The organism is Salinispirillum marinum (genome assembly GCF_042650105.1).
Taxonomy (GTDB): domain Bacteria; phylum Pseudomonadota; class Gammaproteobacteria; order Pseudomonadales; family Natronospirillaceae; genus Salinispirillum; species Salinispirillum marinum.
In genome coordinates this window covers 223573-337761 of record NZ_JBHSAL010000001.1, presented here as the reverse complement: position 1 = coordinate 337761, position 114189 = coordinate 223573, and the positions used below count along the sequence as shown (strand labels likewise).

The window sequence follows — 114189 nt, the reverse complement described above, 5'->3', positions numbered from 1 at the left end:
CAGCGAACAAAGGTGCGATTATCCTGGACGTCCGGCACCCGAGCGAGCAAGACTTGCAGACCCTGGAAGCGCCAGGTTTTAACGTGATGAGCATGCCTTTTTATCGTGTGCAGACCGACTTCCCGGCGCTGGATCAGAGCAAAGAATACTGGCTGTATTGCCCGAAAGGGGTGATGAGCCAGTTGCAAGGTTTGCAGTTGCGGGATGCGGGGTTTGCCAATGTTAAGGCTTGCCCCGCGTCAGTAGTTAGTGCGCAGTAGTCGCTTCCGCATTCTTCTGTTGATTCTGCTGGTACAGCACATCAAAGTTGACCGGTGCCAGCATAACCGCCGGGAAGCTACCCTTTACCACCATGCCATCAATCGCTTCACGTGCGTATGGGAACAGTACGCTGGGAATGTATGCACCCAGCATCTGGTTTTGTTGTTCGGTTTCAAAGCCTGCCACCGTTACAATCGCGGCTTGTTCGATCTCTGCTAGAAAGGCAACTTTTTCTTCCAAGTTCGCGGTTACCGTTAAGCGTAAAACCACTTCAAAGGCATCGTCACCCAGCGGTTTGGCTTTGGTGTTGAGGTCGATCTTCATTTTCGGCTGCCATTGCGTGCGGAACACATCGGGTGAGTTCGGCGCTTCAAACGAGCTGTTTTTGATGTAGATACGTTGGATACCAAAGCGGGTTTGTGGAGCTTCTGACATAACGGGTTCTCTTAGACTGAGCAAAATTTGAAGGTTAGTGCGCGGGGGGATGCAGAAGGGCATCCAGCGCGTGTTGTCGTTCTAGGGCGTAGAGTTCATCGCAGCCGCCGATGTGTTGTTCGCCGATCCAGATTTGCGGCACGGTATGCCGTCCGGAGCGGGCCATCATCTCCGCTCGCTTCTCAGCGTCCCCATCTACGGCGATCTCGGTGAAGTTTACATTCTTTTGCGTCAATAGCATTTTCGCCCGCACACAAAACGGGCAAAAACGCGTGGTGTACAGGGTGACTGGAGCAGTCATTAGGATTTCACCAAAGGCATCCGGCTGCTTTGCCATTCCAGCAGCCCGCCTTTCATCCGGTAAACTTCACTAAAGCCAGCCTTGCGCAATTCGGCACCGGCTGAGTTCGCTGTTGTGCCTGTTTGGCATACCACGATGATTGGCTTCGTTTTGTATTTTTCCAGCTCGGTTAAGCGGCTTTTTATCGCCGTCGCTGGAATGTTAATAGCGTTTGGAATGTGCCCTTTGCGGAAGTCATCATCTTTGCGGATGTCGATAACCACCGCATCCTTACTGTTCACCATGTTGGTGGTTTCTTGCGGCGAAAGACCCTTACCGCCACGCGACGACTCGGAGAGAATCAGCAAGAAAAAGAAGGCCAACCAAGCACTGGCTAACATCCAATATTCAGAAATAAACGCGAAAAATTGCATCATACAGAAGGAGTCCGCTTCAACGATGGGAAAAAGTGGAGGCGAGTATACCTGAGAAGAACCGGAGCATCATCCCTTCTGCACGATGAAACGTTGATGACTCGCTACGGGGTAAGAATGTGAGTACAATTACGCCCACAGGTCCAGACCTGATGCAGATAACAGCAATAATAAACAAGGCGACTACCAAGCCAGCGTTCTGGGCATTTAACAGCAGAGTCAAAACAGTACAGAGGACACTATGTCGACCAAAAAAACCGTAGCCTTGTTTATTCTCGATGGTTTCGGCTACAGCGAAACGTCAGCCTCAAACGCCATTGAAGCAGCCAATACCCCAACGTGGGATCATTTATGGAATACCTACCCCAAGACCACCATTAAGACATCCGGAATGGCAGTGGGTTTGCCCGAGGGGCAGATGGGGAACTCCGAAGTGGGGCACATGAACCTCGGTGCCGGACGTATCGTGTATCAGAACTTTACCCGTATTACCAAAGACATTGATGACGGCCTGTTTTTCCAAAACACTGCCTTGGTTGGGGCCGTTGAAGCTGCCAGGGCGGCAGGTGGTGCCGTGCATATTTTGGGCTTGGCTTCGCCTGGCGGCGTGCACAGTCACGATGATCATTTAATCGCCATGATGGAATTGGCGGCAAAGCATGGCGTGCCGGTTAATGTGCATGCGTTCCTGGATGGTCGTGATACCCCACCACGCAGCGCGGAAGCAACTTTGGCACGTTTGCAAGCGCGGGCTGATGAATTGGGTGTGCGTGGTGTGGTGTCGCTGATTGGCCGTTACTACGCTATGGACCGGGATAATCGCTGGGAGCGGGTACAAAAAGCCTATGACTTGCTGACCCAAGGCACGGCAGATATCACCGCTGAAACGCCTGTGGCCGGACTACACGCAGCCTATGCACAAGATAAAGATGACGAATTTTGTCCCCCAACGGCCATTGTGCCAGCGGGTGCACAACCGGCGGTGATTAAAGACGGCGATGCCGTGGTGTTTATGAACTTCCGGCCCGATCGGGCGCGCGAATTAACCAATGCTTTTGTGCAGGGCGATTTAACCGACATGGTGCGCACCGTGCGCCCGGCATTGTCGCGTTTCGTTACCCTCACAGAGTACGCGTCTGACATTCCTGCGGTGGTGGCATATCCACCTACGGCATTAACCAATACTCTGGGTGAGTATGTGTCCGCTTTGGGTAAAACCCAGTTGCGCATTGCCGAAACCGAAAAATATGCACACGTTACGTTTTTCTTCAGCGGCGGTGAGGAAAAAGAATATGCCGGCGAAGACCGCATCCTCGTGCCTTCGCCGGATGTAGCCACTTATGACCTCAAGCCGGAAATGAGCGCGCCCGAAGTGACTGCCAAGCTGGTCGAGGCAATCAAGTCTGGTAAGTACGACTTGATCGTTTGTAACTACGCAAACGGTGACATGGTTGGGCATACGGGCAAATTCGACGCGGCCGTGAAAGCCGTTGAAGCTTTGGATGTAAGCTTGAAGGCCGTGACCGAAGCCCTGCTGGAAGTGGACGGCGAATGTTTGATCACCGCCGATCACGGCAACGTGGAGCTGATGGTTGATCCGGAAACGGGTGGAGCGGTGACGTCGCACACCATTTTCCCTGTGCCTCTGGTCTACGTGAGTAATCGGGCTGCAGGCAAACAGCTTAAAGAAGGTGGCTTGAGTGATATAGCCCCAACACTGTTAACCTTAATGGGCGATACTATTCCGAGCGAAATGACCGGGCAAAACCTGATCGTCAGCGCATAAGTTTCTGTCCAAAAAGGGCTGCCCCGGCAACGGTGGCGGCCCTTTGCTTTAAACATCCATGCCATACGCACGACAAACCTCGCTTTTGCTGTAGAATGCCCGATGATGTTTTTTCCTCCGTTGCAAAAGTGAGAGCTGCTTTGTTGCGTTTGTTTCTCAACCACTTCAATTCCTATGCTGGTCGATACCTAGGTTCTGCTCGCCTGTGCGTTGTGGGTATCCTTTGGACGTTGTTGAGCCTGAATGCGTCGGCACAGCAGCCCAATGCCAACGACGTTGAGCGGCTGAAGCGTGAAATTTCCGAACTGCAAAGTCGTTTGGCCAACACCCGGCAGGAACGCAGCCGGATGGAACAATTGCTCGAAGAAACCGAGCGCAACATGCTGGCGGCGCAAGCAAGGCTGCAAGACGTGCAGGCCAGGTTGGCGACAACACGCACCGAGCTTGACCAATTACGCACTCGTCAGGGGAGGTTAGAGGACCAGCAGCGTGAGCAAGCGGGACGTCTTGAAGGGCTGTTGGTCAGTGTCTATAAAAGTGGTCAACAAACCCCGTTGAAAGCGTTGTTGGCACCCGAATCGTTGGCGCAAGGCCAGCGTATGATGACTTTTTACCAATACTTTAACGCTGCGCAACTGGCTGAATTGCAGGAGTATGAGCAGACTCTACTGGCATTGCGTGAAGTTGAAACCAATATTCAGGCCAGACAGCAAGATCTGGAAGCGCAAAATCAGCAGGTGGTTGCGGAAAACAATCAATTGTTGGCCAGTCGTAATCAGCGACAGCAGGTCCTGGCGCGGCTGGCGCAAGAAGCGACTTCGCAGGCCGAGCAACTCGCCAAAAAGGAAGCTGAGCGATTGCAATTGGAAGCCCTACTACGGGAAGTTGAAGCCGCTATAGAAGACATAGCGTTCGGCGATGACGAACAGCCCTTCGCCGAACGGCGCGGGCAAATGGCGTTGCCGGTGGAGGGAAACATCCGAATCCGGTATCGTGAACGTAACCCCAGTACCGGCGTGGTATATGATGGATTGTTTATCGCTACCCAAGCCGGGGCGCCGGTACGAGCGGTTCACTATGGTCGTGTGGTGTTTGCCGACTGGCTTCGGGGATACGGGCTCTTGGTCATAATTGATCATGGTCAGGGCTATTTAAGCCTATACGGGCGTAACGAGTCATTGAATAGCGCCGTGGGCGACTGGGTGCGCGCCGGACAAACCATCGCCCAAGTGGGTGATTCAGGTGGCTTTGAAGAGCCCGGATTGTATTTTGAGATACGCCACAACGGAGCGACAACAAACCCGCAGCAATGGGTGCGTCGTTGATGGTCGGTATAAATTTTCATTGAACACTCGGAAGCACGCAGGTGCTGCCGCTATACTTTTATTGAGTTGATGGCGATTCGTGTCGTCAGCATTGGGAAGGGGTAACACCATGACGTTTAAGAAAGGGCCTGCTGTCGGCTATTTGGTCACCTTGGTAATGGGCTTTGCACTGGCGTTCAGTGCGAGCGTATTGGCCGACCGTCACAACTCCGAAAACAGAGGTCTGCCGGTCGATGAGATGCGTATGCTGGCCGAGGTCATTGATCGCATTAAGACGGCCTATGTGGAAGAAGTGGATGACCGGGAGTTGATTGAGAATGCCATCAAGGGCATGTTGACCGGCCTTGATCCGCATTCCGATTTCCTGCCGCCGGAAGCCTTCGCTGATTTACAGGAATCGACGACCGGCCAGTTTGGTGGTTTGGGTATTGAGGTCACCATGGAAGATGGATTTGTCCGCGTTGTCTCACCGATAGACGACACCCCGGCATTTCGGGCGGGCATTCAAGCCGGTGACTTGATCACCAAGCTGGATGACACCCCGGTGCAGGGCTTGTCCTTGAGCGAAGCCGTAGAGCTGATGCGCGGTGAACCTGGCAGTTCCATCACCCTCACCGTAGTACGCGAAGGGCAAGCTAACCCCTTTGAACTGACCATCGAACGTGCGGTGATCCGTGTCACGTCGGTGCGCAGTCGTATGCTGGAACCTGGCTTTGCCAGCGTTCGTATTTCGTCGTTCCAACAAAATACGGCGGCGGACGTGGTGCGCGAAATCAACCGCTTGCGCGAAGAAGCCAACGGTGAGCTGCGCGGTCTGGTATTGGATTTGCGTAATAATCCTGGCGGGTTGTTAAGTGCTTCGGTTGATGTGTCTGATATCTTCTTGTCAGATAAATTGGTGGTGTACACTGAAAGCCGCATTCCGAACAACTCGTTCCGTTATCAGTCGCGTCGGCAAACCCTGCTGCCAGACTTGAACCTGGTGGTATTGATCAATGGCGGTTCGGCCTCGGCGAGCGAAATTGTTGCCGGTGCATTGCAGGACCACAAGCGTGCGGTGATCATGGGAACGCAGAGTTTTGGTAAAGGTTCGGTGCAAACCATCATGCCGTTGAGCCAGGATAGCACGGCACTGAAGCTGACCACGGCGCGTTATTTTACGCCATCGGGTACGTCTATTCAGGGGACGGGCATAACCCCAGATATTCTGGTGGATCAAGGGTCTTTTACCGCGCAAGAAGTGCGTCTGAGCCGCGAGGCGGATTTGCAAGGGGCGTTGCAGAATGGCCAAGCCGCCGCCGATGACGCCGTGGACAATGCGGATGATGGTCGGTTGCGTGATCAGGATTATCAGATGTACGAAGCGTTGAATATGCTGAAGGGTCTGGCCATTCTGAAACCTTAGTGCTATGTGGCGTGGTGTTCTTTACTGTCTTGCGCTGTGCGGTGGATTGCTGGGCGGATTAGCTGCTCATGCTGATGCCGCAGCAGCGCGCATGGTCATCATTATCGATGACGTGGGGAATAATTTTGCCTTAGGCAAAGCCGCGATAGAGTTGCCGGGTAAAGTAACCTACGCTGTATTGCCCGGCCTCGCTTACAGTGAACGTTTAGCCAGAATGGCGCATGAGCAAGGTAAGGAAGTGATGCTCCACATGCCGATGGCGAACCAGGGTCAACTGGCCTTAGGGCCGATGGGACTGGAGCGCGACATGACGGCGGAACAATTACGCGCTACGCTCAGTCAAGCCTTGGCAAATGTGCCCTTTGTCGCCGGTATTAACAATCATACTGGGAGCTTTCTGACCGAAAACGCTAACGCAATGCAGGTAGTGATGAACTATCTGCGCGAACATGACCTCTATTTCATTGACTCGTTAACCTCACCGGACAGCGTGGCGTTTGAAACCGCGCGCGCCCTGGGTGTACCCGCGTTGCGTCGGCATGTGTTTCTGGACCACGAACAAACCGACGATTTCATCATGGGGCAGTTTAGCCAAGCGTTGGGGATTCTCGAACGCGGCACCGAGGTGATCGTGATCGGCCATCCTTACCCGGAAACCATTGCCTTCTTAAATTGGATGCTGCCTTTGCTGCCGGAAGCCGGTATTGAGGTGGTCAGTCCGTCGCAGCTCTTACCATGATGCGTTTTACCGATAGCCACTGCCACTTCGATTTCCCGGATTTCGCAGCGGATGCTTCAGCGTTGCTGCATGCCTGTGCTCAGCGCGGCGTGTCACGTTTACTGGTGCCGGGGGTCAGTGCGGCACAATGGCAACGGTTGTCACCCTGGCTGGCGGCGTGGCAACAGGACTGTCCGGTCCGAGTTTACGGGGCATTTGGTCTACACCCCTGTTATGTGCAGGAACATGAATCGGAACACTTACACCAACTGCCCGAGCGGCTGCAGGCTGCGTGGGTGGTGGCCGTGGGTGAAATAGGGCTCGATGGTACACAGCCGGATATGCCCAAACAAATCCGGTTTTTAAACGCCCAACTGGCGTTAGCAAATAATGCGCGATTACCGGTGATCCTGCATCAACGTCAGGCCCATAATGAACTTATTCGTGCCCTTAAGCATACGCCACCGATACACGGTGGAGTGGTGCATGCCTTCAGTGGTTCGTTGGCCATGGCGCAAGAATACATTGCTCTGGGTCTAAAATTGGGCATAGGTGGCGTAATGACTTACCCGCGCGCCGCCAAAACTCGTGCCACCGTGCAGGCCTTAGCAGCCGAACATCTGTTGTTAGAAACCGATGGTCCCGACATGCCGCTCTTCGGGTATCAGGGGGTACGAAACTCGCCAGTGCAAGTACCCAATGTCTTTCGCGCCTTGTGTGCCTTGCGTGGCGTCACCGAGGTCACCTCGCTTGCGGCGCAATTGGAGGCCAATGTCGATGCGACCTTTCCGCGCCTGACGCGCCGTCAGTAGTCGCGCCGCCAACGCAATTCTATGCCACCAAAGGTACTGCTGGAGCGCGTGAACGTTTCTACACTCAGGTTAGGGGTCAGCTCAACTTCAACACTGCCGCGCCAATCACTTTGGTCGTTCAATTCCGTATCCAGCTCCACGTAGACGCGATTATTCAAGTACTTGCCTACTCGAACGGTGACGTCATCATCTTCTTCGCCCGTACTATCAAATTCCAGGGTATCTAAGCCTAAGCTGTCGCGGGTCACCAAGACCAGATCAAAACTGTTGCCGCCACGGAGCTGGTTAACCGCGCTGGCTAACTGCACAGCCTGAAAGGGCGTCATATTTTGGATAGTTTTACCGAACAACAGCTGCGCGACGATCTCATCTTCCGGCAAGACAGGGATAGAGGACAGTTGCAGTTGGAACTGGTTGGCATTCCCGGTAACTCGGGCTTCGATACGGGCACCGGAGCGGTCGTAAACGGCTAAAAGGTTGAGATCAATAGCTTCATCCACCAAGCGAACTTCGCCTTCCTGAAGTCGAAAGTCTCGGGTCAGCAAATTGAAGGTACCCGATTCCACCACGAAGGCGCCATCGGTTTCATAGTCGCGCACGGTGCCGAGAACACGAAGTTCGCCGGATAACCGGGCGTTCAGACCGTTCCCGCTGATACTGGCGGGCTCTAGGGTTCGTACTGCGATGTTTAAAGCCATGGCGTTAGCGACCTCGGTCCCCGCGTTGCCGTTTTGTTCGCCTTCAATGTTCAGTTGCGCCACCGATGGACCGGACAAGCGGTTGATGAGGATGTTCAGGTTGGATAGCCCCAGCTCACCCGACAGTGTGAAGTCGGGCCACGCTCCGGTTAACGCCAGATTGCCGGTGGCGAGACCTTGCACATCACTGCGTTGGACAACGGCCGTTCGATCAAAACGGAGGCGTATGTCACTGTGCGGGCGTCCTTCGCGCCAGGATAACTGTCCACCCACGTCGACGCTGCCTGTGGTGGCGCGGGCATTACCACTTAAATTCAGCGTGGTCAGATCTTCGGCCGCCACGGAGATGTTGATGCGATCGAATTCAGCGCCGATTTCCGGTAGGCGCAATGCACCATCCTGCCAAGCCAAATAGCCTTCCGCAGTCGGTGTCTGCAAACTTCCCGCGAGCACGCCTTCACCCCGCAAGTCGCCATTCAATTGAATATTTTCCAGTCCCAGCCAGAAAAACAGGTCTGACATATCGATGTCAGCCAACCATTCGCCAGAGAAGGACCACTCTGACCATGGCGTGTTAAAACGTTCGGAGAGCGGCAGTCGTGGCATGGCGGCGGACACGGCGAATAATGGCTTTTCGGGCCGGTTGAGACGCAGTGCACCGGTCAGCTCTGTGTCTGTTGTATCGATGACCAAGGCCAGCGATAAAGGCAACTGCTCATCAATGCCGGTTTGCGCAGCCGGAATTTCCAGGGTCGTTTCCCACCGGGTTTCAAGTGCGAGTTCGGGATCATCGACCGCGCCAGCAATGGTTAGATTGCCATTTCCCCGCCACAAACTGTCGGGCAACCCGAAGCGTTCAGGTATTCTGCCTGACAAGCCTTGCCAATCCAGTTTCAGGTTCCAGAGCTCCGGAGAATAACCACCCGTGCCACTGATGTTGACGCTGTCGCCAAGGCGAAAGTCCAAGGTTTCCAGTTGGGCAAAAAACACCTCCTGTGCATTGCCGGTAACACTCCCTGTTACGCTGCCTAGAATCGCTTGTTGGGCGTATTGCCCCTCGGTTCGTAGGTTAATATCACCGGACCATGTCGGCCATTCGGAGGACATGATCGCACGGCCAGAAACGCGCGCATCAACATCCGGCACGGGCATGAATCGTCCTACGGGGAAATCGGTCATTTGCGCGGTCAGCGTCTCGGGCATGAGGTCATCGGCAATATTGCGCGCGCTGAGTTGCAGGGTTGCTGGCCCCCAAGCCACGTCAAGGGCATTGATGTCCCATGTGGTCAGCGCATAGTCCGACCAACGGCCACTTCCGGTTAATTCTGCCTGCACGGATTCCGTTTCCCAGCGACCCCGGTGTTGGCTGGTAAGGCTTAAATCGGCATTTTGCATATTGCCGGTCCACTGAATATGCAAATCGTGTTGTACCGAGGCTTCATTGAGGCTGGTCGGTAAGGTTAGCCACGCGGCAACATCCTCGGTGCGCAGGCGTTGCAAGGTAAGGTGCCACTGGCCTTCCCGCCACGGCCGTCCGGTGCCTTGTACACTGAGTGCGCGGTCCTGCCAGGTCAGGTCGGACCATAGACGTTCGTCGTCCCAGCGCAGTTCGCCTACCAGCGGATGGCCTTCATAGTCCGCCGTTATCGTGGCGTTGGCGCGTATTGTGGGATCACCCAGTAGGCCGACAATTTCCCATTGGGTGTCTAGTACGCCGCTGGGCAATTGGGTTGGCCAGGCGGGCAATTGGCTCGCTAGGTCGGCAAAGCTCAGTTGCAGTTGCTCGGCCGTCGCTTGCACCGGCCAGGTTTTCCATGAACTATCCCATTGTGGGGCAATGTCGGCGCTGGCACGTAAGCGACTGTCACGCCACTGCGCTTCCCATCGGTTGATGGCGAAACGATCCCGCGAAATTTCGTTGGCTTGGAAGCGCATAAGCCATGGGCTACTTTGCCATAAACCTCGGCCTACGAGTTCGGCATCGCCTTCAAGGCCGTTCCATGGGCCTGATGCATGGCCGGTGCCAGAGACTTGCGCACGTAAGGTGTCAGGCCAGGTCACGAAGGTGCCGGCAATCATATCCACCGGTACTTCAGCCAGTGTCCAGCGAAAGTCGGTGTTTCTTGCGCGCAGGTTGGCGGTGCCGTGGCTCGTAATACTGGCGGTATTGCCGGCGGCTTGTATGTCTAAGGATAAGTCTTGCCAGTCAAGGACCGGATAAGCCAGTTGGGTTGCGGCGCGGGCCTGCCAAGGCAAGTCGGCAAAATCGGTGGGCGTTGGCCAACGCCCGTTGGCGGCCAGCGTGCCGCTCCAAACAGGCAGGCGCAGCCGACCGTCCGCGTTGCGGCCATTGCCCAGTACCTGCCCGTTAAGGGCAAGGCTGCTCACCATGCTAGGGACAGCGTACCGTGATAAAAAGTTTTGATTGACGGTACTGACGAGGTCCAGCGTGCCAAGTTGCGTGGCCCAATTCCAGTGTCCTTCAGCGCTGGCTTCACTGCCCCCTGTACGGAGTTGCACCGCCAGTTGTTCGGCCCTGAACCTTTGCCCTTGGGCGTCCCAAGTAGCTTGCGCGGTATTCTCATACCAATGCAGGTTGGCGCGTCCGGCACTTTGCCAACGTTGACCGGGTTGAACGTCTAGCGTGAAGCGCGCCAGATCATTGGGTTGCACCGGATCACCGGCGCGTAAGAAGTTGGGCAGAACGCCATACAGCCACGGCTGAAGCAGGGTTAGTGGTATATGAACATCTGCTTGCAGCGCACTCTGGTCGCCCTGCCATTGACCATTGAGGGTAGAAACATAGTCGTCAACCTGCAGGCGGAGGTCGGAAAATGCATAGCCCTCGGTACGCTGTGCTACATTTCCGGTCAATTCAAGCGCGTGGTTTTGCCAGGGTAGCGCTATACGATGAATCTGTGCCGAGCCCTGGTCGATGTCTACATCCACGTAGGCTTGCGCCACCATGGGTACGTCCTGCGGCCAGTTCAGGTAGGCGTGCGGCCAAGCACCCGCGGGAAGATTGATGTCGAGTCGAACTTCCCACCGATTTGCCGAGAGGTCGTCCGATGGTAGGGTCGGACTGAGTTGGGCATTGAACAGCTGGTCATTTTGATTAAACCATTGCGCGGTTACGCTGGGCAGTGGCTGCGCGGTAGGCCATTCGAGACGTCCAGAAAAAGTCCCTTGCAAGGCACTGCCCTGCGGATCGGTTATGCGCAGTTGTGCGAATTCTATGGCATACAACCAAATGCCGGGTCGTTTCAGTGCTGTTTCCGGTTCTGCAGCGGCCGCGGTATCGCCCTGTAATGCGGCCACGCTCCGGCGTAATTGCGCCAGATCCAATTCCGCGTGTTCGGCCTGCAACAACTCGACTGCGTAAGGATTTTCCCACGGACGCTGCGGCAGCAGTACTTGTACACGCTCAAGATAGACGAAAGATTCTGCTTGGTCTGGCGCAAACACACGCAGTTGACCGACATGCAGTTCGTGGAGGCGTGGCATGCGCACATGCCGGGCTTGAATGTACCAGCCGGTGTGTTGATTCACGGCCGCTATGGCTTGGTTGATTAATATCTGTCGACCCGTGGCGGTGCCGATCAATACAGCAATCAGGATAACCGCCGCGATCAGCAGCGTGAAAACAATATGAAGTAGGTAGCGGTTGATACCGTGCAATACCGCGCCAACACTGTGCAGAATGAGTTTCAAAATGCTTGTCCGATGCTGATGTAAAAACTTCGATTGTTCTGCCATTTCGGAACGGGCCAAGCGACATCAAAACGAATGGGGGCAAACGCGGTAAAATAACGCAAGCCAATACCGGCACCCGAAACACGATCATCCCAGTCTACGGTCGTATCGCTGCTCAGCCAGGCCGAGTCGAGAAACAGGGTGACCCCCCAATTATCCAACACGCGCCAGCGTTGTTCCAAGCTGTTTAGCAGGCGCAGGCGACCCCCACCTGACACGCCCGCTTCTTGGTAGGGCCAGCCGCGTACCGAGCCGCCACCACCTGCATATAGGCGTTCACTTTCATTCAGTTGCGCAAAATCCAACGGTTCTCCGAGACCCACCAAACTCGCGGCTTCGGCATAGAGGGCCAAGGTCAAAAAAGGCCAGGGTGATTCATACCCTCTAAACCCGGTAGTGAGGCGAGCATAATTCGGTTGGGATATGGATAATGACCAGTTGGGCTCCGCCGATAGGATGAAATGCGACCCGCGACGTGCGTCCAAGACATCATCACGCGTATCGCGGACCACTGATGCGGGGAGGGCGAACCACTGTTCATACACCGTATCATTGTCTGTGGTTAACCAGGTTGAACGCAGGTCGGCGCCTAGGGTGCCGGTCCAGTCACGAGATAGGATTTGCTCCAGGCTGACGCCGTTTTGCCATACCACGGTTGGCAAGGTATCAAACTCCGTGCGCTCAACGCGAGTGCTGAAGGTGAACCGGGGATAATAGGGTTGCCGCCGCGGAATGATGTAGGTCGCACTGGCCGCTTGGCTGAGCAGGCTCCATTGGCTGCTTAGAATCAGGTTTTCTCCGCGTCCGGCAAAATTCCGATGTGCCCACTCGCCGGACAGGCCGATACCGGCATCGGTGTCGTAACCGGCACCCAATTTTATCGTGCGATGAAAACGCTCTTGAACCGAAAAAATGACATCGACCTCGCCATCGTCAGGTTCCGAGACAACTTCATTGATTTGTGCAAACAGGTTCGATTGATACATGTTCAGGCGTGCTTGATCGAGCGCCGGGCGCTGAAAGCATTGCCCCGGTGTCAATTGGCTAAGGCGGGCGGCCCAGCTGCGCTCTACGGTTTCCAGACCGTCTACACGCAACGAACGAATCGTCACTTCTTGACTGGGATCCATATAAAACCGCAGATCGCCGGTGTGTGTGCTGTAGTCCAACGCCAATTGATAGCGCACATTCACCCGCAGAAAACAGGTCGATTGCTGAATCTCACGCTGTAATTGCGCTTGGGCATCCAAGATGGTTTGCGCATGCACCGGTTGACCACTGCGAACCAGGCTCTCAGCCGCCAGCGGGCTGGGCACGCCGGTTGGCCAATCCCACGTTACGGTGCGTAAGCGAAACAGGGCGCCGGTGCGAATTTCGTAACGCAATTCCTCATATTCATCCAGTGGACGTGGCGTGATGGTGTGGCTGTAGTACCCCATGGCACGGAGATGATCACGTAAAATGCTTTGTTCGGTGCTTTGTTGCGCCAATGGCCTGATGGTCACCAAGGTATTGTTTTGTTGTTCCGCCCGATAGGCATCCAGCGCCGCCCGCAAGCGCGTCGCCACCTCTGTATTCACGCTGCTGGTAAATAAAAGCGTTTGTTCGTTGGTGGTATCAAAGCGGCGAGTATCCGTAGGCACCTGTGCCCATAAGCTGGCGCAAAGTACGACCCACAATCCGACAACATTGAGGCAAAAGCGAGCCGTTGCAGAAAGCCAATGTTCAAGTTTTGGGGTCACAATCACCGCGCGCTCATGGTCTTTAGGCAGCACAATAGACTCGTTGCATACCCATGGTTAGCGAAAGTGCACACTGTAACAGCCCTTCGCCAGCTTGTGGACTGTCTATACGGGCTTTTCACGAGGCTAGACGCTTTGCTTGCGACATCGTATGGTAGGCGTCTTCATGGCCGCTGTGGTAATACCGTATGCTGTACAAACTTGATCGTCGTCAGGCTTGGACTGGGTTGTTGCAAGGATTATTGGGCTGGACGGTTATTTTCTGGCTAAGTGGTTGCGCGAGCTTGCCATCTACGGCATGGCAAGAACCAGAAGTGAACATTCTAAGTAGCCGCTTGGTGGGGTTGTCGCCAACGGCAGCCCAATTGGAAACGCGTGTAGAGATCAATAATCCAAATCTGTTTGCCATTACGATGGGTGCTTTGGATTACGAACTGACGGTCAATGAGCGCCGTGTCGTGGCGGGTGAGCAACGGCAGGGCAATACGCTGGCCGCTGGCGGCAGCACCGTAGTGAGTTTGCCCATTGAGGTGGTGTTCACGGACGTACTGAGTTTGGTGTCCGAGTTGCAGCAAGCTGACCGATTTGCCTACGCTATGGTGGGCGGAATGTCGTTCGATGTACCCGTATTTGGGCGGGTACGGGTGCCGTTGGCGGCTCAAGGCGAGGTGCCCATTCCCCGTTTACCTGCGGTGCAGGTGGTAGGGTTACGGGCCGAACGGCTCAGTTTGTCGAGTGCCGATCTGGTGCTGAATTTGGCGCTTACCAACCCTAATGCCTTCGGCCTACGGTTGGATCAATTTACCTACGAATTGGCGTTGAATCAAAGTTCGGTGGCATCCGGTAAAGTCCAGCAAACCGTAAGCCTCAATGAAGGCGGACAAGCGGTGGTCGAAGTGCCCATTCGCTTGTTGTTTATTGATGCGGGATTGGCCCTTTACGATGCTCTGCTGCGTGGCCAAACGTTGGATTACGGCTTGGCGTTTGAAAGCCAAGTTGGAACAGGGCTGCCCATCATGGACGCATTTCCCTTCAGTGTGGTGCAGGATGGGCGCGTGCAGTTGCGACGTTAAGTCGCAACTGCACCGTGCTGGATTAGTCTTCTACTTTTTTGCGCTTTAACGGCGCAAAGCCATCACGCGGTGCAGGCGGACGAGAGGGGCGTGGCCCGGATTTCTTCTTTGCCTTATCTTTTTCTGCTTTAGCTTTAGCGGCTTTGCTGGTTTTGGTTTCTTTGGGCTTCTTCTTACCGTAGGCCTTGCCAGAACTTTTTACTTTGGCCGGCCCTTGATAGCTGCTTTTCAGGCCGGGCACTTCGGTGCGGGCGAATGCAGTGCTCAAATAGCGTTGAATACGGGCCAGCAAATTCCATTCATTCGGGGCGATCAGACTCACCGCACGGCCCGGAGCACCGGCGCGCCCGGTGCGGCCAACGCGGTGCAGATATTCATCGCCTTTGCGCGCCAAGTCAAAATTTACCACCAAGCCCACGTTCGGAATATCCAACCCGCGCGCGGCAACATCGGTGGTAATGAGAATTTGCACGCGACGGTCTCGCATGCCGCTGACCACCGCATTACGGGCTTCTTGCGTCAAGTCGCCATGCAAAAGGCCACAGCGCCGGGTGCCATTGCGTAACTTACTGTGCAACCGTTCGGCTTTCACGATGGTGTTGGTGAACACAATGATCTGTTCGTCGGCGGCCACGTCCAACAATCCAAGCAACTGTTTTTCTTTAAAGGCGTCATCATCCGACAGCGCATATTGCTGCACAATGTGGCTGGGCACCCGCCGCGATTCGTGCAGGGCGATGGTCTCAGGGTCGCGCAACAATTGTCGCGCCATGGCCAACACGCCTTTGTGGTCGAGGGTGGCGGAAAACAACAGGGATTGGCGTTCAGCCGGGCAGTGCTCGGTAATGGCCACGACATCTTCACGGAAACCCATGTCGAGCATACGGTCGGCTTCATCCAATACCAGATATTCCACATCCGAGAGATCAATGGAGCCGCGCTCCAGGTGCTCTTTTAGCCGACCTGGAGTGGCAATAACGATATCCGGTGTTTTGCGTAAGGCGGCTTCTTGCTCTTTAAAGGCTACGCCACCGGTAATGCTCAAGCTAGTGACATTGATTGCGCCGCCGAGTTGTTCGCAGACATGCTGAATCTGCCGTACCAGCTCGCGTGTGGGGCCTAAAATTAATGCCCGAATACCGGTATGCGGTGAGGGCGTATGATTGAACGCGGACACGAGCGGCAGCACAAAGGCGACGGTTTTGCCACTGCCGGTTTCCGCGCTGACCATTAAATCTTTGCCATCCATTATTTTGGGGATGGTGGCGATCTGGACATCGGTGGGTTCATGTATGCCATGTTTGGTCATAGCACGAGACAAGGGCGGAGCAATTTCCAATTCGTTGAACACTGAAGATACCTAGTAGCACGGAGTAGTGGGGTCAATTGGACGCGAGTATAGCAGAGCTTCGTACGGAACGCCGTGTTCTGTGGTACTCTGTGCGCCGGATTTTTTCTTTAGGGTAGGTGCCGCATGTCGGCTCAGTTCAGCGATTTTTCATTACCCCCAGCGTTGTTACAGGTATTGACGGCTTTGTCGTTCAGCAGCCCTACGCCCATTCAAGCGGCGGCGATACCGCTGGCCTTGCAAGGACGCGATGTGAAAGCCAAAGCACCGACCGGCAGCGGTAAAACGACGGCCTTCGGTGTGCCACTGGTGAACTTGTTAAACGCCGACCTGGTGCGTGGACAGCAGCGCAAGGTACAGGCGCTGGTGGTTTGTCCCACGCGTGAGTTGGCCGAACAGGTGGCTGGTGTAATACGCCAATTGGCGCGCTGGCAACCGAACTCAAAGATTCTTACCTTGTGCGGTGGTGCGCCTGTCGGGCCACAGTTGGGTTCGCTTGAACACGGGGCCGATATTGTAGTGGGGACGCCGGGGCGTTTATTAATGCATGTGCGCAAGGGCAGTCTGATACTGGATGCGGTGCGCACCTGGGTACTGGATGAGGCCGACCGTATGCTCGATATGGGCTTTATGGACGATATGCAGACGTTACGTGAAGCACTGCCGAAGCAACATCAAACGCTGTTGTTTTCGGCCACCTACGCGCCGGAAATCGAACAGTTCTGCCACGCGGTGTTGCAGAACCCGGCAGAAGTGGACGTGGCGCAAGCTGGCGAAGCTCCAGAAATTGAAGAGCATTGGTTGGTGGCGGGTAAGGATTTAATGCAGGGGCTGTTGCAGGCATTGCAACGGTGGCCTGCTGAGCAGGCTATCTTGTTTTGCAATACCAAGGTGGAGTGTGCCGAAGTGGTCGACAAATTGCGCCAGCACGGCTATAGCGTGGCAGCCATCCAAGGTGACATGATGCAGCGCGACCGCGAAAAGGTCTTAGCGAGCTTCGCCCATCAGAGTTTGCAATTATTGGTGGCCACCGATGTCGCCGCCCGTGGTCTGGATATTCCGGCTTTACCGCTGGTAGTGAATGTCGATTTACCGCGCGACCCAACGGCCTACACGCACCGGGTAGGGCGCACCGGTCGTGCCGGTGAAAAGGGGTTGGCGGTCAGTGTGGTTTCTACGATGGACAGTAAACGGGCACAAACCCTTATGGAACAGCGTGCCATGCCACCTCAGATCGCGCCAATGGATCCTAAGCGGCAGGAGCCCGTGCCCGAAAAACCGGCGTACATTACATTGGAGCTTGATCAAGGCAAAAAGGCCAAGTTACGCCCCGGCGATATTATGGGTGCGTTGACCGGCTCGGCAGGTTTGCCCAGTGATGCCGTAGGGAAAATCACCTTGTTTCCCCTGTATACGTTAGTTGCGATACGGCGCGCTTATACCCGTCAGGCGGAGGCGGCGTTAAAAGAACACGGTGTGAAGAAAATTCGCGTAAAAGTTCGACCATTACGACTGCCGTAGCGTTGATCAGTCGCCCGGGCTAAAAATGTCACTTTCCCGGCGCGCATAGACGCGCGGATGGTGGCGATCATCAAACTGTACGCTCAGTACCATGGGGCGACAACACACTTGGCAGTCTTCGGTGTAGTCTTGTTCCGGTTCGCTGGGGTCGACGTTAATGTTGAGTGATACGTCGCAGTATGGACAATGAATCCGCGCTGAATCGATGAGTCTCATGATGCCTCCGTTCGCCTCTCCAATTACTACAGGCGTGTTGTAAACATAGTGTGCGACAGTGGGACTGGCAAGGTCGGTTACAATAAAAAACCCGCCACAAGGGTGACCTGTGGCGGGTTTTTCTGATCGGTCGATTGCCTTAGGCGGTTGCGGCTTCTAATGCCTGCGGGCCTGCGGCAACAATGTCGTCCGTCACCTTGAATTGCTTGAAGTTCTGCTTGAACTGAGCAATCAGATCCGCCGCTGCGGCATCGTATTTTGCCGGGTCAGACCAACTCATCCGTGGATTAAGTAGCGTGCTGTCTACCCCGGGTACAGCTACCGGCACATCCAGGTTGATACCGGGCAAGCGCTGGGTCGGCACATCTTTCAACGCACCGGTGACCACAGCATCAATAATGGCGCGGGTTTCCGGAATGTTGAAACGACGACCTTCACCATAGCCACCTTGTGTCCAACCGGTGTTCACCAGATACACATCCGCACCGGACTCGGCGACGCGCTGGCGCAACAAGTCAGCATAAACCTGCGGTGGGCGAGGGAAGAACGGCGCACCGAAACACATGCTGAACGTTGACTTAATGCCTTTCGCTGCACCCATTTCGGTTGAACCGACCAGCGCAGTGTAGCCACTGAGGAAGTGATAGGCAGCCGCTTCGGAGCTTAGTTTAGCCACCGGTGGTAACACGCCGGTAAGGTCACAGGTTAAGAACACCACAGCCTTGGGTTCCGGGCCATTGTTGTCGGCTACGCGTTGCTCGATCAGGGTCAGCGGATAGGCGGCACGGGTATTTTCCGTCAGGCTGACGTCGGTATAGTCAGCCACATTGTTGGCGTCCAATACAACGTTTTCCAGCACTGCGCCGCGACGAATGGCCTGCCAGATCATAGGCTCATTCTTCTCGCTGAGGTTAATGCACTTGGCGTAGCATCCACCTTCAAAGTTGAATATTCCGGAGCGGCCCCAACCGTGCTCGTCATCACCGATCAAAAAGCGTTTCGGGTCAGCGGATAAGGTGGTTTTGCCGGTGCCAGACAGGCCAAAGAACAACGCCGTAGTACCATCTTTACCCATGTTGGCCGAGCAATGCATGGGCAGGATGTCAGCGCCGGGAAGTAAATAGTTCAGAGAGGAGAAAACGGCTTTCTTCATTTCACCGGCATAGCGCATGCCCGCGATCAAAATTTGGCGTTGGGTCAGGTTGATGATCACCGCAGCTTCGCTGTTGGTGCCATCGCGTTCAGGTTCACAGACAAAGCCGGGCGCGTTCAGAATTTGCCAAGGGGCTTTACTGGCCGCATTCCAAGTGTCTGGCACGATAAACAGCGTACGCGCAAACATCTGATGCCACGCCGTTTCGGTACTGACTTCAAGAGGAATATAATGTTCCGCACTGGCACCGGCATGTAAATGCCCGACGTAGTGTTTGCGTTCGCTCAGGTAGGCAGCAACCCGCGCCCATAGGGCATCGAATTTGTCTTTATCAAAGGGGCGGTTGACGGGCCCCCAGTTGATGGTCTGCTCGGTTTCACTGTCGGACACGTAAAAACGGTCTTTGGGTGAGCGGCCGGTGCGTTGACCCGTCGTGACGACCAGTGCACCGGTCGAAGACAAGCTGCCTTCGTTATCTTCCAGTGCACGTTCAATTAATTGTTCAGTAGACAAGTCTACCAGGGCCGTGGGGCTGGCCGGGTTCATTGGCGTTTCTCCTCTAGTTGAATCCCGTAGCAAAAATAGCCCTACTGATAATTCAGTAAGGCTTTTTTTATTCAGGCACTCTAACGGTGCCTTTCGGTTGGTCACTACTGAAAATTTTTCAATAGCTACCTAGGTAGTCTCTCGATTTTTCGTGTTGTAACACGTAAACCCTATGTTACGCCAGAACCGGCGTGAAGTACCACCGTTCAGCGGGGTGGAATGTGCATCATTCAGGATAAAAACCTGTGAATTTAGCGCAGAACTGAACGGTAAGGCGTTTCATGCTTGCCAGATTAGCGAACGCCGGATAAGGTCGGAAATCGTCATTGACTATGTTCGGAATAATGCCCGTGAATATTGCGCGCCACGACCTGAATTTATTGGTGTATTTGGATGTCCTGCTACGGGAACGCAATGTTACCCGCGCCGCAGAACGTTTGAACATCAGCCAGCCTGCCATGAGCAACGGGCTTAAACGGCTTCGCGAAATGTTTCACGATCCCTTGTTGGTGCGCACTTCCCGCGGCATGGAGCCCACCGTGCGGGCGCTGGCCTTGCAGCCGGTGATTCATCAGTTGTTAATGGGTTTGGAAGCGACCCTGCAGTCGGATGAGGACTTCGATGCCCAGACCGAATCGCGGGTTTTTCGCATTATGGCCAGTGATTATGCGGCTTCGACGTTACTGCCCGAGTTGATGCGGCGCATTCGAGATCAAGCGCCGCATTTGGTGCTGGATATTATGACCCCAAGTGATGTGGACTTCCGGGACGTTGAAGAAGGCAAGATCGATATGGCGATCAATATGTTTGAGGACTTGCCGCTGTCGTTCTATCAAAAGAAGCTGTGGCATGATGACTTTCGTTGTTTGGTGCATCATCAGCACCCCTGCGTGGAAAACTTCACGCTGGAGTCCTACTTGGCCGCCGACCATGTTTGGGTGAGTAAAACAGGCTACGGAGTGGGTACAGGCATCAGCAGCAAAGATATGCAGAAACTCGGTTGGGTAGACCGACGTTTGGAGCAGTTGGGCTACGCAAGGAAGATCAAGTTATTCACTCGGGACTACCACGTCGCCATGTACTTGGCGTTATTTCGTGACCTGATCGTGACAGTACCTGCCCGCGCCGCAAGAATCTATGCGCCACTGCCCCAGTTGGCCATTTTTAAACCGCCGTTCGATATACCGCCCATCGAACTCAAAATGGTGTGGAGCCCGCTGTTGCATCATGACCGCAGTCACATTTGGTTGCGCCAGCAAATTTCAGAAGCCGCTGAACACATCCAAGAAAAAATTGATGCCGCTAAGGATATGGATAAGCCGTTGGGTCTCAATTGATATTGAGTGTATATGTCCCATAGCCATCACGCATAATCAGAATTCTCACGATGAATGCTGTCGTACTGGGCATGGATATTTAAGCTGGTACACTCGTTGCTGAAACGGGAGAACACTACCATGTCGGAACCAACCGCCCGCTTAATTGCACAACGCATTTGTCAGGGCTTTGATGAACATTATTCGCGTTTTCGCTTGATCACTCAGGGCGCGCAAACCCGTTTTGAGGCGGCGGCCTGGCATCAGGGTCAGCAGCGCCATCGTGAACGTATTCACTTATATGAAGACAGTGTCGCGCATACTGTTGCCCAGATTCGGGCTGAGTATCCCGCCATGACCCAGGTAGACGCCGCCCTGTGGCGTGTGGTGAAGCAAAGTTTTTGTCGGCTGATGTTGCAGCACCGCCAGCCTGAATTGGCGGAAACCTTTTTTAATTCAGTGTTTTGTCATCTGTTTGACCGTCAGTATTATCACAATGAATTTATTTTCGTGGATTCCTACGCCGACGAAATTCTCACTGTACGGGACAGTCATGCGTATGCCAGTTACTACCCGCGCATGGATGGGTTTGAAAACAACATTCAAGATATCCTGCACAGTTTTGATTTGAAGCTGCCCTTTGAAGACTTGGAACGTGACGTTATCCGGCTGCGTGACAGCTTCTATAAACAGTCGTCGGTCGCCATTGGTCCGAGTGATAACTTGCGCATCGACATATTAAGTAATCTGTTTTTTCGCAATAAAGCGGCGTATGTTGTGGGCCGGGTGGTCAGCAAAGATGCCCATCAGCCCTGCGTAGTACCTATTCTGGTGAACGAAAACCGGCAGCTCTATCTTGATGCCTTACTGATGGATGCGTCCGACGTTAGCATCGTGTTTGGGTTTGCGCGCAGTTACTTTATGGTCGATACCATTGACCCTTCAGGCATCGTACGGTTTCTGAAGGAGCTGATGCCGAACAAGCGCAAATCCGAACTGTACAATGCCATTGGGCTGCATAAGCACGGCAAAACGGTGTTCTACCGTGACCTGCTGATTCATTTGAAAGAAAGCGCCGACAAGTTTGTGATTGCACCGGGCATTGAAGGCATGGTGATGTCGGTATTTACCTTACCGTCCTACCCCTATGTGTTTAAAATCATCAAAGACAAATTTGCCCCCAGTAAATCCAACACCAAGCAAGGCGTCAAAGAAAAGTATCAACAGGTTAAGCACCATGATCGTGCCGGCCGCATGGCCGATACCTTGGAATACCGCCATGTAGCCTTACCGCGCAGCCGGTTTGCCGATGAGTTGGTAGAGGAACTGTTGCGCGTCGCGCCTTCGGAAGTCAGTTTGGATGGCGACGATGTGATCATCGGCCATCTCTACATTGAACGCCGTATGACCCCGTTAAACCTCTACCTTGATCAAGCAACACCGGCACAAGCGGCGGACGCTATCATCGACTACGGGTTAGCGATCAAGGAAATTGCGGCAACGAATCTGTTTCCCGGCGACATGCTGCACAAGAACTTCGGGGTCACACGCGTGCATCGGGTGGTGTTCTACGACTATGACGAGGTGTGCTACCTCAATGAGTGTAATTTCCGAAACATCCCGGAAGCGCAGACCCTAGAGCAGGAAATGGCCAGTGAACCTTGGTACTCCGTGCATCCTAACGATGTTTTCCCGGAAGAGTTCCGTCACTTTTTGGTCACCGATAAAGTGGATAAGGACCTGTTTCAGCGTGTTCATGGTGACTTGTTGACCGCAGATTATTGGCGCGGTTTGCAACAAAGGCTGCAAGAAGGTTTTGTGGAAGATGTATTTCCGTACCATGAGAACAAACGGTTTTCGTTTCAGTACGGTGACGATATCTAAGGGGCAAAAAAATGCGGTGATCGATGCTCAGCCCGAACATCGAAACACCGCGTAAGTGAGTGTCTTCAGAGGTTTGTCGATCCCTCAACCGATCATCAAGGCGCCCCTACAGCACCCCGAAGACCACACAACGGCGTCCTGTTGTTGTGTATTCACGACAGGACGCATAATATTTTAAATGATAATCATTATCAACAAGTTTATGGGTTAATTGTCTCTTGGATACGCTTTAAGGTGCCAAATCCGGTCCACATAGTCCTGAATGGAGCGGTCTGAGTTGAACTTACCCATGGTGGCCGTATTGATGATGGCGCTGCGTGCCCAGGCCGTGCCATCACGATACTTTTCATCCACGTTGCGTTGCGCGTCGCTGTAGGCGCGGAAGTCCGCCAATACTTTGTATGGGTCACCCCCTTGCAACAGGCTGTGTTTAATACTGGCGAGCGCGCCGGGTTGACCGGGTGTGAAGTAATCGCTATCGAGCCAGTCCAATACCGCCCGAATCTCTTCGTCATGGTCGTAAAAGTCATACGGATTGTAGCCTCGCGCATTCAAGGCTTTTACTTCATCCACCGTTAACCCGAAGATAAAACAGTGATCTGCTCCGGCTTCTTCGGCAATTTCGATGTTGGCACCATCCAATGTGCCGATGGTCAATGCACCATTCAGCGCCAACTTCATGTTACCGGTGCCAGAGGCTTCCTTACCCGCTGTCGAAATTTGTTCCGAAACATCGGCAGCGGGGATCATTTTCTCCGCCAAACTGACCCGGTAATTGGGCAGCATAACGACTTTCAGTTTGCCGCCGATGCGCGAATCGTTGTTGATGCGTTCAGCGACCTTGTTGATGGCAAAAATGATGTCTTTCGCCAAGTGATAACCCGGAGCAGCCTTCGCGCCGAACAGGAAGACACGCGGCACCATGTTATACTCCGGGTTGTCCAGTAGTCGACGATACAAGGCTAAAATGTGCAGCAGATTCAAATGTTGGCGCTTGTATTCATGCAGACGCTTGATCTGCACGTCGAACAATGCATCCGGGCTGACCTCAATGCCGGTCAGGCGATGAATTTCGGCTACTAGGTCAACTTTATTTTCCCGCTTCACAGCCATGAACGCTTGTTGGAATTTGGCATCATCTGCCTTGGCGATTAAACCCTTTAATTTATCCAAATGTAGCGGCCAATCTGCATCAATGTGCTGGTCAATTAACGCCGCCAAACGCGGGTTGCAGGCTTTCAGCCAGCGCCGTGGCGTAATGCCGTTGGTCACATTGGTGAGTTTTTCTGGCCATAATTCATGGAACTCAGGGAATAGGTCGGTTCTGACCAGGTCAGAGTGTACTTGCGCCACACCATTGACCTTGTGCGAGCCCACCACCGATAAATGACCCATCCGTACCATCCGTTCATGACCTTCTTCGATGATGGACAAGTGCTGTTTCATGGCATCGTCGCCCGGCCATTGGGCGTCAACTTGTTGCGTCAGGAACTGGTGGTTGATGTCATAAATAATGTCCAAATGGCGCGGCAAGACTTTCTCAAACAGGCGGACCGTCCATTTTTCCAAGGCTTCTGGCAACAGGGTATGGTTGGTGTATGAAAATACCTGTTGGCAAATACCCCAAGCATCCTTCCACGCCATATCATAATCATCGATCAATACCCGCATGAGTTCCGGTATCGCAATGGCCGGGTGCGTGTCGTTGAGCTGAATCGCGACTAATTTGGGGAACGAGGTCCAATCGTCGCCATGGGCGCGGCGATAGCGGCGCACAATATCGGCCACCGAGGCGGCACAAAAGAAGTATTGCTGAATCAAACGCAGTTCTTTGCCCGCATCGGTTTCATCGTTGGGGTAAAGTACCTTAGAGATGGTTTCGGCCTGGGCCTGTTCTGCTTGTGCATCGACGTAGCCACCGGCGTTAAAGACGTCCCAGTCGAAGAAGTTCGTGGCCCGGCTTTCCCACAGGCGCAAGATGTTTACGTTGGCGCCGTCGTAACCCACGATGGGAATATCCCAGGGTACGGCTTTGATGGTGCGGCCAGCGTGCCATACTTTTTTGGGTGTGGCCCCTTCATAGCGGGTTTCTACATAACCATAGAGTTTGACTTGCTGTGCAGACTCCGGGCGGCAAACTTCCCATGGGTTGCCGTACTCGCGCCAGGCGTCTGGACGCTCGATCTGTCTGCCATCGCGGAAGTGTTGTTCAAACAAACCGTGTTCGTAATGAATGCCATAGCCCACGGCAGGCAAATTCATGGTGGCAAGTGAATCCAGAAAACACGCGGCTAAACGGCCCAAACCGCCGTTACCCAAGGCCATGTCGGGTTCTTCTTCCAACAAATCATCCAAATTCTGGCCGAGCCCTTCAAGCGCTGCGCGAGTTACATCAAACAAATGCAGGTTGTGCAGGTTGTTGGACAGCAAACGGCCCATCAGGAATTCCATCGACAGGTAGTTCACCGCCCGCGTATCGTAGCGGGAGTGGGTTTTTTGCGTATCGGTCAAACCGGCCATGACGAACTCGTTCACGGCGAAACTGGTGGCGCGCCACCACGCCTGCGGGGTGGCCTTCTCTTCATAAGTGCCTTGCGTACCACGCAAATGCTGAATAATCTTGCCTTGCAGCGCCTTTGCGGTAACAGGGGCCTTGCGCGCGCTGGCGGCTTTTGTCGCCGGTTTTTTAGCGGCGGCTTTCTTGGTGACAGTAGTTTTGGTGGCGGTGGTGGTCGTTGCTTTGGTGGTCGTTGCTTTGGTGGTCATTGTTGTGTCCTTTTTGAAAGGAAGGATCGGGCCGACGGTTTATTGATCACATACAAATGCCGTGCCGATATAGAATTACTCTTCGATTGTACGTGGGTGGTTCGCTGGGGTGCAGTCTGATTAGGGGTGGAACTTGGGTGGAGAAGAACATCAGTCTGGCTCTGTTCGATAAGGATAGATTCAACAAAAAAGCGAGGGGTATATGAGCCTAGACACATTCCGGGAATCCTTGCCAGCATCCTGGCTTCCTTTGGCGGAGCCTTTTATCTCGACGCCCCAAGCACAAGCCTTGGCAGAGTTTGTGGCTATGGAATCGCGCACGCAGACCGTTTATCCGCCCACCGTGCAGCGGTTTCGAGCATTGCAAGCGCTGGCCCCAGAAGACGTTAAGGTGGTGATACTCGGGCAGGATCCATACCACGGGCCGAAACAAGCCATGGGCCTGAGTTTCTCTGTGCCGCGTGGAGAAGCCATACCACCATCGTTGCAAAATATGTATAAAGAGTTGATGGCCGATGTGGGCTTTCTACCACCCAATCATGGCGACTTGACGGCTTGGGCCGAGCAGGGCATCTTGTTGCTAAACAGTGTGCTAAGTGTGCGGGCTGGTGCTGCGGGTTCGCACGCTAAGCGGGGTTGGGAGTCCTTAACGGATTGTTTGTTGCGTAATTTGGCGGCGCAACAGCACCACATTGTCTTCTTGTTATGGGGCAGCTACGCCCAGCGAAAAGCCGAATTTATTGATGCAGAACGTCATCTGTTGTTGCATGCACCGCACCCATCGCCGCTGTCTGCCTATCGTGGCTTTATCGGGTGTCGCCATTTTTCGCTCGCTAATGCCTATTTACATGCTACCGGTCAAAGCACCATCGACTGGCAGTTATCGAACGAACCGTAAGCGGGCAACTCCGTAATCTCACGGACAGCAACGACGGATAAAATAGGCTAAAGTTTGACCATAACAATAAAAAATCGTTCAAACTGAGCGTAGGGAGTGAGCCATGAATTTACAAACCCGCTGGCCGTTGGCCTACCGACCCTTAACAATAGCCACCTGTATTGGCTTAATGGCGCTCGATGCCAACGCGCAGAATAACTCGGCCGAACGCTTCAATAAAATTGCGAATTCAGGACTGGTCATTCCACCGTCTGCTCCGTTAGGTGATGGTCTGTCGGAATGGGCCTGTACCCTAGACACCGCCAGTGGCTTGATGTGGGAGACAAAATCAGCATCGGCCAGCCATCTGCGCTATGCACAGCATCGCTATACATGGTTTGATGCCAGCACTGGCAGTGGCGCCACCGGCAACCCCCTTACCTGCAGTAACGCCTTAGGTGTTCAGCCGTGCAACACCGAAACCTATGCAGCAGCCGTTAATGCCAGTCGGCTCTGTGGGTTTAACGACTGGCGCATGCCAACGCTGTCTGAATTGCAAAGTATTCTGGACACTGGGTACATTGCTCCGGCTGTGAACCCGGACTATTTCCCGAATGCGTTGAGCGACTTCTATTGGACCGGCTCGCCATATGCGAACTCCACAACTCAGGCGTGGTATGTGCACTTCGGCACGGCTTTTTCCTATGGAAATGCGTCGCGCAGCAGTAATCGGTATGTACGTTTGGTGCGTGGTGACGAATAGGTGCGCCGCTTTGGTGCGCCTTTTCCGGCGCTGAGGGCACAAGAGCGTTAACCGCGTGCCGTCGTGCGTTGGCCCCGCAATTGCAGAACAGGGTTATGTCTGTCGTTGCCGGAGTGTCCGCATGAAGTTAAGCATTCGTCCCCGTGTTCGAGCTCGCCAACAGTTAACCCAACACATTCAAAGTACTTTAACGGCGGCGAATCTGACCGCTCGCAGTGGCGTTGAATTACCGGCCGCCATCGCCTTTGACCAATGGACCCATCGGTTACATAACGCCTTTACGGATAGCCTGCGCAATGCAGTGGTCATTGCCGGGCAAGCGCCACTGCTCGCCGAATCCTCTGCACTGGCCGAACAGGCGGGCGGACAACTTACGGAAGCCGCTGCGCAATTGGCGAGTGCCAGTGAGGAAATCAGCGTGACCGTGTCCCGCGAACTCGGCCCTACGGCTGAAACCATGCATCAGCTTGCGGCAGATACCGCACGAGAAGTCAGTGCATGCGATATACAAGGGCAAGCGGTAGGAGACTTAATGAGCGCCATGCGAGACGACATGGCACGCTTGCAAGAACGCATCCGCACGGTAGATCAGCAGGCAGACGAAATGCAACGTATTGTCGGGATGATTGCCGAAATTTCTCGACAAACCAATTTACTGGCCCTCAATGCCGCCATTGAAGCCGCCCGTGCTGGCGAAGCCGGACGAGGCTTTACCGTGGTGGCGGATGAGGTGCGTGCCTTAGCACACCGCACCATGCAAGCCACCGACGAGGTGGAAACGCGCATTGGCCTGATTCGCAGTGAAGTCACCGGCTTAACCGAAGGTGGAAGTACCGTGCGTGAGCGGGTCGAACAGGGCGTGGAAGGTATTGATGACATTCGTGGCCGGTTGGCGCACAGCCGTACAAGCATGGCCCAGCTTGAAGATTGCAGCCGTCAGGTCGCCACTGGTACCACCCAGATTGGCAATGCAATTCAAGGTGTAACCCAGGATGTTCAAGGCATCTCGAGCAACGCACAGCGGTTGATGGAGAATGCCGCGAGCCTAAGCAGTGGTAGCCAAACCATTCGCCATCATGGTGACCATCTACTGGAAACCTTAGGCGTCTTCCAGCTCGACTGGCACGCCCAAGCACGCCGGGATGTGGCCATGTTAGCGGCTGAACCGGCCTTAATGAGCCCACACGATACCGATAAAATCGAACAGACATTGCGTGCCGCCCTGGCGCGCAGTGGTCAACGTTTTGAATTGCTTTATCTGGTTGCACCTGATGGACGGCAAATCAGTGCCAATATTCACCCGGACTGGGTCGCCGTGACCTATGAAGGCAGTGGTCGCGGGCGCGACTGGTCCGACCGCCCTTGGTTCACCGCAGCACGCGATACACTGAGTCCTTATGTTAGCCCGATTTACCGCTCCGTCGCTACGGATGAATACTCCTTCACCGTGAGTGTGCCGGTGATGCACCCTGATCATGGCTTGGTGGCCATCCTCGGGGCTGACGTGCGTTTGGTATCATTCCTGGATAACTAACAGGTGCACAAAGTTTGAGTAAATCTGTGCTTTACCCTTTGTTTTGCGCGTCCTTGAACTACACTCAAAGTAGAGACAAAAACGTTCCGCTGGCGTATAGGGAAAATCCACGTTACACACCAGTGGTAACGATCAGGCTAACTCAGGGGGCATGTTTATGGATATTTTTCACCATTTCAAAGACCGCTACGAAGCCAAAAAGCAGGAAGAGTTTTCACTCGAGGAGTACCTTGAGCTGTGCAAGTCCGACCCTTCGGCGTATGCCTCGGCACCCGAGCGCATGCTGGCCGCCATTGGCGAGCCGGAGGTGATAGACACGGCAAAAAACCCGCAACTCAGCCGGATATTCTCCAACAAAGTTATCAAGCGTTATCCGGCGTTTAAAGATTTTTATGGCATGGAAGAACCCATCGAACAGGTGGTCAGTTACTTCAAACATGCCGCGCAAGGTTTGGAGGAGCGCAAGCAAATCCTCTATCTGCTTGGCCCCGTGGGTGGCGGTAAGTCGTCCTTAGCTGAACAACTGAAGCTGCTTATTCAAAAAATCCCTTTCTACGCCATTAAAGGCTCGCCAGTTTACGAAAGCCCACTGAATTTGTTTGACCCCTTGGAAGATGGTGACATCCTGCAGGAGCGCTATGGTATTCCGTTGCGTTATGTAAAAGGCATCATGTCACCGTGGGCCATCAAACGGCTGCACGAATATGGCGGCGACATTTCCAAGTTCCGCGTGGTGAAGCTTTATCCGTCCATTGTGGACCAAATTGCCATCGCCAAAACCGAACCGGGCGATGAAAACAACCAGGATATTTCCGCCCTGGTGGGTAAGGTCGACATTCGACAACTGGAAGACTTCGCGCAAAACGACCCGGATGCCTACAGTTTCTCCGGTGCACTCTGCAAAGCCAACCAAGGCTTGATGGAGTTCGTGGAGATGTTCAAAGCGCCCTTGAAGGTGCTGCACCCTTTGTTGACCGCTACACAAGAAGGCAACTACAACGCCACTGAAGGCATGTCGGCCATACCCTTCAATGGCACCATCATGGCCCACTCAAACGAAAGTGAATGGCAGGCGTTTCGCAACAACCGCAACAATGAAGCCTTCCTCGATCGCATTTACATTGTCAAAGTACCCTACTGCGTGCGCGTGAGCGAAGAAATCAACATCTACAAAAAACTGCTAGAAAACTCGTCTTTGCGAGCCGCACCCTGCGCGCCGGACACCTTGAAAATGCTGGCCCAGTTCAGTGTGTTGTCGCGTATTAAAGAGCCGGATAACTCCAGTATCTTCAGCAAAATGCGTATCTACGATGGCGAGAGCTTGAAAGATACCGACCCGAAAGCAAAGTCCATTCAGGAGTATAAAGACGCCGCCGGGGTGGACGAAGGCATGAATGGCCTGTCCACGCGTTTTGCGTTCAAAATTCTGTCAAAAGTCTTCAACTTCGACGCCGCCGAAGTAGCGGCGAACCCTGTACACTTGCTGTACGTACTGGAAAACCAGATCGAACAGGCGCAGTTTCCGCAAGAAACACACGATCGCTATATCACCTTCATCAAAGAATTTTTAGCACCGCAATATGTGGACTTTATTGGCAAAGAAATTCAAACGGCCTATTTGGAATCCTATGCGGAATACGGGCAAAACATTTTTGACCGCTACGTGACCTATGCCGATTTCTGGATTCAAGACCAAGAATATCGTGACCCCGAAACCGGGGAGATGCTGGATAGGGTGGCTCTGAACGAGGAGCTGGAGAAAATAGAAAAACCCGCAGGCATCAGTAACCCGAAAGATTTCCGCAATGAAATTGTGAATTTCGTATTGCGGGCGCGGGCGAACAACAACGGCAACAACCCTAGTTGGCAGAGTTACGAGAAGCTGCGTGCGGTCATCGAGAAGAAGATGTTCTCGAACACGGAAGACCTTTTACCCGTGATTTCGTTCAACCCCAAATCATCGAAAGAGGATCAGAAAAAACACAAAGATTTCGTCGACCGCATGGTCGACCGAGGCTACACGGAGAAACAAGTTCGCCTGCTGTCCGAATGGTATTTACGCGTTCGGAAGTATCAATGATCGTTTATCTGGCTTGATTCGGCGGCTTCGTTTCCGGCCATTACGGGGGAGTTATAGGCCTTCTCAGACACGCCGTGAATCCGTCCTTGGAGGCTCTCTGCCGACGTCCTGTCGGCAGAAGGTCTTGCGAAGGCCTATAACTCCCCGTATGGCCTTACTTCAAAGGTCGGCATTAGCCATGGAAAGCGATCAGTTCACCATTGAAGTGGCAGACGAAATACAGGAATCCTGATCGAGAGTGATCAAGGTAGCTTGTGTTCCGTAGTCCTAGATAAGGACCTTCTGCCGACAGGACGTCGGCAGAGAGCCCCCATGGATGGGTTTACGGCGTGTCCGATCTAGGGTTACGGGACAAAAAAGCTACTTATGACGCTCCCGCCCTGGGTTCAACTAAAAAAGAGGTCAGTATGATTAACAGCTATGTGATTGATCGACGACTGAATGGCAAAAACAAAAGTGCGGTGAATCGCCGTCGCTTTCTGGAACGCTATCGCAAGCACGTAAAAGAAGCCGTCAATCAAGCTGTCAACAAACGCTCCATTACTGATATGGAAAAAGGGGAAAGCATCACTATCCCCAGTAAAGACCTGCATGAACCCGTGATTGGTCACGGCCAAGGCGGCGATCGTTCGGTTGTGCATCCCGGCAACAAAGAATTCTCCACAGGGGACCGAATTCGCAAGCCTCAAGGTGGCCAAGGGCAGGGCAGTGGCAGCGGACAAGCCAGCCCGGATGGCGAAGGGTTGGATGAGTTTACCTTCTACATCAGTCAGGACGAATTCCTTGAATTTTTGTTCGACGACCTCGAACTGCCCAACATGGTGCGCAAAGACCTCAAAAAATCCCAAGAATTTGAACGCCACCGCGCCGGTTTTTCCAGCGAAGGTATCCCCACCAACATCAATGTTGTCCGCTCACTGCGCAATGCCCATGCCCGCCGCATCGCCCTTGGCGGAAAAAAACGTAAACGCATAAAAGCGATAGAATCCGAGTTAGCAGAAATCAGCGGCCGCTCGGCGGATGCAAAAGCCAAGCGTACAGCCCTGGAAGAAGAAAAGGCCACCTTGCTCGCCAGATTAAAAAAATTGCCCTTTATTGACGATTTTGACCTGCGCTACAACCGTCATGAAATGCACCCCATACCCTCCAGTGCCGCCGTGATGTTTTGTTTGATGGACGTCTCCGGTTCGATGACCCAAGGCACCAAAGACATCGCCAAGCGCTTCTTCTTACTGTTGTACCTCTTTCTGCGCCGCAATTATCAGAAGATAGAAGTGGTGTTTATTCGACACCACACGAGCGCCAAAGAAGTGGATGAACAAGAATTTTTCTACAGCCGAGAAACGGGAGGCACCATTGTATCGTCGGCCTTACAGATGATGAATGACATTGTGCAGAAGCGTTATCCCGCATCATCTTGGAACATCTTTGCCGCTCAAGCCTCCGATGGTGACAACTGGGGTGACGATTCCCCGGCGTGTCGGGAACTGTTGCTCAACAGCATCATGCCGAAGGTGCAGTATTATTCGTACATTGAGATCAGCCCGCGCGATCATCAGGATCTCTGGTATGCCTATGAAGATGTAAAAGCGCAATTCCCCGACCATTTTGCGATGGCCCATATTCTGGAGCGAGCCGACATTTATCCCGTCTTCCGCGAGTTGTTTCAGAGGAAAAACGCATGACGACAGCGGCACGAAAACCCATATCAGAAGGTTCGGATTGGACGTTTGATCTGATCCGGGATTATGACCGCGAAATTGCGGCGGTGGCGAAAGAGTTTGGTTTGGATACCTATCCTAACCAAATAGAAGTCATCAGTTCCGAACAAATGATGGACGCCTACAGCTCGGTCGGTATGCCGCTGGGCTATCATCATTGGTCATACGGCAAACAGTTTTTGCAAACGCAGCAAGGTTATGAGCGGGGGCAAATGGGCTTGGCCTATGAAATCGTCATCAACTCCAATCCCTGCATTGCTTACTTGATGGAAGAAAACACCATGACCATGCAGGCCTTGGTGATTGCACACGCCTGCTATGGCCACAACTCGTTCTTTAAAAACAATTACTTGTTTCGTACCTGGACAGATGCCTCGGCCATTATCGATTACTTGGTATTCGCGCGCGAATACGTGACCCGTTGTGAGCAAAAGTACGGGGTGGAGGCCGTTGAGCAAGTATTAGACAGTTGTCATGCCATCCAAAACTATGGCGTGGACCGCTACAAACGCCCATCGCCTATTTCTGCTGCCGAAGAAGCCGACCGGCAAGCGGAGCGCGAAGCGTATCTGCAAACACAACTGAACTTATTGTGGCGCACCATACCCGCCCCGGAGGACAAAAAAAAGAAAGCCAATGTGCGACGTTTTCCTTCTGAGCCGCAGGAAAACCTACTGTATTTCATCGAAAAGAATGCCCCCATTATGCCCAGTTGGCAGCGCGAGCTGGTGCGCATTGTGCGCAAAATGGCGCAGTATTTTTACCCGCAGCGCCAAACACAGGTCATGAACGAAGGCTGGGCCACGTTTTGGCATTACACCTTACTGAACACCCTATATGATCGTGGCAAAGTGACCGACGGGTTCATCATGGAGTTCTTGGACAGCCATGCCAAAGTGGTGTACCAGCCACCGTTTGATGCCCGCTATTACTCGGGCATAAACCCCTATGCCCTCGGGTTTGCTATGTTTCGGGACATTCGTCGCATCTGCGAAAACCCGACGGACGAAGACCGCGCCTGGTTCCCCGACATCGCGGGCAGTGATTGGCTGAAAACTCTGCATTTCGCCATGCAAAACTTTAAAGACGAAAGCTTCATTCAGCAATTTTTGTCTCCTCGCCTGATGCGGGAATTCCGTTTATTCGCCATTGAAGACAAAGAGGCCGCCGCAGAATACGAAGTCGCTGCGATTCATGACGAACGGGGTTACCGCAAGGTGAGGCAGATGTTGGCTGAGCAATATAACTTGAGTTCGCGCGAACCCAATTTGCAAGTGGTGCAGGTTGACGTAGAAGGCGACCGCTCCATTACTTTGCATCATATCCGACAAAATAACCGGCCATTAAGTAACGATGCAGACGAAGTATTAAAACACTTGCGGCGTTTGTGGGGGTTTGACGTTCACCTGCTGTCACTGGATGACGGTGAACTCGCGGCGCAGTACCACTGCACCGAAGAAGGGATTTTCCATGAGTCGGAAGGCGACGAGCCTGACGCTTATTTGTGACCCCTGTCACCGTAATTTTCGACCTTGGCAAGGCTGCCGTAGGGGTCGGGCACGACCGACCCGTCATGCGCCGGTATGGGCTTTCGGCGCATGCCTCCGGCGCTTCACGGCAGGCCGGAAGGCGCGCCTTGAGGCATACCCCTACGCCCATCGCCTAAACTGGGCACTACCCTAATACTAATAATAGCTTTTCGCGTGCATATGCACGTTTTTCTGGTAAGCTGACTTAAATGAAATGCGCGTTTTTTTTGGACAGATTTTCGGAAAGTTGATGAAAAACAACGTATTAGGATTTGGTTCTCCATGTTTATGCGTACGATGAAACCTTTGATCGGCCAAGTTAAGGGCGTTCTGCCATGAAAATGCAAGCAGATCAATGTGTTAACGGATGTTTTTCAAGTTGGGTATTTCAAAAGGAGAGTTCGTGGGAGTAAGTGCACCTTATCGAAGAACCGCTAGGATCTTTTCAGATAATACATACTTCGATTCAGGTAAGTGGATGTATGTATTACATCAAAATTATGCGGACTCCCCCGAAAATTTTGTGCGGGCCTTTTTATTGATCCAGAAAGATGTTTTGGAACTCTTCGACTATATAGAGCCATCGGACACGAATCTTGCCGCGCACTCTCACAGAATTCACGAGCTTCTGCTAAGAACGTGTGTAGAAATAGAAGCGAACTGCTCTGCAATACTTAGGGAAAATGGGTATGTGAGCAGTGGAAATTGGAATCTGGGTGATTATAAAAAAATAGAACAAAGCCACTATCTATCCCAATACGAAATAAAAGTACCTAACTGGCTTGGCTCATTGGGGGTAAGGGCTCCGTTTTCCTCTTGGGCTTCTTCAGGCTCTCTAGCTTGGTACACGGCTTACAACCAAACCAAGCATGATCGCCATTTAAATTTTGCCAAGGCCAATTTCGAAAACCTAATTGATGCTGTTACTGGTCTTTCAGCGCTATTAGCTTCACAATTTCTAGATAATGACTTTTCTCCTGCAGGCATGGGATTATCCATAAATCCGGGAGGCCTAGGCGATGGTTTCGAGCCAAGCATTGGTGGATTCTTCCGGCTCAAATTCCCTGATAATATTCCAGATGATGAAAAGTATGATTTCACTCATTCAGACATTGACTTTAAAAAAGACATATTTCAAAGCTTCAACTACACATAAAATGCAATGCAGCCAGACGGTTTAAAGCGGTTTTCCGCTTCGCTGTAAGCCACTTTAAATCGCTATCGTTTGCGGCATGATGAGATCGGGAGACAATGAGAGCTAATGGGATACTACATAATAACAGCAACTTCTTGTTTCGTTTTTGGTTGCTATGCTGTTTACCGCTTTTTCATGTCTGTTGAAAAGTCTAAGTTTGAAAGCGAGGTTACGAGGCTTTCAAGTTTAGATAAAGACGCTGAATTCAATTTTTTTCCTGGGATAATGTATGATCGAGTTTCAAAGGGTCGTTCTAAGGAATGGCCATATTTATCTGCTATCGATAAAGTGTATATTTCGAGAGTAGATAATCATCTTGAAATTTATGGTGCATATACCCGGGCAGGGAAAATTGAATTAGACCCTAACCCGCTGTACATACCGCTTGAGGATATTGATGTAGCTGAGTTGGCTAAGATGGGTTCTTATCTGGTTGATTTTGCACATAGCATTGACCCTAACTTAATCGATGATTTTGCAGAAGGTACAGTATGTAAGCTTAGGAATTATAACGACCAAGATTTAACGGAGGAGCGAAATAATATAGAGGCTAAATTAGTCCAGAAGGTGTTAATTATTTGCAAATCCTTGGAATTTTTAACAGATGATATTGATGACGAATACAATAAAATCAGAATTATTGAACGTATAGAGCGAGCCAAAGAATATTTGAATGATATTACTGATGAGTTCTATAAGGGCGCAGCGACTCATCAAATGGTCAATATTCTTTACAGGGCAAAAATGTTCGGTGAAGCTCAGAACCTTTTTGATAAAGTGTCGGACGATTTTTTACGTAAGAAAATAATGGAAGATAACCCCAATCTAGACATCTCATAGTAATACACCACTGAGGTGGACAATAACCACGTTAAAAGTGCATGGCGTAGCAATGTTGAGTTGTGTTTTTCAGGTTTCGAGCTAAAAAAATCAAGAGGGTCAGAATCATTAATTTTACACTTCTTGTAGATTAGGCCCCATAGAGGATTCTCAGGCAAAGCCTTTGATGCGGTTGGCTATTTTCTATCTGGGCTCAACGTGGTAATTATCGGGATGGCTGTTTTTATAATTAACCGAAATCAATGACTCTGTCCTTTGATGCTGCTGCATGATGGTAATATTAAATTCCAGTAATCAACATATCTATCGCGTCAATTATTTGCTGACGGTAGTGTTCCAGAGAATCGATTTCTGACGTGAGAATGGATATAGGGACAGTGGTCATTTGGTTGGTTACGAGAATAAACGCTTCTCCATCAATGCAGACTGTTGGGCAAAGTTTCTTAGCCACTTTTTCGTTTACTTTTTTTGCGGGTGTTAACGGAATAACCAGCCTAGAATTCAAATCGCTTAATAAGTTGTTTTGCACATCCACGAAATATGGGTAAGTCTTTTTGCTGCCGTTGTCGTTGTTCAAATAGAGCGCAAACTGGCCCATCAGAAGCTCCTAAACGAATCTGAAAATAAGCCGTTTTCTTCGCTAAGTTTGTTTAGCTCATCTATGGCGTCTTTATTTTCTTTCAGCCACAGTTCGCTCTGTGTTTTCTTCACTTCTACAATTAATGCTTGTTCAAGGGTGGCAGAAAGGTTTATTTTCAAGTTTTTGGCTTTGTTCAAAAGATCGCTGTTTATGGTTAGGTTGGTGGCTTTTTTGGGTGCTTGTTGGTCGAAGTTGGCGTGCATAGCGTTTGCTCCTGATGCGCATTATTTATGCGTGTAGTTATGGTATTTCATGTATGCGCAGTTAACAAGCAGCTCTACCGGGCATATTCTAGCTGTAAGCTGAGCGATAGTTGGTGCTAACTTTCGGGGCTTGATGTTTAGGGGAGGTTCGATGGATAAAGGCAATTGCACGAGTTGCGGCCGCAGAATCCAAAAGACAACGACGGACAGATGCATGTATTGCGGTGCTGAGTTGGAGCTGGATCAGCGATTCACGCAAGAAGAGAAGCAAGCAATACAAGCGGCGAAGCAAAATTTGGACGAAGAATTTAAGGCAAAGGGTCAAGCCGACGATCGCGTGAGCGTTGGTGCGGCATTTTTTGACGTTGGGGACTCTGGCGGTGGTGGTGACTGCTAACACATTTTATAATCGCAAGTACCGTGGCGGCCTTGTCGTTGCGGGCATAAGGAGACAGTATGGATATCAGAACATGGACAATTAAGGAGAGGTGCGTCGCAGCCTTTTGGCTGGTATGCGCAGTTGTCCTTGCAACAGAAATTTCTCGAAAAGCTGCTGTTACGGAGATTAGCACTTCATTGCAGAGTCTTGGCTTGCTTGCATTCTTCGTCAGTTGGGCTTTAAGTCCTAAATTCTTCTTACAGCCGTTAAGTGAGAGCATGAAAGGCCCAATTCAAAAGCCATTGATGTTTGGCTGGGTCACTTTTGCGACTTTTCAGGTAGCGTCATTAGTCGCAAGGTATTTGGTGTAGTTGTTTTTTAACGTACGCGGTGATGGCTATTTTATTCTGGCTTTGTACCAACTATAAATCCGCCTACGCAACGGGTTAGCTGAATTTCGAACGTCATTACGTACTTAATGGCGTAAAGTGTTGAAAAACTCGAACACGCAAGAGGTGTGTCATGACCGGAATCACAGCTACAGAAGCGTGCAGTTACCTCTATCGGCTGATTGATGAAACGGCCGAGTCCCATCAACCTATTCTCATTATGGGCAAGCGGAATAAGGCTGTTTCCCATGAGTCAGAGGGCGACCAACCAGAAGATTACCTGTAAACCTTACCGGGCATGCCATGGGTTGGCTGCGTTGCGAGTGGAAGACCAACCGGTCATAATGCGCGACACCTTTGATACCTAAAGTCTTTCTATGGCGCGCTTTCTGTATTCCACGTTGTATTTGCTGCTTTTACCGGTGGTCTTTGCCCGTTTTTGGTATCGCGCGGGTAAAGTTCCGGCGTATCGAAAGCGTTGGGCCGAGCGTTTGGGGCGTCCTGTGTGCTCCGCCAATCCGGCGCAGCCATTAATTTGGATTCATGCCGTCTCGGTGGGTGAATCCATGGTGGCGCAATTATTGGTTACGGCTTTGCGCGATGCGCTACCCAACACGCAATTCTTGGTCACCACGACCACCCCAACCGGGTCAGACTTGGTTCAAAAATGGGCCGTGCCGGTGCTGCACCAATATATGCCGGTTGACCTGACGCCGATGCTGAAGCCCTTGTTTGACCGCTATCAACCGCAACAGTTGATTCTCTTGGAGACTGAGGTTTGGCCGAATTTAATTGCCTTAGCGGTGGCGCAGGGCGTGCCCGTTACCCTAGCGAATGCGCGTATGTCTGCGCGTTCAGCCAAGGGGTATCAGCGCGTTGCCGCCCTAAGTCGGCCCGCCTTCTCGGCGTTAACGATGGTGTTAGCGCAGGCGGACGCCGATGCCGCTCGCTTTCGTGACTTGGGCGCGCGTCAGGTGGTGGTCACCGGCTCGGTTAAATTCGATATGCGCTTGGACCACCAAACGCGTGCGGTTCTGGAGGATTTAAAGCCCTGGGTCGCTCGGCGGCGTACTCTGGTGGCGGGCAGTACACATGATGGCGAAGAGGCGCTGATTCTCGATGCCTACCTTCCGTTGCGGCAAGTACATCCCGAGCTTTTGCTGGTGTTGGCACCCCGTCATCCTGACCGTTTCAAAGCCGTTAGAGAACTATTAGAAAAACGCAACATTAGCTATTGCAGCCGTTCCGAACAACAGTCTCCTAACCGTGAGCACAGCGTATGGTTGCTGGATACGCTCGGGGAGTTAAATGTGTTTTATGGCTTGGCGGATATTGCCTTGGTGGGCGGGAGCTGGGTAACGCGCGGTAGTCACAATCCCTTGGAGCCTTTGCTGTTCGGGGTGCCGGTATTGACGGGGGAGTCTGTTTTCAATTTTCAAGCCATCAGCGATACCCTTCATCAAGCGGGTGCATTGCGCCGTGTCGGGGCCTCTGCGTTGTCGTCATCATTGTTGGCATGGTTAAGTGATGAGACGGCTCGGCGTCAAGCGGGCGAAGCTGGTGTAAAGGTGTTAACCGAGAATCAGGGGGCAACCTTGCGGCAGGTAGAGAAGATCGTTTCTCATAACCCGCAGTAGCCCCACCAACCCTCATGCTATCACGCTAAGCCACGATGTCGGCCAGATTGCCTTTGCTTTCGAGCCAGGTTTTACGGTCACCGGAACGCTTTTTCGCCAGCAACATATCCATGATTTGATGCGTGCCTTCCGGGTCGTCGATGGTCAACTGCACCAGGCGGCGGGTGTCCGGATCCATGGTCGTTTCACGCAACTGCAATGGATTCATTTCACCCAAGCCTTTAAAGCGCGTTACCTGTACTTTTCCCTTGCGGTTTTCGGCCTTTAGGCGGTCCAAAATGCCATCGCGTTCAGCATCGTCCAAGGCATAGAAAATATCCTTACCGAGATCAATGCGGTACAACGGCGGCATGGCCACATAAACATGGCCATTAGATACCAAGGTTGGGAAGTGACGAACCAATAACGCACATAGCAGTGTCGCAATGTGCAAGCCGTCGCTGTCGGCGTCGGCTAAGATGCAGATTTTACCGTAGCGCAAACCGCTGATGTCGTCCGAATCCGGGTCGACGCCGAGTGCCACCGCGATATCATGCACTTCCTGTGATGCTAGGAGTTCTTGGCTATCCACTTCCCAGGTGTTAAGAATTTTGCCTCGAAGCGGCAGAATGGCTTGAAAGACACGGTCGCGGGCTTGTTTGGCTGATCCGCCTGCCGAGTCACCTTCCACTAGGAAGAGTTCGCCGCGCATGGCATCAACACCGGAACAATCGGCTAATTTTCCGGGTAAAGCAGGGCCTTGCGTGATTTTCTTGCGAGTGACTTTTTTCGCGGCCTTCATGCGGCTTTGGGCCGACGAAATCACCATTTCCGCCAGTTGTTCACCCGCTTCCGGGTGCTGATTCAGCCATAAACTGAACGCGTCTTTCACCACGCCGGAGATGAAGGACGACATTTCCCGCGAGGACAGGCGTTCCTTCGTTTGCCCCGAAAACTGCGGATCGCGCATTTTTGCCGACAATACATAATTGCAGCGGTCCCAGATATCTTCCGGCGTGAGTCGCAAACCGCGCGGTAACAGGTTGCGGAATTCACAGAACTCGCGCATGGCTTCCAGCAAGCCGGTTCTCAGCCCGTTAACGTGCGTACCGCCAAGAGCCGTCGGTATGAGATTAACGTAGCTTTCGGTAATGCCTTCGCCACCTTCGGGTAGCCATTGTACAGCCCAGTCGGCGGCTTCTTTTTCGCCCGCAAACTGGCCGGTGAAGGGTTCAGCCGGAATGGTTTCATAGAGGCGGGTGGTGCCTAACAGGTAATCGCGCAGTCCGTCTTCGTAATACCATTCGTCTTGGGTGTCATGCTCTTCGTCCAGCAGGGTAACGCGCAAACCAGGGCATAAAACGGCTTTGGCCCGTAATACATGCTTAAGGCGACTCGCCAGAATGCGTGGGCTATCAAAGAAGTGCCCATCCGGGAAGAAGTGAACCTTGGTGCCTGTTTTGCGTTTTGCGCAGGTATCGATGACCTGCAATTCGGATGCTTTCTCACTGTTTTCAAAGCGAATCTGGTGGACCTGTCCATCACGCCATACGGTGACTTCCAGCCAGGTCGACAAGGCATTTACCACCGATACCCCGACCCCGTGTAAACCACCGGAAAACTGATAGTTGTCTCCGGAGAACTTGCCCCCGGCGTGCAGGCGGGTAAGGATAAGTTCGACGCCGCTGACCCCTTCTTCGGGGTGAATGTCGACGGGCATACCGCGGCCATCGTCCACCACTGAGAGCGAGCCGTCTTTATGCAGAATAACATTGATTTGCGTGGCATGTCCGGACAGCGCTTCGTCGACCGAGTTGTCTATGACCTCTTGCGCCAAATGGTTAGGGCGTGAGGTTTCGGTGTACATGCCTGGGCGTTTGCGCACAGGTTCGAGTCCACTGAGAACCTCAATGGACTGGGCAGAATAATCTGTCTTACTCATACTTTGGGATCTTATGGTTAGGTCCGTTGTTGCCCTGTACCCTAATAGCCGCCGCTCTTTAGATCAACATCCAATTTCACGTTGACGCGTGAAACGGCGGTTTCTATGTGACCATCAGGGTAGAGGTCGAGCCAACGATATCCGGGCGGTGCATCGTCAGCCTTGAAGTCTACTTGGTGTGGCGCGAATTGCACACAAGTAGATGGGGTGGCGAGATAACGTCGCCCCTGAATGTTCTTATCCACCTGTTGGTGAATGTGACCCCAAAGGATCACTTTCACCTTAGGGTAACGATCGATAACGGCGTGAAAGTCATCAGTATTCTGCAAGCTGTGGTTGTCGAGCCAGACGCTACCAGAAGGGATGGGGTTGTGGTGCATGGCGATCATCACAAAGCGGTCACCCGCCGAGGCCAGTGCGTCATCCAAGAACGTCAGTTCATCTTTCGACAACTTGCCATGGACGGTTTTAAGAATGGACGAATCCAGCAACACGATGCGCCAGAAATCATTGTCGAGCAAGCGTTGATTGTGGTCGGTCGGAAACGGCAGGCGTTGCATCAGTGCCGCTTCGTCATGGTTGCCTGGGATCCAGACCATGTTGGGGCACAGCGCAAGTGCGCTTTGCCGAAAGCGATCATAGGCCTCTATTGACGCATCTTGGGTAATGTCCCCGGTCCCTAAGATTGCATCAATCTGCGGGCGTTCCAGACGCACGAGGTCGACCACTGCGGCAAAGCTTTGCGCGGTGTTCATGCCCATGAGTCGGCTGTCTGGGTCTTTGTATAAATGGCTGTCCGTCAGTTGGACAATACGCCACGGGTGATGCTGTTCCATTGCGCAATTCTCTGAGTCTATAAAGCCAGATCACTCATGTAATGATAGTGAGTCTGGCAAAAAACTTACCAAATTAACAGCTTTCGAAACGTCTTTATGCGGGGTAAATTCGCATAATGTCGACTGGGTATCAAAATGTAATGCTCTCGGCGCTGCGGCCATGACTAAAAAGTAGTTGTAACCACTCTGATAGCCAGCGATTCAATTGGTCTTTTTCATCGGCATGAAACATGTCGGGGTTGGGGTAAGGGTACACGCCCTGAAAGCTGCCTCGACGGGCAAAGGTCACCACTTCCGCTGTATTGGCATCCAAATAGACCCGGACCATGAACGTCTGTCGCGCCACATAGTCCGGGACTTGGTGCTGGTGCACGGTAATTTCCACGCTGGCGGTGTAGCGGAAGCGCTCAATCACCGTCAATGTAATGTCCGCACTTAAATGCTGTGCTGACTCAAGCACGAAGTTCACATCCTGGCCGACGGTGAAGTCCGGCAGGCAGCGCCGCAAGCGGGCGAAGTTGCCTTCGCAAATGGCGGCTTGCGCTTTTAAATCTGGCACATAGCTGGATTTCAAGAAAATCCCCATTCATTCTTCAAAGAGACAAGATTCAATTGTAGCCATTGCAACGCAATAATGCTGGCGGCGTTGTTAATATGACCCGCTTGCAACCAGTTTAAGGCTTGGCTGAGCGGTATTCTATGCACAAGGATGTCTTCGCCTTCATGGGCCAAGCCATGAACGCCGCCCGCTTGTGAGGCGTCGACTTCGCCAACATACAGAAATATCTTCTCATTGGTGCCGCCGGGGCTAGGAAAATAGTTGCAGATCCACTTCAGGCGACCAATGGTCAATCCGGCTTCTTCCAGCGCTTCACGGCGAGCAACCTCCTCAGGTTGCTCATTGGGCTCAATCAAGCCGGCGACACATTCAATGAGCCAGGGTGTTGGTGCTTTTTGTGCGCCCACACGAAACTGTTCGATGAGTATGGTCGTATCCTCTCGCGGATCAATGAGCATTACGACCACCGCGTCCGGCCGGTTCATCAGTTCACGTTTTATGGTGATGGCGGGGCGTGAAAAGCAGGCATGACGAATGACCAGTTCACGCATTTCATAGAACCCCTTGTATACCAAGTGGTCGGATACAATCTCGACATCGCTGAGGCTAAAGCGTTGTGGGTGTTGCGCTGAACGCAAAGATGTCTCAGATTCATCAGTCATGGTGAGAGCAGGCCTTTAACGATGGTCGAAATGTTGTGACAAAGGTAACGGGTCAAGAAAGCGTTAAAAATGATAGGCTAGCACAGAGTGTAAGTAATGTGTCCAACGCGATGAGTGGGTGACTCATTCGGGCATAATCTGCGTAATTATTTTTTTGACATTTTTTGCGAATAAATCAGTGCCCTAAAGGAGCATCGTATGGAATTGAAGGCATGGTCGATCGTGGTTGCCATGGTATTGAGTGTGGGTGCGCAAGCCCAGTCTTTGGATGCCCTGTACAACAGTGCGTTGCGTAATGACACGGACCTCAGTGCCGCTTTGGCCAATGCGCGGGCCAGTGAAACGCAAGTGACGCAGGGTTTAAGTCGTCTGCTTCCGCGCGTCACGCTCGATGGTGAAGCCGATGCACGCTACAGCCAACAGGACGGGCTCTTTGATGGCAATACGGTGCTCAGTGGCAGTGGGGCTTTGCAGGTTACGCAGTCGATCTACAATCAGCAGGCGTTTGCCGCCTACGATGCGGTGCAAAATTTAGCGGCACAAAGTGAAGCACGCGTGGACGCGGTGTTGGCGAGCCTGAAGACGCGGGTTACGGATGCGTATTTTGGCGTGTTGCGTAGCCAAGAACAGGTGGCATTGACGGAGCGGGTAATGACGACTGTTGAGCGTCAGTTGGAGCAAGCGCAAGAACGCTATGATGTCGGATTGGTGGCCATCACCGATGTGTTGGAAGCGCAAGCGGTATTGGATCAAACGCGTGTCGATCTATTACGTGCACAGAACCAAGAGGCCTTGGCGCGCCAGCAGTTGGCGCAGCTTTCTGGCATGAGTATCGGTGACTTGCCATTGCTATCGGCAACCTTCAATGCAGAAAATATTAGCCTGGGTGCGATGGAGGAGTGGATCAACAAGTCCCGACAGAATCCTAATTTGGTGGCCGGACGGTTGGGTATCCGTGCGTCGCAAGACGAACTTAGGGCAACACAGGCGGACTTGGTGCCGCAAATCAATGGCGTTGCGCGGTATGGGTACAACACCAGCTATGACTGGGACCGTGTAGGACAGAATGGTGCACCGTTAGACAACTATCAGGACAATACCAGTTTTCTTATAGCCATTACCGCAACGGTCAGCGTGCCTCTGTTTGATGCCGGAAGTCGCCAGTCGGGGTTGAGTCGCCTCAGTTTTCAGCTGGAGTCTGCGCAAGCCAACTATGATGGTCAGGAGCGCCAGATTGAATTGGCCGTGCGCCAGTATTACCAGCAAGTGCGTGCCGACTTATCCAACCTGAATGCGTTGCGTCAGGTTGTGTCGAGCCGCGCCAGTGCGGCGGAGGCGACAGAATTGGGTTACGAAGTGGGCTCGCGCAATGTGGTCGAAGTCTTAAATGCCCAACGCGCTCTGTTAACCGCACAAACGAACTTGTCGATTGCACGTTATGATTTCATCAGTAACTACTTCAAGTTGAAAGAAGCCGCAGGCGATTTGACGGATGCGGATATTGCCTGGTTAGCGGGCTTTATGCGCTAACATCGGTACGCTGTGCTGTGTACACAAGGACAAGGGCTCGATAAAGAGAGCCCTATGATCAATCTGCATCCGGGTACGTGCGCCTGATATCCGTAAATTCTTCCCATTTTGACAGCAGAATAGACACCAGTTTGGGTTCGAATTGCTTACCCGAATGATCGTGCAAAAAGTTTTTAATTGCCGATTCATTCCACGGTGTTTTGTAGCACCGTGTTGACCCTAAGGCATCAAACACATCCGCCAATGCCGTTATTCGGCCCTCTATCGGTATTGCGCTGCCAGAGATGCCGTTCGGGTAACCATTCCCATCCCAGTATTCATGGTGGGTCAGGGCAATTGATGCGGCCATGCGAAGAATCGGACGCTTGGATTGGGCCAATATGTCGTGCCCCATTTGTGCGTGTTGCTTCATGACGGACCATTCTGCCGGGTCCAATTTTCCCGGTTTGTTTAATACTGCGTCGGGAATCGCTACTTTTCCTAAATCGTGTAAGGGTGCGGCGTGGCGTAACAGTTCGCACTGATAGCTGTTTAGGCCATAGTATTCGCCCAGCTTTTCGGCAATTAACCCTACGCGCTGAACGTGCGCGCCCGTTTCCTTGCTGCGCATTTCAACCGCATTGCCCAGCCGGTTGACCAGTTCTTTTTGGGTATCGACGATCTCTTCCCGTAGCAACAAACTTTGATAAATAAGCAACAGGTTGGCTCCATACAGGCTCACCAATTCACGCTGGTAGCCGCTGGGTTCGCTCATCCTTACCAGTAAAAAAGCATGGAGTTCGGGCGCACTGTGTTGATAGACCATGTAATACTGTTCATTGTGTTGCGCTCGTGTGGTTGCCATGGCAGCGGCGATGAGGCTGCGTAAGCTGCCGGGTAATTGTTTGATATTGGATTGATACCCAACCACCACATTCTGATTTTCGGCCTGCAGAACGTGCAAGTAGGAGTAGCCGGAGCCGTCGTCAGGCACCAACGTTATGCCCCAAAGCTCGGGGGTCGGTATGCCGAACAGGGCGGTAAGCTGTTCTTGCACCACATCGCCGAAGGTCGTCAAGTTGGCGGCCGCCAGGGTTTTTCGGGTAGCCAGTAATACATTTCTCAAGCCGCTTTGCTGCTGCCGAATTAAACGCAGATCGCGGTAGGCGCGGACCGTGCTGTAACACAGGGTACGGAGTTTTTGCCGGGTTAAGTCGGTTTTTTCTTTGTAGTCGTTGATGTCGTAGTCTTCGATGACTTCGTGTTCGGGTGCCTGCCCTGGTTGTCCGGTGCGTAATACCAAGCGTATGTCAGCCATGTGTAGCTGGCGACGAATCGCGTGCACAAGGTCAAGGCCGGCATTATCGGTTTCCATAACGACATCTATCAGGGCCAGTGCAACGTCGGGTTCAAGTTGCAGTACTTGTAAGGCTTCTTGTGCTGAATACGCACTGAGTAAGTGCAGAGCGCGGCCTTCAATGCGATATTGTTTTAAGGCCAGTTGAGTCACTTGGTGTACGGAGGGTTCGTTATCAACAATGAGAATCTTCCATACTTCACCTTGCGTTGCATCCGTAGCAGATTCCGTAGCAAACACCATGTTTTCAGTCATGCGGGGGAGACTCCTTAAGTCCTGCCACTGTATGTTCAACAGAGTGTAGTTGACCACCCGGTGGATGCCAGTTCGAGCACGATATTTTTACGTGCTTTCGGGGGTTTGTTTTTGCTTTTTCGCCCTATGTGTTTATAATGCCGCGCCACCTTAATCATCTCGCAGAAGGGTAGGCACCTCATGTTACGAATCGCAGAAGAAGCTTTAACCTTTGACGACGTCCTGCTTGTTCCGGGGTATTCCGAGGTTCTGCCAAATCAAGTTTCCTTGAAAACCCAATTTTCACGCAATATTTTCTTGAACATTCCTTTGGTGTCCGCTGCCATGGATACGGTGACCGAAAGCCGTTTGGCCATTGCCATGGCTCAGGAAGGCGGGATCGGCATTATGCACAAGAATATGTCGATTGAGCAGCAAGCCCAAGAAGTACGTCGGGTTAAAAAATATGAAAGTGGTGTGGTTCGTGATCCCATCACCATTCAACACGATGCATCCATTCGAGAGCTGATTGATCTCACACTGTCCAACAATATTTCCGGTGTGCCTGTACTTGACGGGAAAGATTTGGTGGGCATTGTTACCGCGCGTGATGTGCGTTTCGAGCGCAGTTTAGACGCCAAAGTGTCCAGCATCATGACCGGCAAAGACAAGCTCATTACGGTGCGTGAAGGCACCGACCCGGAAGAGATCATGAGCCTGTTGCATCGCCATCGTATCGAGAAGGTGTTGGTCACCGACGACGATGGCTTATTGGTGGGCTTGGTAACGGTAAAAGACATTACCAAAGCCCAGTCTTATCCGAATGCCTGTAAAGATTCCCAAGGCCGCTTGCGTGTGGGTGCGGCCGTGGGTACGGGCAAAGGTACTAACGAGCGTGTTAAAGCGCTGGTGGATGCGGGTGTAGACGTTATTGTCGTCGATACAGCACACGGTCATTCAAGCCATGAGTTTGGGGTAATTGATCGGGTACGTTGGGTTAAAGAGAATTTCCCGCAGGTTGATGTGGTGGGCGGTAATATCGCGACCGCAGAAGCGGCGCTAGATCTGATGAAAGCCGGTGCCGATGGGGTTAAAGTGGGTATTGGCCCAGGCTCTATCTGTACGACCCGTATTGTTGCCGGTGTTGGTGTGCCGCAGATTACCGCTGTATCGAATGTGGCAGCGGCTTTGAAAGAGCATGGAATTCCGGTGATTGCCGACGGTGGTGTGCGTTTTTCAGGTGACTTGTCAAAGGCCTTGGCGGCAGGCGCATATTGCGTGATGGCCGGTGGCTTGTTTGCCGGAACGGACGAAGCGCCGGGTGAAGTTGAGTTGTTCCAAGGCCGGGCTTATAAGTCATACCGTGGTATGGGTTCAATTGGGGCTATGGGGCAAAACCAAGGCTCCAGCGACCGGTATTTCCAGTCAGGCAACGGTTCCGACAAGTTGGTGCCGGAAGGTATCGAAGGCCGGGTGGCGGTAAAAGGCCCTCTGTCGAATGTGGTGCACCAACTGATTGGTGGTGTGCGTGCGGCGATGGGTTACACCGGTTGTCAGACCATCGAAGAGCTGCGCACCAAGCCGCAGTTTGTGCGCATCAGTAACGCGGGCATCAAGGAATCACACGTGCACGATGTGCAGATCACGCGGGAAGCACCGAACTACCGAGTAGGCTGATCCCGAGGCGCCTCGGCTTCCGGTCCAGGGTTTCACTGGAACGCTGCAAGTACATCCTTGTAAGCTCGAATGCCGCCGTCCTGGCGGCATATGCCCAGTTCAAGCCCTGACCAGAGCCCCATGCGTCGGAGAGCCATCGATGAGTGTTGTTTCGGCTCTGATTAAACGTTTATCTAATAGGAAAACCCCATGCGTCAAAACATCCACGCTCAGAAAATCCTGATTCTCGACTTCGGTTCTCAGTACACCCAGTTGATCGCGCGTCGCGTGCGAGAGATTGGTGTTTACAGCGAGATTCACGCCTTTGATATGAGCGCCGAAGACATCCGCGCCTTTGCCCCTCAGGGCATTATTTTGGCTGGTGGGCCGGAGTCGGTGACGGGTTCGGATACGCCGCGTGCGCCTGGAGTGGTGTTTGAGATGGGCGTGCCGGTGCTGGGTATTTGCTACGGCATGCAGACCATGGCCGAGCAGCTGGGCGGAAAGGTGGCGACGTCGAATCACCGTGAGTTCGGTTATGCCGAAGTACAGGTGGTGGGTGATGGCCAGTTGTTGGATGGCATTGTCGACCGCGATGACAGCACGGGCCGCTGGTTGGATGTATGGATGAGCCACGGTGATCAGGTGTCGGCCATGCCGGAAGGCTTTAAGCTGATGGCACAGACCGAAACCTGCCCGATTGCAGCCATGGCGGATGATGAACGGCAGTTCTATGGCGTGCAGTTTCACCCTGAAGTGACGCACACGCTTAAGGGTCAAGAAATTCTTGAACGTTTTATTCGCACGCTCAGTGGTTGTGATGCGCTGTGGACCGCAGAAAACATCATTGATGATTTGGTTGTACGGGTGCGCGAGCAAGTAGGCAGTGGCAAGGTACTGTTGGGCTTGTCCGGTGGCGTCGATTCGTCGGTGGTGGCGGCGTTGTTGCATAAGGCTATTGGCGATCAGTTGACCTGTGTATTTGTCGACAATGGTTTGCTGCGCAAGAACGAAGGCGACCAAGTGATGGCAACCTTCGCGCAGAACATGGGTGTGAAAGTGATCCGCGCCGACGCAGAAGATTTGTTCTTGGGTAAATTGAAAGGCATTTCCGACCCAGAAGAAAAGCGAAAGGTGATCGGCCACACCTTCATTGAGGTGTTCGATGCCGAAGCCACCAAATTGAAAGACGTACATTTCCTGGCACAGGGTACGATTTACCCTGATGTTATTGAGTCTGCCGCCGCCAAAACCGGCAAAGCGCATGTGATTAAAAGTCACCACAACGTCGGTGGCTTGCCAGACGACATGGCCATGGAACTGGTCGAACCACTGCGTGAGCTGTTTAAAGACGAAGTGCGCCGCATTGGTGTAGCTTTGGGCTTGCCGCATGACATGGTTTACCGTCATCCGTTCCCTGGGCCCGGTTTGGGCGTGCGGATTTTGGGTGAAGTGAAGAAAGAATACGCCGATATCCTGCGTGAAGCCGACGCTATCTTTATGGAAGAACTCTACAAGTCCGGCTGGTATCACAAAGTGAACCAAGCCTTTGTGGTGTTTTTGCCAGTGAAGTCAGTCGGCGTGGTCGGTGACGGTCGTCGTTACGAATGGGTTGTGGCACTGCGGGCCGTGGAAACCATTGATTTCATGACTGCCCGTTGGGCGCACCTGCCTTACGAGTTGATCGAACGCGTATCGAATCGCATCATCAACAGCATCGAAGGCATCTCACGCGTAGCGTATGACGTGTCCAGCAAGCCGCCTGCCACCATTGAATGGGAATAGATGACTGACCATTTCTCAGTGCTCGCCAGCAGCGTGTCTGAGCAAGACCACTATTGGATGGCCCAAGCCTTGATCGAGGCGGCGAAAGCCGCTGAGATTGGCGAAGTCCCTGTAGGGGCTGTTTTGGTAGATGCACAAGGTAGCGAAATCGCCCGTGGTCATAATTTCCCGATCGGTCTCCATGATCCTTCTGCGCATGCGGAAATTCGTGCGTTACGGGCCGCCGGTGAGGCGCTACAAAACTATCGTCTGGTTAACACTACGCTCTACGTTACGTTAGAGCCCTGCGCTATGTGTGTGGGTGCCATTGTGCATGCTCGCGTCGGGCGCTTGGTATTTGGTGCGCTGGAACCAAAGGCGGGTGCGGTGGTCAGTCAGGAGCAGTTGGCGGACAAGCATTGGTTGAATCATCGACCCGAGATTATGGGCGGTGTGCTGGCGGACGAAGCCGGTGCCATGCTGAGTCAGTTTTTTAAACAACGGCGCGCCGCTCGGCGGGCTGAAAAATAATCCCTTATCATCAGGCTCCTATGACCGCATCCTCTATCCCTGTGGTTCGTTTATCTGCAGGTTATTTCTTCTATTTTTCGATTTATGGTGGGTTGCTGCCGTTCTTAGGGCGCTATTTGCGGGAGCAAGGGTTTGCCTTTTCTGCCATCAGCCAAACCGCAGCCGTGCTGACCTTGGCGATGTCGTTGGGGCCTTTTATGTGGGCTTCCATCAGTGATCGTAGCGGCAAGCGGATGATCTGGGCACGTTTAAGCTCAGTAGCACTGTTGCTGTGTCTGGTGAGTTTGGGCGTGGTGTCGGTGGCATGGCAGGTCATTTTCTTGGTGGGATTCATTGGCCTGTTTCTGTCCGCCATTTTACCGCAGATGGAAGCGGTTACTCTGCAGTATTTGGGAGCAAGCTCGGCACGTTATGGCCGAATTCGGCTCTGGGGGACAGTTGGCTTTGGGGTGGTGGTGTTGATATTGGGCGTGTTGTTGGATCATTTTGGTGCCCGTATTCTACCCTGGGCATTAGGGGTGATTGGTGTTGCGACGGTCTTGTCACAAAGTGCCATAAAGGATGTGCCCAAGCAGGCAGGGCAGGTAGTTGAACGGGCGTCATGGGGTGAGTTTCTGCAGCGCTTGAAGCTGTTTCCGGTATGGGGTTTGTTTCTTGCCCTTTATCTGTGGAGTGTCACCATGGCCGCATACAACACATTTTTTGATTTGTATTTGCAGGCAAATGGCTATTCTGGGGCGGCCATTGGGCGTTATCTGGCGTTAGCTCCACTGGCAGAAGTGGGTTTATTTCTTGTATTGGGTTATTTGTTAGCTCGCTGGGGCGCGGCAAAGTTGATGGTATTCGCGCTGCTGGCGACATCATGCCGGTGGTTGCTGACGGCTTGGGGTGTTGATAGCTGGTGGTGGTTGGTGATTGCTCAAGCACTGCATGCATTGAGTTTTGGGGCGGTCCACGGTACGGCGATCTATTTGCTGGCGAATTTGTTTCCAAATAATCAACAGGCGCGTGCTCAGGCGGTTTACATTGCGTTCAGTACCGGTACGGGTTTAGTGAGTGGTAACTTGCTGGCGGGTCAATTGTGGTCGTTGGAAGGCGGTGCGCAATGGGTCTTTTCCCTCAATGCGCTTGTTGTAGCCATCGCGGCGCTATTGGTCGGCTTGGCATTGCGGAAAAAGCGGGTGTGAGCCCGCTTCGGTGTTTCGTTTTTCGTGTTTCGTTTTCCGTGTCTAGTGCACCATGAGATGCTTGAACGTGTTGATGTAGTCCTGTGCTGCACTTTCCCACTCGAAGCGCTGTGCCATGGCATTTTGCTGTACCTGCTTGTACATCTCTGGATGCAAGCTGTATAGGCGCAAGGCTTGCCCGAGTGCCATGCGGGTGGCTTCAATGTTGGGGGAATCAAACCCTATGCCAGTAGCCAGGTCGATGTTGTGGTGGTCGGCGGCCAAGGGTACGACGGTATCACGCAGGCCGCCGGTATTGCGAACAATGGGTAATGTGCCGTAACGCATACTATAAATCTGGTTCAAGCCACAGGGTTCAAACAGGCTCGGCATCAAAAAGAAATCGGCACCCGCTTCAATTTGATGCGATAAATCTTCACTGTAGCCCTCGGTAAAATGCACTTGACCGGGATGCGTCGCAGCTAGGTGTCTTAGCTGGTTGGCAAAGTGCGGATCGCCGCTGCCTAACACCACCAATTGAATGGGTTGTGCTAAAAAATCATGCAAGGCCGGGATCAGGTAGTGTAAGCCTTTTTGGTCCGTAAGGCGGGATACCAAGCCAAACAAGGGACGGTCTGCCGTGACGTGCAAGCCAGACTGTTGCTGTAAGGTTTGTTTGCACAGGGCTTTGCCGTTCAAATCATCCGCCGAGTAAGTGGCGGCAATGGCGGTATCATTTTCAGGGTTCCACAAGCCATAATCACAACCATTCAGAATGCCGGTTACCTTGTGCGCATGCGCTTGGAAGGTTTGCCAAAGTCCGTGTGAGGTGGATTCTTGCATCAGTTCATCACGATAGCCGGGGCTGACAGCAATGACCTGATCTGCAAAGACAATTGCGCCTTTCATCAGGTTGATGTCACCATAGTCTTCAAAATGTTCGGCAATAAAGTCACGGCCATCAATCCCGATCGGTGCAAGCCATTGCGCGTTACATTTGCCTTGATAGGCTCCATTGTGCACATTAAAGACGGATTTAGTGGCATGGAAGAACGCATCGTTCTCAAAGTGACGCTTTAAGTAATAGGGCACCAAGGCGGTTTGCCAGTCATGCGCATGAAGAATGTCGGGTCGGAAATTCAGCGCTTTGCATAAGGCAAAGGCAGCCTTACTGAGCAAGGCAAAACGAAGCGGGTTGTCGTCATAGGGCCAACGGCCATCGTCATAGATGCCGTCACGATCATAGAACCGATGATGTTCGAGTAAATAGACATCGACACCATGGTCGTTGATGTAACGAACCGCGCAACCGTACTCGTCGTTCAGGTTGACCGGAACGTTCAAGCTGCTGAGCAAGACTTCCGGGTTACGGTCAAACAGCTTTCGATAGTACGGTACGAGCACCTTGACGTTGACCCCAGCCGCCTTTAATGCGGCGGGTAAAGCGCGGGCGACATCAGCAAGGCCGCCCGTTTTTACCAGGCCTTCATACTCTGAAGCGACCAGCATAACCGTGGGTTTAGAAGCCAACGCGTGCTCCTTTAGGAATAACAACAACACCTTCTTTCGATACATGGAAACGCTGACGGTCCATTTCCGGGTCTTCGCCGATGATGGTGTTCGGCGCAATGACCACATCTTTGTCGATGATCGCGCGGCGAATTCGAGAGCCGCGGCCAATGTCATTCCCACCCATGATGACGCAGCGGTCTACATAGGCATGGCTATGCACATGCACGTTGTAGCCGAGGATGGATTGATAAACGATAGAACCACTGACGACGCAACCGCCAGAAATCATGGAGCTGATGGCCTGGCCTGTGCGGTTGGCCTCATCATGGACGAACTTAGCGGGCGGTACGGCAGGGTGATAGCTACGCAGTGGCCAATAGCGGTTGTACAAGTCAATCGGTGGAATGACGGAAATCAAATCCATGTTGGCTTCGTAGTAAGAGTCAATGGTGCCTACGTCGCGCCAGTAACCACGGGAGGTCTCGGGCTCACCCCGGATATTGTTGGTGGAGAAATCATACACATAGACATCGCCCTGCGCGTACAGCAGTGGAATGATGTTGTGGCCGAAATCGTGCACGGATTCCGCTTGTTCTGCGTCATACCGCAAGCATTCGGTTAACGTCTTGGCATCAAAGACATAGTTACCCATAGACGCCAGTACCATGTTCGGGTTACCCGGAATGGTTTTAGGGTCTACTTTCGGTTTTTCTTGGAAACCGATCATCTTGCCGTTTTCATCGACTTCTATAACGCCAAATTGGTTGGCTTGCTCAACCGGTACAGGAATGGCGGCAACGGTCAGCTTCGCACCGGTATCCTGGTGCATTTGAATCATTTGGCGCACATCCATCTTGTAGATGTGGTCGCCACCGAACACACAGACCAGTTCAGGGTCTACGCCTTCGATAACGTCTAAATTCTGATAAATGGCATCCGCGGTGCCCTGATACCAATGTTTACCCGTTTGCATTTGCGCTGGAATGGGGTCGATGAAGCGGTTGGTTAGCCCCGTAACCCGCCAGCGCCGGCTCATGTGTTTCAGCAAACTGTGAGATTTGAACTGCGTTAACACAAAAATCTGTAATAAGTCGGAGTTAACGAAGTTGTTCAATACGAAATCGATGATGCGGTAATTGCCGCCAAAAGGCACCGCCGGTTTTGCTCGAATACCGGTTAAGGGTGCTAAACGCGTACCTTCGCCACCGGCCAGAATCATGGATAAAATGCCAGACATAACCGCCTCTCTTGTCTTATGGTGTCAGGTGTCAGCTCTTGCTGCCCTGTTGTTTTTGTCTTTGTCCTTTAAACAGTAAACCCAACGAACGGATTTGTCATTGATCTTCAGCAAGTCTTATTGGTTTTCTGCTAACACCTCTGGTGTATTAACCGTTGTAGAGGGTTAGCAGAGCTTGGGTACTGGGTAACTGGCTGAAGAATACAGGCGACATGGAGCGTTCGCCAATGCGACGATCAATCACAAGAAACAGCACGAGCAGTGCCGCAATTGAGGCCAAAAAAACCAATAGCTGTCTTGTTGTTTTGCGCATAGTTCCTCTCCCGATTCTCGTTTTGTGTTGTAATTTGCTCCAATCCATGGTGACGTCAAAGAGTCTAACTGTCATCATAGCGCTTTAAGAATCGTGAGACCAATCTGCAATGTTTAAGTATCTCGTCAAGGTCATGGTGTTCGCTGCTGTGCCCGGAGTTTTTGCCATGGATTCATTGGCCGTTTCTGCCGGCAGTACGGTGGATGCCCTGTTGGTAAATGCTGTAACGGTGGAGCGAGATGAGCCGGTGGCGGTTGTTTTTGACCCGCAACGATTGAACGATGAGACCTTGCCGGACTATTGCTTACTGACCGCTCAGGTTGTGTTGGACGGTGAGGCGGTGCGTATCACTGCACAAAACCTGTTGTGCATCACCGAAGCGCAGCAGGTTCTGGAGGGCACCATCGAGGGTGAAGCGTTTGCGGCTAATCAAGCGCCCGTTCCCTTCACCTGTACGTTATCCCGTGCTGATGCTTGTCAGAGCGCTGTATTGGCCGAGGAACTGATACTTCAGTTCAGGGTACAGAATGACGCACGTTTGCAACCGCAGCGTTGAGCCGTCCCAGTGTTTTCGTTTACTAATTAAGGAACCATTACCGTGTTGTTGGATCGTAAGAGTTTGGCCGTGACGGCCACCTTAACCTTTGCTGCCTCCGGGGCTCTGGCGCATGAATGTACCACTACCTATCCGTTAGGCTCGATACAACCCATGGGGTTTGCGTTATTTCAAACAGTGGTGGCTGACTGGCAAGATGTGCGTGACCGTATCGTAGAGGGTGATTCCATAAGAGCACTCACTTGGTTAGAGGTTGCAGATCAAACCATACAGACAGAGATGGTCAGCCTGACGCGTTCCGCGCAGATAGAGCAACGCGTGGTTGATGTACAGGGCAACGCGTGGAATGTGATCTGGCAGTTGGCGGACCATCACGGCGATTGCACAGAAGTCCGTGTTGAAATGAGTTGGCAGCATCAAGGTGTAACGCCTACGCCCGATTTTGGCTGGTGGCGCCCCGTGCAAGAGCATTTGCTCCATAACAACCCATAATCAAAAGGTTCGAAATGACGCTTCAACGACAGCTGCAGACCATGTTGGCCCTGTTTTTTCTGGGGGTATTTACGCTGGTGCTTTGGATTCCAGGTGGACTGCTGGCTTTGTGGTTGTCGTGGCGTACCGGGCATCCCGTGGCGCGCGCGGGGAAGCAGATGTTCTGGTGGAGTTGGGTGTTTTGGGGTGTGGCAATATTGGTGTTGCCCTTTGGCAATACGATGATGCTGTTGGCTGCATTGTTGATTACATCGTGGGGCGGGTGGTTGTTGTATCGGTCGATTGTGTTATGGCCGCAGATTGAAGGCGATGCATGAGGCAATAAAAAGGCGAACTGTTGCCAGTTCGCCTTTTAGAGTTGGTGGAGACGGCGGGAGTCGAACCCGCGTCCGCGAACCCTCTACTTTCGGTACTACATGCTTAGCCTCTTCATTTATTTAACCGCACAACCGCCAAAGGGCAAGCTGATGTGCTGGCTGTCCTGGAATTAGATTTAACAGCGCTGGCCCAGAAAACCTTTGCTGCGATCCTAGCTAATTTGACCGAGTTGCTAACCGTTTAGGCCCAGCTAGCGTTCGGCGGCTGCTATTTAATTAAGCGGCCAGGCGCATTTCTGCGCCAAAGTTATCGTCGTTTGCGATTATCTTTTTGCAACTTTCGATTTACGTGATTCGTTGCCATCACGACATGCACCTTAAGCTTTGTAATCCCCGTCGAATCCGTTTCGTCCCCGAAATCGGTTAAACAGACCACCACTGCTTAATAGTGTTGCGAGTATAGCATGCGCGTGAACGACATGCCTACGTGGCTAGAAGAAATTAATCGTCAAGAGGTTAGCTGACGCGATGCTTCATCAGTCGTTCTTTCTGTCGGTTCCAGTCGCGGTCTTTCATGGTGGCACGCTTGTCATGCGTTTGCTTCCCTTTCACCAGAGCCAGTTTGACTTTAGCAAACTGATTTTTCCAATACATAGAAAGTGCCACAACCGTGTAGCCATCCTGTTCCGAAGCGCGCGCCAGAGTGTCGATTTCACGCCGCTTCAGCAGGAGCTTGCGCGTTGCTGTTGGGTCAGGTATCACATGGCTGGAGGCACTGAGCAGCGGTGAAATCAATGCGCCCAAAAGCCAGGCCTCGTTGCCTTTGAAAATGACATAGCAATCTCGCAGTTGCACTTTACCCGCACGAAGGGATTTTACTTCCCAGCCTGCTAGGGCAATACCTGCTTCATAGGTGTCAATGATGTGATAGTCGTGCAGCGCTTTTTTGTTCTGCGCGATCGTCGTAGAAGGAGTCTTGTTTTTCGCCATAGCGCGCCATTATAGTGGTTGTGCTTGATAAAGCTACGGATTTTCCTATGACAACAGTGCAAACCCATCGATTCTGGCATCACCCCTGGTTGTTTCGTTTAGCCTGTGCCGGGGCAGTGATCAGTTTGACGAATGTGTTCAGCTTGCCGATGGCGTTCAGTCAATTTGGTGGTGCATTTTTAGGTGCGTATTTATTAGCGCACCTGTTTATCGCCTTGCCTATTTTGGTCAGTGAGTTGCTTATGGGACGGCGTGGACGGCAAAGCGCTCCCTTGAGCATTAATCAACTGGCTGCTGAGGCCTTTGTATCACGACAATGGCGTTATCTTGGCGTAGTCATCGTGGTGACCGGAATGGCCATTGCTACTTACTATCTCGCTTTTGCCAGTTGGGCCTTGGATTACGCTTGGTTGGTGTGGACGCAGCAGTTGCCGGATAACGAGTTGGGTTTGCGTTTTGTGTTGGCCGAATTACTGGCTGACCCGGTTAAATTGATTATCTTGCATTCCATTCTATGTGTCGTCGTTGTGCTTTTATTAGCGCTGCCATCGGCCAGAGGTATTTTAGTCCCTGTTGCAACCATGGCTTTATTGCTGTTGCTGGGCGTCGCTATATTGAGTCTGCAGGCCATTGGAACATTGCGATGGTGGGATGGACTGCAGCATGTGTTGTCGGTGCGCTCCGATGGGCTAACGTGGGCAATGTGGAGTTCCGCTGTGGCGCTGTCATTTTACAGTTTAGGGGTCGGTCTAGGTATCAGTGTTTTGCTGGGTGTGCATATGGATGCCCGGACTTCCGTCAGTGGAACAGCGACATGGATTGTATTGGTGGATGTATGTTGGTCGGTGTTTTTTGCCGGCGCCGTATTTGCCTTTGTGACCCCAGAAGTCGGTACGGATGCCTTGACCCTATTGTTTATTACGCTACCTGCGGCGGTGGTCCAATCCGGATTAGCAGAGGCCAATACGTGGTTGATGATTTTCTTTGGTGTGCTATTGCTGAGTGGGCTGTCGACTGGACTGTTTCTTGTGAAAGGCTTGGTGATCTGGCTGCATGAACGTTTTTCCCTACGTCGTGGTTTTGCTGCGGGGGTTGCGGGGTTCATCCTCTGGGTAGGTGGCGTGGGTGTTTTATTGTCGTTCAATCGATGGCGGGAAGTCCGATTCTATGGTGCTACCGTGTTTGAATGGCTTTCTGTATTGCCCGGCACGGTTTTGTTGCCAATTATTGCGTTCCTCACCGCCATCTTCGTCGGATGGGTGCTGCCGAATCATTTGGTTATTGACGAACTGCGGCCATTGTATGAGTACCGTTACGCCGTGTGGCGATTTGCGTTAAAATTCCTCACCACGGTTGCATTGGTCTTGCTGCTGGTGGTGCAGGTGGGGGCAGAGTGGTCGGTCAGCGGGTGGCTGCAGGGCGCGATACTGGCCAGTATGATGCTGTTATTGCTGCTGTGGGCACGTTTAAAAGCCATGTTTTGGAATTTACTATGAAGATTGCCCGTCGGGCGACAGTACCTTATTCGGCGCATCAAATGTTTGCTTTGGTGCAGGATATTGAGCGCTATCCGGAGTTTTTGCCTGAAATCTCTGCGGTACGTATTTTGGAAAAGACCGCCGAGGTGGTGGCGGCTGAGTTGGAGGTGAGTAAAGGGCCAGTTAAAGAGCGCTTTTCTACGCGGAACCGCTTGCATGAACCATCCTGGATGAGCATGGAATTGGTGCGTGGCCCATTCAAGCATTTGCAAGGCGAGTGGCACTTTGATGCCATAGGTGAACAATCTGAAATCCGGTTTGAATTGGATTTCGAGGTCCGTGGTTTTGCCCTCAAGCTGTTGCTTGAACCCGTGGTGGGCAAAATGGCGGATCGTTTGGTGGATCGTTTTTGTCGGAGAGCGCACAGTGTCTATGGCTGATTTGCGTATAGAAGTGGCTTATGCTCTGCCTGAAAAGCAGAAAATCTTGTCTGTCTGCGTTTCTGAAGGTACAACGTATCGGCAGGCCGTACAGTTAAGCCGGATTCAAGAAGAGTTTCCAGACGAGGCTATAATGGAAGCACCATTGGGTGTGTTCGGCAAAAAGGTGGCTAACCCGGAAACAGCGGTCGTGAAAGATGGTGAGCGCATTGAGATATATCGACCGCTCCTGATTGACCCGAAACAGGCGCGGGCAAATCGAGCAGCTCGTGCCAGTAAGTAAGTTTATGAAGCGCTCCGGCGGTTCATCATTCATGAATTGAGGATACCCAGTGAGTAACGCTGAACTGAAGAAAGCGGGTTTAAAGGTCACTTTGCCGCGCTTAAAAATATTACAAATGCTGGAAACGGCAGACCCACGCCACATGAGTGCGGAAGACGTCTATCGTCAGCTCATAGATGCGGGCGAAGACATTGGTCTGGCCACGGTGTATCGCGTACTAACTCAGTTTGAATCGGCTGGATTGGTGGTGCGACACAATTTTGATGGTGGTCACGCGCTGTTTGAGTTGGATGATGGCGACCACCACGACCATATGGTTAATATGGAAACCGGAAAAGTGGTTGAATTCATTGATGAAGTGATCGAAAAGCGGCAGCAGCAAATTGCCGATGAGCATGGTTTTGAGCTGGTCGATCACAAATTGGTGCTCTATGTGAAGCCTAAGAAATAGGCTGCCTAACGTTACCGCTTAACAACCTTGTCGGGCGGTAACTCAGGTATTTATGACAGGCGTCGACATTAATGCATTAATGGCGCAGCCAGTAAGTCCCGCGCGTGCATCAAGGTTGCATCGGTCACGCGGACGCCGGAAATCAAACGTGCTACCTCTTGTGTTCTCGCTTCGGCGTCCAAATCGACCACTTGCGATAACGTTTGCCCATCAACGACATGCTTTTCGATCAGCCAATGGTGATGACCAAAGGAAGCAACCTGTGGCAAGTGGGTGATGCACAAAATTTGGCTGTGTTGACTGAGTTGTCGAATCAAACGCCCTACTTCTTCTGCCGTGGCTCCGGAAATCCCCACATCCACCTCGTCGAAAAATAGCGTTGCGGCCTGCTGGCTATGCTGTGCCAGTACCTGAATGGCCAAAGCGATACGTGATAGTTCGCCGCCCGAGGCTGCCTTGTGTAGCGGTTGTACGGGCTGCCCTGGGTTGGCCGACAACCGCAACTCAACGTCATCTATGCCGTTAGCACTGGGCCGCTCGGGATGGGCCGCGACATGGCACATCAAGGTGGCATGTGGCATGTTTAATTTATGCAGTTGCAGGGCCAGTGCCTCTGCCAGCTCAGGCGCGCGCGCTTGGCGGAGGGTAGAAAGAGCCTGTGCTGCTGTTTCATAATGGTCTTGGGCCACCGTAAGCTGTTCCAACAATGCATCGAGTTCTTCGCTGTGCGCGGCAAAATGTTCTGCTTTTGCTTCCAATTCACGTTGTAGGGCGGGTAACGCTTCGGGGCGGCACTGATGTTTGCGCGCGATATCGTACACACTGCTGAGGCGTGCATCCAGTGTACTAAAGCGCTCGGGGTCCCACTCAAAATCACTCGCAAAACGCTGTAAGTCCGTTGCCGCTTCTTGTAAGGCAATGTGCGCTTCATTTAATAGGCTTAATGCCCCCGTTAATGCAGGGTGAAGATTCGCTTGCGGTTCCAATTGATGAATGGCTTGGCGAAGCTCGCTGAGAACGTCGGCGTCGCTGTCTTCCGAGTTCAGCCGTGCAGACACTTGGCTGGCGGACAGCAACATCTCTTCAGCATGGCTCAAGGCTTGATGCTCTTGCTCCAATTCTTCCAGCTCGTCGTCGCTTAAACCCAGCGCTCTAAGTTCTTCCAACTGATAGGTCATTAATTGATGTTCAGCGTTGTCTTTATCGGCCGACGCCTGAAGCTCTTGTACCCGCCGCTCTATGGTCTTCCATTCCCGATAAAGCTGGCGCACATTTTTTACCTCGGCATGCGTTTGTGCGAAACGATCCAGAATGCCAATGTGCTCCTCGGAGCGCATCAGACGTTGATGCTCATGTTGTGCATGGATATGCAGAACGAGGTCGCCAAATTCTTTCAGCTTGGTAACGGGTACAGCCGTGGCATTAATAAATGCCCGCGAGCGACCATCGGCAGTAATCACCCGGCGCACTATGCATTCGCCATCTTGCCAGAGCTCTTGGTCGTGTAGCCAGCGCCCGGACGGGGAGTGTTCTGTGACGAGGAAGGTCGCAGACAATTCCGCCTTTTCTTCGCCATGTCGTACTTGGCTGGAATCGGCACGGCCTCCGGCCAACAAGAATAGAGCATCGAGTATGATCGATTTTCCCGCGCCGGTTTCACCAGAGAGAACGGTAAGCCCTTGCTGTACATCCAATTCAATGTCGCCGGCGATGATGAAATTACGTATGTGAAGATGGCAAAGCATAAGATGTCCCCGTCGTACCCAGCAATAATACTGGTAAAATATACAGTATTAATGCCAAAGTAAAGTGCACCCTGCGTTGATTTTGGCGCTATTTTAGCCCGCATTAGTTCACATTAAGTTACAAAAAAGCGATTACCTAGAAGAAGTGCGTAAATGATACGTTAGTAAATAAAAGATTACATTTTACAGGTTGCTGCTTGATTGACCGTTTTCCAACAGCACGACCTAACGACTACACTGATATAGAGTACGAATCCTGTTCGATCACCGACACAACGTTTCGATGGGAATAGGTATGACTACAAAAACAACGAAGTACCTCTCCAGATCGTCCGGCCCCGATGGCCGAATCGCCTGGAGTCATGAAGAAAACGAAAACTGGGCTGCCTTGATGGCGCGCCAATTGACCTGTATTGACGGTAAAGCCTGCGCGGAGTATTTAGCCGGCTTGCAGCGACTGAACTTACCGTCAGACCGCATTCCCCAGTTGGCGGAAGTCAATGCGGTTTTGCAGGCCACAACGGGCTGGCGCTGCGCCGAAGTCCCGGCATTGATTAACTTTGATAAGTTTTTTGCGTTGTTGGCGGATAAGCAGTTTCCGGTAGCAACCTTTATTCGTTCGCGTGATGAGTTTGACTACCTGCAAGAGCCCGATATTTTTCATGAGATCTTTGGCCACTGTGCCATGTTGACTCATCCTTCGTTTGCCGAGTTCACGCATACCTATGGCAAGCTGGGGTTGGCGGCGAGTAAGGAGGATCGAGTGTTTCTGGCCAGATTGTATTGGTTTACTGTGGAGTTCGGGCTGTTGAATACGCCGGATGGCCAGCGTATCTATGGTGGTGGCATTCTGTCTTCACCGGGAGAAACACAATATGCATACAGCACCACGCCGGAGAAGCGGCCGTTTAATGTGTTGGATGTGCTGCGGACGCCGTACCGTATCGACATCATGCAGCCTATCTACTATCTATTGAGCAGTATTGATGACCTCTTTGACGTCGCGCAAACTGATATCATGGCGCAGGTCGCAGAGGCCAAACGGCGCGGCCTGTTCGCCCCAACCTTTCCACCCAAAAGCACGGCGCAAGCCAGTTAAGTTAGGAGAATAGACATGACCACGGAAACATTACATGCACAAGCTTGCGAAGCCTGCCGCGCCGATGCTCCACAAGTCAGTGATGCCGAGCTGGCTGAATTGATCAAACAAATTCCCGACTGGACGCCTGTTGTGCAAGATGGCGTGATGCAACTGCAGCGGGAATTCACCTTCCGTAATTTTCGCCTGGCGTTGGAGTTCACCAACAAGGTAGGCGCTTTGGCCGAGGAAGAAGGGCATCATCCCGGCATCCTAACAGAGTGGGGAAAAGTGACCGTTACTTGGTGGACGCATGCGATCAACGGTTTACATCGTAACGATTTCATTTGTGCCGCGAAAACCGATATGTTGTTGTCCTAAGGTAATGATGGGGCCGTGCTTTTGCGGCCTTGATCTCCGTCAATACTCCGGCCGATATCCAATGGCTATGCTTGTTCTCTTTTTTGCGTCATGCCAATCTAGCTAGACATACTGGTTGATGAGGCCATTGAATGTCTGCTTGGATTCGGGCTCGGTTTAAGCCGGGCGATATCTTACTGCTGCTATTTCTCCTGCTGCCCGTTGTGGTTGCCTTGCCGCGTGTGTTGTCCGGTTTTGCACCCAATGCTATTGGCTGGTTAACATTAACAGGACGTTTGACGGGTATTCTTGGTTTAGCGATGATGCTGCTGGCCGCCATGATGAGTGTGCGCTTACCGCATTATGACCGCTGGTTCGGCGGTTTGGCACGGCTGTGGGTGGTGCACCGCTTCTTTGGTTTTGCCGGTTTCGTATTGGTTTTGTTCCATGTCGCGCTGCTGGCGTATGCACAGTTACCGTTCTCCATTGAAGCCGCTATTGCGCGAGTATTTCCGCCACTTGCCGAGTGGGCTATTTGGTCGGGTTGGCTCGCTTTACTGTGTATGGTCATTTTCCTCGGGCCTACGTTCCGTTTTTTCGGCCGCTTGCATTATCAACGCTGGAAAGCGCTGCATTTGTTCTCTGCTCTGGCCGTTATATTCGCCTTACTGCATGCCATTCCCATCGCTGCGGAAACCGTGGTTTGGTGGTTTATGGCAGTGGGTGCCATTGGCGCTATTGTGTGGCGCAAAGTGCTATCGCCCAATCTCGGGCGCTACCGCTACGAAGTGGTGAAAGTCGAGACTTTGGTGCATGGTGTGGTGGAAATCAGCCTACGGCCCAAAGGCAAAGCCATGGCTTATGAAGCCGGGCAGTTTATGTACTTCACACCGTTAGATCCCGCCTTAACGGCAGGGCGCAATGAAGAGCATCCTTATACCATTTCTTCCGCCCCCAACGACGAATATCTGCGTGTGGGCATCAAAGCCTTGGGTGACGCCAGTACAGCCATTCAGACGTTAGCGGTGGGTTCAGACGTCATGGTTGAAGGCCCCTACGGTGACTTCTATGAGCGCATAGAACCGCAACGCAGTCAGCTATGGTTAGCGGGCGGTATAGGCATAACGCCCTTTGTTAGTGGCGCACGCGATGCCCAATATCGCCAAGGTGAAATAGACGCCCATTTGTTTTATTTAGCGAACGATCAGCAACGCGCCTACTACCTGAATGAGTTGGTAGAATTAGGTGCAAAGGTTGCGGGTTTAGCGGTAACGCCGCATTACTATCGGCAAGAGGGGCCTCTCACTGCGGCCTTTTTGCGCCAACACTGCGCCGACTTTACCGAGCGAGAGATCTATATGTGTGGCCCGCCAGCGATGGTTAGCCATTTAAAAAGTGTGTTGGTTGCCGCCGGTGTACCAGTTACACGCATTCACAGTGAGGCGTTTGATTTCTTATGAACAAGATAGCCTATTCCCTATTTATTGCTTTTGTCGCCAGCATAGCTACGTTGTTCTTAGTGCATTCGTTGGGCAGTTCGAGCGGACAGGCAACAGCCGCAACGTCAGCGCGTGTTATCACCCTAGACGAGCTGTCGCAGCACAGCACGGCGGAAAGCTGCTGGAAAGAAATTGGTGGCCGCGTTTACGACATCACGGCTTACATACCTAACCACCCCAGTACGCTAGAAGAACTCGTTGCTTGGTGTGGCAAGCCCGCCTCTGAGGCTTTCTCAGGTGATGCTGCCGGACATAGCCACAGTGCGGGTGCTGCTCGTATGCTGGCCAGCATGCAGGTAGGTGTGTTGGAGGGTGCAACGGTTGTGGCCTTGCCCGAACCGAATTTGGTGTCTGCCGCTCCGAGGGTGCCGGTCAGTGTTGGCGGTGCCGTGCGCTATCAGGACGGGACCTACTACGCCGAAGGGGAGCCGGACGGACGTGGATGGTTTGGTGTTGTCGAAATCACCGTGTACGGTGGCCAAATTGTGGGCGTGCATTACGATGAAGTGCAACGCAACGAAGACGGCGCCATTACCCAAAGCAAAGCGCGTGATTATGGCTATGCCGCGCGGTGGCGCAATGCCTCCGGAGTGTCGCAGTTATCGGCTTATCCCGGTTATATTGCTGGCTTGCTGAGCACGGGTGATGTGGACCAAGTGGATGTGTTCACCGGCGCAACATCGGCGCATACGGTATTTCAAACGGTAGTCTCTGCTGCCTTAGCAGAAGCAAGCGCTGCCGGTCACCTTGTGCAAGAGGGGGGGGCACGGGGTGGATACCGGGATGGTTCGTACTATGCGGAAACCCAGCCAGATAGCCGTGGCTGGATCGGGATGTTAGAGATAACGATAAACGGCGGTTATGTGGTGAGCGCTCACTATGATGAAGTCCAGCGCAATGCTGAAGGTGCGGTCACCAATAGCAAACTCCGTGACTACGGCTACGCTGGGCGCTGGCGGGCCGCTGCGGGCATATCGCAGTTATCGGCCTACCCGGGCTATATTCAACAGTTAGTGAAGACCGGCGATGCCGAACAGCTCGACGCCTATTCCGGTGCGACCAGTTCCTACAACAATGTAAAGAATTTGGCAGAACAATTGTTACAGGATGCACGCTAGATCTGGATGAGATTTGCCGATCTTTAGATCGGAAGTACGTCCACTTCTACATGCAGGCTGTGATTACCACCACCGCTCATAACCCCTTTGAGCGGTGGTACATCGGCATAGTCGCGCCCCCAGCCGAGCGTTAAGTAACGTTCTGTTAGCACCCCGCCGTTGGTGGGATCAATGTCCATCCACCCGGCGTCGGGTATCCAGACCGAAAGCCAAGCATGGCTAGCGTCTGCGCCGATCAGCTTGGTTTGTCCCGGTGGTGGGTCGGTTTCTAGGTACCCGCTAACGTAACGAGCGGCGAGACCGATGGAGCGCAGGGCACCAATGGCGAGGTGGGCAAAATCCTGACAGACCCCCCGCTTACTTGCCATCACTTCGGTGATGGGCGTAGCTAAGGAACTGAATTCGGGGTCGTAGGTAAATTCGTGGAATATACGGGCGTTCAGATCCAATAGTGCTTCGGTCAGTGGCCGATGTGGGGTAAAGGAGCGCCGCGCAAATGCCGCCAAGTCCCTGCTACGTTTTATATAATTGGAGTTCATGGTAAAGAGGCGTGCTTCATAGGTATCCGGACTGTGTTGCAGTGCAGTGCTGCGCAGTTGCTGCACCGCGTGTTCCCAGCTCTGCGTATAATTGAACTGCGGGAGTTGCGTCGCATCGGTTACTACTTCGCTGGTGGCGGTGACGGCCATGGCGTCGTGAACATCTTGAATCGCAAAATACAACACATGATTGCCAAAGAAATCATGCCGCTCATGTAGACGGGTTGCGGTGGGTTCGATATCAAAAGCGGCGTGTTCGCCATGTTGCCAGGGTAATTCACGCACTTTGAGGCGCGCTTCATTGTGGCTTAGGGTTACGGCGCTGGAATACTCGTAGCGTGTGGTGTGGCGAAGGCGATAGCGCATTACACTCCCCCCTGCACGTTTACCAGTTGCCGGGGGGTTTCGGCATGGCTGAAATGGCTGTGTGATATGGCGTCGGACAAGGCGGAAATGGGCTCCATTAAGTCGGTTAGCAGTTGTGCCAGTACGGCGAGCGCTTCCTCTGAGTGATCGAGCTCACTCAGGCTCTCCGGTGCTACCAAATGCAATCGGCTGGTCGCCTCAATGACCAGTCGCGCTTCACGGCTGCGAAAGGGTGTGCCGGTCTGATTGGGCAAACGTTCAATTTGCCGTCCCAATCGCTTGAGCATATAGCCAACGGACCGTGGGTTAGTCTCATCGAATAACAACAAGTCCAGAATGGCAATAGGATACAGCTGAGACCGATAGCGTCGCCGATAGGCGGTGAGGTTATCGGTACTGGCCAATACGACCTCCCAGAGCGGTATGCCGGGGCGGGTGGAAGACACCAGCGCCAAGCGCAGCAGATCTAACGTGGATTGCAAGCGATCAATAAACCGTCCGATGTCCATAAAACGCCAGCCGTAATGGTGTGGCATGGTTTCGTTGCACAGGCCAAAAAATGCCGCCAAGTAAGTGATCACTTCTTCGAGGCTGCGCCGTGCACTGGTCGCACCGGGGCTACGTGTTTGTTCTTCCAGCTTTTGCCGCAAGGTGTTTAGAGTACGCCACGCGTCGTCACCGAGGTGGGCGCGTGCCGCACGACCGTTACGCAACAATAAGGAGAACAACCACGGCAAATTGTCGGGTGCTTCTTCACTCAACAAAGCAAGCAACTGCTTGCGCATCAATAAAAACTGCGGATTGGTTTTGCCGACCATCGCTTTTGGGCTTTTTCGGCTTTCCATACTTTGCAGGTTATGCACGTCCTGAAGGTTGATTCGCAAGGCAACGAAAAGGTCGGAAATGACGGATTCAGCTAAGTTGCGTTGACCATATTCCAGCAAGTGGGTTAACGATTCACGCAGCAAGCGAGCACGGTTATCCAGGCGCTCACCGTAGCGTCCCATCCAGAATAAGCTTTCGGCAACACGGGTCGGTAAGTCCTCTCCGTCGCGGGTGGCAATAATAGGCTTATGAGCGTGCTGTAACATGCTGATGTGTGGTTGTGGCACCGGTGCCAGTACCCAAATGTCCTTGACGAGGTCACTGTCAATGAGTGTCTCCGCGTGGTCCGATACCCAAGCCAAACCCCCTGGCATCACGCGGAAGGCGCGTTCCAGAGCAGGCTTGCGCATGTCTTCCGGATCCGTCAGGGTAAAAAAACGCAGATAGACAGCATGTGCTTCGATCGTGGCATTGGCGCGGTTGAAACACGGGGCCATGCTGGGCTGAAGCGCCTTGCTGGCAGTATATAAGTGACCGTTCTCGCACAGTTCCTGGTTTAACTTCGCGCGCTCAGTGCTGTCCATCTGTCGGGGGTCGATGACGTTTTGTGGCTCATGCACGTGCTGTATTTGCCAGTCGGAAAGCTGACGTGTCACGTCCTGACATTGTTGGTCGTCCCCACACCAGCGCGTATCTTTGCCGCGCAGCAACAGGGGCTCTTGCAAGAGAAATTCACACAATGATGGCAGAAAGCCAGCCAAAGCCGGGTGTTCCAACACGCCAACCCCTAAGGTATTTGCAATTTCTACTTCACCTCGCCGCGCTGCCTGCATAAGGCCAGGCACGCCAAGCAGGGAATCGCCGCGCAGTTCCAGTGGATCACACCAAGGATCGGTAATATGCCGGACAATCACGTCAACGCGTTTTAACCCCCCCAAGGAGCGCATGGCGACTTGACCGTCACGGACAACGAGGTCTCCGCCCTCGACCAGGGAGAAATTCATATAATTTGCCAGCCAGGCGTGTTCGAAGTAACCCGCACTGCCGGGGCCTGGGGTTAATAAAACGATGTTGGGTTCTTCACGCGGGGTTTGCGCCAGTTCCAGGAGGGTGCGATGTTGAATTTGTAGGAAACCGGCAAGGCGACAGAGCGGAGCCTCGCGATACAGCCGGGGCAGAGCACGGGCAAGAATAATCCGGTTTTCCAGGGCATAGCCGGAGCCGGTGGGCGCTTGCACCAAGTCGGATAGAATGCGCCACGCGCCAGCTGCATCTCGTACCACATCCATGCCATGCAGAATCAGCATTGGCCTTTGTTCCGCGGTCAGTGCATCGCCCACCGCCGAAAAAAGAAAGGACGGATGGCTAAAAACCAATTCGGCGGGCAGGAGGCCCTCTTCGATGACCCGGCGCGGCCCATATAAGTCATCGACCAGCGCTTCCAGCAAGCGGCTGCGTTGCGCCAGACCTTGCTCTAATTCGGCCCACTCTTCGGTGGCGATGATGTAAGGAATAGGGTCTAGAGCCCAAGAACGTATGCGTTGCGGCTCGTCTTTGTGGACATTAAAGGTTGCACCGTTCTCATGCAGCAAGTGCTGTGCTTCGTCCGCTTGCTGGGCCAGACCATCCAAGCCAATGTCCGCAATATCATCCATAACCCAAGACCAACCGCTGCGCAGATGACCATCGGGGCTAAACAATTCGTTGTGGCAGTCGTCCGGCACCTGGTATTCGTGCAAGAGTTGCCGCAGTTCTTCTGACGTGAGGGAACTTTTAGGCATCTTATTAGACGTTCCTGCGTTAAGATCAAGGTGAGATTGTCCACAATCGACAGCATGGGTGACAAGCGAAAACGTGGTTATGTTCTTGCGTTTTGCAGCAAGCCTTGTGCCACCGAAGGTGTTGATGCTTAGATGGTACAGCTATTGCTACGGTATGGCTAAATAAAGACGAAAGAAAGCCAGCGTGCCGCATCACCTGCTAGAGTATCGACAAGGCAGGCGGTAATAAGAGAGAACCATGGAGTGCTGAAGAATGAGTGAACTGAATTGGAAAGCATACGCGACCAACGGCTTTTATGATGAATTGATGCGCGCCCCCGGCGTTCCGCATGCTGCCGCTGATACGTTGTGCCGTTACTTGTCCGGATTAACCACCGAAGACTTAAACGAGCTGAAACGGGCTGCGGATGTTGCCATTCAAGTCATGGGTATAACTTTTACCGTTTATTCCGAACACGCCACCATTGAGCGAACTTGGCCGTTTGATATAGTCCCCCGGATCATCGAAAAACAAGAATGGTTGCGCACCGAAAAGGGGCTAAAGCAGCGCGTGCATGCCCTAAATTTGTTCATCGATGATTTGTATCATGACCAGCGCATCATTAAAGAGGGTGTGTTCCCGGCTGAAGTGCTGGCGCAATCGGTGAACTTTCGTCCGCAATGTGTCGGTATCAGTCCGCCGCACCGAACCTGGGCGCACATTTGTGGTTCTGACCTAGTACGTGACAAAGACGGCACGCTCTATGTACTGGAAGATAACTTGCGGGTTCCTTCCGGGGTGTCTTACATGTTGGAAAACCGCAACGTCACCAAGCGTATTCTGCCGGAGATGTTTGCGACTGGGCGTATTGAGCCGGTGGATGACTACTGTGCACACCTCTATGACATGTTGGTGTCGATGTCGCCGCGACCGGGGGATGACCCAGAAATTGTTGTTTTGACCCCTGGTATCTTTAACTCGGCGTATTTTGAACACTCTTATCTGGCTCAGCAAATGGGGGTGGCTCTGGTCGAAGGGTCGGATCTGGTGGTGCAGGAAGACGACTGTGTGTACATGCGTACGGTCGATGGTTTGCAGCGTGTGGATGTGATTTATCGTCGGGTTGATGATTTGTTCCTCGACCCTGAAGCCTTTAACCCGGAATCTCAGTTAGGCGCCGCGGGACTCATGCGGGCATGGCGTAACGGTAACGTTGCCTTAGTGAATGCACCGGGAGCGGGTGTCGCCGACGACAAGGTGGTTTACGCCTTCGTGCCGGAAATCATCAAATACTATTTGGGTGAAGAGGCCCTGTTGCCCAATGTGCCCAGTTATCTGTGCATGCGAGAAAAAGACCGTAATTATGTGCTGACGAATTTAGACAAGCTGGTGGTGAAACCTGCTAACGAGTCCGGTGGTTACGGCATGTTGATCGGTCCCTATGCTACCGCGGAAGAACGTGCGGATTTTGCCGAGCGCATTAAGCGTGATCCCCGCAATTACATGGCCCAGCCAACGTTGGCCTTGTCGACCGCACCGACGTTGTTTGATGGGGTCATGGAGCCTCGACATGTCGATTTACGGCCTTTTATTTTGTCGGGACCGCAAGCCTATGTCACAACGGGCGGCTTAACCCGCGTGGCACTCACCAAGGGTTCATTGGTGGTCAACTCCTCACAAGGTGGTGGCAGTAAAGATACGTGGATTGTTGATGGACGAGGGCTGTAATTATGTTGTCGAGAGTCGCAGAAAACCTCTATTGGCTGGCCCGCTATTTAGAGCGCGCTGAAGATACTGCCCGTTTGATCAGCGTTAATGGTCATCTGTTGTTGGACTTTCCCAGTGCCGAAAAAGTGGATTGGGATTCCTTGGTGGTGATTCTGGAAGGTGAAGACGCCTTTGCCGAGCGCTACAAAAAAAGCACCGAACAAAACGTGTTGAGCTTTTTATGTGGAGACCTGACTTTTCCGAGTTCGATTTTGTCATCGTTGGCGTATGCGCGGGAAAATTTGCGCACTACGCGGGATATTATGCCCCGTGAAATCTGGGAAGAAGTGAACCAGCTTTATTTGAGCACGCGTGATCGAGTGGAAAAAGGCATAACGCCGCGCAATCGTGATGCGTTCTTGCAGCGCGTTATTCGCAGCATTCAGGCCGTGATTGGATTAATTGAGGGCACGTTGAGCAATACGCGGGTAAAAACCTTTTTGTCTTTAGGGCGGCAACTGGAACGTGCCGACATGACGACCCGAATCATTGATGCGCGTTCCGCGAACCTGTTACCGAAAACCCCAGAAGAACTGACGCCCTTTGAAAACCTGCAATGGATGAGTGTGTTGAAGTCACTCACGGGTTATCAGATGTATCGCCAACATGTGCGCTTGCGCGTCAAGGGCCCGGATGTATTGCGGTTCCTTTTACAGGATACGCAATTTCCTCGGGCCGTTGCGTGCAGTTTGGGCGCGCTATCCGATGCCTTGCAGCCCTTAGCACGCAGTGAAACGGTGGAACATGAACTGGCCGACATGCGGGATGCCCTCATCACTGCACGCGTGTACCAACTGGCCCATGAACCACAGGACCTGCATGCCTTTGTTGATAACATGCAGATCGGATTTAACCGGGTTCATGTCGCAATTGCCGACACCTATTTTCAGCAGCGTTGAGCCGCGTAGGTAGGCGAAGTTAAAAACGATATTCGCCTACCACAGCCGTATTGCCTTCTACGGTAAAGGCCACCGCGTCGAAATCCTGATATCGACCCATTTCCATGCCGGGTGAACCCAGCGGCATGCCCGGTACTGAGATGCCAACGGTGTTCTCACCGAAGGGCATTGGGTTGGTCAGTAACTTCTCAATGGCCGTCACGGGTACATGCCCTTCAACAACCAAGCCGTCGATCAGGGCCGTGTGGCAAGATCGCATACTGTGCGGTATGCCGTGCGCATCTTTGACTTCGTTCAAGGCATCGGTATGTGTGACGGTGACCTCGTAACCATGCGCTACCAAGTGTTCAGCCCAACTGCCACAGCAACCACAGTTGGGGTCGCTGAACATAGTGACCTGACGGGCAGGAAGTTGCTCTGACAGGGCGTTAATGCTCATTTCTTTGGTGGTGTCGGCCCCGATAGAGCGTTGTGCCGGGTAAAATAAAACGCTCGCCCCAGCGAGAACAACGACGGCAGCGGCAGAGCCGATGAGGCTCTGTTTGTTAACGTATTTAGATAGCATCATTTCGGTTTACCTCCGATCGAGACGTTGCCAGTCAGCAAATATAATAGGCCCGAGTTAACCATGGTCAATGTGCTCGCTCAGGCCCAGACTGGATTAAAGAATTAATTCATTTATCGTGCAAGCCAGGTACGCATGAACTGTATTTCGCGTTCTTGTTCCCGAATAATGGTCTCGGCCAGAGTGCGCAGCGCACGGTCATCACTGTAGCGCAACAGTATATTAGCCATCTCAATGGCCGCTTCGTGATGAGGGATCATACCCACGACAAAGTCGCGGTTCACATCACCGCTCGGCGTGATGGCCATTTCGCGCATCATTCGGTCATTGGCCTGTTCGTAGCCAGCGCGAATATCGGCAGCTTGCTCGCCGATTCGGGGTTCACCATAGGCCGTAAGCCAAGCTTCCATGTCGGCAATCTCTGCCCGCTGGGCAACAATAATCTCCTCTGCCAAGGCCAGTAATTCTGTGTCCGTACCTTGCTTGAGAAGCGTTTGCGCCATATCGATGGCACCTTGGTGGTGCGGAATCATGCCTCGAACAAAATCGTAATCGACATCCCCCGTCATGACCATATTGTGCATGTCTTGCATCATGCGTTGATTGTCTTGTGCGAAGGCATGTGTGTCATGATCTTGAGTCATGCCGTGCATTGCGGTCATGGAATGATGGCTCTGCATCCTGTCGTGATTCATCATGTCGTGCTGTCCGTGCCCCTGCATCGTCGTCGAGTGACCCGACGCACCCATTGCATGATCATTGTGGTTTGGCTGGGCACAGCCGGTGAAAACCATGGCCGACAGTGTAAGTGCGGCGCCAAGGGTTCGTTTCTTTGTCAACGTGATATTCATGATCCTAATCCTGTTCGGTGCGCCGTTGCAATAAAACACCATTCGATAGTGGATGAACTGCAACAGCATAAGATGTTGATGTCGTGCATAGCACTCAAAGCGATGCAATTTCATCGTCTGTGAACGCTTTGGATGATCTTTAGAACAGGTTTCGGGGTGGTGGTACGGCGGGCTCCGCGAGCCTCAAGGGAACGCCTGCGGTTATGCTAAGCGCGGTTGTTGTGGTGCGCACGTCAGGCGCAATGTTTGTCTTGGGTATAAGGGATGCCTGCACGCAGAGTTCAGCACAAGGGCTATCATGGTGTGTGTGTTCTGTTAACGGGGTAATGGCGGGATGATGTGCTGCTTTATGCTGGTGAAGCACCGAAGCGGAGGCGTCAGTATTGGGAGATGCGGGATGATGGATGCCGGCCAGATATTGGCTGGCCATCATGCTGGTATGAGCGGCACCTTGCACCGGACCAACGACGGCAATGACCAACACGAGCAGGGTTGATACAAAGCGCTTTAATCGACGATTGTTATGGTGCATGTTAACAGCTCAAGTACAAACGGCTAGAGCGCAACAATAAACCCTCCTCCTAATGGAAGGTCAAGGTCATTTTTGTCAAGATCTCGTCGAGTCACAGGTTGCCCATGGCTTCCCGCATTAAGACATCGCGATCATAAACATCGTCACGGAAGGTAGGCATGCCGGTGGCATCGGGCGCTACGGTGAAATAAACCAAGTAAATAGGTACCGAAACATCCAAGCCAATGACCGAGGTGTCTTCGGTATTTCGTGCATTGGCGAGATGACGCTGATTTCGCCCAGTACCGACCAGTAAGTCTGCCAGTAAATCGGGGTCTTCAATGCGCACACAACCGGCACTGTAAGCCCGTTCGCGCAGGGCGAAATGACGTTGTTCTGGCGTATCGTGCAAATAGATGGCATTACGATTGGGGAACATGAACTTATATTGCCCCATGGCGTTGCCCTCATCTGGCTGTTGCTCAAACCGGTAGCGCATGGTGGTGTGGTCAAGGTTGCGCCAATCGACGGATGAAGGGTCTACTTCTAACGCACCCGAGTGCCAACCGTTATAGACCCGATAGTTGTTGCGACGTAAGTAACTGGGGTCCATTTGGACAATAGGAAGGATCATTTCCACCGCTAAACGGTGCGGTACGCGCCATGTCGGATTAACTTCGAAATAGGTCATGTTGCCGCGAAATACCGGCGTTTTTCGGTCCGGCTGACCAATCACGGCCCGCATGCTGGTGTGTTGGCCGTCGAGGAATATATGCACTTGATAATCGGCTAGATCGACCCAGATACGATCATTTTCCAGTGTGGAAGGTAACCAGCGCCAGCGCTCCAAGTTGTAACGAATCTGTTCGGCGCGCTCCCACGCCGGTACGTTCATGGCGGCCAAGGTCTGGCTGCCGGTGCGCCCATCGGGCACAAGTTGATGCCGACGCTGAAAGTTCATGACGGCTTGTTCAACTTCTTCATCGTACACATCATTCTCGGCACGACGCGCTGCTGGACGTAAGTCACCCAATTGAATCAAGCGGGCACGCAATAATGCCACGCGTGGGCTGCGCTCACCCCGCAGTAACAGGTTGCCGCGCGGCACAACGATTTCATCTTCCCGTTTGGCGAGGTCCCGATAATATACATACCAGCGCTGCAGGATTTGATAGTCCGCATGATTCGGGGCCAAGTTGGGCAACTCGGCAACCATGGCGGCGGCATCGGGCAGCTCGAGTAAGTTTTGCCAAGCATCGCTGGGGGCGTCCAACTGCCAGTTCGGGTCAATGGTGCGCGGATCAAAGCGCCCGATATTGAGGTCACGGGCGTAACTTTGCAGGGCGGTGGTGGCCAGCACATCCAGCTCGGCCAGTTGTTGCAGTGTCGGGCTGTCAATTTGCACGTAGTCCCGCAAGGCCGGTAAATGATAGTGCAGTGGGTTCAGGCCCTGCATATCCGCGGCGGCTAACTGACGAATTAATTCTAGCAAAGCGGGGTTGATCTGCTGTTCCTGCAGCCACAAAGGTTGAAATTCCCGGCGCTGATAAAAGCTCAAAACCTTTTCGTTCGGAAGAATTTGCCCTGCAACGGGCGCAAAGGCCACCAGCATGAGGTTCAGTTGTTCCTGCACCGTACTTTCCATCTGCGCTCGGGTTGGCGCAATGGTCGCACGTTCGGGTTCTGTTGAAGGCGTTGGACCTGAAGAACATCCGATCAACAATACAGCGCTCGCCAAGACAACAAGAGAAGACTTCAAGACGACCATGGGTGTCCTTAACCAAGATTCATAGACAGTAATGCGGGTAAAGATAGCCTGTAAAGCGCCCTACGTCAGTACGTTAGGCGCTCTTTACATGCGGAAAAGCAGAAAAATGTGCCGAGCGGGTAAATTAATGCGGTTTAAAGCCAAGGATTTGCACCACGGCACTATCACCACGATGCAGCGTACCTTCCTGAATGGGCCGTTCCATCTCTTGCATCAATTGTAAGTTCAAGCCACGAAACTCTTGGCGCAATGTGCTCAGATCCGCGAGTAGGGCAGGGTCACTGGGGCCGCCGGTGCCAAGTTCTACCTGGCGCGGATGGTAGGCTTCAAACACTAACGTGCCGCCGGGTTTTAAGCCAGCCACAACACGTTGATGCAGAGGAATGCGAATGTCGGCGGGCAAGTGACAGAATATACTTACAATGGCGCCCCAACGGTTGGGCTCAATGGGAAAATCGGCCAGATCCGCGTGAATGGTTTCAATGCTCACGCCCCGTTCAGCCGCCAGCCGTTGTGCTTTGGCCAAGCCAACTTCAGAAATGTCTACCGCCGTAACTTTCCAGCCTTGTTGCGCAAGGTACACCGCATTGCGCCCTTCTCCTTCAGCTAAACAGAGAATTTGCCCGGGTGGAATGTCGTCGGCCGTGCGACGTAAAAAATCATTGGGTTCCTTACCGTATGCATATTCTTCCGTGGCGTAGCGTTGGTTCCAGATGGTCATGGATGCGCCTCTCAGGATACTGCAAGCGTGCGATCATACGGTTTATCGCAGTGGAGTCTAGTTGGATGTTGGGAAAGGTTGAATACTCTTATGAGCTAAAGGACGCAATCTCTGGTCAATGGCGCATAAACAGTGTCCTGTCCCATGGTTGCGACAGTCATGTCCAACTGTGGAACACTTTCCTTGATGTTATATTCCTTGGTTTGTCGGATGCGGCTTGATAGGTACATCCTTTCGGCCGCGACGAACGGCTTCGCCGGCACGCCAAAATCGCCATTCTCCAGGTTGATAAATATCCCACACTTCATCGCTGGTGAGGGGCTCGGTTACTATCACGCTGACCACATCGTTCGGTGTGGTTTCCTGGCCGAAATCCACCACCATTTCGTCATCGCGTAGTCGTGCAGGTCCAAAAGGTGCCCGTCGTGTAATGGCAGCCATTTTGGTGGTACAGAAGGAAAACAGCCAGTCGCCATTACTGAGCAGTAAATTAAACACCCCTTGTTGGGCATAGGCAGCGCTGTGCTCGACCAGGAAGCCAACCAGTTCGTCATCGGAAAGTTCGCGGTGGTGATCGGATCGCAAACGATTCAGCAGGTCACAAAAAATGCTCTCGCTGTCGGTGGTGCCGACCGGCTCATACATGCCTGCATCGGGGGTGAAATTCTGCAATTGCCCATTGTGGGCGAACGTCCAATACTGGCCCCAAAGCTCACGTATAAACGGATGGGTATTGGCTAAACACACATCCCCGACATTGGCCTGTCGAATATGGCAAATGCCTACCGTGGTCTTCATCGGATGCGATTTTACAATCTCGGCGATGCGCGAATCAGCACTGGCCAACGACTCGTGAAACGTTTTCACCCCCGCGCCTTCATAGAAAGCGACGCCCCAACCGTCTTTATGTGGGCCGGTCGCTCCCCCACGGCGGGTAAGTCCGGTAAAACTAAAACACATATCGGTCGGGACATTGGCACTCATGCCCAATAATTCGCACACGGTGTCGTTACTCTTGTTGCAGTGCTTGCAGGGACTTTTTGAGATCTTTTGGCGCAATAACAATGCCTTCTTCTGCGGCATCGGGAAACACCACCACTCGCAGTCCATCTTTTTGCAGGCCGGGCAGCCAGCGGTCCATCCAAGCGTTCAGCGGAATGGCATAGGGCGCGCAGTCGGCCCAGTCTTCCTCAGCATACTCGGCGGCGAATTCTGCATCGGGCCAGATAGGCACACAGCTGTGACCTTCGGAAGACATTAAAACGCCCCCATCATCACCGCGCAGTGTCCAGACCGTAGCGCTGGAAATCGCTTGCGACAAACAATGATCAAAGCGTGTTTGCGCAGTCGCGGTAGCCAGTGCTAGGCGTTCGTGTTCTGTGATTGCCATGGTCATGAGAATTCCGCTAAGTGGCTATAAGCATGCGAATAAGCATAGCATTCAATGCGCTAAACTCGTCAGTGGTGAAGCCGCAAAAAGTTTCATTTACTTTACGCAAATTGCCAACTGACTGCGCATTTCCTGCGTAGACTACCGGAATTACATTCGATAAGGAAAATTTCCATGGCACGTAAAAATTCGATGATACGTAAAGTTGTGCTGTCTTCGTTGTTTAGCGTAGGGTTGGTTGCAGGTGCCCAAGCCCAAGTTTGCTCGGATACGGAACTGTATGGCCACATGCAAACCTTGGCGGAAAACCTGCGGCCTGTTTCGCAAGCCATCCGCAGTAACGATTTCAACCAAGCCCAACCGCTGGTGACGGAAATGTTAGCGGCCGCGCAAGGCGCACAGCAAGAAACACCTTTTAGATTCCGCACGGGCGCCAGTGAAGATGATATCGCGAACTACCAACGTGCCATTCAACGGCTGGTTGATGAATTTGAAACCCTGTCGGTTGCGGTAAACAATCAAGACGCGCAAACGGCCAGTACCGTGCTGCGTTCATTGTCTGAAATGCGCCGCCAAGGCCATGGACAGTTCAAAGATCGTACGTGCCGTTGAAGGGTGATAAAAAGAACTGAACGAAACAGGGTCTGAAGGAGAGCGGAGCAATGTCGAACACGCAACAGCCAATGGTTAACGTATGGGATTTGCCGGTGCGTGTGGTGCATTGGGCCATGGTGGTTACCTTTGTTGTACTGATGGTCAGTGTGAACACCGGGCTGCTGCGGTTGCATTTTTATGCAGGCTATACCTTAACGGCTCTGCTGGTTTTTCGGTTGCTCTGGGCCTTGGTGGGCACCACGTACGCCCGTTTCAGTGGCTTCAACTTTTCTTTACGTGGTTTGCATGTGCAGTGCAGGGCCATGATAAAGCGCGAACCTCTGCCGTATCTCGGGCATAACCCTGCCGGTTCGATCATGGTTGTACTGCTGTGGACTGTGTTATTAGCACAAGGGTTGAGTGGTCTGTTATACAGCGACGATGTATTTTGGTTCGGCCCGCTGAGCATGAATGCACCCGATTGGGCGTTGAATGTGGCGTCTACCTTACACCCAAGGTTGCCGCCCTTGATCATGCTGTTGATTGTGACGCACATCGCGGCGGTGTTGTATCACCAATTCGCTTTACGCGAACCCATCGTCAAGGCCATGGTGCGTGGGCAAAAACCCGGTACAGATAAGAGCCTGGCACGCAGCCAAGTCAGTGTGTTGTGGCTGTTGTTCAGTGTTATCCCAGCCATAGGTTGGTGGCTATGGTTGTTTGCCTTGCCGATTTAGCGCATGGACGTAACGGGAGACACAGGCACAAAAAAACCAGCACTTGGCTGGTTTTAATGGTGCCCAGAGGCGGAATCGAACCACCGACACGAGGATTTTCAGTCCTCTGCTCTACCGACTGAGCTATCTGGGCATGTCTTAGCGACGGAGCGTATTAAAAAGATTTTTCACTGAGCCGTCAACCCCTTTCTTTCTAACTTACTGATTTTTTTAGGCAAAATGGCTGGGTTATTGTTTCTCCGGCGAGTTTTGGGTCCGCTATTCGGGCACGTAGCCTTCGGCTTGGTCGTAGTCGTCACCCGTTAAAAATTTATCCATTTGTTCCATCAAATAGCGACGCGACTGCGGATCCGTCATCACGAGGTGCTTTTCATTAATCAGGCGGGTTTGGTGCGCTTGCCAATCGCTCCATGCCTGTTGCGATACGTTAGCGAGGATTTCTTGCCCTTTGGGGCCTGGAAACGGCGCTTTCGCTAAGGCAGGCAGTTCTTTTTGATATTTTTTGCAGAATACGGTCGTCATGGTGATGTCCTATGGTTGTGGTTCGGCCAGAGGGCTGGCCTCCTAAGGATATTTGTTTGGCCGGAGGCTGGTCTCTGCGGGCTCTATAAGCACAGCGCGCAATCCGCGCGCACTAAAGGCACAGCTTTTCCAGTAGTCGTTTGGTGGGCGCAGCCAGCCCCAAGGCTTCGTCCAAGAGCGGTTGGACCCATTGGCCCTGTTCTTGAACACTTACGGTTTTTGAGATTCGCAGATGCACGGGTGTGATGTCCAGATGAAAATGGCTAAACGTGTGGCGAAAAGTGTTCCAGTCTTCGCGCTGTTCGGGCGCATAACCCTGTCGCACAAGCCAGTCATCTAGCGCGTTGCTGGTGCTGAATTCGGGAAAGCACCATAGTCCGCCCCAAAGCCCAGTAGGTGGACGCTGTGTGAGGTAGCAGCGCTGATCGGGCAACTGCAACATAAGTAACCAGGCTGCTTTTATGGGCTTTTCAACCTTGGGTTTGCGGTGTGGCCATTCGGTGGGCGTGCCTAGAGCATGGGCAGCGCAGAGGTCTTGTACAGGGCATTGTGGGCACTTTGGTTTGTTGCGCGTGCAGAGTGTAGCGCCCAGGTCCATCATCACCTGTGTGTAGTCTCGCACTCGTTCAGTTGGCGTATAGTGGTCGGCTATTTGCCACAATAGATTTTGCGTTTGAGTGCTGCCTGGCCAGCCTTCGACGGCATGAAGGCGCGCCAGTACCCGTTTGACGTTGCCGTCCAGAATCGGGGCACGAACATGAAAAGCCATACTGGCAATCGCACCCGCGGTAGAGCGGCCAATACCCGGCAGGCTGATCAGGGCTTCAATATTCGATGGGAATTCTCCGCCATGTTCGTTCACGACCGTGCGTGCACAGGCGTGTAAATTACGGGCGCGGGCATAATAGCCGAGTCCTGTCCAGAGATGCAAAACGGCGTCTACGGGCGCCGAGGCTAGATCGTTGACGGTGGGAAAACGATCCATAAAGCGTTCGAAATAGGGGATGACGGTGCTGACTTGCGTCTGTTGCAGCATGATTTCCGATACCCAAACGCGATAGGCCGAACGCTCTTGTTGCCAGGGCAGGTGCTTGCGTCCGTGTTGGTCGTACCAAGTCAAAACCCGTTGTTGAAAGGGTTCGGGCGCATGCCATGACGAGCTTGGTTGTTTCATGAAGCCTGTTCCCATGACGTTGCATTCAATGTGGCGCGGTGTTGCTCGGCGCAACGAAGAATCTGGATCACTATAACGGACTCTGCCGGATCGATGCAGTTGGCCCACGTGGAAAAGGCCACGAATGGATTTGCTTGAATACCACGCTCTGGCCCAATCAAGTCGTCCATGCTCAGGCCCTCTGGTATGGCGTTTAGGTGGCCGTATAGCCAGTAGGCATCCTGTCCTGCCACTTCTTCCAGCGCGAGGTTGTGCAATTGCAATTGATGTTGATCGAGATCACTCAATGCATTGGCCTGCCCGCGCAGTACGTAATTTCGCTGTGGTGTCGTGATGTCAATGGCGACATTGGCGCCGTCAGCCTGCCACCGGGTCAGTGTGGGCACAGCGCTTAAACGGTCGCTGTGCGCTGGCGTATGCAGTTGCACCAACACGCGCGATAGCAGGGGATGATTCACTGTAACCTGCCATCCAACCTCGGTGCGCCCAACGGATTGATTGGCTTCAGGTGTGTTGGACCATTGTTCGTACTGCAGGGTCCATATCAGGTCTGTTACCCATGTCGATTGGGGGCGGACGACATGGGCACGGCGCAGAATTTCAGCGGACCAGTCTTGCGGGTGTGCACCGCCGGTCATGCCCTGCCAGACCGCGCGCTCGCCTATTTCGTGCGGTACGGTGGGATCACGACCTTCAGTGGCACCTTGACTGGTGGCAAACTCCTTGGCCGTGAACGTTCGAGTCTGTAGGTTCCCTTTGAACTGCTCGATAAAGGTGTCCCAACGGTAGATGCCATAGGTACGGGTGGACGAATGTACTTCAAGCTGAGCGTTTAACCGTTGAATATTGATCGACGCGGTGGCGGACGAGCCCGCGCTGAACTCGGCGGGTAGCAATTGCCATTCAGACTGAATCTCCCCGAATCCATGGTCCACCCAACCGTCACCTTGCAGGTCGGCCACGAGGCTTAGGGTATAGTCCTGGCCTTGAGTGCGGCGCAGAAGAGCTTGAATGGTGACATCGACCACATCAACGGTGGCGGGGTCATACAGGGTGAGTTTAAATTGCTGCACATCCAAATTGGGCAGCGCCTGGAAAAATGGTTGCAGCGTCGGCAGTTGATCCATTAAGGCCCAAAGTGCCGCTTCGGTCAATTGGCTGTCCTGGGCTATAGGCAGCAGCAGGCTGGCTTGATGAATGTCGAGTCGCTGAGGCAACCACCGGAACACCCATGGGCTATACCAGCGCGGACGCAGTATTGCGTTGGCCAAGGAAAGGGGCTCGGTTGTGCCATGCAGAAGAAAGCTGGCATTTTGGACACTCAGGCGAGGGAGAATGCCGGGTTGATACTCAAACTCCGTGCTTTGCCATGCAGAGCCTAGGTGTTGTGTCATGTGGTCGCTGAACCAAGCCTCAGTATTCCCGGCAATGCGGTCACCGTGCTGATGCAGCCAAAGCCAACCCAGAGCAGGCCACAGCATCAGTATTACAACGCTGATAGTAATGTAGCGGCGATAGGGCATGGGGTTCTCGACACGTTTCAGAGGGTGCTGCCCGGCTGGGAGCATAAGCGAAACACGCTGCGGCGACCAGCCCGGAAGCTTGGTCGCCCTGCAGACATGGGTTTAGTCGAGTTTACTCAGATCGCGCACCGCACCTTTGTCGGCACTGGTGGCAAGCAGCGCATAGGCTTTCAGTGCAGCCGTCAATTTGCGCACACGCTGTTCCGCTGGCTTCCAGGCGTCTTTGCCTTTGGCTTCCATAGCAGCGCGGCGTTCAGCCATTTGTGCATCGCTGATTTGCAAGTTAATGCTGCGATTCGGGATGTCGATCAGAATCGTGTCGCCGTCTTCGATCAAGGCGATGGCACCACCCGCTGCCGCCTCAGGCGAAGCATGGCCAATGGATAGGCCCGACGTGCCACCGGAGAATCGACCATCAGTCAACAGGGCGCAGGCTTTGCCTAAACCCTTGGATTTCAGGTAACTTGTGGGATATAGCATTTCCTGCATACCAGGGCCTCCTTTCGGGCCTTCATAGCGAATAATAACCACATCGCCTTCTTTTACTTCGTCGGCAAGGATGCCCTTAACGGCAGAGTCCTGGCTTTCAAAGATTTTGGCTTTGCCTTCAAAGACGTGAATGGATTCGTCAACACCCGCCGTTTTGACGACACAACCATCTTCGGCTATGTTGCCGAACAAGACAGCCAAGCCACCTTCTTTCGAATAGGCGTGTTCAAGGTCACGGATGCAGCCATTTGCGCGGTCACCATCCAGGGTTGGCCAGCGCGCTGCTTGGCTAAACGCGACTTGAGTCCGAACGCCACCCGGGCCGGCACGGTAAAACTCTTTTATGGCACTGTCTTGCGTTTGCATGATGTCGTAAGCGGCTAAGGCCTCCGCCATGGTGGCGCTATGCACGGTCGGCACGTCTGTGTGCAGCAAACCAGCACGCGCCAGTTCGCCTAATATGCCCATGATGCCACCGGCACGGTGTACGTCTTCAATGTGGTACTTCTGCGTGTTCGGGGCGACTTTACATAATTGCGGTATGTAGCGCGACAAGCGATCCATATCCTGCAGGGTAAAATCGGTTTCGGCTTCCAGCGCGATGGCTAACAGGTGCAGAATAGTGTTCGTAGAGCCACCCATGGCGATGTCGAGCATCATGGCGTTTTCAAAGGCTTTTTTACTGCCGATGCTGCGCGGTAATACGCTGTAGTCGTCCTGCTCGTAGTGACGTTTGGTGATCTCAACGATACGGTGGCCGGCTTCTTTGAACAGGCGCTCTCGGTCGGCGTGCGTCGCCACGACGGTGCCATTGCCGGGCAAGCTGAGACCAATAGCTTCGGTCAGACAGTTCATCGAGTTGGCGGTGAACATACCGGAGCAGGAGCCACAGGTTGGACATGCCGAGCGTTCGATTTCCGCAACGGTTTCATCGTCAACGCTGTCATCAGCGGCCATCACCATGGCGTCCACCAAGTCCAGGCCGTGGTCAATTAACTTGGTTTTACCGGCTTCCATCGGTCCGCCGGAAACGAAGATGACGGGGATATTGACGCGCATGGCGGCCATCAGCATTCCGGGTGTGATTTTGTCGCAGTTGGAAATGCAGACCATGGCATCAGCGCAGTGGGCATTCACCATGTACTCCACCGAATCGGCGATTAGGTCACGGCTTGGGAGGCTGTACAGCATACCGTCGTGACCCATGGCGATACCGTCATCCACGGCGATGGTATTGAATTCTTTCGCTACACCGCCTGCGGCTTCAATTTCGCGGGCTACCAGTTGGCCCATATCCTTCAGGTGGACGTGGCCCGGTACAAACTGCGTGAAAGAGTTCACGACGGCAATGATGGGTTTCTGAAAATCTCCATCTTTCATGCCGGTGGCGCGCCAGAGTGCTCGGGCACCCGCCATGTTGCGACCTTGAGTGGTGGTGTAGGAACGGTACGTAGGCATATTGACTCCTGCTGAGCGCGTCCGGAGAGCGCTGGCTTATAATAGTGATGAGGGAATTTTACGGGAATTAACAGGCAAGCGCCAAGGTAAGTCGTGTCAGGAGATTGAATACGTTTCGTTCAGCGGTTATCCCACAATAATGCGAGTTCGCGTTCCAACAATTCTTCGTTACCCAAATTGAGTTCTACTAAGCGACGCAGGTGCGATGCACTGTCGATACCGACGGTGGTGAGCGCCAGCCCGGCGTGATGTCCATCGACATAGGCCACGCGGACATGCATAGTAAGCATAAGATCGTTGTCATTGAGTTCGATGTTCAATGTGCCTTCTGTGCCTCGGCAGTTGTCCGGCAGGTCGTCACTCAGGGCGAGAAACAATGCACCTTTTAAACTGATGTCATGCACTTCACCATCAAGGGTAACGCTGGGTAGCACCAAGCAGGCACGAGCTTCAAGTGGCAGGCGTGTGAAGCGGCGGTTATCATCCATCGTTCAAGTCTCAACGTAGTTTTGGTCACCGCTGTCGAAGCGGTTGTACACACTATAGACAGGGTACTGCAAAGCAGCAACTTTGATCGTTCATACGGAGGATATATGGGTCTTTTTTCGAAAACCAGCATGCCCGCATCAGCAGCCGAAGCTTTACCGGGGCGTTCGACGCCCTTGAGCGTTGCGGCGCAGCATGCGGTACACGGACGGCCCATCGTTGGCCCGTTCCCGGAACATTTGGACCATGTGATTTTGGGTTTAGGCTGTTTTTGGGGCGCTGAACGGCTGTTTTGGACAATACCGGGTGTCCACACTACTGCAGTGGGTTATGCCGGCGGGTATACGCCTAACCCGACCTATGAAGAAACCTGCACCGGGCGCACGGCGCATACGGAAGTCGTGTTGGTGGTTTACGATCCTTCGGTAGTCCGCTTGGAAACCTTGTTGCAAGTGTTCTGGGAGGCGCATGACCCAACACAAGGCATGCGGCAAGGCAATGACATCGGTTCGCAATATCGGTCGGCCATCTATGTCCATAGCTCGGCACAAGAAACTTTGGCTCAGGAAAGTGCAAGGCGATACCAACAGGCATTAACGGCGGCAGGCAAAGGTGAAATCACGACCGAGATACGGCAGGCCGTGCCGTTTTACTATGCTGAGACTTACCATCAGCAGTATTTACACAAAAATCCGAACGGGTACTGTGGTTTGAAAGGCACAGGCGTGCGCTGCGTTTGAGCTTAACGGTCAGAATCTGTCAGACAAAAATAACCCGCCGAAAGGCGGGTTATTAGCATCAACAAGGACGGAAATACCCCTTATTCAGACTGGTACTTCAAGCCGACGATTTGACGCTGGCTACCGGTAACTGTAAACCAAGCGGCCTGCATCTCAGCATTCTCCAAGCGCTCGCCGCGAATGCGATACGTGCCGTTAGGGAGATTCATGACGACCCAAGGGCCATCAGTGAGGCCTTCAGCGAGTATGTTACCCTCGCGGTCACTCAGCGTGAACCAGATTTCCGCTAGATAATTCCCTTCAATGTTGAAGAACTCAACATAGGTATTTTGTTCAGGTGCCTGGGCGCGTGACTCAATACCTACACCACCCGTCCAATACTCAACTGCTTGAACACTGGTGGCCATCACGCCTGCTAATAAACCAGCTACTAAAATACGACCCAATTTTGACATTCGCTATCCTCCGTAGAGTGTTGTTTTCTAGATCAGTATAGAGGGCCGAGCATGAAGGGCAAGCCCAAAGTGAGAAAATACTGACCGGATCCGAGACAGGCATCAATTATTGGGCACGTGCCCGGTCAATGGTTGTGCATAAGGCTTCGCCGCCTGTCACCAAGCCTAAGGTAGGGCGGGAAAGATGACCGGTGTTCAGGGTATAGAGGTGGCCTTGGCGCACCGCACTCAGGTCTGTAACCGTGCGCCAGATGTCCAAGCCGGTGCCGTCGGAGCCTCCGCCTAGAATGACTTCAGGGTTCGCGGCCAGTACGCTTTCGCGGCCGACTTGCGGGGCAAGTACAGGGGCATCAGCAAATACATTCACACCGCCACAGTAGGTGATCAGTTCGCCGATGAAGTTGTCGCCGCTGATGGTGAAAATGGGGTCGTGCCAGACTTGATAGAATACCCGAACCGGTTCGCGGTCACTAAAACGGCGCTGCAAGTCTTTCATGGCGTCCTCGAAGCCCATGGCGACTTGTTCGGCCCGGTCGCTTTGGTCGGTCAGACGGCCCAAATCGCGCAGGTTTTCAACGATCATTCCGACGTTTTGCGGGTCACTCAAATAGACTGGTATATTGAACGCGGCGAGCCGTTCCAACTGCGCAGCAGAGTTGCCATTCGGCCAAGCGATAATGAGGTCGGGTTGCAAGGCGAGTATGACTTCAAGATTGAGGGCAAAGTAGTCCCCAACGCGGGGAATATCTTGTGCTGCTGCCGGATAGTTACTGTATTCATCGACGCCAACCAGTGCCGGCCCCGCCCCAATGTCGAACAACAGTTCCGTGGCGTGTGGTAGCAGGCTGATGACCCTTTTTGCTGGCTGATCTAGCGTAACGACATTGTTTGCATCATCCGTGACCTGCACCGCAGCCGCTCCGAACGTGGCACAAAGGGCCAGCAGTAGCGCACTCGCAAGACGCATCATGAGCGATACCGGTTGGCCAGATCACGCAATTTGAGGGTTTCCGCACGTGCCGCTTCAGCGAAATCGGTTCCTTTGCTGGCGTACAGAACGCCACGTGATGAATTGATGATCAGTCCCGCCCCTTGGCTGTCCAATCCGGCTTTCATTACGGCTTCAGTATCGCCACCCTGAGCACCCAAACCGGGCACCAAAATGGGCATATCACCGATCAGAGCGCGCACTTCGGCCAGCTCGGCCGGTGCGGTAGCGCCTACGACCAAGGCAAGGTTTTTGTGTGTATTCCAGACTTGGGCCGCCTGCTGGGCGACGCGGGCAAACAAGGTTTTACCCGAGGCTAATGCCAGGTTCTGCAGTTCACTGGCGGAACCATTGGAGGTGCGACACAGTACGATAACGCCCTTATCGGTGTATCGCGCGAAGGGTTCGATGGTATCCCAGCCCATATAGGGGTTGATGGTGACCGCATCAGCTTGATAACGCTCAAAGGCTTCCAAGGCATACATGGTCGCGGTGGAGCCAATGTCGCCGCGCTTGCTGTCCAAGATGATTGGAATGTCAGGGTACTCGGCGCGAATGTAATCCATCGTAGCTTGCAGTTGGTCTTCGGCGCCCACGGCCGCGTAATGCGCGATCTGCGGTTTAAAGGCACAGACCAGATCATGCGTCGCATCAATAATAGCTTTGTTGAACGCCAGGATGGGCTGCGCTTCGGTGGAAAATTGCGCCGGAAACAGCTCGGGTTGCGGGTCTAACCCCACACAGACCAATGAGTCGGTGGCTTGCCAGCGGGCTTGTAAACGGGAATAAAAAGTCACATCAATACCTGAGAAGCTGAATTATTTGGTGGCTGCAAGGGTCTTAATAAGCACCTTGGAGTTGCGTTGATAGTTGTATAAGGCTTGACGTTGGTCTGGCAAGTCGCTGACTTTACCGACTCGAAAGCCATGTTCGAGAAACCAGTGCGTGGTATGGGTAGTCAGGGAAAACAGTTGTTTAACGCCTGCCTGAAGTGCTTTTTGTTCAATATGCTTCAATAGCTGAGTGCCACGTCCGTTCACCTGGTAGTCGGCATGGACAGCCACACAGGCCAGTTCGGCTTGGTGTTCTTGTTCGGTCGGAAATGGGTGCAGCGCAGCGCAGCCAATGATCATGCCGTCTCGTTCGTTCACCACGAAATGATCCACTTCCTGTTCCAATAACTCGCGGGAACGGCGAACTAGAATACCCTCGTCTTCCAACGGCTTCAGTAGCGCCAAAATGCCACCGATGTCATCACTCCGGGCTGGGCGGAACGTATCATATTCATCTCGCGTTACCATGATGCCGCAACCGTCACGGGTATAGAGTTCGCGTAATAAACCCCCTTGCTCGGTCGCCGGTAAGAGGTGGACCCGTGGCGTACCTTGTTGACAGGCCAGTAAGGCCGTTTGTGCTTCCAGATAGCCCGGACTGTCTGGCTGCACTGAGGCAAGGCGCTCGTTCAGTTGCTGTGGTGTCAGTTGGCTGATATCTATCGGGTCCGGCAACGACGGTGCCATATGGCCTAAAATAACCAGCTTGTCTGCCCGTACGGCTTTAGCGCAATCACGGGCGATTTCAAGCGCATTGAGATTAAACAGCTCGCCGGTCAGAGAAAAGCCGTACGGTGGCACCAATACCACGTTGCCAGCGTCCAATTGATGCCGGATGTCTTCGCCTGCGACCCTTCTGACCGTGCCAGTGAATTGCAGATCAACCCCGTTAAGAATACCGCGCGGTTTGGCGTACACGTAGTTCCCCGTTACGGTTCGTACCGCTGCGCCATACATGGGACTGTTGATCAGGCCGCGCGAAAAATCGGCTTGCAGATGCACCAACATTTGTTGCGCGGCACCAATCACATGATTCAGCGTGTCGGCCGTGGTGACGCGGAGGTTGTCGCTGAAGTCGTCCGGTAACCCTGCGGCTTCCAACGCACGTGAAATTTGCGGGCGCGCGCCAAAAACCACCACCAAGCGCAAGCCTAAACTGCGCAGTAAGGCGAGGTCTTGAATCAACGTAGTCCCACCATCCTCAATGGCTTCACCCGACAAACACACCACCAGTGTTTTACCGCGATGAGCATGAATGTAGGGACTGGTACTACGAAAGAAGTCCAGAAATTCGTGATTAGGCAACGACATGGCGCGGGGTCCTTTTATCAAGGGGGTATTACACCAGATGATGCCCGATCAATAAAGAGCATCAACTTATTCAAATTAATTCAATTTCAACGTCGAATTCTTTCGCTATTCCTGTCTTGGTTTCGCGCCTAAAGTGCGCCTCATGGCTTCCAAACGTGGAGCCAGTTAACTCAACTTAATTGAAGGAAATGTTATGAAAGCACTGTATCCCGTTGTTGAATTGGTTGGTCGAGTCTTATTGTCCGTAATCTTCATCACCAGTGGATGGGGTAAAATTGGCGCCATTGCAGGCACTCAAGGGTATATGGAGATGATGGGCGTGCCCGGTATCTTGATTTATCCAACAATCTTGGTTGAGGTTGTGGGTGGTTTGTTCGTGTTGGTGGGTTACCAAACTCGCATTGCGGCTGTGTTGTTAGCAGGTTTTTCGCTGGTTTCAGGTTTCTTGTTCCACTTCGATCCTAGCAACCAGATGGAAATGATCAGTTTCATGAAGAACGTGACCATTGCCGGTGGTTTCTTGGTCTTGGTTGCGCACGGCGCCGGTAAAATCAGCGTAGATGCCAAGGTTGCCCGGTAATCCTATTCAAGCAAAACCTTTGGCGCCTTTGTGGCGCCTTTTTTATGCCCATGGATGGGCGGTATGCTGGCAACGCAGGAGCAGTTGCCAGTAATGCCCATGGATGGGCGGTATGCTGGCAACGCAGGAGCAGTTGCCAGTAATGCCCATGGATGGGCGGACCCCGAGAATTGCTCCTGCATTCTCGGCATACAGGCCTTCCATGGCCCTATATGCCAGCAACGCACGACGGCATGGATGCCGGAGGTAGAGCAACGCAGGAGCAATTGCCGAGGAGCAGTTGCTGGTAATGTTCATAAAATACCTCACCAACTTCTTTGCCTCGGTGAGGTATTAGCCATGGGCGTAGGGAGTGTGCCTCAAGGCGCAACTCCCGGCCTGCCGTGGAGCGCCGGAGGCACACCCCGAAAGCCCGTGGTGGTGGCGCAATCGCCAAGCTAAGCCGGCCGCTGGCGAGTCATACGCTGGCGCAACAGAATCAAGGCTAAGCCCACGGCTTTCATGCTCAGCATAGCCGCCAGCAATATCGGTAGCGCATCGGTGCCGAAGTTTTCGATCAGCGGGCCAATCATGGTAGGTGCTACCATCGCACCCAAGCCAGCGGCGAGGAAAATCATGCCTGTACGCTTGCCGTTCAACGACACTAATTGATTACCCAGGGTGAATAATGTTGGGAAAATAGCCGACAACGACAAACCGAAAATCAACGTGAGTACGTACAAATCCAGCCAGCCAAAATACAGGCTTAGCATCATGGCAATGGCCAAGCCTAAGCAACTGTAAAGCAGAACAGTGAAGTAGCCAGCGCGCAGGATAGGAATCGCCAGCAACCGCCCCATCGATAAACTGAACCAGAATATAGACACCAAGAAGGCAGCATCGCCTTGCGTCATGCCGTTGATGACGCCGTAGGTAGTGATCCAGCCGGCGAAGGTCATTTCCATGCCAACGTAAAAGGCAAACAATACCAACAAGCCGATAAAAACCACCTTGTCGTATACCTTGTCAACGTGGTCACTGCCGTCGTTCGCGGGGCTGATCGGGCTGCGTTGCGGAGCAAGAAATATCCCTACACCGACCACATAAATGGCCACCAGCCAAAAAGCCCATAGAACCGACACCCCATTATTAACCGCAACCATGATGATCAACGGCACCACCATGGCGCCAACGCCGTAGCAAAAATGCAAGGTGCTGATGAACGGGCCGGAACGTTCCCGGTGCAACCACATGGTCATGACATTGCCACCCGCATTCATCGACACTTCGGCAAAGCCCAGTACGAAGATGACCACGGTCATAACGATCAATAGTGGGCTTATAGGCATTAAAAACATACCGATAACGGCCAGAGTAATCATGCCCAACAGCACCCGGTGACCTTTAAACCGGTCGAGTAAGAGGCCGGAAATGACGGAGCCGAGCATATTGCCCAATGCTCGTGCGGTGAACAAAATGGCGATCTGGCTCATGGTTGAACCGCTTTGCTCGGCCAGAAATGGCAAGGCAGGGCCTAGAATTCCACCGATCAAGCCAATGCCGATGAACATCAAAAAATATGTAATGGTGGGTCGCCAATGCGACGCCGCTCGCTGCTGCGAGGGCATAACGTGATCCATTTCGGTTCCTACGTTGGTTGAAAACTGGGGCGATGTGGTCTTGCGTTTGAAAACGTTTCCATTGTACCGGATTTCGTTTCAAAGTTGACCAGTCAGTGGGTCAAAAGGATGCGTAGCGTAGCACAGGTTAATTCTTTTCGTATCCGGTCTGATAACAGAATTTCGCCTAATAGTGCGGGTGATCTCCGAATGGTTATTTTGGGGTTGATGTATCGGCAAAAAGTCGCTGTGAAGCCTCTAGGATGAATCCCCACTAAAGCGCTGTGTGCGCTGGTTTGGTAGGGCGCTTTGTGCTATAAATTTGCGCATTAAAACACAACAGATCCCGCAACGAGGCGAAGTGATTCCATGAGTGCTACCGATCATTTAGTGATTTTCGACACCACCCTGCGCGATGGCGAGCAAAGCCCCGGTGCGTCTATGACGTTGGAAGAGAAAGTACGCATCGCAACGAATCTTGAAAAGATGAAAGTGGACGTTATCGAAGCCGGTTTTGCCGCTGCCAGTCCGGGTGACTTCGACGCGATACAAGCCATTGCGCAAACGGTGAAGGACAGCACAATTTGCAGTTTGGCGCGGGCTACCGATGGGGATCTGGAACGCGCTGCGGGGGCCTTGAAAGGTGCCAATCGAGCCCGGATTCATACCTTTATTGCAACGTCGCCCATCCACATGAAGTACAAGCTGTTGATGGAGCCGGACCAAGTGGTTGAACGTGCGGTGCATGCGGTGAAAACGGCGCGGAGTTATGTGGATGATGTGGAGTTTTCTTGCGAAGACGCGGGGCGCAGTGAAGTCGATTTTCTGTGCCGTATTATTGAGAAGGCGATTGATGCCGGTGCCACCACCATCAATATTCCCGACACCGTGGGTTATGCTATACCTGAGCAGTTCGGGGACTTAATCAAACAATTATTGAATCGTATTCCGAACGCCGACAAGGCCATTTTTTCGGTGCATTGCCATAACGATTTGGGGTTGGCGGTGGCGAACTCTTTGGCGGCGGTCTCGGCTGGCGCGCGCCAAGTGGAATGTACGATCAACGGTTTGGGCGAACGTGCGGGTAATGCCTCTCTGGAAGAAATCGTGATGGCAGTACGCACCCGCCCTGATCTTTTCTCGGTATCGACCCAGCTAGATACGCGCTTGATTGTTCCTACGTCTCGCTTGGTGTCGTCCGTTACGGGTTTTCCGGTACAACCGAACAAAGCCATTGTCGGCGCAAACGCCTTTGCCCATGAAGCAGGTATTCACCAGGACGGTGTATTAAAGCACCGTGAAACCTATGAAATCATGAAGGCGGAAGACGTCGGCTGGCACACCAACCGCATGGTGTTGGGTAAACATTCCGGCCGCAATGCGCTGAAGGCCCGCTTGGAAGAGTTGGGCTACGTTATTGGGGATGAACACCAGCTCATGAATGTGTTTGGTCGCTTTAAAGATTTAGCGGACCGCAAACACGAAATTTTTGATGAAGATTTGCACGCGCTGTTGTCGGAAAGTGGCCCGAAAACAGTGCCTGAACGCTACGCGTTGGAAGATATGAGCACTGCCGCCGTTTATGGTGGTAAACCGACGGCAACACTGAAGTTAAAAGTGGATGGCGTGTTGGTAGAAACGCAATGTGAGGGCGATGGGCAAGTTGATGCGTCGTTCAAGGCCATTGAAAAAGTGGCGCAGAGCGGGGCGAACTTACAGATTTTCTCGGTCAATGCGGTCACTGAAGGCACCGAATCACAAGGTGAGTCAACCGTCCGTTTGGAAAAAGGCGGGCGGATCGTGAATGGCAAAGGTGCGGACACGGACATCGTAGTATCGGCGGTTAAAGCCTATATTCATGCACTCAATCTGCTGACCCAAGAAGGTAAACTCAATCCTCAAATCACGGTGTAGCGACCAGGTGTCGGTGAATGAACCAACAGCGTCTGACCTGGCGCAGCAAGAGTCCGTGCGCCGGACTTACCTCGCGGCTATGGGTATTGCGCCTTGGTATGCGCGTATTCCTGTAGCCAGTGGTGCAGTGTCCGTGTGGCCGGAAGACGAAACATTGGCGGTCCAACCGAATGTAATGGTGCGCCAACAACCGCTTTCCGTGCCGTCGGGCGGCACAGCGCCAACTCAAGAAGTGCCCGTTGATGTCCCGAAAAGAGCGCCACAACCGTTAGCAAAAGAAACAGTGGCACCGGTTACGCCCGGTGCGCAGGCTTTGGATGCTCCGCCCGCTGTGTCGGCGCCGACACCCCGAACAACGGCACCCTCTCGTCAGAATGGGATAGAATTTCAACAACAATGGTGGGCACGTGATGGCTGGCTGATCGTGGACACTCGGCCCAAGCACATGCCGGTGGCGCAGGCACAAGCAGCGGATCGGCTGCTCCATGCGTTGGGGTTTGTGCTCACCGGTGAAGCGCGAGCGACGTTCAATCAATGGATTGATTGGCCACTGTTTGTTAATCGGTCCATAAAACACGATATGGAAGAAGCACAGTTCTATTTGGCGCAGAAATGGCAAGCTGTCCAGCAAACCGGGGCTATCCATAAATTGCTATTACTGGGCGAGCAAGGGGCTGAATTGCTGGCGTGCGCAAAGGAGGGTGTCGATATGCGTCAACCCTGGCAATGGGGCGATGTTTCCTGCCTTTTAGGGCCAAGCAGCAGTGAGTTATTGCATTTGCCGGGTCTGAAAAAAGCGTTTTGGCAGCGTTTACAGCCTTGGATGTCCCGCTGACTATGCAGTTCCGTTCCATGACAATGGACGATATACCGTTCTGTCTTGCCTTGGAGTCAGAAGTCACGAGCCATCCTTGGAGTAGAGATGCTATGGAGCGTGCTTTTAAGCCCTATCATTGGAGCTGTGTGGCGGAAACGGACGGACGCATTGTCGGTTTTTGTGTTGGGTTATTGGTGGCGGATGAGATGTCGATTCTGAATGTCGCGGTGGCGGCCGACCAACAGCGCCAAGGTATCGGCTCGCAATTGCTCCAGCGGGCTTTTCAAGCCTGCGAAGATGCGGGTGCCTTAGAGGTATTTTTAGAAGTCAGGCAATCAAACGATACCGCACAGGCGCTGTACCATAAGCTCGACTTCCATGTTGTAGGGATTCGGGAGAATTACTACCCGCGAAAACCTAACGGGCGTGAACATGCATTGATCATGGCGCGCACCGTTTAGCCAACAACGCAGCAACGATCCGTGCGGAGTCTCGCACCGGCTGGAGGGGAATGATGCCGAGTATCCCACCTGAGCATTCGGGCGCCACACCGGGCAGTGCGAAATTGACCTCGCCGAAAGCCGCGGATACGGCGCACAAGACAGTCAAGATACGCCACTACGTTGCTCGCTTGATGCTGTTGTATACCTTCTTAGTACTCGGTTTGGCGTTTGGTTATCGATTCTTCTATGAGCTTCCCAGAGAGGCTGCCTTGTTGGAAGGCATTCAGTTGCGTGAGGTCGCCAGTGTCGACAACGCCCTGAAGTTTTCATTAACTCGAATAGAATTGGTCTTGGAAGACTGGGCCTATTGGGATGACAGTTACGCGTTTGTCCAAGCCCCGCAACAATTTCCGAACTATATACCCACCAATATCACCACAGGAACCTTTGATGACTTGGGGTTGATCGGTATTCAATATCTCAACGCCGAGTTCCAAGTGGTATTTGAACAGGGCTATGATCCTAGAAGCCAATCTTTGTTGCCTTTTTCGTCACTGGATATTGATGTCATTGCGCGTCTGCGCAGCATGGACAGTACAGAAGATGACGATGGCTTCCTCTTGCATTCGGAGTGGATAACCAGTGCCCTAGGTCCGGCACATATGGCTGTTTCAACCATCAGTACATCGAATGCGGATCGAGCACCCGTCGGATATCTCGTATTCATTAAATTGTTTACTCAGGAAGATCTCTCGGAATTAACGGAAATGACCCGTTTGCCTTTGGCGATGTTGGCGCTAGAGCATGAACCGGAAGAATGGCTGCCGCTCAGCGCCGGGGTTTTAGAGGCGGGTATTGACTGGCAGCGTACACGAGCGCTATTGGATCAACACACCGGTCTACCGGTGATGGGGATTCAGATCGAGCACGAATTTTCGCAAGTGCCACCGATGTTATCGGTGGGTACGGTGATGCTCATGCTTGGGTTGTTGGCCGTGCCCTTGGTCATTTTGTGGATTGTGGAGCTGCGCCTGGTCCGGCCTTTAGAGCACAATGCGGCTCGCATAAAACGCATGGTCGAAGCCAAACAGCTGTCCGAGTTGGCGCATAAATTCCCGCTCAACGAACTTGAAGACATTCGCTTGGCCTTCAATCGGGCCGTGGTGTTGGGTCAGGAACAACAAGCGCGTTTGCAAGATTTATCCAATACGGACGGGCTAACAGGTTTGGCCAATAAACGCGCGTTGGACGAAGTTGCCGATATCATGTTCCGGCAAGCCAAGCGGCACCAACAGTCCATGCTGTGGATGATCCTCGATTTGGATCATTTTAAGGAATTTAATGATACGCAAGGGCACTTGGCGGGAGATGACGCTTTGCGGCAAGTGGGTAATGTTCTCAGGGAGCTTACCCATCGCGCGACCGAGTTCGCGGCGCGTTCAGGCGGTGAAGAGTTTGTGCTGATCATAAATGGCATGTCGGAAGCAGAAGCCGAACAGCGGGCTGATGCCATTCGGGTGGCCATCGAGGCTATGGACATCAAGCATCCGGCATCTTCGGTTGCCCCGGTCTTGACGGTCAGTATTGGTGCGTTATGGTTAGCCGATGCCAGTTCTGTCGCGCCGGCGGACAATGTCGATCGCTTGCTGGACGTTGCCGATCAGGCTCTGTACAGGGCCAAACGGCAAGGCCGTAACCGGGTTGTTGTTACGACCTATAACGGCGAGGCGTAACTCAGAGCTTTGCTAAAACGTCGGTATCGACCATTAAGTCGGTTGAAATGCCTTCTAGCGTCTCTGCCAGATCGTGTTCATCCATGCTGTCAGGCAACACCACCTGAACGGTGGCGACAAACAAGTGGTCGTTTGACATGGGCGCTAGTTCGCATTGTGTATTCATGCTCAATACGTTCACCTGCTGGCGCGCCAGCAAAGCGGTGATTTCGCGCACAATGCCGGGTCGGTCACTGCCGGTTACGGTGATTTTTACCCGCGCCTGGCCGCCCTGTACGCGCTGATTGCCTTCGTCAATGCTGACCTTAATGCCTTTGCTGTGCAGTTCAGCCAACGCTGTGCTCAATGCTGTGACCTGATCTTCGGGAAGTTCGATTCGTACGATACCGGCAAACTTACCCGCCAGATTGGCTAACTGACTTTCCAGCCAATTACCTTGATGCGTGGAGATGACATCGGCCACTGCTTCCACAATGCCGGGTCGGTCGTCCGCTATGATCGTCAGTAACATGGGGGTCATGTTCATCTCCTAGAAAAGGGTTTATGCGTCTGCACATTGGTCGATGTAGGAGTCGGCGTCCATGAAGCCTTCCAACTCAGACACATCATGCACTTTGATTTTAAAGAACCAGCCGTCCTCGAAGGGGTCGCTATTGACCAGTTCGGGCGCATCTTGGAGCGCTTCATTAATGGCAATGATGGTGCCGGTGACCGGTGAATAAATGTCGGAAGCGGCCTTCACCGATTCAACGACCGCAATGCTGTCGCCCGCGGTGACTTCCGAATCCACATCGGGCAAGTCAACAAACACCACGTCGCCCAATTGCTCTTGTGCGAAGTCGGTGATGCCCACGGTGATGACGTCACCTTCGGTGAAGATCCATTCATGGGTAATGGTGTATTTCAAATCTGCGGGTGTGTTGCTCATAATGCTGTTCTCTTTGTGTTCGCCGACAGGTTGCCCTGTCGGCCTAAAGGGTAGGTACGCCCGATGGCTTAGCCTTTATAAGCCGCTGCTGCTTCCATAATAGCAGCGCGTGCAGCATCTGCATTCTTCCAGCCATCAACCTTTACCCATTTGCCTTTTTCGAGGTCTTTATAGTTCTCGAAGAAGTGTTTGATTTGTTCAATCAATAATTCGGGCAAGTCTTCAATTTCGTTCACATGGTCATACAAACGGGTCAATTTCTGGTGCGGTACGGCAATCAGTTTGGCATCTGAACCGGCTTCGTCGGTCATTTCCAGGATGCCAATGGCACGTGCACGAATCACCGAACCGGGTTGAACCGGGTACGGTGTGACCACCAGAACGTCGAGGGCATCGCCATCGTCGGCCAGCGTTTGCGGAATGTAACCGTAGTTGGCGGGATAGAACATGGGTGTTGCCATAAAGCGATCGACCATCAGCGCATCGGCATCTTTGTCGATTTCGTACTTGATCGGGCTGCTGTTGGCGGGGATTTCAATGGCCACATAAAAGTCGTTTGGTAAGTCTTTACCGGCTGGAATCGAGTTGTAGCTCATGGGGTGTTCCTCAAGGTTCGTTAAAAAATTCGTTAGTCGACCGATGCATCCGTCGTGATGGAGCGAAAGGTAGCAAAATAGGTGGGAAATGTCTTCGCTGTACAACCAGGGTCTAATATCGTGATTGGCGCGTTGCCGAACGCGGCCAACGAGAAGCACATGGCGATACGGTGGTCATCATAGGTTTCGATGTTGGCCGCTTTCAATGTTTGCAACGGCTGAATGACAATGTAGTCGTTGCCTTCTTCCACCTCCGCGCCCAGTTTGCGCAGTTCTGTTGCCATGGCATGCAGGCGGTCGGTTTCTTTAACGCGCCAGTTGTAGACGTTACGAATGGCGGTGGGCCCCTTGGCAAACAGGGCAGTGGTTGCAATAGTCATAGCAGCGTCGGGAATGTGGTTGAGATCCACGTCGACACCGTTGAGCTCCCCTTTGGTCACTTCAATCCAGTAGTCACTGTAGGTGACCTTTGCACCCATTTGCGCGAGTACTTCGGCGAACTTCACATCGCCTTGCACCGACGCCGTGCCAATCCCGTGCACGCGCACCGTCCCCCCTGCAATGGCGCCTGCAGCGAGAAAATACGAGGCCGACGAGGCATCACCCTCGACCATAATACGGCCGGGTGAGCGATAGGTCTGTTGGCCGCGAATCACAAATTCCTGATAGTCCCGATTTTCTACCGTAACGCCAAACTTGGCCATCACATCCAGAGTGATATCAATATAGGGTTTAGACACCAATTCACCGTCAACCACAATGGTGAGGTCGTTGTCGGCCAGCGGCGCGCTCATCAGTAACGCGGTAAGAAACTGGCTGGAAATATTACCCTTAATCGCTACCCGACCGCCGCGCAAACCGGTGCTTTTTATGCGCAAGGGTGGGAAGCCTTCTTGCCCTAAATATTCGATGTCGGCCCCGAGTTGGCGTAAAGCATCGACGAGATCACCAATGGGGCGCTCATACATCCGTGCGATGCCTTCCAGACGATAGTCACCCTCGCCTAAGCACAGGGCTGCTGTTAACGGGCGCATGGCCGTACCGGCATTGCCTAAAAAGAGTGCCATAGGGTCAGCTGTGCGGAACGCCTGGCCCAGGCCAGTTACGGTGCACTGGGTTTTGTCGGAGCTCAGCGTGTAGGGAACACCCAGCGCAGTCAGCGCTTCAAGCATGCGGGCGATGTCATCGCTGTCGAGTAGGTTAACGATGTCTGTGGTGCCCTCCGCTAAAGCGGCCAGCAAGAGAATGCGATTGGATAGGCTTTTTGAGCCGGGAATGGTGACTTCACCATCAGCACGGGCAAGCGGTTGTAGAGTTAGACGGTCCATTGCGCAGGGATGCTTCTACTGAAAAAGAAAGAGTGCGTATTGTAGCGGGCTGAGTGGCTGTGGCAATGCTAAACAAAGGGTGATGGCACGTTGTGGTCATCACCCTGCTGCGGACTAACCGGTTTTGATGACGAGAATGTCACAGGTTATGCGATCCAATACCTTTTCCGCGGTGTGTCCAATCAGCCACCGACCTAGTCCTTCACGTGTTTGCGCGCCCATAATCACGATGTGCGTGTTACCTTCATACAACACATCAGGGATGGTCGCTGTTGGTGTGCCTGCTTCCAAACGCCCTTGTTCAGGCGGTAATCCGCATTCATTCAGTAAGGCGTTCAGCGCTTCTTGATGTTGGGCGGCCAAGGCTTCCGTAATCGGTGTGGTGTCGGGAATGGGTGGGTCCATGTACACCATGAAGGGTGTAGGGTCGTATACATTCAGCACATCTAACGTGGATTTAAGCTGGTCTTGCCAGGCCTTACCTTGCATTACGATGGCTTTGTCCAGAATTTTGGGCTGATCATCGTGTTCAATCGGGTCGACGCACGCCGTTAAATGCAAATGTTCCGCTGGCCAGGGCTCGGATTTCACCAATAATACGGGCAGCGGGCTGCAACGAATCAGATCCCAATCGGTTGAGCTGAAAAAAGTTCGCTGCATCACGTTTTGATGATGCGTGCCTTTGATGATGAATTCAAACCATTCAGTTTCCAGCAAGGTTGCTATAGCATGCCACGGACTCTTATCCCAGACAGCTTTCACCGAAACGTCTACTCCCAACTCTCGGATCAGGTTAGCTTCTTCCGTTAATGACTGCTCCAAGCGGCCAATAAAGGCATCACGCGAGCGGATGCCAGACTCGGCATCTACCGGATGATTGTTGGCTAACGAACTGTTATAACCGGTGGTGAAAAGAAACAGGCTGGTGTTTAAGGTGCGCGCCAGATAGGCGGCTTTTTTAAACGCGGAGACGTTGTCTTCCGCTGGATCAAAGTACACGAGAATCGGGTTCATGTTGATATCTCCCTCGCAGAGAGTGAGTTCAGGGCATACGCAATAGCATAGTCCAATTCAGCGAAAAAACCCTGATCTGTGTCAGGCTTGCTGAGTTCAGTCAGTCTAAATAATCAAACAACGACACCACACGCTGCACACCGTTGACACTGGCCGCTATGGTCTCTGCCTGTTGGCCTTCTGCGACACTGACGAGTCCCATGAGATATACCCGACCATTTTCGGTCGTAATGACTACTTTGCGCGAAGGAAAATCCGCATCTGCTAGCATTCGACTTTTTACCCGCACGCTGATCCATTGATCACTGGCTCGCACATCCAGGCTCGGGGATTCGCTGACCGTCAGCTCGTTGTGCAAAATGCGAATCCGTCGGTTGTTCCGCGCAACCTCGGTCGCTTGTGCAATCATATCGGCGGATGCAACTTGGCCAGTCATTAAGACCCGAGCGTTATGCGAAACGATATACAGCCGGGCGTCGGCAAAGCGTGGGTCAGCACTGAGTAGGCCCTCACGGAGACGGTTTTCCAGGGCGTTGTCGTCAATAATCTCCCCCACCGTCAAGCTGGGTTGAGCGACGCTGTCTTCTTGGCCGGTACTGCCAACGGTGCTGCATCCTTGGAGAATGCAGAGCGCGCCAAGGGTAGTCGCCAGCCAAGCTCGCAAGGGCATGCTGCGCGGAGAAATGCGGGCATTTTGAAGGGCGTCAATGTTCAGGGGCATGCCTCTATTCCTCGGTACCAAAGATGTGTAAATCAATCAGCTCGCAGAGCAAATGAATCAATAATGTGTGGGCTTCTACAGCCCGGGCTCCCGTTTGTGGTACGGCGAGCTCTATGTCATCGGGCGTTAAGACCGACGGTATGTCTTCACCCGATTGCGAGGTAAACGCCAGCACGCGCAAACCACGATTATGTGCCGCCTGCACGGCTTGGATCAGGTTGCCAATTTTTGAACCATGATCAAACACAACCAACAAGTCTTGTGGCTGGGCTAGGGCTTGAATCGGTTTGGCGAATACATCATTTATACTCGACTCTACGCCAATTTGGGTAATCAATGCGGAATTATTACTTAAATTAATGGCCGGTAAGGCTGGGCGGTCGTGACTGAAGCGATGCAGTAAATAGCTGGACAAGAGTTGCGCCGAGGCCGCACTCGGGCCGTTACCGCATACCATCACCTTGCCATCGTTTAGAAACGTGGCGCTCAGCAATTCACCGGCCGGCAACATGCGATCCAGACAAACGGTTGCTGTCTCCTGCAGGTGTTCGATCGCCTGCACTGTGCGCTCGGTTAAGAGCTCCAATAATTCGCTCATTAGAACGCGTTCCTTATCCAGGTACAGGACTGGTCGGATAGACCCAGAGTCACGACATCAAAACGACAGGCCATGTTGGGGTTGGTTTGGCGCGCCAGATACCATTGTGCAGCGCGGCGCAACTTCTGTTGTTTGCCGTAGGTTAGGGCACCCAATCCACCACCGAATCGTTCAGACGTGCGCGCCTTCACTTCCACAAACACAAGGGCTTGTTGGTCCTGCATGATCAAATCCAACTCACCCCAGCGGCAATGAACATTGCGCGCCACCAAGGACAATCCCTGGGCTTGCAAATATTCCATGGCGGCCGTTTCGGCATCGTTTCCTATCACTAGGCTCATGAGGCGGGTTCCGAAGACTCATTCGCTTGGCCGATCGGATCTTCGATGCCCAAGTCCAGCGGCATAATACGACCATTCACAAATTCGGCCCAGCGTAAGCGACGATTCAGTTGTCCGTTGGGCGCTAATGTGATGGTGCCGGTAACGCCTTGGTAGCTGGCGGCAGGATCTTGCTGTAAAAAACGCATCCGAGGTACCAGGTTGAAGGCGTCCAGCCCCATGGCGTATAGCCGCGCATAGCGTTCGTATTGGGCCGGTGATAAGGCGCGTAAATCATCCTGCAACGGGTGTTCACTCAGTTGCCACGGAATTTCAAGAAAGCGTACACCGTCAAGATCTGAATTACGTTGCCCGTTACCGGTTGCCACAATGGATGAAATGGACATTACGGGTAAATCTTCGGCGTATTGATAATTCAGCAAAGGACGAAGCTGACGCGCTTGGTCAGGTTGCACCGCCATAAATATCAAGTCGATATCACGCCGCCGCCGCGGCTCGGCCTGGAGATTGCCCGGAATCATCGCGTTGATTTCGCGGGCACGCTGCTCACTTTCATCGATGTTCAGCAGTTCTTTGACCTGCGCAAGATAACGGAAGCCGTCATCGCGTGGGCGAACGTCTTGTCGGGCCACCATTTCACCTCCCAGAGCCCGCCACTCGCGGCGGAACGATTCCGCCACCCGCCGTCCCCAGTCGCCTTCGGGCACGATGATGGCGGCCACACGATGACCTTGCTGGAAGGCTTGCTGCGCCGCTTGCTGTGCTTCATCTTCTGGCGCTAAGGCGAATTGAATGACTTGCGGGTTGGGTTGGGTACGATTGTCCGTGCGGTTGAGGGCCAGAATCGGGATGGGGCTGAAGTTGTATTGCTCAACCGTTTCAACGGCCGGTCGGTTCAAGGGTCCAACGATGAGATCGGCGCCATCTTCGATGGCTTGGCTGATCAGCTCAGTGACATCGTTGACACTGGCTTCATCGTAAAAGCTTAATTCTGGCACGCTTCGGCCTTCATTCTTGGCACTGAAATACGCCGCCATAAAACCGTCCATAATGGCCTCACCGGCCGGACTTAAGGGGCCGGATTGCGGCAGGATAACGGCAATGTGGTCAGGTCGTGTGGCAACGCTCTGACTCAGGCTCAGCAGACTGACGGGCAGTTGGCGAGCCGCAGGGTGTTGCGGGTTCTGGGCTTGCCAGCGCGCAATCTGCCGCATGAGCGTTTCAAGATCATCTTGGTGTTGGTGATACAGACCGGCGAGTTCTACCCAACCCGTATAGTCAGGGGATGTGTTTAGCAAGCCGAGCCGTTCGATGGCTGCGGGTTCCGCAAATTGCATTTCAAGCCAAATGGCTTCGATGTTGGCGCTGCGCTGTTCCGGGTCGAGCAAGGGGTGCAAGTAGATACGTTCGCGTGCCGCCGCCACGGGTTGGTTGCCCAAGCTGTAAGCCTGAGCGCGTAACAAGCCAAGTTCGATTTGTTGCGGTATGGGCAAACCATCAAACAAGGCTGCTTGTTCTCCGGTTAACCAACCCAGCGCAGCGCGCGAATTGAATAAAGCCAGTTCGCTTTTCGCCGCCACCACGGCGTAGTCCCGCTGGGCTGAGGGGTCCAGTTCGTTGAACGGTATAGTGCTTAAAAGCCGTGTTGCTTGTTCCGGCTCGCGTCGCAAATAGAAAATTTTCGCCAGTTCTAAGCTGTAGGCGTATTCGCTGTCGGGCGTCAGATTCAATTCGAATAATGTTGACTGTTCGTAGTCAGAGGGCAGTTCCTGCGCGAGTTCGTCAATCGGGCGCTCGGTATCCAATGGCAAATCCGGTACACTGGCTTCTTCCGTCGGTGCGCTGGGTGCTGTGCCCGTCGTCGCGCTGTCCGTCGACGGTGTCGTTGAACAGGCGCCTAGCAGCACAAGGCAGAATAACGCCAGGCCACGCCGCCAGTGCGGAAAGCCGATTGAATTTGTCATTTTAGAAGATCCCCAGAACATCGGATGCATTATATATGTCAGACCTGAAGGCCCAACGGCCTGTACCGGCGCTTTACATTGTGGCCACACCCATCGGCCATCTGGATGATATAACCTTGCGCGCCCTGCAGGTGTTGCGCAACGTCGATCGTATCCTCGCGGAAGATACCAGACATTCAGCTCACCTTCTGCAACATTTTGCCATTGATCGCCCCATGGTCTCACTGCATGAGCATAATGAAGCCGCCCGTGTTGTTCAAATCATGCGTTGGTTAGACGCCGGGGAGTCTTTGGCCTTAATTACAGACGCCGGTACGCCCCTTATTTCTGACCCGGGTTTCGTGGTGGTGCGGGCGTTGCGCGAGCAGGGTTATGCCGTGGTGCCTGTGCCCGGTGTTTCGGCGGTCATCACTGCCCTATGTGCTGCAGGGTTGCCATCAGACCGGTTCCAATTCATTGGTTTTCTGCCCAGTAAAAACGGTCCGCGCGAGCGTGTTTTGACGGAAGCGCTCGCGTACACGGGAACAACGCTCTGCTATGAGTCGCCACGACGAATGGTAGAAACCTTGGAGGTCTTAGCGCGCTTGGCACCGCAACGGCCATTGGTGATTGCGCGTGAACTGACCAAACAATTTGAAACCTTTCTCAGTGGCACTGCCGACGAGTTATTGCGCCGTTTGCGCGACGATACGGATCAGCAACGTGGGGAAATGGTGTTGCTGCTGCATGGACAAGCAACCGAAACCTTGGCGACAGAAATCGATGTTGACGCGTTGCTGGGGCTTTTGGCTCAGTATATGCCGCCAAAAAAAGCCGCTGGTGAAGCGGCGCAATTGCTAGGGGGCAGTAAGAATGCTCTGTACGCCCGCTTGCTGTCCGGACGAGATACACCGGAAAGCACTTGAAACACCTCTGGGATGCGCGTATTGTCCGCCCCGCAAGTCAGCCAGACAATCGCCGCTCAGTAATGAGGGGAGGAAAGTCCGGGCTCCACAGGGCAGAGTGCCTGTTAACGGCAGGGCGGCGTGAGCCGACGGAAAGTGCAGCAGAGAGTAGACCGCCTAAGTCACTTGTAAAAGTGGCCGGTAAGGGTGAAAGGGTGCGGTAAGAGCGCACCGCGCGCCTGGTAACAGTGCGTGGCATGGTAAACCCCACTCGGAGCAAGACCAAATAGGGTTCCTTATGGCGTGGCCCACGTTGGAACCGGGTAGGTCGCTTGAGCATTATGGTGACGTAATGCCTAGATGAATGATTGTCCACGACAGAACCCGGCTTATCGGCTGACTTGCATTTTTTTGTGTCAAACGCCCTGTGACAGTCAGGGTTAACCTCAGGTAAAGTCTGAACACTGTGCCGTAAAATGGTTGTTTTGTAGATTCTTTCGCGTTTTTGTGACGCTCATCACGTAATGACTTTTATAGTCTCCAATCGTATAAAAAATCCTATTCATAGTGAAAATAAATCTTGAAGTTAATGTATAGCTTTAACTTCGTTCGCCAGTGCAGCGTTTTCGTTGAACTTCACGTCACGGTTTGATTGGTTAGTACTTGCTAACCACTTGTAACTGATTGTCTTATAAGTGTTTTTTTTTGAAATGCCGTGTGTAAGGGCTGTTGCAAATGCCCCATCTCCTACCTATAGTTGGCGCTGCAAGTGGGAGAAAGTGGGTATTTGTGTCGCATAGTGGTTTTATCTCCCTCATACGTGGTGTTTTTTGGTGTTCCGCCGTGTTAAGCACGACGGTTGTGCGGACACGGAAAGACAACGAATAAAAAGACGGATTCAGTTTTGAAACAGTCATCTACAGGCATCATGTTGCGCGGTGTGCACGCCCTCAGCATGGACAGTAAAGGTCGTATGGCGATTCCGGCACGGTTCCGGGATATGCTGACGGCTGCCTGTCAGGGTGAGTTGGTGCTCACCATCGACACGGAAGAACTGTGTCTTCTGCTATATCCGCTCAACGAGTGGGAAATCATTCAGCAAAAACTCGAAGCCTTGCCGGGCTACAACAAGCAAGTGCGCCGCATCCAACGCTTGTTAATTGGTCATGCCACCGATATAGAAATGGACGGCGCAGGCCGCATTTTGGTGCCAGGGCCATTGCGCGATCACGCCAAACTCGACAAAAAAATCATTTTGCTTGGGCAGGGCAACAAGTTTGAGCTGTGGGATGAGAATTCATGGCAAGAGCGCCGTGATGCCTATCTGACGGATGCGGATGACGATGTGCCGGATGCCTTAATGGAGTTGTCGCTATGAGCCAATTCCAGCACGACACCGTGATGCTCGAAGACGCCGTACGCTGGCTGGTGACCGATCCGAACGGTATTTACTTGGATGGGACGTTCGGACGTGGCGGCCACGCCCGACATATTCTTGCTCAACTGGGAGAGCACGGTCGTTTGGTGGGTTTTGATAAAGACCCGGAAGCCATTACGGTCGGTAAGGCACTGGCAGAAGTTGATCCAAGGTTGCACATGGTGTGGGGGTCGTTCACCGAGGTATCGCGTGGGTTGGCTGAAATAGGTGCGGCAAGCTGCCATGGCCTGTTATTGGACTTGGGTGTGTCCTCGCCGCAACTGGATGATGCCGAACGTGGCTTTAGTTTTATGCACGATGGGCCACTCGACATGCGGATGAACCCGGAAGCGGGGCCCAGCGCAGCGGATTGGGTGAACCATGCCGATGAAGCCGAGATCGCACAGGTGCTGTGGGAGTTCGGTGAAGAAAAATTCAGCCGGCGTATGGCGCGCGCCATAGTGACGCGGCGTCAGCAAATGCCCTTTACCCGCACCAGCGACTTGGCAGAAGTGATCAAGGTCGCGAATCCTCGTTGGGAAAAGCACAAGCATCCAGCGACTCGCGCGTTTCAGGCCATTCGTATTCATATCAATAATGAACTGGGAGACCTGGATACGGTGCTGGAGGCCGCGCTGCATGCGCTGGTTCCGGGAGGGCGCTTGGTGGTCATCAGTTTTCACTCATTAGAAGACCGTCGAGTGAAGCGTTTCATGCGGGATAAATCTCAGGGGCCGAAAATTCCTCGCGGAATGCCAGTCATGGAACGTGACATTCAGCGTGATATGAAGATCTTAGTGAAAGGCGAAAAAGCCAACCCCGACGAAGTGGGTAATAACATACGGGCACGCAGCGCTGTATTGCGGGTGGCGGAAAAATTAGCGGTAGCAGATCACTTGGAGGGTGCGCAATGAATCGCATCAGACCCGGTTGGTACTTCCTTGTTGCTGTTATTTGGGCCTCTGGCTTAAGTGTGGTGTTTGTAAGCCATGAAACCCGAATGTTGCATGCCGAACTGAATCAGTTGACGCGCCATTATGCGCAGCAGCGCGTGGAGTGGGGTCAGTTAACCTTGGAATTGGGTGCCGTTGCGGCGCCGGGCTTGATTGAGCAGCGCGCACAGCAGTTGGGGTTGCGTCCGCCTAATGCCTCTGAGGTGCAGGTTATTGGGGGGCGTCAACCATGACCGCGCGCTGGCGTCTGTATTTCGTCGCATTTGCCATGTTGTTACTGCTGGCTGCCTTGGTGTCACGGGTAGTCTATTTGCAAATTGTGGAACGGGAATTCCTGATCGAGCAGGGCAAAATCCGCTCGGCACGTGAGGTGGAAGTGGGTGCTCACCGAGGCATGATTATGGATCGTCACGGTAATCCGTTGGCGGTCAGCACACCGGTCATTTCCTTATGGGGTGATCCGCGCCGCCTGAAGTATGAAGACCTGCCGCAAGTAGCTGAGGCGATCGGGGTAGGTTTGCGCACCTTGCAGCAACGCCACGGCATTCATCGGGCGTTCTTCTATGTACAAAGACACATGAATCCGGCCGATGCAGAGGCCGTTTTGGCGTTACAGATACCGGGTCTATACGGGCGGCAGGAATACAAAAGGTACTACCCGGCAGGGGAAGTGGCTGCGCACATTGTGGGCTTCACCAATATTGATGACCATGGGCAGGAAGGTATCGAACTGGCGTATGACGAGTTGTTGACCGGCCGTCCGGGCGCCGACCTAATCTTGCAAAACTTGAACGGACAAGTCGTGCGCCATGTAGCCTCACGATCAGAGCCCCAGCCGGGCCGAGATTTGCAGCTCACGATTGATCTAGACTTGCAGTATCAAACCTATCGGTCGCTCAAAGCGGCTTTTCAACGTCATCAAGCCGATTGGGCGTCTGCGGTGGTGATGGATCCGCGCACCGGTGAAGTGCTGGCGGTGGCAAATCTGCCATCCTACAACCCGAACGATCGTTCGAGCATTCGCCCTGAATATTTGCGCAATCGTGCTATTACCGATGCTTTTGAACCCGGTAGTGTGATGAAAACCATGGCCGTTGCGGCGGCCTTGGAGACAGGCCGGTTTAGCCCGCTGGACACCATCAACACCAACCCAGGTCGCATGTCGATTGGTGGGGGTAATGTGGTCAGCGATTTCCGGAACTACGGTGTGCTCAGTGTGACGGATGTCATGGCGAAGTCGTCCAACATTGGGGTCAGCAAAATGGCCATCGATATTGGCGGGCAGTCCATGTGGTCGACCTACTATCGATTCGGTTTCGGGCAGTTGGTCGGGGTCGGTTTTCCCGGCGAAGCAAATGGCACCTTACCCAACCGTCAACGTTGGTCCACCGCACAATTGGCCACCTTGTCTTATGGGTATGGGATGACCGCCACAACGTTGCAATTGGCGCAAGCGTATGCGGCCTTGGTGAATGATGGTGTCCGTATGCCGCCCCAGATACTGCGTGATGTGGTGGTGTCCTCGCCCATTCGGGTAGTGCCAGCGGAGGTGGCGCAGCAAGTGCGTGCCATGTTGGAGGCAGTTACTGCTGATGGCGGAACTGGGACGCGCGCACGTACGCCTTTCTTCTCCGTCGCGGGTAAAACCGGCACGGCGCATACCGTTGGTTTAGCCGGGTATGACGACAACGCTTATCGCAGCGTTTTTGTGGGCTATGCGCCAGCGGATAATCCTGAGGTGGTGGTGGCCGTGGTGGTGAACAATCCGCGGGGTGAAGAATACTTTGGCGGTGCCGTGGCCGGGCCATTGTTTGCTGAAATTACCCAGCAAGCGTTATCTCATTTAGGCGTTGTACCTGACAGGTTACAAACCGCACAAGGAGTTCGACCATGATGGATTGGCTGACGCAGGTCATTCAGCACATAGAACACACCGGCGGCACCGTGGTGCTGGACAGCCGGGCGGTCAACGCGGGCGATGTCTTCGTCGCCTTGCCGGGGCAAAATGTGGATGGTCGAGACTTCATCTCACAAGTCTTGGGTCAGCAAGCGGTTCTGGTATTAGCCGAAAGTACTAACGGTAAGCAATGGGTCGATGGTTCGGTGCTTTGGGTGCCCGAGTTGGGTCGACGGCTGGGGCAATTGGCCGAAGCCTTGTTTGCGGTGAATGAATCGGCGCTCACCTTAATGGGGGTGACCGGCACCAACGGTAAGACGTCCATTAGCACCTTTATTGCTCAGTGCTTAACCAGCGAATTTGGCCGATGTGGTTTGATCGGTACTTTGGGCGCAGGGGTTTGGCCACAACAACAAAGCACGTTCAATACTACGCCGGATGTATTGACCAATCATCGACTGCTGGCGCAATGGGCGGCGATGGATGTCAAACATGCGGTGATGGAAGTGTCGAGCCATGCCTTGAGCTTGGGTCGTGTCGATGGATTACGTTTTCATATTGCCATGTTCACCCAACTCACACGTGACCATTTGGATTTTCACGGCACCATGGAAAACTATTTTGCTGCGAAAAAAATGCTGTTTGACCCAGCACGCAGCCAGATGGCGGTGATCTGTGTGGATGACCGTTGGGGACAGGAATTGGCCACCTATCGACGTGATGCGGTGCGCGTGTCGGGCAAAGTGTCCACGGCGGCGCACGTAGCGCCGACCAAAATAGAGCGACTTCCGCAGGGTTTGCGCGTGCATTGGGCGACACCATGGGGCGATGGTGTGACCGAAGCATCGTTGCTCGGTGAATTCAATGTCGCGAATCTGGCGGTGGTGATCGGAGTGCTGGGGACGCTAGGGCTGAGTTTTAGCCGTATGGCGGAGTTATTAGCCGAAGTGAAGCCCGTTGCCGGTCGCATGCAGCCGGTACCGTTGCACAACGGCGCATTGGCGATCGTCGATTATGCTCATACGCCAGATGCGCTCGAGAAAGCGCTCGCCGCAGCGCGTCATCATGCTGTCGGTCGTGTGCATTGTGTATTTGGCTGCGGTGGCAACCGGGATCGTGGTAAGCGCCCGCTCATGGCCGCGGCAGCGGCGGCCAAAGCCGACCAATTATGGATTACCAGCGATAATCCACGTACGGAAAACTTTTTACAAATCGTCGGTGACATGGTGCCTGGAATACCCCGTGATACGAACTATGAAGTCGTGGCTGACCGTAGCGAGGCCATTGCTTTGGCGGTGCAGGGAGCTCAATCAGGTGATGTGATATTGGTCGCCGGTAAAGGCCATGAAACTTACCAAGAGATTGGTGGTGTAAAACAACCCTATTCAGATCTTGAAGCTATTAAAGCAGCGGAGGCCCGAACATCATGATGCGACCCTTTCGCAGCATCGAATTGGCAGAGTTGTATGCGGACTCTGTAGTCACCGCCGATGTTGACGTGAGCGAATTCAGTATTGATTCGCGCACCCTAAATGCCGGAAGCGCCTACATTGCTTTGCGCGGCAGCCATTTTGATGGCCATGCTTTCAATGCAGCGGCCGCCGAAAAGGGCGCATCGCTGTTGGTGGTTGATCATCCGGATACCGGTGCCACACCGCAGTGGATTGTGCCGGATACGCGCCTGGCACTGGGTAAAATTGCGGCGGCCAATCGGGCGCTCAGCTCGGCGGCGGTGGTCGCATTGACGGGCAGTTCCGGCAAAACGACCACCAAAGAAATGATCGCCGCTATGCTCAGTGCTTGCGGTGAAACTTTAGCAACCCAAGGCAACTTGAATAACGAAATCGGGGTGCCGAAGACGCTCCTGCGCATTGCCCCCGAACATCAGTACGCGGTAGTAGAGCTGGGCGCCAATCATTTGGGTGAAATTGCTTACACGACGCGGTTGGTAGCGCCGGATGTGGCTCTGGTGTTGAATGCTGGGCGTGCTCACTTGGCCGAATTTGGCTCCGAAGAGAATATTCGGCAGGCTAAAGGAGAAATTCTGGAGGGATTATCCGAAGCCGGGGTAGCCGTTTTGAATAAGGATGATAAGGCGTATGCGCAGTGGGTCGCTCGATCGCCTGGCCGCGTGGTCAGTTTTTCCGTTAATGACCCAAGTGCAGATGTTTTGGCTACCTTAGAACAGAGTGGGCCATTGAGCAGTTTGGTGCATTTACGCGGTCCAGATTTCGAACACAGTGTGGTTCTTCCTTTGGCTGGTGCTCACAATGTCGCCAATTTGGCGGCGGCGGTGGCGGTCATGGTGGCCTTGGCATTGCCGGATCATGCCTGGATTCCAGCGATCGAAAATATCAATAGCACGCCGGGTCGCTTGGAACAGCACAAAGTCCTGGGTTGGCAAATCATTGACGATACCTACAACGCCAATCCCGAATCTGTGCAAGCGGCGATCGACGTGTTATCCACCCTTTCTGGCGAACAGTTCTTGATATTGGGGGATTTAGCGGAGCTGGGCGAGCACACCGAAGAAGCCCATGCTGCAATTGGTCGGTACGCTCGGCCACGGATCGCAGGTTTGTGGACAGTGGGGCAGGCAGCGCAACACAGCAGTCGCGCCTTTGGTCCGCAAGGTCGGCATTTTTCCGATCAAGTAGAACTGATCAACGCATTGGTACAGCACATCACTACACAGGTGGCCCGCGGTAAGGTCGGTGCCATTCTTGTTAAAGGGTCGCGCTCTGCCGCTATGGATAAGGTGGTGCAGGCAGTGTTGGGCCAACTTAAAAAGGGAGTGGCAAGCTAATGTTTCTTTGGCTGTCGACTTGGTTAAGCGAATTCTTCTCGCCCTTCGGGGTGGTGCAATACATCACCATGCGCGCCATTTTGGGCGTCTTAACGGCCTTGGGTTTGTCGCTATTGATTGGCGCGCCCATGATTCGCCTGTTGCGGCGCCACCAAATGGGGCAGGCCATTCGTCAAGACGGTCCGCAAACGCACTTAAGTAAGGAAGGCACACCCACCATGGGTGGTGCGCTGATTCTTTTCTCGGTGTTGCTGAGTGCGCTGCTGTGGTCCGATCTGCACAGTCATTATGTTTGGGTAGTTATCGGCGTAACCTTCGTGTTCGGTTTGGTTGGCTTAGTTGACGACTACCGTAAGGTCGTGCAGCGCAACTCCAAAGGTCTGCCTGCTCGATGGAAGTATTTTTGGCAGTCGGTGGCTGGGTTAACGGCGGCCATCGTGTTGTACACCTACGCTAAGACGCCGCTGGAAACCGCATTGATCGTACCGTTTTTTAAAGACATCGCAATTCCCCTAGGCTTGGGATTTATTGTGCTGACGTATTTCGTCATTGTCGGCAGTTCAAACGCCGTAAACTTGACCGATGGCCTGGATGGCCTGGCCATCGTGCCCACGATTCTGGTGGGCGGTGCGCTCGGGGTCTTCGCATACGTCAGTGGCCATTTTCAATTTGCCAATTACTTGGGCATTCCCTTTGTTGCGGGGGCCGGTGAATTGGTGGTGTTTTGCGGTGCGTTGGTGGGCGCTGGTTTAGGGTTTTTATGGTTTAACACCTACCCCGCACAAGTTTTTATGGGCGATGTCGGTGCGCTGGCACTGGGCGCGGCCTTGGGCGTTATTGCCGTGATCGTCCGGCAGGAAATCGTGTTGTTCATTATGGGTGGGTTGTTTGTTGCCGAGACACTCTCGGTCATCGTGCAGGTCGCCAGCTACAAATTAACCGGGCGACGTGTGTTTCGTATGGCGCCCTTGCATCATCACTATGAATTGAAAGGCTGGCCGGAGCCGCGTGTCATCGTGCGGTTTTGGATCATCACGGTCATTCTGGTGTTGATCGGTTTGTCTACTTTGAAATTACGTTAAGCAAAGGCTCGTTAAGCAGAACACTATGGCAACACAGTTGATCAGTACAGACACACAGCGCGTGGTCATCGGCCTGGGTAAAACCGGGTACAGTATGGCGACTTGGCTGGCCGAGCAAGGGTTAACCTTCCGCGTGATTGATACGCGGACGGCACCGCCCTATGCGGCGCAATTTGTCGCTGAACAACCACAGGTTGAGGTGTGTTTGGGGCGCTGGCAAGCCGATTGGATGAACAGTGCCAACGAACTCTATGTCAGCCCCGGGGTTGCTCTGGCCGAACCGGTTATAGCCGAGGCCATTGCCCGCGGTGCACGCGTGGTGAGTGATATAGGCCTGTACGCCCGGCAAAGCACCGCACCCATCATTGCGGTGACCGGCTCGAACGGTAAGAGCACCGTCGTGACCTTATTGGGCGAAGTAGCACGACATTTGGGTATTAATGCTGCCGTCGCTGGCAATATTGGCAAGCCGGTGCTGGATTTGCTGCACGAACCACATGATATCGCCATTCTTGAACTGTCCAGTTTCCAATTGGAAATGATTGATGAGCTGAATGCGCAAGTCGCCATGGTACTGAACATCAGCCCGGACCATATGGATCGATATCCCGATTTCGCCGCCTACCGACTGGCCAAACATCGCATCTTTAATGGCTGTGAAAGCCTAGTGGTCAACGCCGACGATGTCCTGACGCAGCCTTTGATGTCCAGCAAACGGCCATTTCAAGCGTATTCTTTGCAGCGCAAAGATATGGGCATGCTGTACGGCGAAAGCAACCCACATGGCGTTCGTATTTTTGATGGGCTAGAAGAACGGATGGCCTGGGATGCCTTGCGGATTAAAGGTCGTCACAACCTGCAAAATATCCTTGCCGTGGTGTCAGTGGCCAAGTTGATGGGCTGGCCAATGCCAGAGGTTGCGCAAGCCATAGGGCAGTTTAAGGGTCTTCCGCATCGTACCGAGTGGGTGGCCGAACATGAGGGCATTACGTACGTTAATGACTCCAAGGGCACCAATGTAGGTGCGACCATTGCGGCGATTGAAGGTCTGGCATCTGACTGTGCAGGGCGGATGCACGTTCTATTGGGTGGCGACAGTAAGTCGGCAGATTTTTCGGCTTTGGCAAAAACCTGCGCCGTGCAAGGTGTATCGGCATATACCTACGGCCGTGACGGTGCTCGGATCGCATCGGTATGTACAGCGGCGGGCGTGCCAACGGACAGCGTGACCACCATGGTTGAGGCTTTGGCGGCGGCGCGGAACAAAGCAACATCAGGCGATTGGGTAATCCTTTCGCCCGCCTGCGCCAGTTTTGATCAGTTCACCAATTTTGAAGCACGGGGTGATGCCTTTGTTGCGGCCGTTGAGACCCTGTTGGCAGGAGGTGAGTCATGACGACGTCTGCGCCAACCTCAAGTACCCCAACATTGTGGGAAATGCTGCGGACTCAACGTCGCTTTTCGTTGCAAAGAACAGACGGCTATTTGTTGATGCTGAGCTTTGGCTTGGCGTTGTTCGGTTGGTTGATGATTACCTCGGCCTCCATGGATTTCGCACAGCAAAACATGGGCAGTCCATTTGCCTTGATGCAACGCCACGGCGTTTATCTTGCTTTGGCAGTGATCGGTTTCACCGTGACCGTTCAGATACCGTTAGCGGTTTGGTATCGATTGGGTGCACCGATTTTGTTGCTCGGTTTCGTGCTGTTGGTGCTGGTGCTGGTGCCCGGCATTGGCCGCGAGGTGAATGGTAGTTCACGCTGGATCAATTTGGGTTTTATTCAATTCCAGCCCAGCGAATTGGCCAAGCTGGCGATTATTCTCTATGTCGCCGGTTACTTGGTGCGGCGGCAAGAAGAGGTTCGTACCAGCTTTAGCGGTTTCCTGAAGCCTTTGTTGGTGGTGGCTGCGATGACGGTGTTGTTGTTGGCTGAGCCGGACTTTGGAGCGGTCGTGGTGGTCATGACCACGATAATGGG

General features: G+C 53.1%; 106 protein-coding genes, 1 tRNA gene, 2 other RNA genes and 1 pseudogene (2 of these 110 cut by a window edge). 59 read left to right on the top strand and 51 right to left on the bottom strand.

Features of this window, described 5'->3' with window-relative positions; translation table 11 throughout:
• Positions 1-260, top strand: the end of a protein-coding gene (thiI, locus tag ACFOSD_RS01705) for a tRNA uracil 4-sulfurtransferase ThiI (protein WP_380694278.1). It extends 1219 nt beyond the left edge of the window; only the last 260 of its 1479 coding nucleotides appear in the window; the start codon falls outside the window, past its left edge; the stop codon is at positions 258-260.
• Here the strand turns inward: thiI and secB are convergent.
• From secB to ACFOSD_RS01690, 3 genes are read right to left on the bottom strand one after another with little or no spacing between them, the layout of a single operon-like run.
• Positions 247-696, bottom strand: a complete 450-nt coding sequence (gene secB, locus ACFOSD_RS01700; protein WP_380694280.1) for a protein-export chaperone SecB — start codon at positions 694-696, stop codon at positions 247-249. The genes thiI and secB overlap by 14 nt on opposite strands.
• A 34-nt stretch (positions 697-730) precedes the next feature.
• A complete protein-coding gene (gene grxC, locus ACFOSD_RS01695) occupies positions 731-997 on the bottom strand; it encodes a glutaredoxin 3 (protein WP_380694282.1) in 267 nt (88 codons plus the stop codon).
• Complete coding sequence (locus ACFOSD_RS01690) at positions 997-1413, bottom strand: rhodanese-like domain-containing protein (RefSeq protein ID WP_380694284.1); 417 nt, start codon at positions 1411-1413, stop codon at positions 997-999. The genes grxC and ACFOSD_RS01690 overlap by 1 nt, the downstream gene beginning before the upstream one ends.
• Positions 1414-1651: 238 nt before the next feature.
• Here ACFOSD_RS01690 and gpmI point away from each other — a divergent pair, with 238 nt between their 5' ends.
• The 5 genes from gpmI (at position 1652) to ACFOSD_RS01665 (ending at position 7456) form a co-directional block, all read left to right on the top strand.
• A complete protein-coding gene (gpmI, locus tag ACFOSD_RS01685) occupies positions 1652-3196 on the top strand; it encodes a 2,3-bisphosphoglycerate-independent phosphoglycerate mutase (protein WP_380694286.1) in 1545 nt (514 codons plus the stop codon).
• Between the two features lie 140 nt (positions 3197-3336).
• Positions 3337-4521, top strand: coding sequence for a murein hydrolase activator EnvC family protein (locus tag ACFOSD_RS01680; protein WP_380694288.1), 1185 nt, complete (start codon positions 3337-3339; stop codon positions 4519-4521).
• Between the two features lie 109 nt (positions 4522-4630).
• Complete coding sequence (locus tag ACFOSD_RS01675) at positions 4631-5926, top strand: S41 family peptidase (protein ID WP_380694290.1); 1296 nt, start codon at positions 4631-4633, stop codon at positions 5924-5926.
• Positions 5927-5930: 4 nt separating this feature from the next.
• Complete coding sequence (locus ACFOSD_RS01670; RefSeq protein ID WP_380694292.1) at positions 5931-6665, top strand: divergent polysaccharide deacetylase family protein; 735 nt, start codon at positions 5931-5933, stop codon at positions 6663-6665.
• On the top strand, positions 6662-7456 hold the full coding sequence (locus ACFOSD_RS01665) for a TatD family hydrolase (protein ID WP_380694294.1): 795 nt from the start codon (positions 6662-6664) through the stop codon (positions 7454-7456). The genes ACFOSD_RS01670 and ACFOSD_RS01665 overlap by 4 nt, the downstream gene beginning before the upstream one ends.
• Here ACFOSD_RS01665 and ACFOSD_RS01660 read toward each other — a convergent pair.
• Both ACFOSD_RS01660 and ACFOSD_RS01655 read right to left on the bottom strand, forming a co-directional pair.
• Positions 7450-11865, bottom strand: coding sequence for a translocation/assembly module TamB domain-containing protein (locus tag ACFOSD_RS01660; protein ID WP_380694296.1), 4416 nt, complete (start codon positions 11863-11865; stop codon positions 7450-7452). The genes ACFOSD_RS01665 and ACFOSD_RS01660 overlap by 7 nt on opposite strands.
• Positions 11862-13682, bottom strand: coding sequence for an autotransporter assembly complex protein TamA (locus tag ACFOSD_RS01655; protein WP_380694298.1), 1821 nt, complete (start codon positions 13680-13682; stop codon positions 11862-11864). The genes ACFOSD_RS01660 and ACFOSD_RS01655 overlap by 4 nt, the downstream gene beginning before the upstream one ends.
• Before the next feature lie 155 nt (positions 13683-13837).
• On the opposite strand from ACFOSD_RS01655, the gene ACFOSD_RS01650 reads away from it, so the two are divergent.
• Positions 13838-14722, top strand: coding sequence for an LEA type 2 family protein (locus tag ACFOSD_RS01650; protein WP_380694300.1), 885 nt, complete (start codon positions 13838-13840; stop codon positions 14720-14722).
• Between the two features lie 22 nt (positions 14723-14744).
• Here ACFOSD_RS01650 and ACFOSD_RS01645 read toward each other — a convergent pair whose 3' ends face one another.
• Entirely contained in the window at positions 14745-16073 is a 1329-nt protein-coding gene (locus ACFOSD_RS01645) for a DEAD/DEAH box helicase (protein WP_380694302.1), read from the bottom strand.
• Between the two features lie 123 nt (positions 16074-16196).
• Between ACFOSD_RS01645 and dbpA the strand changes: the two genes are divergently transcribed.
• Positions 16197-17591 carry an ATP-dependent RNA helicase DbpA gene (gene dbpA, locus ACFOSD_RS01640; protein WP_380694304.1) on the top strand — a complete coding sequence of 465 codons (1395 nt, stop codon included), beginning with the start codon at positions 16197-16199 and terminating at the stop codon, positions 17589-17591.
• A gap of 6 nt (positions 17592-17597) precedes the next feature.
• Here dbpA and ACFOSD_RS01635 read toward each other — a convergent pair whose 3' ends face one another.
• Both ACFOSD_RS01635 and ACFOSD_RS01630 read right to left on the bottom strand, forming a co-directional pair.
• Positions 17598-17807, bottom strand: coding sequence for a CPXCG motif-containing cysteine-rich protein (locus ACFOSD_RS01635; RefSeq protein ID WP_380694306.1), 210 nt, complete (start codon positions 17805-17807; stop codon positions 17598-17600).
• 139 nt (positions 17808-17946) lie between these two features.
• Positions 17947-19506: a phosphoenolpyruvate carboxykinase gene (locus ACFOSD_RS01630; protein ID WP_380694308.1), complete on the bottom strand. Its 1560-nt coding sequence runs from the start codon at positions 19504-19506 to the stop codon at positions 17947-17949.
• A 350-nt stretch (positions 19507-19856) separates the two neighbouring features.
• On the opposite strand from ACFOSD_RS01630, the gene ACFOSD_RS01625 reads away from it, so the two are divergent.
• Together ACFOSD_RS01625 and aceK are read left to right on the top strand one after the other, a co-directional pair.
• Entirely contained in the window at positions 19857-20843 is a 987-nt protein-coding gene (locus ACFOSD_RS01625; RefSeq protein WP_380694310.1) for a LysR family transcriptional regulator, read from the top strand.
• 120 nt (positions 20844-20963) lie between these two features.
• Complete coding sequence (gene aceK, locus ACFOSD_RS01620) at positions 20964-22706, top strand: bifunctional isocitrate dehydrogenase kinase/phosphatase (RefSeq protein WP_380694312.1); 1743 nt, start codon at positions 20964-20966, stop codon at positions 22704-22706.
• A gap of 207 nt (positions 22707-22913) precedes the next feature.
• On the opposite strand, the gene ACFOSD_RS01615 is transcribed toward aceK, so the two are convergent.
• Complete coding sequence (locus ACFOSD_RS01615) at positions 22914-25472, bottom strand: glycogen/starch/alpha-glucan phosphorylase (RefSeq protein WP_380694314.1); 2559 nt, start codon at positions 25470-25472, stop codon at positions 22914-22916.
• Between the two features lie 202 nt (positions 25473-25674).
• Here ACFOSD_RS01615 and ung point away from each other — a divergent pair, with 202 nt between their 5' ends.
• From ung to ACFOSD_RS01575, 8 genes are all read left to right on the top strand, one after another.
• A complete protein-coding gene (ung, locus tag ACFOSD_RS01610; protein WP_380694316.1) occupies positions 25675-26370 on the top strand; it encodes a uracil-DNA glycosylase in 696 nt (231 codons plus the stop codon).
• Between the two features lie 103 nt (positions 26371-26473).
• Entirely contained in the window at positions 26474-27112 is a 639-nt protein-coding gene (locus tag ACFOSD_RS01605; protein WP_380694318.1) for an Lcl C-terminal domain-containing protein, read from the top strand.
• Between the two features lie 121 nt (positions 27113-27233).
• Complete coding sequence (locus tag ACFOSD_RS01600) at positions 27234-28646, top strand: methyl-accepting chemotaxis protein (protein WP_380694320.1); 1413 nt, start codon at positions 27234-27236, stop codon at positions 28644-28646.
• Positions 28647-28803: 157 nt separating this feature from the next.
• Positions 28804-30726: a PrkA family serine protein kinase gene (locus ACFOSD_RS01595; protein WP_380694322.1), complete on the top strand. Its 1923-nt coding sequence runs from the start codon at positions 28804-28806 to the stop codon at positions 30724-30726.
• A 407-nt stretch (positions 30727-31133) separates the two neighbouring features.
• Positions 31134-32411: a YeaH/YhbH family protein gene (locus ACFOSD_RS01590; RefSeq protein WP_380694324.1), complete on the top strand. Its 1278-nt coding sequence runs from the start codon at positions 31134-31136 to the stop codon at positions 32409-32411.
• Positions 32408-33955 carry a SpoVR family protein gene (locus tag ACFOSD_RS01585; RefSeq protein WP_380694326.1) on the top strand — a complete coding sequence of 516 codons (1548 nt, stop codon included), beginning with the start codon at positions 32408-32410 and terminating at the stop codon, positions 33953-33955. The genes ACFOSD_RS01590 and ACFOSD_RS01585 overlap by 4 nt, the downstream gene beginning before the upstream one ends.
• A 388-nt stretch (positions 33956-34343) precedes the next feature.
• Entirely contained in the window at positions 34344-35132 is a 789-nt protein-coding gene (locus ACFOSD_RS01580) for a hypothetical protein (RefSeq protein ID WP_380694328.1), read from the top strand.
• Positions 35133-35237: 105 nt separating this feature from the next.
• Positions 35238-36011, top strand: a complete 774-nt coding sequence (locus ACFOSD_RS01575; protein WP_380694329.1) for a hypothetical protein — start codon at positions 35238-35240, stop codon at positions 36009-36011.
• A 280-nt stretch (positions 36012-36291) separates the two neighbouring features.
• Here the strand turns inward: ACFOSD_RS01575 and ACFOSD_RS01570 are convergent, their stop codons facing one another.
• Entirely contained in the window at positions 36292-36609 is a 318-nt protein-coding gene (locus ACFOSD_RS01570; RefSeq protein WP_380694331.1) for a CcdB family protein, read from the bottom strand.
• Positions 36609-36854 carry a type II toxin-antitoxin system CcdA family antitoxin gene (locus ACFOSD_RS01565; RefSeq protein WP_380694333.1) on the bottom strand — a complete coding sequence of 82 codons (246 nt, stop codon included), beginning with the start codon at positions 36852-36854 and terminating at the stop codon, positions 36609-36611. The genes ACFOSD_RS01570 and ACFOSD_RS01565 overlap by 1 nt, the downstream gene beginning before the upstream one ends.
• A 214-nt stretch (positions 36855-37068) precedes the next feature.
• Here ACFOSD_RS01565 and ACFOSD_RS01560 point away from each other — a divergent pair, with 214 nt between their 5' ends.
• The 4 genes from ACFOSD_RS01560 (at position 37069) to waaA (ending at position 39259) form a co-directional block, all read left to right on the top strand.
• Positions 37069-37251 carry a hypothetical protein gene (locus ACFOSD_RS01560; RefSeq protein ID WP_380694335.1) on the top strand — a complete coding sequence of 61 codons (183 nt, stop codon included), beginning with the start codon at positions 37069-37071 and terminating at the stop codon, positions 37249-37251.
• Positions 37252-37310: 59 nt separating this feature from the next.
• The gene (locus tag ACFOSD_RS01555) at positions 37311-37604 is read left to right on the top strand and encodes a hypothetical protein (protein ID WP_380694337.1); all 294 of its coding nucleotides are present in this window, start codon (positions 37311-37313) and stop codon (positions 37602-37604) included.
• A 151-nt stretch (positions 37605-37755) separates the two neighbouring features.
• On the top strand, positions 37756-37908 hold the full coding sequence (locus tag ACFOSD_RS01550) for a hypothetical protein (RefSeq protein WP_449329084.1): 153 nt from the start codon (positions 37756-37758) through the stop codon (positions 37906-37908).
• Between the two features lie 91 nt (positions 37909-37999).
• Entirely contained in the window at positions 38000-39259 is a 1260-nt protein-coding gene (waaA, locus tag ACFOSD_RS01545) for a lipid IV(A) 3-deoxy-D-manno-octulosonic acid transferase (RefSeq protein ID WP_380694339.1), read from the top strand.
• A 25-nt stretch (positions 39260-39284) separates the two neighbouring features.
• Here the strand turns inward: waaA and parE are convergent, their stop codons facing one another.
• The 4 genes from parE to ACFOSD_RS01525 form a co-directional block, all read right to left on the bottom strand.
• Positions 39285-41180: a DNA topoisomerase IV subunit B gene (gene parE / locus ACFOSD_RS01540; RefSeq protein ID WP_380694341.1), complete on the bottom strand. Its 1896-nt coding sequence runs from the start codon at positions 41178-41180 to the stop codon at positions 39285-39287.
• 41 nt (positions 41181-41221) lie between these two features.
• Positions 41222-42016, bottom strand: a complete 795-nt coding sequence (cpdA, locus tag ACFOSD_RS01535; protein ID WP_380694343.1) for a 3',5'-cyclic-AMP phosphodiesterase — start codon at positions 42014-42016, stop codon at positions 41222-41224.
• A 130-nt stretch (positions 42017-42146) separates the two neighbouring features.
• Positions 42147-42590 carry a DUF1249 domain-containing protein gene (locus tag ACFOSD_RS01530; RefSeq protein WP_380694345.1) on the bottom strand — a complete coding sequence of 148 codons (444 nt, stop codon included), beginning with the start codon at positions 42588-42590 and terminating at the stop codon, positions 42147-42149.
• Positions 42587-43237, bottom strand: coding sequence for an NUDIX domain-containing protein (locus tag ACFOSD_RS01525; RefSeq protein WP_380694347.1), 651 nt, complete (start codon positions 43235-43237; stop codon positions 42587-42589). The genes ACFOSD_RS01530 and ACFOSD_RS01525 overlap by 4 nt, the downstream gene beginning before the upstream one ends.
• Positions 43238-43435: 198 nt before the next feature.
• On the opposite strand from ACFOSD_RS01525, the gene ACFOSD_RS01520 reads away from it, so the two are divergent.
• On the top strand, positions 43436-44767 hold the full coding sequence (locus ACFOSD_RS01520; RefSeq protein WP_380694349.1) for a TolC family outer membrane protein: 1332 nt from the start codon (positions 43436-43438) through the stop codon (positions 44765-44767).
• A gap of 58 nt (positions 44768-44825) precedes the next feature.
• Here ACFOSD_RS01520 and ACFOSD_RS01515 read toward each other — a convergent pair whose 3' ends face one another.
• Entirely contained in the window at positions 44826-46358 is a 1533-nt protein-coding gene (locus tag ACFOSD_RS01515; RefSeq protein WP_380694351.1) for an HD domain-containing phosphohydrolase, read from the bottom strand.
• Positions 46359-46538: 180 nt separating this feature from the next.
• Between ACFOSD_RS01515 and guaB the strand changes: the two genes are divergently transcribed.
• From guaB to ACFOSD_RS01495, 4 genes are all read left to right on the top strand, one after another.
• Entirely contained in the window at positions 46539-48014 is a 1476-nt protein-coding gene (gene guaB / locus ACFOSD_RS01510) for an IMP dehydrogenase (RefSeq protein ID WP_380694353.1), read from the top strand.
• Between the two features lie 189 nt (positions 48015-48203).
• Positions 48204-49778 carry a glutamine-hydrolyzing GMP synthase gene (gene guaA, locus ACFOSD_RS01505; RefSeq protein WP_380694355.1) on the top strand — a complete coding sequence of 525 codons (1575 nt, stop codon included), beginning with the start codon at positions 48204-48206 and terminating at the stop codon, positions 49776-49778.
• Positions 49779-50288, top strand: a complete 510-nt coding sequence (gene tadA, locus ACFOSD_RS01500; RefSeq protein ID WP_380694357.1) for a tRNA adenosine(34) deaminase TadA — start codon at positions 49779-49781, stop codon at positions 50286-50288. It abuts the gene before it with no gap.
• A gap of 20 nt (positions 50289-50308) precedes the next feature.
• The gene (locus ACFOSD_RS01495; RefSeq protein ID WP_380694359.1) at positions 50309-51475 is read left to right on the top strand and encodes an MFS transporter; all 1167 of its coding nucleotides are present in this window, start codon (positions 50309-50311) and stop codon (positions 51473-51475) included.
• 42 nt (positions 51476-51517) lie between these two features.
• On the opposite strand, the gene glgA is transcribed toward ACFOSD_RS01495, so the two are convergent.
• From glgA to ACFOSD_RS01480, 3 genes and pseudogenes are all read right to left on the bottom strand, one after another.
• Positions 51518-52984, bottom strand: coding sequence for a glycogen synthase GlgA (gene glgA / locus ACFOSD_RS01490; protein WP_380694361.1), 1467 nt, complete (start codon positions 52982-52984; stop codon positions 51518-51520).
• Positions 52974-54206: pseudogene (gene glgC, locus ACFOSD_RS01485) on the bottom strand (glucose-1-phosphate adenylyltransferase); the annotation flags it as partial. The gene glgA and the pseudogene glgC, both read right to left, overlap by 11 nt.
• 145 nt (positions 54207-54351) lie before the next feature.
• A complete protein-coding gene (locus ACFOSD_RS01480; RefSeq protein ID WP_380694363.1) occupies positions 54352-54516 on the bottom strand; it encodes a hypothetical protein in 165 nt (54 codons plus the stop codon).
• A gap of 109 nt (positions 54517-54625) precedes the next feature.
• Here ACFOSD_RS01480 and ACFOSD_RS01475 point away from each other — a divergent pair, with 109 nt between their 5' ends.
• From ACFOSD_RS01475 to ACFOSD_RS01465, 3 genes are read left to right on the top strand one after another with little or no spacing between them, the layout of a single operon-like run.
• Positions 54626-55072, top strand: a complete 447-nt coding sequence (locus tag ACFOSD_RS01475) for a hypothetical protein (RefSeq protein ID WP_380694365.1) — start codon at positions 54626-54628, stop codon at positions 55070-55072.
• A gap of 42 nt (positions 55073-55114) precedes the next feature.
• Entirely contained in the window at positions 55115-55564 is a 450-nt protein-coding gene (locus ACFOSD_RS01470; protein WP_380694367.1) for a hypothetical protein, read from the top strand.
• A gap of 14 nt (positions 55565-55578) precedes the next feature.
• The gene (locus ACFOSD_RS01465) at positions 55579-55881 is read left to right on the top strand and encodes a hypothetical protein (protein WP_380694369.1); all 303 of its coding nucleotides are present in this window, start codon (positions 55579-55581) and stop codon (positions 55879-55881) included.
• 42 nt (positions 55882-55923) lie between these two features.
• Here the strand turns inward: ACFOSD_RS01465 and ssrA are convergent.
• Both ssrA and smpB read right to left on the bottom strand, forming a co-directional pair.
• Positions 55924-56296, bottom strand: a transfer-messenger RNA (tmRNA) gene (gene ssrA / locus ACFOSD_RS01460).
• A 101-nt stretch (positions 56297-56397) separates the two neighbouring features.
• Positions 56398-56871 carry an SsrA-binding protein SmpB gene (gene smpB / locus ACFOSD_RS01455; protein WP_380694371.1) on the bottom strand — a complete coding sequence of 158 codons (474 nt, stop codon included), beginning with the start codon at positions 56869-56871 and terminating at the stop codon, positions 56398-56400.
• Positions 56872-56918: 47 nt separating this feature from the next.
• Between smpB and ACFOSD_RS01450 the strand changes: the two genes are divergently transcribed.
• From ACFOSD_RS01450 to fur, 4 genes are read left to right on the top strand one after another with little or no spacing between them, the layout of a single operon-like run.
• The gene (locus ACFOSD_RS01450; RefSeq protein ID WP_380694373.1) at positions 56919-58367 is read left to right on the top strand and encodes a hypothetical protein; all 1449 of its coding nucleotides are present in this window, start codon (positions 56919-56921) and stop codon (positions 58365-58367) included.
• The gene (locus ACFOSD_RS01445) at positions 58364-58789 is read left to right on the top strand and encodes a type II toxin-antitoxin system RatA family toxin (RefSeq protein WP_380694375.1); all 426 of its coding nucleotides are present in this window, start codon (positions 58364-58366) and stop codon (positions 58787-58789) included. Before ACFOSD_RS01450 ends, ACFOSD_RS01445 begins: the two co-directional genes overlap by 4 nt.
• On the top strand, positions 58782-59072 hold the full coding sequence (locus ACFOSD_RS01440; protein WP_380694968.1) for an RnfH family protein: 291 nt from the start codon (positions 58782-58784) through the stop codon (positions 59070-59072). The genes ACFOSD_RS01445 and ACFOSD_RS01440 overlap by 8 nt, the downstream gene beginning before the upstream one ends.
• 49 nt (positions 59073-59121) lie before the next feature.
• Positions 59122-59523: a ferric iron uptake transcriptional regulator gene (gene fur / locus ACFOSD_RS01435; RefSeq protein WP_380694377.1), complete on the top strand. Its 402-nt coding sequence runs from the start codon at positions 59122-59124 to the stop codon at positions 59521-59523.
• 68 nt (positions 59524-59591) lie between these two features.
• On the opposite strand, the gene recN is transcribed toward fur, so the two are convergent.
• Positions 59592-61268: a DNA repair protein RecN gene (gene recN, locus ACFOSD_RS01430; protein ID WP_380694379.1), complete on the bottom strand. Its 1677-nt coding sequence runs from the start codon at positions 61266-61268 to the stop codon at positions 59592-59594.
• Between the two features lie 295 nt (positions 61269-61563).
• Here recN and phhA point away from each other — a divergent pair, with 295 nt between their 5' ends.
• The 4 genes from phhA to ACFOSD_RS01410 all read left to right on the top strand — a co-directional run bounded on the left by phhA (position 61564) and on the right by ACFOSD_RS01410 (position 65323).
• Positions 61564-62367 (top strand): phenylalanine 4-monooxygenase, encoded by an 804-nt coding sequence (gene phhA, locus ACFOSD_RS01425; RefSeq protein ID WP_380694381.1) that lies wholly within the window; start codon positions 61564-61566, stop codon positions 62365-62367.
• Positions 62368-62382: 15 nt separating this feature from the next.
• The gene (locus tag ACFOSD_RS01420; RefSeq protein WP_380694383.1) at positions 62383-62727 is read left to right on the top strand and encodes a 4a-hydroxytetrahydrobiopterin dehydratase; all 345 of its coding nucleotides are present in this window, start codon (positions 62383-62385) and stop codon (positions 62725-62727) included.
• A gap of 131 nt (positions 62728-62858) precedes the next feature.
• Positions 62859-64166 carry a ferredoxin reductase family protein gene (locus ACFOSD_RS01415; protein WP_380694385.1) on the top strand — a complete coding sequence of 436 codons (1308 nt, stop codon included), beginning with the start codon at positions 62859-62861 and terminating at the stop codon, positions 64164-64166.
• Positions 64163-65323, top strand: coding sequence for a cytochrome b5 domain-containing protein (locus tag ACFOSD_RS01410; RefSeq protein WP_380694387.1), 1161 nt, complete (start codon positions 64163-64165; stop codon positions 65321-65323). The genes ACFOSD_RS01415 and ACFOSD_RS01410 overlap by 4 nt, the downstream gene beginning before the upstream one ends.
• Positions 65324-65346: 23 nt before the next feature.
• Here ACFOSD_RS01410 and ACFOSD_RS01405 read toward each other — a convergent pair whose 3' ends face one another.
• Positions 65347-66228, bottom strand: coding sequence for a transglutaminase family protein (locus ACFOSD_RS01405; RefSeq protein ID WP_380694389.1), 882 nt, complete (start codon positions 66226-66228; stop codon positions 65347-65349).
• Positions 66228-68834, bottom strand: a complete 2607-nt coding sequence (locus ACFOSD_RS01400) for a circularly permuted type 2 ATP-grasp protein (RefSeq protein WP_380694391.1) — start codon at positions 68832-68834, stop codon at positions 66228-66230. The genes ACFOSD_RS01405 and ACFOSD_RS01400 overlap by 1 nt, the downstream gene beginning before the upstream one ends.
• Before the next feature lie 253 nt (positions 68835-69087).
• Here ACFOSD_RS01400 and ACFOSD_RS01395 point away from each other — a divergent pair, with 253 nt between their 5' ends.
• Positions 69088-70542, top strand: coding sequence for a circularly permuted type 2 ATP-grasp protein (locus ACFOSD_RS01395; RefSeq protein ID WP_380694393.1), 1455 nt, complete (start codon positions 69088-69090; stop codon positions 70540-70542).
• 2 nt (positions 70543-70544) lie between these two features.
• Positions 70545-71480 (top strand): alpha-E domain-containing protein, encoded by a 936-nt coding sequence (locus tag ACFOSD_RS01390; protein WP_380694395.1) that lies wholly within the window; start codon positions 70545-70547, stop codon positions 71478-71480.
• A gap of 19 nt (positions 71481-71499) precedes the next feature.
• Here the strand turns inward: ACFOSD_RS01390 and ACFOSD_RS01385 are convergent, their stop codons facing one another.
• From ACFOSD_RS01385 to ACFOSD_RS01355, 7 genes are all read right to left on the bottom strand, one after another.
• Positions 71500-72048: a DUF411 domain-containing protein gene (locus ACFOSD_RS01385; RefSeq protein WP_380694397.1), complete on the bottom strand. Its 549-nt coding sequence runs from the start codon at positions 72046-72048 to the stop codon at positions 71500-71502.
• Positions 72049-72158: 110 nt separating this feature from the next.
• Complete coding sequence (gene copM, locus ACFOSD_RS01380; protein ID WP_380707509.1) at positions 72159-72896, bottom strand: CopM family metallochaperone; 738 nt, start codon at positions 72894-72896, stop codon at positions 72159-72161.
• 139 nt (positions 72897-73035) lie between these two features.
• Positions 73036-73428, bottom strand: coding sequence for a hypothetical protein (locus tag ACFOSD_RS01375; RefSeq protein WP_380694403.1), 393 nt, complete (start codon positions 73426-73428; stop codon positions 73036-73038).
• 91 nt (positions 73429-73519) lie between these two features.
• A complete protein-coding gene (locus ACFOSD_RS01370; protein ID WP_380694405.1) occupies positions 73520-75175 on the bottom strand; it encodes a L,D-transpeptidase family protein in 1656 nt (551 codons plus the stop codon).
• A 124-nt stretch (positions 75176-75299) separates the two neighbouring features.
• The gene (locus tag ACFOSD_RS01365) at positions 75300-75896 is read right to left on the bottom strand and encodes an SAM-dependent methyltransferase (RefSeq protein WP_380694407.1); all 597 of its coding nucleotides are present in this window, start codon (positions 75894-75896) and stop codon (positions 75300-75302) included.
• Between the two features lie 189 nt (positions 75897-76085).
• Positions 76086-76898 (bottom strand): class II glutamine amidotransferase, encoded by an 813-nt coding sequence (locus ACFOSD_RS01360; RefSeq protein WP_380694409.1) that lies wholly within the window; start codon positions 76896-76898, stop codon positions 76086-76088.
• A gap of 7 nt (positions 76899-76905) precedes the next feature.
• Positions 76906-77292, bottom strand: a complete 387-nt coding sequence (locus tag ACFOSD_RS01355; RefSeq protein WP_380694411.1) for a DUF2750 domain-containing protein — start codon at positions 77290-77292, stop codon at positions 76906-76908.
• 168 nt (positions 77293-77460) lie between these two features.
• Between ACFOSD_RS01355 and ACFOSD_RS01350 the strand changes: the two genes are divergently transcribed.
• On the top strand, positions 77461-77898 hold the full coding sequence (locus ACFOSD_RS01350) for a cytochrome b562 (protein WP_380694413.1): 438 nt from the start codon (positions 77461-77463) through the stop codon (positions 77896-77898).
• Between the two features lie 50 nt (positions 77899-77948).
• Positions 77949-78617, top strand: a complete 669-nt coding sequence (locus tag ACFOSD_RS01345; protein WP_380694415.1) for a cytochrome b/b6 domain-containing protein — start codon at positions 77949-77951, stop codon at positions 78615-78617.
• Between the two features lie 57 nt (positions 78618-78674).
• Here the strand turns inward: ACFOSD_RS01345 and ACFOSD_RS01340 are convergent.
• The 6 genes from ACFOSD_RS01340 to ACFOSD_RS01315 all read right to left on the bottom strand — a co-directional run bounded on the left by ACFOSD_RS01340 (position 78675) and on the right by ACFOSD_RS01315 (position 84271).
• A tRNA-Phe gene (locus tag ACFOSD_RS01340) sits at positions 78675-78750 on the bottom strand.
• A 125-nt stretch (positions 78751-78875) separates the two neighbouring features.
• On the bottom strand, positions 78876-79139 hold the full coding sequence (locus ACFOSD_RS01335; protein ID WP_380694417.1) for an oxidative damage protection protein: 264 nt from the start codon (positions 79137-79139) through the stop codon (positions 78876-78878).
• 112 nt (positions 79140-79251) lie between these two features.
• Entirely contained in the window at positions 79252-80313 is a 1062-nt protein-coding gene (gene mutY / locus ACFOSD_RS01330) for an A/G-specific adenine glycosylase (RefSeq protein WP_380694419.1), read from the bottom strand.
• Positions 80310-81836 (bottom strand): hypothetical protein, encoded by a 1527-nt coding sequence (locus ACFOSD_RS01325; protein ID WP_380694421.1) that lies wholly within the window; start codon positions 81834-81836, stop codon positions 80310-80312. Before ACFOSD_RS01325 ends, mutY begins: the two co-directional genes overlap by 4 nt.
• A gap of 102 nt (positions 81837-81938) precedes the next feature.
• Positions 81939-83783, bottom strand: a complete 1845-nt coding sequence (gene ilvD, locus ACFOSD_RS01320) for a dihydroxy-acid dehydratase (RefSeq protein WP_380694423.1) — start codon at positions 83781-83783, stop codon at positions 81939-81941.
• A gap of 119 nt (positions 83784-83902) precedes the next feature.
• The gene (locus ACFOSD_RS01315) at positions 83903-84271 is read right to left on the bottom strand and encodes a PilZ domain-containing protein (protein WP_380694425.1); all 369 of its coding nucleotides are present in this window, start codon (positions 84269-84271) and stop codon (positions 83903-83905) included.
• 129 nt (positions 84272-84400) lie between these two features.
• Here ACFOSD_RS01315 and msrA point away from each other — a divergent pair, with 129 nt between their 5' ends.
• Positions 84401-85009 (top strand): peptide-methionine (S)-S-oxide reductase MsrA, encoded by a 609-nt coding sequence (gene msrA / locus ACFOSD_RS01310; RefSeq protein ID WP_449329083.1) that lies wholly within the window; start codon positions 84401-84403, stop codon positions 85007-85009.
• 80 nt (positions 85010-85089) lie between these two features.
• Here msrA and ACFOSD_RS01305 read toward each other — a convergent pair whose 3' ends face one another.
• From ACFOSD_RS01305 to argA, 4 genes are all read right to left on the bottom strand, one after another.
• Positions 85090-85464: a hypothetical protein gene (locus ACFOSD_RS01305; protein WP_380694429.1), complete on the bottom strand. Its 375-nt coding sequence runs from the start codon at positions 85462-85464 to the stop codon at positions 85090-85092.
• 106 nt (positions 85465-85570) lie between these two features.
• On the bottom strand, positions 85571-86434 hold the full coding sequence (locus ACFOSD_RS01300) for a cobalamin-binding protein (protein WP_380694431.1): 864 nt from the start codon (positions 86432-86434) through the stop codon (positions 85571-85573).
• Positions 86431-87249, bottom strand: a complete 819-nt coding sequence (gene pyrF / locus ACFOSD_RS01295) for an orotidine-5'-phosphate decarboxylase (protein WP_380694433.1) — start codon at positions 87247-87249, stop codon at positions 86431-86433. The genes ACFOSD_RS01300 and pyrF overlap by 4 nt, the downstream gene beginning before the upstream one ends.
• Positions 87250-87270: 21 nt before the next feature.
• Positions 87271-88596 (bottom strand): amino-acid N-acetyltransferase, encoded by a 1326-nt coding sequence (gene argA / locus ACFOSD_RS01290; protein ID WP_380694435.1) that lies wholly within the window; start codon positions 88594-88596, stop codon positions 87271-87273.
• A gap of 193 nt (positions 88597-88789) precedes the next feature.
• Here argA and ACFOSD_RS01285 point away from each other — a divergent pair, with 193 nt between their 5' ends.
• The gene (locus ACFOSD_RS01285) at positions 88790-89176 is read left to right on the top strand and encodes a DoxX family protein (RefSeq protein ID WP_380694437.1); all 387 of its coding nucleotides are present in this window, start codon (positions 88790-88792) and stop codon (positions 89174-89176) included.
• A 437-nt stretch (positions 89177-89613) separates the two neighbouring features.
• Here ACFOSD_RS01285 and ACFOSD_RS01280 read toward each other — a convergent pair whose 3' ends face one another.
• Complete coding sequence (locus ACFOSD_RS01280) at positions 89614-90795, bottom strand: MFS transporter (protein ID WP_380694439.1); 1182 nt, start codon at positions 90793-90795, stop codon at positions 89614-89616.
• A gap of 348 nt (positions 90796-91143) precedes the next feature.
• On the opposite strand from ACFOSD_RS01280, the gene ACFOSD_RS01275 reads away from it, so the two are divergent.
• From ACFOSD_RS01275 to ACFOSD_RS01260, 4 genes are read left to right on the top strand one after another with little or no spacing between them, the layout of a single operon-like run.
• Positions 91144-92688 carry a 2-isopropylmalate synthase gene (locus ACFOSD_RS01275; RefSeq protein WP_380694441.1) on the top strand — a complete coding sequence of 515 codons (1545 nt, stop codon included), beginning with the start codon at positions 91144-91146 and terminating at the stop codon, positions 92686-92688.
• A gap of 13 nt (positions 92689-92701) precedes the next feature.
• On the top strand, positions 92702-93523 hold the full coding sequence (locus ACFOSD_RS01270) for a hypothetical protein (protein WP_380694443.1): 822 nt from the start codon (positions 92702-92704) through the stop codon (positions 93521-93523).
• A gap of 2 nt (positions 93524-93525) precedes the next feature.
• Positions 93526-93966 (top strand): ribosomal protein S18-alanine N-acetyltransferase, encoded by a 441-nt coding sequence (gene rimI / locus ACFOSD_RS01265; RefSeq protein ID WP_380707547.1) that lies wholly within the window; start codon positions 93526-93528, stop codon positions 93964-93966.
• A gap of 50 nt (positions 93967-94016) precedes the next feature.
• Complete coding sequence (locus tag ACFOSD_RS01260) at positions 94017-95681, top strand: sensor domain-containing diguanylate cyclase (RefSeq protein WP_380694445.1); 1665 nt, start codon at positions 94017-94019, stop codon at positions 95679-95681.
• Position 95682: 1 nt separating this feature from the next.
• On the opposite strand, the gene ACFOSD_RS01255 is transcribed toward ACFOSD_RS01260, so the two are convergent.
• The 9 genes from ACFOSD_RS01255 to ACFOSD_RS01215 form a co-directional block, all read right to left on the bottom strand.
• A complete protein-coding gene (locus ACFOSD_RS01255; RefSeq protein ID WP_380694447.1) occupies positions 95683-96201 on the bottom strand; it encodes a glycine cleavage system protein R in 519 nt (172 codons plus the stop codon).
• 21 nt (positions 96202-96222) lie between these two features.
• Positions 96223-96609: a glycine cleavage system protein GcvH gene (gene gcvH / locus ACFOSD_RS01250; RefSeq protein WP_380694449.1), complete on the bottom strand. Its 387-nt coding sequence runs from the start codon at positions 96607-96609 to the stop codon at positions 96223-96225.
• A gap of 68 nt (positions 96610-96677) precedes the next feature.
• Complete coding sequence (gene ppa, locus ACFOSD_RS01245; RefSeq protein ID WP_380694451.1) at positions 96678-97205, bottom strand: inorganic diphosphatase; 528 nt, start codon at positions 97203-97205, stop codon at positions 96678-96680.
• 32 nt (positions 97206-97237) lie between these two features.
• Positions 97238-98533, bottom strand: coding sequence for a 3-phosphoshikimate 1-carboxyvinyltransferase (gene aroA / locus ACFOSD_RS01240; protein ID WP_380694453.1), 1296 nt, complete (start codon positions 98531-98533; stop codon positions 97238-97240).
• Between the two features lie 114 nt (positions 98534-98647).
• Entirely contained in the window at positions 98648-99547 is a 900-nt protein-coding gene (locus tag ACFOSD_RS01235) for a universal stress protein (protein ID WP_380694455.1), read from the bottom strand.
• Between the two features lie 100 nt (positions 99548-99647).
• Positions 99648-100268: a BON domain-containing protein gene (locus ACFOSD_RS01230; RefSeq protein ID WP_380694457.1), complete on the bottom strand. Its 621-nt coding sequence runs from the start codon at positions 100266-100268 to the stop codon at positions 99648-99650.
• Between the two features lie 4 nt (positions 100269-100272).
• On the bottom strand, positions 100273-100866 hold the full coding sequence (locus ACFOSD_RS01225) for a D-sedoheptulose-7-phosphate isomerase (protein ID WP_380694459.1): 594 nt from the start codon (positions 100864-100866) through the stop codon (positions 100273-100275).
• The gene (locus ACFOSD_RS01220; RefSeq protein ID WP_380694461.1) at positions 100866-101207 is read right to left on the bottom strand and encodes a YraN family protein; all 342 of its coding nucleotides are present in this window, start codon (positions 101205-101207) and stop codon (positions 100866-100868) included. Before ACFOSD_RS01220 ends, ACFOSD_RS01225 begins: the two co-directional genes overlap by 1 nt.
• The gene (locus ACFOSD_RS01215) at positions 101204-103171 is read right to left on the bottom strand and encodes a penicillin-binding protein activator (RefSeq protein WP_380694463.1); all 1968 of its coding nucleotides are present in this window, start codon (positions 103169-103171) and stop codon (positions 101204-101206) included. The genes ACFOSD_RS01220 and ACFOSD_RS01215 overlap by 4 nt, the downstream gene beginning before the upstream one ends.
• Positions 103172-103206: 35 nt before the next feature.
• Here ACFOSD_RS01215 and rsmI point away from each other — a divergent pair, with 35 nt between their 5' ends.
• The 11 genes from rsmI to ftsW form a co-directional block, all read left to right on the top strand.
• Complete coding sequence (rsmI, locus tag ACFOSD_RS01210) at positions 103207-104076, top strand: 16S rRNA (cytidine(1402)-2'-O)-methyltransferase (RefSeq protein ID WP_380694465.1); 870 nt, start codon at positions 103207-103209, stop codon at positions 104074-104076.
• 33 nt (positions 104077-104109) lie between these two features.
• Positions 104110-104463, top strand: an RNA gene (rnpB, locus tag ACFOSD_RS01205) — RNase P RNA component class A.
• 520 nt (positions 104464-104983) lie between these two features.
• Complete coding sequence (mraZ, locus tag ACFOSD_RS01200) at positions 104984-105433, top strand: division/cell wall cluster transcriptional repressor MraZ (RefSeq protein ID WP_380694972.1); 450 nt, start codon at positions 104984-104986, stop codon at positions 105431-105433.
• Positions 105430-106386 (top strand): 16S rRNA (cytosine(1402)-N(4))-methyltransferase RsmH, encoded by a 957-nt coding sequence (rsmH, locus tag ACFOSD_RS01195; protein WP_380694467.1) that lies wholly within the window; start codon positions 105430-105432, stop codon positions 106384-106386. The genes mraZ and rsmH overlap by 4 nt, the downstream gene beginning before the upstream one ends.
• On the top strand, positions 106383-106658 hold the full coding sequence (gene ftsL / locus ACFOSD_RS01190) for a cell division protein FtsL (RefSeq protein ID WP_380694469.1): 276 nt from the start codon (positions 106383-106385) through the stop codon (positions 106656-106658). The genes rsmH and ftsL overlap by 4 nt, the downstream gene beginning before the upstream one ends.
• On the top strand, positions 106655-108319 hold the full coding sequence (locus ACFOSD_RS01185) for a peptidoglycan D,D-transpeptidase FtsI family protein (protein ID WP_380694471.1): 1665 nt from the start codon (positions 106655-106657) through the stop codon (positions 108317-108319). The genes ftsL and ACFOSD_RS01185 overlap by 4 nt, the downstream gene beginning before the upstream one ends.
• Positions 108316-109752: a UDP-N-acetylmuramoyl-L-alanyl-D-glutamate--2,6-diaminopimelate ligase gene (locus ACFOSD_RS01180; protein WP_380694473.1), complete on the top strand. Its 1437-nt coding sequence runs from the start codon at positions 108316-108318 to the stop codon at positions 109750-109752. The genes ACFOSD_RS01185 and ACFOSD_RS01180 overlap by 4 nt, the downstream gene beginning before the upstream one ends.
• A complete protein-coding gene (locus tag ACFOSD_RS01175; RefSeq protein WP_380694475.1) occupies positions 109749-111128 on the top strand; it encodes a UDP-N-acetylmuramoyl-tripeptide--D-alanyl-D-alanine ligase in 1380 nt (459 codons plus the stop codon). Before ACFOSD_RS01180 ends, ACFOSD_RS01175 begins: the two co-directional genes overlap by 4 nt.
• Positions 111128-112210 (top strand): phospho-N-acetylmuramoyl-pentapeptide-transferase, encoded by a 1083-nt coding sequence (gene mraY / locus ACFOSD_RS01170; RefSeq protein WP_380694477.1) that lies wholly within the window; start codon positions 111128-111130, stop codon positions 112208-112210. Before ACFOSD_RS01175 ends, mraY begins: the two co-directional genes overlap by 1 nt.
• Before the next feature lie 25 nt (positions 112211-112235).
• On the top strand, positions 112236-113606 hold the full coding sequence (murD, locus tag ACFOSD_RS01165; protein WP_380694479.1) for a UDP-N-acetylmuramoyl-L-alanine--D-glutamate ligase: 1371 nt from the start codon (positions 112236-112238) through the stop codon (positions 113604-113606).
• Positions 113603-114189 carry the 5' end (the start) of a putative lipid II flippase FtsW gene (gene ftsW / locus ACFOSD_RS01160; RefSeq protein WP_380694482.1) on the top strand. The gene runs 625 nt beyond the window's last position, so 587 of the gene's 1212 nt are visible here — the first part of the coding sequence; the start codon lies at positions 113603-113605; the stop codon falls past the right edge of the window. The genes murD and ftsW overlap by 4 nt, the downstream gene beginning before the upstream one ends.

What these genes read in the sequence shown, in the direction of transcription:
- secB (WP_380694280.1), bottom strand. Translation starts at nt 696, where the DNA reads ATGTCAGAAGCTCCACAAACCCGCTTTGGTATCCAACGTATCTACATC.
- grxC (WP_380694282.1), bottom strand. Translation starts at nt 997, where the DNA reads ATGACTGCTCCAGTCACCCTGTACACCACGCGTTTTTGCCCGTTTTGT.
- ACFOSD_RS01690 (WP_380694284.1), bottom strand. Translation starts at nt 1,413, where the DNA reads ATGATGCAATTTTTCGCGTTTATTTCTGAATATTGGATGTTAGCCAGT.
- gpmI (WP_380694286.1), top strand. Translation starts at nt 1,652, where the DNA reads ATGTCGACCAAAAAAACCGTAGCCTTGTTTATTCTCGATGGTTTCGGC.
- ACFOSD_RS01675 (WP_380694290.1), top strand. Translation starts at nt 4,631, where the DNA reads ATGACGTTTAAGAAAGGGCCTGCTGTCGGCTATTTGGTCACCTTGGTA.
- ACFOSD_RS01670 (WP_380694292.1), top strand. Translation starts at nt 5,931, where the DNA reads ATGTGGCGTGGTGTTCTTTACTGTCTTGCGCTGTGCGGTGGATTGCTG.
- ACFOSD_RS01665 (WP_380694294.1), top strand. Translation starts at nt 6,662, where the DNA reads ATGATGCGTTTTACCGATAGCCACTGCCACTTCGATTTCCCGGATTTC.
- ACFOSD_RS01650 (WP_380694300.1), top strand. Translation starts at nt 13,838, where the DNA reads ATGCTGTACAAACTTGATCGTCGTCAGGCTTGGACTGGGTTGTTGCAA.
- dbpA (WP_380694304.1), top strand. Translation starts at nt 16,197, where the DNA reads ATGTCGGCTCAGTTCAGCGATTTTTCATTACCCCCAGCGTTGTTACAG.
- ACFOSD_RS01635 (WP_380694306.1), bottom strand. Translation starts at nt 17,807, where the DNA reads ATGAGACTCATCGATTCAGCGCGGATTCATTGTCCATACTGCGACGTA.
- ACFOSD_RS01630 (WP_380694308.1), bottom strand. Translation starts at nt 19,506, where the DNA reads ATGAACCCGGCCAGCCCCACGGCCCTGGTAGACTTGTCTACTGAACAA.
- aceK (WP_380694312.1), top strand. Translation starts at nt 20,964, where the DNA reads ATGTCGGAACCAACCGCCCGCTTAATTGCACAACGCATTTGTCAGGGC.
- ACFOSD_RS01615 (WP_380694314.1), bottom strand. Translation starts at nt 25,472, where the DNA reads ATGACCACCAAAGCAACGACCACCAAAGCAACGACCACCACCGCCACC.
- ung (WP_380694316.1), top strand. Translation starts at nt 25,675, where the DNA reads ATGAGCCTAGACACATTCCGGGAATCCTTGCCAGCATCCTGGCTTCCT.
- ACFOSD_RS01605 (WP_380694318.1), top strand. Translation starts at nt 26,474, where the DNA reads ATGAATTTACAAACCCGCTGGCCGTTGGCCTACCGACCCTTAACAATA.
- ACFOSD_RS01600 (WP_380694320.1), top strand. Translation starts at nt 27,234, where the DNA reads ATGAAGTTAAGCATTCGTCCCCGTGTTCGAGCTCGCCAACAGTTAACC.
- ACFOSD_RS01595 (WP_380694322.1), top strand. Translation starts at nt 28,804, where the DNA reads ATGGATATTTTTCACCATTTCAAAGACCGCTACGAAGCCAAAAAGCAG.
- ACFOSD_RS01590 (WP_380694324.1), top strand. Translation starts at nt 31,134, where the DNA reads ATGATTAACAGCTATGTGATTGATCGACGACTGAATGGCAAAAACAAA.
- ACFOSD_RS01585 (WP_380694326.1), top strand. Translation starts at nt 32,408, where the DNA reads ATGACGACAGCGGCACGAAAACCCATATCAGAAGGTTCGGATTGGACG.
- ACFOSD_RS01580 (WP_380694328.1), top strand. Translation starts at nt 34,344, where the DNA reads ATGTTTTTCAAGTTGGGTATTTCAAAAGGAGAGTTCGTGGGAGTAAGT.
- ACFOSD_RS01575 (WP_380694329.1), top strand. Translation starts at nt 35,238, where the DNA reads ATGGGATACTACATAATAACAGCAACTTCTTGTTTCGTTTTTGGTTGC.
- ACFOSD_RS01570 (WP_380694331.1), bottom strand. Translation starts at nt 36,609, where the DNA reads ATGGGCCAGTTTGCGCTCTATTTGAACAACGACAACGGCAGCAAAAAG.
- ACFOSD_RS01565 (WP_380694333.1), bottom strand. Translation starts at nt 36,854, where the DNA reads ATGCACGCCAACTTCGACCAACAAGCACCCAAAAAAGCCACCAACCTA.
- ACFOSD_RS01560 (WP_380694335.1), top strand. Translation starts at nt 37,069, where the DNA reads ATGTATTGCGGTGCTGAGTTGGAGCTGGATCAGCGATTCACGCAAGAA.
- ACFOSD_RS01555 (WP_380694337.1), top strand. Translation starts at nt 37,311, where the DNA reads ATGGATATCAGAACATGGACAATTAAGGAGAGGTGCGTCGCAGCCTTT.
- ACFOSD_RS01550 (WP_449329084.1), top strand. Translation starts at nt 37,756, where the DNA reads ATGACCGGAATCACAGCTACAGAAGCGTGCAGTTACCTCTATCGGCTG.
- waaA (WP_380694339.1), top strand. Translation starts at nt 38,000, where the DNA reads ATGGCGCGCTTTCTGTATTCCACGTTGTATTTGCTGCTTTTACCGGTG.
- parE (WP_380694341.1), bottom strand. Translation starts at nt 41,180, where the DNA reads ATGAGTAAGACAGATTATTCTGCCCAGTCCATTGAGGTTCTCAGTGGA.
- cpdA (WP_380694343.1), bottom strand. Translation starts at nt 42,016, where the DNA reads ATGGAACAGCATCACCCGTGGCGTATTGTCCAACTGACGGACAGCCAT.
- ACFOSD_RS01525 (WP_380694347.1), bottom strand. Translation starts at nt 43,237, where the DNA reads ATGACTGATGAATCTGAGACATCTTTGCGTTCAGCGCAACACCCACAA.
- ACFOSD_RS01520 (WP_380694349.1), top strand. Translation starts at nt 43,436, where the DNA reads ATGGAATTGAAGGCATGGTCGATCGTGGTTGCCATGGTATTGAGTGTG.
- ACFOSD_RS01515 (WP_380694351.1), bottom strand. Translation starts at nt 46,358, where the DNA reads ATGACTGAAAACATGGTGTTTGCTACGGAATCTGCTACGGATGCAACG.
- guaB (WP_380694353.1), top strand. Translation starts at nt 46,539, where the DNA reads ATGTTACGAATCGCAGAAGAAGCTTTAACCTTTGACGACGTCCTGCTT.
- guaA (WP_380694355.1), top strand. Translation starts at nt 48,204, where the DNA reads ATGCGTCAAAACATCCACGCTCAGAAAATCCTGATTCTCGACTTCGGT.
- tadA (WP_380694357.1), top strand. Translation starts at nt 49,779, where the DNA reads ATGACTGACCATTTCTCAGTGCTCGCCAGCAGCGTGTCTGAGCAAGAC.
- ACFOSD_RS01495 (WP_380694359.1), top strand. Translation starts at nt 50,309, where the DNA reads ATGACCGCATCCTCTATCCCTGTGGTTCGTTTATCTGCAGGTTATTTC.
- ACFOSD_RS01480 (WP_380694363.1), bottom strand. Translation starts at nt 54,516, where the DNA reads ATGCGCAAAACAACAAGACAGCTATTGGTTTTTTTGGCCTCAATTGCG.
- ACFOSD_RS01475 (WP_380694365.1), top strand. Translation starts at nt 54,626, where the DNA reads ATGTTTAAGTATCTCGTCAAGGTCATGGTGTTCGCTGCTGTGCCCGGA.
- ACFOSD_RS01465 (WP_380694369.1), top strand. Translation starts at nt 55,579, where the DNA reads ATGACGCTTCAACGACAGCTGCAGACCATGTTGGCCCTGTTTTTTCTG.
- smpB (WP_380694371.1), bottom strand. Translation starts at nt 56,871, where the DNA reads ATGGCGAAAAACAAGACTCCTTCTACGACGATCGCGCAGAACAAAAAA.
- ACFOSD_RS01450 (WP_380694373.1), top strand. Translation starts at nt 56,919, where the DNA reads ATGACAACAGTGCAAACCCATCGATTCTGGCATCACCCCTGGTTGTTT.
- ACFOSD_RS01445 (WP_380694375.1), top strand. Translation starts at nt 58,364, where the DNA reads ATGAAGATTGCCCGTCGGGCGACAGTACCTTATTCGGCGCATCAAATG.
- ACFOSD_RS01440 (WP_380694968.1), top strand. Translation starts at nt 58,782, where the DNA reads ATGGCTGATTTGCGTATAGAAGTGGCTTATGCTCTGCCTGAAAAGCAG.
- recN (WP_380694379.1), bottom strand. Translation starts at nt 61,268, where the DNA reads ATGCTTTGCCATCTTCACATACGTAATTTCATCATCGCCGGCGACATT.
- phhA (WP_380694381.1), top strand. Translation starts at nt 61,564, where the DNA reads ATGACTACAAAAACAACGAAGTACCTCTCCAGATCGTCCGGCCCCGAT.
- ACFOSD_RS01420 (WP_380694383.1), top strand. Translation starts at nt 62,383, where the DNA reads ATGACCACGGAAACATTACATGCACAAGCTTGCGAAGCCTGCCGCGCC.
- ACFOSD_RS01415 (WP_380694385.1), top strand. Translation starts at nt 62,859, where the DNA reads ATGTCTGCTTGGATTCGGGCTCGGTTTAAGCCGGGCGATATCTTACTG.
- ACFOSD_RS01410 (WP_380694387.1), top strand. Translation starts at nt 64,163, where the DNA reads ATGAACAAGATAGCCTATTCCCTATTTATTGCTTTTGTCGCCAGCATA.
- ACFOSD_RS01405 (WP_380694389.1), bottom strand. Translation starts at nt 66,228, where the DNA reads ATGCGCTATCGCCTTCGCCACACCACACGCTACGAGTATTCCAGCGCC.
- ACFOSD_RS01400 (WP_380694391.1), bottom strand. Translation starts at nt 68,834, where the DNA reads ATGCCTAAAAGTTCCCTCACGTCAGAAGAACTGCGGCAACTCTTGCAC.
- ACFOSD_RS01395 (WP_380694393.1), top strand. Translation starts at nt 69,088, where the DNA reads ATGAGTGAACTGAATTGGAAAGCATACGCGACCAACGGCTTTTATGAT.
- ACFOSD_RS01390 (WP_380694395.1), top strand. Translation starts at nt 70,545, where the DNA reads ATGTTGTCGAGAGTCGCAGAAAACCTCTATTGGCTGGCCCGCTATTTA.
- ACFOSD_RS01385 (WP_380694397.1), bottom strand. Translation starts at nt 72,048, where the DNA reads ATGATGCTATCTAAATACGTTAACAAACAGAGCCTCATCGGCTCTGCC.
- copM (WP_380707509.1), bottom strand. Translation starts at nt 72,896, where the DNA reads ATGAATATCACGTTGACAAAGAAACGAACCCTTGGCGCCGCACTTACA.
- ACFOSD_RS01375 (WP_380694403.1), bottom strand. Translation starts at nt 73,428, where the DNA reads ATGCACCATAACAATCGTCGATTAAAGCGCTTTGTATCAACCCTGCTC.
- ACFOSD_RS01370 (WP_380694405.1), bottom strand. Translation starts at nt 75,175, where the DNA reads ATGGTCGTCTTGAAGTCTTCTCTTGTTGTCTTGGCGAGCGCTGTATTG.
- ACFOSD_RS01365 (WP_380694407.1), bottom strand. Translation starts at nt 75,896, where the DNA reads ATGACCATCTGGAACCAACGCTACGCCACGGAAGAATATGCATACGGT.
- ACFOSD_RS01355 (WP_380694411.1), bottom strand. Translation starts at nt 77,292, where the DNA reads ATGACCATGGCAATCACAGAACACGAACGCCTAGCACTGGCTACCGCG.
- ACFOSD_RS01350 (WP_380694413.1), top strand. Translation starts at nt 77,461, where the DNA reads ATGGCACGTAAAAATTCGATGATACGTAAAGTTGTGCTGTCTTCGTTG.
- ACFOSD_RS01345 (WP_380694415.1), top strand. Translation starts at nt 77,949, where the DNA reads ATGTCGAACACGCAACAGCCAATGGTTAACGTATGGGATTTGCCGGTG.
- ACFOSD_RS01335 (WP_380694417.1), bottom strand. Translation starts at nt 79,139, where the DNA reads ATGACGACCGTATTCTGCAAAAAATATCAAAAAGAACTGCCTGCCTTA.
- mutY (WP_380694419.1), bottom strand. Translation starts at nt 80,313, where the DNA reads ATGAAACAACCAAGCTCGTCATGGCATGCGCCCGAACCCTTTCAACAA.
- ACFOSD_RS01325 (WP_380694421.1), bottom strand. Translation starts at nt 81,836, where the DNA reads ATGCCCTATCGCCGCTACATTACTATCAGCGTTGTAATACTGATGCTG.
- ilvD (WP_380694423.1), bottom strand. Translation starts at nt 83,783, where the DNA reads ATGCCTACGTACCGTTCCTACACCACCACTCAAGGTCGCAACATGGCG.
- ACFOSD_RS01315 (WP_380694425.1), bottom strand. Translation starts at nt 84,271, where the DNA reads ATGGATGATAACCGCCGCTTCACACGCCTGCCACTTGAAGCTCGTGCC.
- msrA (WP_449329083.1), top strand. Translation starts at nt 84,401, where the DNA reads ATGCCCGCATCAGCAGCCGAAGCTTTACCGGGGCGTTCGACGCCCTTG.
- ACFOSD_RS01305 (WP_380694429.1), bottom strand. Translation starts at nt 85,464, where the DNA reads ATGTCAAAATTGGGTCGTATTTTAGTAGCTGGTTTATTAGCAGGCGTG.
- ACFOSD_RS01300 (WP_380694431.1), bottom strand. Translation starts at nt 86,434, where the DNA reads ATGATGCGTCTTGCGAGTGCGCTACTGCTGGCCCTTTGTGCCACGTTC.
- argA (WP_380694435.1), bottom strand. Translation starts at nt 88,596, where the DNA reads ATGTCGTTGCCTAATCACGAATTTCTGGACTTCTTTCGTAGTACCAGT.
- ACFOSD_RS01285 (WP_380694437.1), top strand. Translation starts at nt 88,790, where the DNA reads ATGAAAGCACTGTATCCCGTTGTTGAATTGGTTGGTCGAGTCTTATTG.
- ACFOSD_RS01280 (WP_380694439.1), bottom strand. Translation starts at nt 90,795, where the DNA reads ATGGATCACGTTATGCCCTCGCAGCAGCGAGCGGCGTCGCATTGGCGA.
- ACFOSD_RS01275 (WP_380694441.1), top strand. Translation starts at nt 91,144, where the DNA reads ATGAGTGCTACCGATCATTTAGTGATTTTCGACACCACCCTGCGCGAT.
- rimI (WP_380707547.1), top strand. Translation starts at nt 93,526, where the DNA reads ATGCAGTTCCGTTCCATGACAATGGACGATATACCGTTCTGTCTTGCC.
- ACFOSD_RS01260 (WP_380694445.1), top strand. Translation starts at nt 94,017, where the DNA reads ATGATGCCGAGTATCCCACCTGAGCATTCGGGCGCCACACCGGGCAGT.
- ACFOSD_RS01255 (WP_380694447.1), bottom strand. Translation starts at nt 96,201, where the DNA reads ATGACCCCCATGTTACTGACGATCATAGCGGACGACCGACCCGGCATT.
- gcvH (WP_380694449.1), bottom strand. Translation starts at nt 96,609, where the DNA reads ATGAGCAACACACCCGCAGATTTGAAATACACCATTACCCATGAATGG.
- ppa (WP_380694451.1), bottom strand. Translation starts at nt 97,205, where the DNA reads ATGAGCTACAACTCGATTCCAGCCGGTAAAGACTTACCAAACGACTTT.
- aroA (WP_380694453.1), bottom strand. Translation starts at nt 98,533, where the DNA reads ATGGACCGTCTAACTCTACAACCGCTTGCCCGTGCTGATGGTGAAGTC.
- ACFOSD_RS01235 (WP_380694455.1), bottom strand. Translation starts at nt 99,547, where the DNA reads ATGAACCCGATTCTCGTGTACTTTGATCCAGCGGAAGACAACGTCTCC.
- ACFOSD_RS01230 (WP_380694457.1), bottom strand. Translation starts at nt 100,268, where the DNA reads ATGCCCCTGAACATTGACGCCCTTCAAAATGCCCGCATTTCTCCGCGC.
- ACFOSD_RS01225 (WP_380694459.1), bottom strand. Translation starts at nt 100,866, where the DNA reads ATGAGCGAATTATTGGAGCTCTTAACCGAGCGCACAGTGCAGGCGATC.
- ACFOSD_RS01220 (WP_380694461.1), bottom strand. Translation starts at nt 101,207, where the DNA reads ATGAGCCTAGTGATAGGAAACGATGCCGAAACGGCCGCCATGGAATAT.
- ACFOSD_RS01215 (WP_380694463.1), bottom strand. Translation starts at nt 103,171, where the DNA reads ATGACAAATTCAATCGGCTTTCCGCACTGGCGGCGTGGCCTGGCGTTA.
- rsmI (WP_380694465.1), top strand. Translation starts at nt 103,207, where the DNA reads ATGTCAGACCTGAAGGCCCAACGGCCTGTACCGGCGCTTTACATTGTG.
- mraZ (WP_380694972.1), top strand. Translation starts at nt 104,984, where the DNA reads ATGTTGCGCGGTGTGCACGCCCTCAGCATGGACAGTAAAGGTCGTATG.
- rsmH (WP_380694467.1), top strand. Translation starts at nt 105,430, where the DNA reads ATGAGCCAATTCCAGCACGACACCGTGATGCTCGAAGACGCCGTACGC.
- ftsL (WP_380694469.1), top strand. Translation starts at nt 106,383, where the DNA reads ATGAATCGCATCAGACCCGGTTGGTACTTCCTTGTTGCTGTTATTTGG.
- ACFOSD_RS01185 (WP_380694471.1), top strand. Translation starts at nt 106,655, where the DNA reads ATGACCGCGCGCTGGCGTCTGTATTTCGTCGCATTTGCCATGTTGTTA.
- ACFOSD_RS01180 (WP_380694473.1), top strand. Translation starts at nt 108,316, where the DNA reads ATGATGGATTGGCTGACGCAGGTCATTCAGCACATAGAACACACCGGC.
- ACFOSD_RS01175 (WP_380694475.1), top strand. Translation starts at nt 109,749, where the DNA reads ATGATGCGACCCTTTCGCAGCATCGAATTGGCAGAGTTGTATGCGGAC.
- mraY (WP_380694477.1), top strand. Translation starts at nt 111,128, where the DNA reads ATGTTTCTTTGGCTGTCGACTTGGTTAAGCGAATTCTTCTCGCCCTTC.
- murD (WP_380694479.1), top strand. Translation starts at nt 112,236, where the DNA reads ATGGCAACACAGTTGATCAGTACAGACACACAGCGCGTGGTCATCGGC.